The sequence below is a fragment of the Aeromonas sp. ASNIH5 genome (genome assembly GCF_002902865.1).
In the GTDB taxonomy this organism is placed as follows: Bacteria; Pseudomonadota; Gammaproteobacteria; order Enterobacterales; family Aeromonadaceae; genus Aeromonas; species Aeromonas caviae.
This window is the reverse complement of the sequence record NZ_CP026122.1, coordinates 1,945,823-2,057,016: the sequence shown is the minus strand read 5'-3', so window position 1 is coordinate 2,057,016 and position 111,194 is coordinate 1,945,823. Positions and strand designations below refer to the sequence as shown.

Annotated in this window: 109 protein-coding genes, 10 tRNA genes, 2 pseudogenes and 1 riboswitch (2 of these 122 running past the window's edge); of the genes and pseudogenes, 46 read left to right on the top strand and 75 right to left on the bottom strand. The window is 63.8% G+C overall.

The genetic code is table 11. The features are described from left to right. The 5 genes in view from ppk2 to C2U30_RS09445 are tightly spaced (at most 11 nt apart) and all read right to left on the bottom strand, a layout consistent with a single transcriptional unit that may run on beyond the window. On the bottom strand, positions 1-73 hold the beginning of the coding sequence (gene ppk2 / locus C2U30_RS09460) for a polyphosphate kinase 2 (RefSeq protein WP_003090242.1). 791 nt of this gene lie to the left of the window's left edge; only the first 73 of its 864 coding nucleotides appear in the window; it begins with the start codon at positions 71-73; its stop codon lies beyond the left edge, outside the window. 10 nt (positions 74-83) lie between these two features. Beyond that, entirely contained in the window at positions 84-242 is a 159-nt protein-coding gene (locus tag C2U30_RS22780; protein ID WP_170245403.1) for a hypothetical protein, read from the bottom strand. Between the two features lies 1 nt (position 243). Beyond that, positions 244-894: a methyltransferase family protein gene (locus C2U30_RS09455; protein WP_003090238.1), complete on the bottom strand. Its 651-nt coding sequence runs from the start codon at positions 892-894 to the stop codon at positions 244-246. Then, positions 891-1,130, bottom strand: a complete 240-nt coding sequence (locus C2U30_RS09450; RefSeq protein ID WP_034137611.1) for a DUF2933 domain-containing protein — start codon at positions 1,128-1,130, stop codon at positions 891-893. Before C2U30_RS09450 ends, C2U30_RS09455 begins: the two co-directional genes overlap by 4 nt. 11 nt (positions 1,131-1,141) lie before the next feature. Further along, positions 1,142-1,543 (bottom strand): hypothetical protein, encoded by a 402-nt coding sequence (locus tag C2U30_RS09445; protein ID WP_034137612.1) that lies wholly within the window; start codon positions 1,541-1,543, stop codon positions 1,142-1,144. Between the two features lie 212 nt (positions 1,544-1,755). On the opposite strand from C2U30_RS09445, the gene C2U30_RS09440 reads away from it, so the two are divergent. Then, positions 1,756-2,280, top strand: coding sequence for a hypothetical protein (locus C2U30_RS09440; RefSeq protein WP_034137663.1), 525 nt, complete (start codon positions 1,756-1,758; stop codon positions 2,278-2,280). Continuing rightward, positions 2,277-2,699 (top strand): MerR family transcriptional regulator, encoded by a 423-nt coding sequence (locus C2U30_RS09435; RefSeq protein ID WP_034137613.1) that lies wholly within the window; start codon positions 2,277-2,279, stop codon positions 2,697-2,699. The genes C2U30_RS09440 and C2U30_RS09435 overlap by 4 nt, the downstream gene beginning before the upstream one ends. 55 nt (positions 2,700-2,754) lie before the next feature. On the opposite strand, the gene mobH is transcribed toward C2U30_RS09435, so the two are convergent. Then, a complete protein-coding gene (gene mobH, locus C2U30_RS09430) occupies positions 2,755-4,617 on the bottom strand; it encodes a MobH family relaxase (RefSeq protein WP_034137614.1) in 1,863 nt (620 codons plus the stop codon). A 315-nt stretch (positions 4,618-4,932) separates the two neighbouring features. Here mobH and C2U30_RS09420 point away from each other — a divergent pair, with 315 nt between their 5' ends. The 3 genes from C2U30_RS09420 (at position 4,933) to C2U30_RS09410 (ending at position 6,654) form a co-directional block, all read left to right on the top strand. Further along, positions 4,933-5,559, top strand: coding sequence for a hypothetical protein (locus C2U30_RS09420; RefSeq protein WP_003109769.1), 627 nt, complete (start codon positions 4,933-4,935; stop codon positions 5,557-5,559). A 12-nt stretch (positions 5,560-5,571) separates the two neighbouring features. After that, on the top strand, positions 5,572-6,204 hold the full coding sequence (locus tag C2U30_RS09415) for an RES family NAD+ phosphorylase (protein ID WP_003090219.1): 633 nt from the start codon (positions 5,572-5,574) through the stop codon (positions 6,202-6,204). 84 nt (positions 6,205-6,288) lie between these two features. Continuing rightward, positions 6,289-6,654, top strand: coding sequence for a DUF3742 family protein (locus C2U30_RS09410; RefSeq protein WP_003090216.1), 366 nt, complete (start codon positions 6,289-6,291; stop codon positions 6,652-6,654). Between the two features lie 11 nt (positions 6,655-6,665). Here the strand turns inward: C2U30_RS09410 and C2U30_RS09405 are convergent, their stop codons facing one another. The 16 genes from C2U30_RS09405 to C2U30_RS09330 form a co-directional block, all read right to left on the bottom strand. Further along, positions 6,666-8,186, bottom strand: coding sequence for a conjugal transfer protein TraG N-terminal domain-containing protein (locus C2U30_RS09405; protein WP_003090214.1), 1,521 nt, complete (start codon positions 8,184-8,186; stop codon positions 6,666-6,668). Positions 8,187-8,199: 13 nt separating this feature from the next. After that, entirely contained in the window at positions 8,200-8,559 is a 360-nt protein-coding gene (locus C2U30_RS09400; protein ID WP_003090212.1) for a hypothetical protein, read from the bottom strand. Beyond that, on the bottom strand, positions 8,556-9,950 hold the full coding sequence (locus tag C2U30_RS09395) for an integrating conjugative element protein (RefSeq protein ID WP_003109770.1): 1,395 nt from the start codon (positions 9,948-9,950) through the stop codon (positions 8,556-8,558). The genes C2U30_RS09400 and C2U30_RS09395 overlap by 4 nt, the downstream gene beginning before the upstream one ends. Positions 9,951-9,959: 9 nt before the next feature. Beyond that, entirely contained in the window at positions 9,960-10,910 is a 951-nt protein-coding gene (locus C2U30_RS09390; RefSeq protein WP_034137615.1) for a TIGR03756 family integrating conjugative element protein, read from the bottom strand. Beyond that, complete coding sequence (locus C2U30_RS09385) at positions 10,907-11,353, bottom strand: TIGR03757 family integrating conjugative element protein (protein WP_003109772.1); 447 nt, start codon at positions 11,351-11,353, stop codon at positions 10,907-10,909. The genes C2U30_RS09390 and C2U30_RS09385 overlap by 4 nt, the downstream gene beginning before the upstream one ends. Before the next feature lie 164 nt (positions 11,354-11,517). Continuing rightward, positions 11,518-12,012, bottom strand: coding sequence for a JAB domain-containing protein (locus tag C2U30_RS09380; RefSeq protein WP_003090203.1), 495 nt, complete (start codon positions 12,010-12,012; stop codon positions 11,518-11,520). Between the two features lie 175 nt (positions 12,013-12,187). Further along, positions 12,188-12,955, bottom strand: coding sequence for a DsbA family protein (locus C2U30_RS09375; protein WP_003090202.1), 768 nt, complete (start codon positions 12,953-12,955; stop codon positions 12,188-12,190). 24 nt (positions 12,956-12,979) lie between these two features. Next, on the bottom strand, positions 12,980-15,871 hold the full coding sequence (locus C2U30_RS09370; RefSeq protein ID WP_103243649.1) for a conjugative transfer ATPase: 2,892 nt from the start codon (positions 15,869-15,871) through the stop codon (positions 12,980-12,982). Then, the gene (locus tag C2U30_RS09365; protein ID WP_003109775.1) at positions 15,871-16,320 is read right to left on the bottom strand and encodes a TIGR03751 family conjugal transfer lipoprotein; all 450 of its coding nucleotides are present in this window, start codon (positions 16,318-16,320) and stop codon (positions 15,871-15,873) included. The genes C2U30_RS09370 and C2U30_RS09365 overlap by 1 nt, the downstream gene beginning before the upstream one ends. Continuing rightward, positions 16,301-17,719 carry a TIGR03752 family integrating conjugative element protein gene (locus tag C2U30_RS09360; protein ID WP_003109776.1) on the bottom strand — a complete coding sequence of 473 codons (1,419 nt, stop codon included), beginning with the start codon at positions 17,717-17,719 and terminating at the stop codon, positions 16,301-16,303. The genes C2U30_RS09365 and C2U30_RS09360 overlap by 20 nt, the downstream gene beginning before the upstream one ends. Next, positions 17,709-18,620: a TIGR03749 family integrating conjugative element protein gene (locus tag C2U30_RS09355; protein ID WP_003105643.1), complete on the bottom strand. Its 912-nt coding sequence runs from the start codon at positions 18,618-18,620 to the stop codon at positions 17,709-17,711. Before C2U30_RS09355 ends, C2U30_RS09360 begins: the two co-directional genes overlap by 11 nt. Then, the gene (locus C2U30_RS09350) at positions 18,617-19,309 is read right to left on the bottom strand and encodes a PFL_4703 family integrating conjugative element protein (RefSeq protein ID WP_003105641.1); all 693 of its coding nucleotides are present in this window, start codon (positions 19,307-19,309) and stop codon (positions 18,617-18,619) included. The genes C2U30_RS09355 and C2U30_RS09350 overlap by 4 nt, the downstream gene beginning before the upstream one ends. Beyond that, positions 19,306-19,704, bottom strand: coding sequence for a TIGR03750 family conjugal transfer protein (locus C2U30_RS09345; RefSeq protein WP_003105639.1), 399 nt, complete (start codon positions 19,702-19,704; stop codon positions 19,306-19,308). Before C2U30_RS09345 ends, C2U30_RS09350 begins: the two co-directional genes overlap by 4 nt. An 11-nt stretch (positions 19,705-19,715) precedes the next feature. Further along, the gene (locus tag C2U30_RS09340; RefSeq protein WP_003090173.1) at positions 19,716-20,075 is read right to left on the bottom strand and encodes a TIGR03745 family integrating conjugative element membrane protein; all 360 of its coding nucleotides are present in this window, start codon (positions 20,073-20,075) and stop codon (positions 19,716-19,718) included. A 16-nt stretch (positions 20,076-20,091) separates the two neighbouring features. Then, positions 20,092-20,325 (bottom strand): TIGR03758 family integrating conjugative element protein, encoded by a 234-nt coding sequence (locus C2U30_RS09335; protein WP_003050225.1) that lies wholly within the window; start codon positions 20,323-20,325, stop codon positions 20,092-20,094. Further along, a complete protein-coding gene (locus tag C2U30_RS09330) occupies positions 20,322-20,705 on the bottom strand; it encodes an integrative conjugative element protein, RAQPRD family (RefSeq protein ID WP_003120001.1) in 384 nt (127 codons plus the stop codon). Before C2U30_RS09330 ends, C2U30_RS09335 begins: the two co-directional genes overlap by 4 nt. A 203-nt stretch (positions 20,706-20,908) precedes the next feature. On the opposite strand from C2U30_RS09330, the gene C2U30_RS09325 reads away from it, so the two are divergent. The 8 genes from C2U30_RS09325 to C2U30_RS09290 all read left to right on the top strand — a co-directional run bounded on the left by C2U30_RS09325 (position 20,909) and on the right by C2U30_RS09290 (position 28,147). Beyond that, a complete protein-coding gene (locus C2U30_RS09325) occupies positions 20,909-21,379 on the top strand; it encodes a helix-turn-helix domain-containing protein (protein ID WP_003050245.1) in 471 nt (156 codons plus the stop codon). Positions 21,380-21,447: 68 nt separating this feature from the next. Further along, complete coding sequence (locus C2U30_RS09320) at positions 21,448-21,951, top strand: PIN domain-containing protein (RefSeq protein WP_014747691.1); 504 nt, start codon at positions 21,448-21,450, stop codon at positions 21,949-21,951. A gap of 17 nt (positions 21,952-21,968) precedes the next feature. Then, positions 21,969-22,883 (top strand): CBASS system CD-NTase-associated protein Cap6, encoded by a 915-nt coding sequence (cap6, locus tag C2U30_RS09315; protein ID WP_003105629.1) that lies wholly within the window; start codon positions 21,969-21,971, stop codon positions 22,881-22,883. Beyond that, entirely contained in the window at positions 22,880-23,350 is a 471-nt protein-coding gene (gene cap8 / locus C2U30_RS09310; protein ID WP_003105626.1) for a type III CBASS phage resistance system CD-NTase-associated protein Cap8, read from the top strand. The genes cap6 and cap8 overlap by 4 nt, the downstream gene beginning before the upstream one ends. Then, positions 23,347-23,847 carry a type III CBASS phage resistance system CD-NTase-associated protein Cap7 gene (gene cap7, locus C2U30_RS09305; protein WP_003090159.1) on the top strand — a complete coding sequence of 167 codons (501 nt, stop codon included), beginning with the start codon at positions 23,347-23,349 and terminating at the stop codon, positions 23,845-23,847. The genes cap8 and cap7 overlap by 4 nt, the downstream gene beginning before the upstream one ends. Beyond that, positions 23,847-24,749, top strand: a complete 903-nt coding sequence (locus tag C2U30_RS09300) for a CBASS oligonucleotide cyclase (RefSeq protein WP_003105624.1) — start codon at positions 23,847-23,849, stop codon at positions 24,747-24,749. The genes cap7 and C2U30_RS09300 overlap by 1 nt, the downstream gene beginning before the upstream one ends. 38 nt (positions 24,750-24,787) lie before the next feature. Further along, positions 24,788-25,513 carry a CBASS effector endonuclease NucC gene (nucC, locus tag C2U30_RS09295; protein WP_003050273.1) on the top strand — a complete coding sequence of 242 codons (726 nt, stop codon included), beginning with the start codon at positions 24,788-24,790 and terminating at the stop codon, positions 25,511-25,513. 66 nt (positions 25,514-25,579) lie between these two features. After that, on the top strand, positions 25,580-28,147 hold the full coding sequence (locus tag C2U30_RS09290) for an AAA family ATPase (RefSeq protein WP_003105622.1): 2,568 nt from the start codon (positions 25,580-25,582) through the stop codon (positions 28,145-28,147). Positions 28,148-28,187: 40 nt separating this feature from the next. Here the strand turns inward: C2U30_RS09290 and C2U30_RS09285 are convergent, their stop codons facing one another. The 25 genes from C2U30_RS09285 to C2U30_RS09160 form a co-directional block, all read right to left on the bottom strand. Further along, on the bottom strand, positions 28,188-28,937 hold the full coding sequence (locus C2U30_RS09285) for a TIGR03747 family integrating conjugative element membrane protein (RefSeq protein ID WP_003109778.1): 750 nt from the start codon (positions 28,935-28,937) through the stop codon (positions 28,188-28,190). Further along, on the bottom strand, positions 28,934-31,126 hold the full coding sequence (gene traD, locus C2U30_RS09280; protein ID WP_003116813.1) for a type IV conjugative transfer system coupling protein TraD: 2,193 nt from the start codon (positions 31,124-31,126) through the stop codon (positions 28,934-28,936). The genes C2U30_RS09285 and traD overlap by 4 nt, the downstream gene beginning before the upstream one ends. Before the next feature lie 4 nt (positions 31,127-31,130). Further along, on the bottom strand, positions 31,131-31,679 hold the full coding sequence (locus C2U30_RS09275) for an integrating conjugative element protein (RefSeq protein ID WP_003109779.1): 549 nt from the start codon (positions 31,677-31,679) through the stop codon (positions 31,131-31,133). Continuing rightward, complete coding sequence (locus C2U30_RS09270) at positions 31,676-32,245, bottom strand: transglycosylase SLT domain-containing protein (protein WP_003050289.1); 570 nt, start codon at positions 32,243-32,245, stop codon at positions 31,676-31,678. Before C2U30_RS09270 ends, C2U30_RS09275 begins: the two co-directional genes overlap by 4 nt. A gap of 2 nt (positions 32,246-32,247) precedes the next feature. Beyond that, a complete protein-coding gene (locus tag C2U30_RS09265; RefSeq protein ID WP_003098886.1) occupies positions 32,248-32,985 on the bottom strand; it encodes a TIGR03759 family integrating conjugative element protein in 738 nt (245 codons plus the stop codon). A gap of 12 nt (positions 32,986-32,997) precedes the next feature. Further along, positions 32,998-33,642 (bottom strand): hypothetical protein, encoded by a 645-nt coding sequence (locus C2U30_RS09260; protein WP_003098888.1) that lies wholly within the window; start codon positions 33,640-33,642, stop codon positions 32,998-33,000. Next, positions 33,639-34,238, bottom strand: a complete 600-nt coding sequence (gene pilL2 / locus C2U30_RS09255) for a PFGI-1 class ICE element type IV pilus protein PilL2 (RefSeq protein WP_003098890.1) — start codon at positions 34,236-34,238, stop codon at positions 33,639-33,641. Before pilL2 ends, C2U30_RS09260 begins: the two co-directional genes overlap by 4 nt. A gap of 138 nt (positions 34,239-34,376) precedes the next feature. After that, complete coding sequence (locus tag C2U30_RS09250; RefSeq protein WP_003098893.1) at positions 34,377-36,656, bottom strand: helicase-related protein; 2,280 nt, start codon at positions 36,654-36,656, stop codon at positions 34,377-34,379. A gap of 136 nt (positions 36,657-36,792) precedes the next feature. Next, the gene (locus C2U30_RS09245; protein ID WP_003098895.1) at positions 36,793-37,098 is read right to left on the bottom strand and encodes a hypothetical protein; all 306 of its coding nucleotides are present in this window, start codon (positions 37,096-37,098) and stop codon (positions 36,793-36,795) included. 89 nt (positions 37,099-37,187) lie between these two features. Continuing rightward, the gene (locus C2U30_RS09240; RefSeq protein WP_003098896.1) at positions 37,188-37,508 is read right to left on the bottom strand and encodes a hypothetical protein; all 321 of its coding nucleotides are present in this window, start codon (positions 37,506-37,508) and stop codon (positions 37,188-37,190) included. Positions 37,509-37,558: 50 nt separating this feature from the next. Beyond that, positions 37,559-38,668, bottom strand: coding sequence for a DUF6094 domain-containing protein (locus C2U30_RS09235; protein ID WP_003124464.1), 1,110 nt, complete (start codon positions 38,666-38,668; stop codon positions 37,559-37,561). 64 nt (positions 38,669-38,732) lie between these two features. Then, positions 38,733-39,383 (bottom strand): hypothetical protein, encoded by a 651-nt coding sequence (locus C2U30_RS09230; RefSeq protein ID WP_008266552.1) that lies wholly within the window; start codon positions 39,381-39,383, stop codon positions 38,733-38,735. Positions 39,384-39,622: 239 nt separating this feature from the next. Further along, complete coding sequence (locus tag C2U30_RS22915) at positions 39,623-39,829, bottom strand: hypothetical protein (RefSeq protein WP_233721093.1); 207 nt, start codon at positions 39,827-39,829, stop codon at positions 39,623-39,625. A gap of 102 nt (positions 39,830-39,931) precedes the next feature. Further along, positions 39,932-40,258 (bottom strand): hypothetical protein, encoded by a 327-nt coding sequence (locus C2U30_RS09220; protein WP_006226013.1) that lies wholly within the window; start codon positions 40,256-40,258, stop codon positions 39,932-39,934. A 94-nt stretch (positions 40,259-40,352) separates the two neighbouring features. Further along, the gene (locus C2U30_RS09215; protein ID WP_006226012.1) at positions 40,353-41,042 is read right to left on the bottom strand and encodes a DUF3275 family protein; all 690 of its coding nucleotides are present in this window, start codon (positions 41,040-41,042) and stop codon (positions 40,353-40,355) included. A gap of 58 nt (positions 41,043-41,100) precedes the next feature. Beyond that, entirely contained in the window at positions 41,101-42,030 is a 930-nt protein-coding gene (locus C2U30_RS09210) for a DUF3577 domain-containing protein (protein ID WP_006226011.1), read from the bottom strand. A gap of 366 nt (positions 42,031-42,396) precedes the next feature. Then, entirely contained in the window at positions 42,397-42,750 is a 354-nt protein-coding gene (locus tag C2U30_RS09200; protein ID WP_006226010.1) for a DUF3085 domain-containing protein, read from the bottom strand. 141 nt (positions 42,751-42,891) lie between these two features. After that, positions 42,892-43,704: a hypothetical protein gene (locus C2U30_RS09195; protein WP_006226009.1), complete on the bottom strand. Its 813-nt coding sequence runs from the start codon at positions 43,702-43,704 to the stop codon at positions 42,892-42,894. 287 nt (positions 43,705-43,991) lie between these two features. Next, positions 43,992-44,270 carry a hypothetical protein gene (locus C2U30_RS09190; RefSeq protein ID WP_003108989.1) on the bottom strand — a complete coding sequence of 93 codons (279 nt, stop codon included), beginning with the start codon at positions 44,268-44,270 and terminating at the stop codon, positions 43,992-43,994. 96 nt (positions 44,271-44,366) lie between these two features. Further along, complete coding sequence (locus tag C2U30_RS09185) at positions 44,367-45,104, bottom strand: DUF5983 family protein (protein ID WP_003098947.1); 738 nt, start codon at positions 45,102-45,104, stop codon at positions 44,367-44,369. A gap of 213 nt (positions 45,105-45,317) precedes the next feature. Next, a complete protein-coding gene (locus tag C2U30_RS09180; RefSeq protein ID WP_003098949.1) occupies positions 45,318-45,710 on the bottom strand; it encodes a hypothetical protein in 393 nt (130 codons plus the stop codon). A gap of 21 nt (positions 45,711-45,731) precedes the next feature. After that, positions 45,732-45,944 carry a hypothetical protein gene (locus tag C2U30_RS09175; RefSeq protein WP_003116833.1) on the bottom strand — a complete coding sequence of 71 codons (213 nt, stop codon included), beginning with the start codon at positions 45,942-45,944 and terminating at the stop codon, positions 45,732-45,734. A 337-nt stretch (positions 45,945-46,281) separates the two neighbouring features. Further along, positions 46,282-46,587, bottom strand: coding sequence for a hypothetical protein (locus C2U30_RS09170; RefSeq protein ID WP_223656317.1), 306 nt, complete (start codon positions 46,585-46,587; stop codon positions 46,282-46,284). Between the two features lie 342 nt (positions 46,588-46,929). Then, positions 46,930-47,430, bottom strand: coding sequence for a signal peptidase II (gene lspA / locus C2U30_RS09165; RefSeq protein ID WP_034137618.1), 501 nt, complete (start codon positions 47,428-47,430; stop codon positions 46,930-46,932). A 3-nt stretch (positions 47,431-47,433) separates the two neighbouring features. After that, positions 47,434-50,346: a heavy metal translocating P-type ATPase gene (locus C2U30_RS09160; RefSeq protein ID WP_003098961.1), complete on the bottom strand. Its 2,913-nt coding sequence runs from the start codon at positions 50,344-50,346 to the stop codon at positions 47,434-47,436. A 91-nt stretch (positions 50,347-50,437) separates the two neighbouring features. Between C2U30_RS09160 and cadR the strand changes: the two genes are divergently transcribed. Then, entirely contained in the window at positions 50,438-50,836 is a 399-nt protein-coding gene (gene cadR / locus C2U30_RS09155) for a Cd(II)/Pb(II)-responsive transcriptional regulator (protein WP_003098965.1), read from the top strand. Positions 50,837-50,903: 67 nt separating this feature from the next. On the opposite strand, the gene C2U30_RS23180 is transcribed toward cadR, so the two are convergent. Both C2U30_RS23180 and C2U30_RS22625 read right to left on the bottom strand, forming a co-directional pair. Further along, complete coding sequence (locus C2U30_RS23180) at positions 50,904-51,266, bottom strand: DUF3703 domain-containing protein (RefSeq protein ID WP_196588568.1); 363 nt, start codon at positions 51,264-51,266, stop codon at positions 50,904-50,906. A gap of 24 nt (positions 51,267-51,290) precedes the next feature. After that, on the bottom strand, positions 51,291-51,527 hold the full coding sequence (locus C2U30_RS22625) for a hypothetical protein (RefSeq protein WP_003098970.1): 237 nt from the start codon (positions 51,525-51,527) through the stop codon (positions 51,291-51,293). Between the two features lie 384 nt (positions 51,528-51,911). Between C2U30_RS22625 and C2U30_RS09145 the strand changes: the two genes are divergently transcribed. Beyond that, on the top strand, positions 51,912-52,547 hold the full coding sequence (locus C2U30_RS09145) for a cation transporter (RefSeq protein ID WP_003098972.1): 636 nt from the start codon (positions 51,912-51,914) through the stop codon (positions 52,545-52,547). Positions 52,548-53,270: 723 nt separating this feature from the next. On the opposite strand, the gene C2U30_RS09140 is transcribed toward C2U30_RS09145, so the two are convergent. The 11 genes from C2U30_RS09140 to C2U30_RS09090 form a co-directional block, all read right to left on the bottom strand. Beyond that, complete coding sequence (locus C2U30_RS09140) at positions 53,271-55,301, bottom strand: DNA topoisomerase III (protein WP_003116834.1); 2,031 nt, start codon at positions 55,299-55,301, stop codon at positions 53,271-53,273. A 283-nt stretch (positions 55,302-55,584) separates the two neighbouring features. Further along, positions 55,585-56,025 (bottom strand): single-stranded DNA-binding protein, encoded by a 441-nt coding sequence (locus tag C2U30_RS09135; RefSeq protein ID WP_003098976.1) that lies wholly within the window; start codon positions 56,023-56,025, stop codon positions 55,585-55,587. Positions 56,026-56,098: 73 nt separating this feature from the next. Next, positions 56,099-56,626 (bottom strand): DUF3158 family protein, encoded by a 528-nt coding sequence (locus C2U30_RS09130; RefSeq protein WP_003098978.1) that lies wholly within the window; start codon positions 56,624-56,626, stop codon positions 56,099-56,101. Next, positions 56,623-57,414 carry a PFL_4669 family integrating conjugative element protein gene (locus C2U30_RS09125; RefSeq protein WP_003098981.1) on the bottom strand — a complete coding sequence of 264 codons (792 nt, stop codon included), beginning with the start codon at positions 57,412-57,414 and terminating at the stop codon, positions 56,623-56,625. The genes C2U30_RS09130 and C2U30_RS09125 overlap by 4 nt, the downstream gene beginning before the upstream one ends. 429 nt (positions 57,415-57,843) lie before the next feature. Further along, positions 57,844-59,082 (bottom strand): STY4528 family pathogenicity island replication protein, encoded by a 1,239-nt coding sequence (locus tag C2U30_RS09120; protein ID WP_003116837.1) that lies wholly within the window; start codon positions 59,080-59,082, stop codon positions 57,844-57,846. 3 nt (positions 59,083-59,085) lie between these two features. Further along, entirely contained in the window at positions 59,086-59,646 is a 561-nt protein-coding gene (locus C2U30_RS09115) for a DUF2857 domain-containing protein (RefSeq protein WP_003090097.1), read from the bottom strand. A gap of 14 nt (positions 59,647-59,660) precedes the next feature. Next, entirely contained in the window at positions 59,661-61,340 is a 1,680-nt protein-coding gene (locus tag C2U30_RS09110; protein ID WP_004350508.1) for a ParB family protein, read from the bottom strand. Next, positions 61,333-61,602 carry a hypothetical protein gene (locus C2U30_RS09105; RefSeq protein ID WP_003050422.1) on the bottom strand — a complete coding sequence of 90 codons (270 nt, stop codon included), beginning with the start codon at positions 61,600-61,602 and terminating at the stop codon, positions 61,333-61,335. Before C2U30_RS09105 ends, C2U30_RS09110 begins: the two co-directional genes overlap by 8 nt. Beyond that, on the bottom strand, positions 61,586-62,461 hold the full coding sequence (locus C2U30_RS09100; protein WP_003098988.1) for a ParA family protein: 876 nt from the start codon (positions 62,459-62,461) through the stop codon (positions 61,586-61,588). Before C2U30_RS09100 ends, C2U30_RS09105 begins: the two co-directional genes overlap by 17 nt. Positions 62,462-62,503: 42 nt before the next feature. Next, positions 62,504-62,716, bottom strand: coding sequence for an AlpA family transcriptional regulator (locus C2U30_RS09095; RefSeq protein ID WP_003090093.1), 213 nt, complete (start codon positions 62,714-62,716; stop codon positions 62,504-62,506). A gap of 118 nt (positions 62,717-62,834) precedes the next feature. Beyond that, complete coding sequence (locus tag C2U30_RS09090) at positions 62,835-63,581, bottom strand: hypothetical protein (protein ID WP_003098991.1); 747 nt, start codon at positions 63,579-63,581, stop codon at positions 62,835-62,837. A 450-nt stretch (positions 63,582-64,031) separates the two neighbouring features. On the opposite strand from C2U30_RS09090, the gene C2U30_RS09085 reads away from it, so the two are divergent. From C2U30_RS09085 to C2U30_RS09060, 6 genes are all read left to right on the top strand, one after another. Further along, positions 64,032-64,532, top strand: a complete 501-nt coding sequence (locus C2U30_RS09085) for a DUF305 domain-containing protein (protein WP_003098996.1) — start codon at positions 64,032-64,034, stop codon at positions 64,530-64,532. A gap of 437 nt (positions 64,533-64,969) precedes the next feature. After that, a tRNA-Gly gene (locus tag C2U30_RS09080) sits at positions 64,970-65,045 on the top strand. Positions 65,046-65,159: 114 nt separating this feature from the next. Continuing rightward, positions 65,160-65,235: transfer RNA gene (locus tag C2U30_RS09075), tRNA-Gly, on the top strand. A gap of 24 nt (positions 65,236-65,259) precedes the next feature. Beyond that, positions 65,260-65,335: transfer RNA gene (locus tag C2U30_RS09070), tRNA-Gly, on the top strand. Between the two features lie 38 nt (positions 65,336-65,373). Then, a tRNA-Gly gene (locus C2U30_RS09065) sits at positions 65,374-65,449 on the top strand. Positions 65,450-65,473: 24 nt separating this feature from the next. After that, a tRNA-Gly gene (locus tag C2U30_RS09060) sits at positions 65,474-65,549 on the top strand. A 554-nt stretch (positions 65,550-66,103) separates the two neighbouring features. Here C2U30_RS09060 and C2U30_RS09055 read toward each other — a convergent pair. The 3 genes from C2U30_RS09055 to C2U30_RS09045 all read right to left on the bottom strand — a co-directional run bounded on the left by C2U30_RS09055 (position 66,104) and on the right by C2U30_RS09045 (position 69,470). Then, positions 66,104-66,313, bottom strand: a complete 210-nt coding sequence (locus tag C2U30_RS09055; RefSeq protein ID WP_005297820.1) for a cold-shock protein — start codon at positions 66,311-66,313, stop codon at positions 66,104-66,106. Between the two features lie 295 nt (positions 66,314-66,608). Beyond that, positions 66,609-67,268: a LysM-like peptidoglycan-binding domain-containing protein gene (locus C2U30_RS09050; protein WP_010675484.1), complete on the bottom strand. Its 660-nt coding sequence runs from the start codon at positions 67,266-67,268 to the stop codon at positions 66,609-66,611. A 99-nt stretch (positions 67,269-67,367) separates the two neighbouring features. After that, a complete protein-coding gene (locus C2U30_RS09045) occupies positions 67,368-69,470 on the bottom strand; it encodes a methyl-accepting chemotaxis protein (protein WP_103243648.1) in 2,103 nt (700 codons plus the stop codon). Between the two features lie 263 nt (positions 69,471-69,733). Between C2U30_RS09045 and gltX the strand changes: the two genes are divergently transcribed. From gltX to C2U30_RS23175, 3 genes and pseudogenes are all read left to right on the top strand, one after another. Further along, positions 69,734-71,149, top strand: coding sequence for a glutamate--tRNA ligase (gltX, locus tag C2U30_RS09040; RefSeq protein ID WP_103243647.1), 1,416 nt, complete (start codon positions 69,734-69,736; stop codon positions 71,147-71,149). Positions 71,150-71,307: 158 nt separating this feature from the next. Further along, positions 71,308-71,443: pseudogene (locus tag C2U30_RS22910) on the top strand (glutamyl-tRNA synthetase); the annotation flags it as partial. Between the two features lie 11 nt (positions 71,444-71,454). Further along, positions 71,455-71,574: pseudogene (locus tag C2U30_RS23175) on the top strand (glutamyl-tRNA synthetase); the annotation flags it as partial. Positions 71,575-71,619: 45 nt separating this feature from the next. Here the strand turns inward: C2U30_RS23175 and C2U30_RS09020 are convergent. Further along, positions 71,620-72,957, bottom strand: a complete 1,338-nt coding sequence (locus C2U30_RS09020; RefSeq protein WP_041205253.1) for an IS4-like element ISAeme15 family transposase — start codon at positions 72,955-72,957, stop codon at positions 71,620-71,622. A 293-nt stretch (positions 72,958-73,250) separates the two neighbouring features. Between C2U30_RS09020 and C2U30_RS09015 the strand changes: the two genes are divergently transcribed. The 6 genes from C2U30_RS09015 to C2U30_RS08990 all read left to right on the top strand — a co-directional run bounded on the left by C2U30_RS09015 (position 73,251) and on the right by C2U30_RS08990 (position 75,670). Next, a tRNA-Ala gene (locus C2U30_RS09015) sits at positions 73,251-73,326 on the top strand. Positions 73,327-73,354: 28 nt separating this feature from the next. Beyond that, positions 73,355-73,430, top strand: a tRNA-Ala gene (locus C2U30_RS09010). 63 nt (positions 73,431-73,493) lie between these two features. Next, positions 73,494-73,569: transfer RNA gene (locus C2U30_RS09005), tRNA-Ala, on the top strand. 48 nt (positions 73,570-73,617) lie between these two features. Continuing rightward, positions 73,618-73,693: transfer RNA gene (locus C2U30_RS09000), tRNA-Ala, on the top strand. 34 nt (positions 73,694-73,727) lie between these two features. Then, a tRNA-Ala gene (locus C2U30_RS08995) sits at positions 73,728-73,803 on the top strand. 664 nt (positions 73,804-74,467) lie between these two features. Continuing rightward, positions 74,468-75,670, top strand: a complete 1,203-nt coding sequence (locus tag C2U30_RS08990) for an ISL3-like element ISAeme19 family transposase (RefSeq protein ID WP_076611394.1) — start codon at positions 74,468-74,470, stop codon at positions 75,668-75,670. Positions 75,671-75,729: 59 nt separating this feature from the next. On the opposite strand, the gene C2U30_RS08985 is transcribed toward C2U30_RS08990, so the two are convergent. Continuing rightward, on the bottom strand, positions 75,730-77,871 hold the full coding sequence (locus tag C2U30_RS08985; RefSeq protein ID WP_045525710.1) for an ExeM/NucH family extracellular endonuclease: 2,142 nt from the start codon (positions 77,869-77,871) through the stop codon (positions 75,730-75,732). A 293-nt stretch (positions 77,872-78,164) separates the two neighbouring features. Continuing rightward, a riboswitch (cyclic di-GMP riboswitch) is annotated at positions 78,165-78,248 on the top strand. Between the two features lie 112 nt (positions 78,249-78,360). Between C2U30_RS08985 and C2U30_RS08980 the strand changes: the two genes are divergently transcribed. Continuing rightward, positions 78,361-81,399 carry a glycosyl hydrolase family 18 protein gene (locus C2U30_RS08980; RefSeq protein ID WP_442752127.1) on the top strand — a complete coding sequence of 1,013 codons (3,039 nt, stop codon included), beginning with the start codon at positions 78,361-78,363 and terminating at the stop codon, positions 81,397-81,399. Positions 81,400-81,721: 322 nt separating this feature from the next. Here C2U30_RS08980 and C2U30_RS08975 read toward each other — a convergent pair whose 3' ends face one another. The 7 genes from C2U30_RS08975 to C2U30_RS08945 all read right to left on the bottom strand — a co-directional run bounded on the left by C2U30_RS08975 (position 81,722) and on the right by C2U30_RS08945 (position 89,476). Next, positions 81,722-82,957 carry a tetratricopeptide repeat protein gene (locus tag C2U30_RS08975; protein WP_042014300.1) on the bottom strand — a complete coding sequence of 412 codons (1,236 nt, stop codon included), beginning with the start codon at positions 82,955-82,957 and terminating at the stop codon, positions 81,722-81,724. An 11-nt stretch (positions 82,958-82,968) separates the two neighbouring features. After that, on the bottom strand, positions 82,969-83,604 hold the full coding sequence (locus C2U30_RS08970) for an energy transducer TonB (RefSeq protein ID WP_010675477.1): 636 nt from the start codon (positions 83,602-83,604) through the stop codon (positions 82,969-82,971). Positions 83,605-83,620: 16 nt separating this feature from the next. Continuing rightward, positions 83,621-84,028: an ExbD/TolR family protein gene (locus C2U30_RS08965; protein ID WP_010675476.1), complete on the bottom strand. Its 408-nt coding sequence runs from the start codon at positions 84,026-84,028 to the stop codon at positions 83,621-83,623. Between the two features lie 66 nt (positions 84,029-84,094). After that, positions 84,095-84,622: a MotA/TolQ/ExbB proton channel family protein gene (locus C2U30_RS08960; protein ID WP_103243645.1), complete on the bottom strand. Its 528-nt coding sequence runs from the start codon at positions 84,620-84,622 to the stop codon at positions 84,095-84,097. A gap of 10 nt (positions 84,623-84,632) precedes the next feature. Next, positions 84,633-86,006 carry a MotA/TolQ/ExbB proton channel family protein gene (locus C2U30_RS08955; protein ID WP_010675474.1) on the bottom strand — a complete coding sequence of 458 codons (1,374 nt, stop codon included), beginning with the start codon at positions 86,004-86,006 and terminating at the stop codon, positions 84,633-84,635. Next, positions 86,003-86,767, bottom strand: coding sequence for a DUF3450 domain-containing protein (locus C2U30_RS08950; RefSeq protein ID WP_010675473.1), 765 nt, complete (start codon positions 86,765-86,767; stop codon positions 86,003-86,005). The genes C2U30_RS08955 and C2U30_RS08950 overlap by 4 nt, the downstream gene beginning before the upstream one ends. 102 nt (positions 86,768-86,869) lie before the next feature. Then, positions 86,870-89,476: a TonB-dependent receptor plug domain-containing protein gene (locus tag C2U30_RS08945; RefSeq protein ID WP_045525716.1), complete on the bottom strand. Its 2,607-nt coding sequence runs from the start codon at positions 89,474-89,476 to the stop codon at positions 86,870-86,872. Positions 89,477-90,215: 739 nt separating this feature from the next. On the opposite strand from C2U30_RS08945, the gene C2U30_RS08940 reads away from it, so the two are divergent. From C2U30_RS08940 to C2U30_RS08920, 5 genes are all read left to right on the top strand, one after another. Then, positions 90,216-91,241 carry an ABC transporter permease subunit gene (locus C2U30_RS08940; RefSeq protein WP_010675471.1) on the top strand — a complete coding sequence of 342 codons (1,026 nt, stop codon included), beginning with the start codon at positions 90,216-90,218 and terminating at the stop codon, positions 91,239-91,241. Between the two features lie 2 nt (positions 91,242-91,243). After that, positions 91,244-92,287, top strand: a complete 1,044-nt coding sequence (locus C2U30_RS08935) for an ABC transporter permease (RefSeq protein WP_041212459.1) — start codon at positions 91,244-91,246, stop codon at positions 92,285-92,287. An 82-nt stretch (positions 92,288-92,369) separates the two neighbouring features. Further along, complete coding sequence (locus tag C2U30_RS08930) at positions 92,370-94,187, top strand: extracellular solute-binding protein (protein WP_103243644.1); 1,818 nt, start codon at positions 92,370-92,372, stop codon at positions 94,185-94,187. Between the two features lie 25 nt (positions 94,188-94,212). Further along, positions 94,213-95,250: an ABC transporter ATP-binding protein gene (locus C2U30_RS08925; RefSeq protein WP_103243643.1), complete on the top strand. Its 1,038-nt coding sequence runs from the start codon at positions 94,213-94,215 to the stop codon at positions 95,248-95,250. Between the two features lie 94 nt (positions 95,251-95,344). Continuing rightward, positions 95,345-96,346, top strand: coding sequence for an ABC transporter ATP-binding protein (locus C2U30_RS08920; protein ID WP_045525806.1), 1,002 nt, complete (start codon positions 95,345-95,347; stop codon positions 96,344-96,346). A 628-nt stretch (positions 96,347-96,974) separates the two neighbouring features. Here C2U30_RS08920 and C2U30_RS08910 read toward each other — a convergent pair. Continuing rightward, positions 96,975-98,426: an aminoacyl-histidine dipeptidase gene (locus C2U30_RS08910; protein ID WP_045525722.1), complete on the bottom strand. Its 1,452-nt coding sequence runs from the start codon at positions 98,424-98,426 to the stop codon at positions 96,975-96,977. Positions 98,427-99,353: 927 nt separating this feature from the next. On the opposite strand from C2U30_RS08910, the gene gpt reads away from it, so the two are divergent. The 6 genes from gpt (at position 99,354) to C2U30_RS08875 (ending at position 105,049) form a co-directional block, all read left to right on the top strand. Next, positions 99,354-99,821 carry a xanthine phosphoribosyltransferase gene (gpt, locus tag C2U30_RS08900; RefSeq protein ID WP_039040347.1) on the top strand — a complete coding sequence of 156 codons (468 nt, stop codon included), beginning with the start codon at positions 99,354-99,356 and terminating at the stop codon, positions 99,819-99,821. A gap of 174 nt (positions 99,822-99,995) precedes the next feature. Then, a complete protein-coding gene (gene frsA / locus C2U30_RS08895; RefSeq protein ID WP_010675462.1) occupies positions 99,996-101,264 on the top strand; it encodes an esterase FrsA in 1,269 nt (422 codons plus the stop codon). A 62-nt stretch (positions 101,265-101,326) separates the two neighbouring features. After that, positions 101,327-101,719 carry a sigma factor-binding protein Crl gene (crl, locus tag C2U30_RS08890; RefSeq protein ID WP_039040346.1) on the top strand — a complete coding sequence of 131 codons (393 nt, stop codon included), beginning with the start codon at positions 101,327-101,329 and terminating at the stop codon, positions 101,717-101,719. Between the two features lie 145 nt (positions 101,720-101,864). Next, complete coding sequence (gene proB / locus C2U30_RS08885; protein ID WP_010675460.1) at positions 101,865-102,968, top strand: glutamate 5-kinase; 1,104 nt, start codon at positions 101,865-101,867, stop codon at positions 102,966-102,968. Between the two features lie 35 nt (positions 102,969-103,003). Further along, entirely contained in the window at positions 103,004-104,257 is a 1,254-nt protein-coding gene (locus C2U30_RS08880) for a glutamate-5-semialdehyde dehydrogenase (protein ID WP_103243642.1), read from the top strand. A 156-nt stretch (positions 104,258-104,413) separates the two neighbouring features. Beyond that, positions 104,414-105,049 carry a murein L,D-transpeptidase catalytic domain family protein gene (locus C2U30_RS08875; protein ID WP_042016892.1) on the top strand — a complete coding sequence of 212 codons (636 nt, stop codon included), beginning with the start codon at positions 104,414-104,416 and terminating at the stop codon, positions 105,047-105,049. 169 nt (positions 105,050-105,218) lie between these two features. On the opposite strand, the gene C2U30_RS08870 is transcribed toward C2U30_RS08875, so the two are convergent. Next, complete coding sequence (locus tag C2U30_RS08870) at positions 105,219-105,650, bottom strand: universal stress protein (protein ID WP_041212463.1); 432 nt, start codon at positions 105,648-105,650, stop codon at positions 105,219-105,221. Positions 105,651-105,844: 194 nt separating this feature from the next. Here C2U30_RS08870 and C2U30_RS08865 point away from each other — a divergent pair, with 194 nt between their 5' ends. Continuing rightward, positions 105,845-106,588, top strand: coding sequence for a hypothetical protein (locus tag C2U30_RS08865; RefSeq protein ID WP_042016889.1), 744 nt, complete (start codon positions 105,845-105,847; stop codon positions 106,586-106,588). Positions 106,589-106,693: 105 nt separating this feature from the next. On the opposite strand, the gene C2U30_RS08860 is transcribed toward C2U30_RS08865, so the two are convergent. After that, entirely contained in the window at positions 106,694-107,125 is a 432-nt protein-coding gene (locus C2U30_RS08860) for an RNA methyltransferase (protein WP_103243641.1), read from the bottom strand. Positions 107,126-107,471: 346 nt separating this feature from the next. On the opposite strand from C2U30_RS08860, the gene C2U30_RS08855 reads away from it, so the two are divergent. The 3 genes from C2U30_RS08855 to C2U30_RS08845 form a co-directional block, all read left to right on the top strand. Then, a complete protein-coding gene (locus C2U30_RS08855) occupies positions 107,472-110,096 on the top strand; it encodes a nitrate reductase (protein ID WP_103243640.1) in 2,625 nt (874 codons plus the stop codon). Between the two features lie 28 nt (positions 110,097-110,124). After that, positions 110,125-110,883 (top strand): uroporphyrinogen-III C-methyltransferase, encoded by a 759-nt coding sequence (cobA, locus tag C2U30_RS08850; RefSeq protein ID WP_010675453.1) that lies wholly within the window; start codon positions 110,125-110,127, stop codon positions 110,881-110,883. Positions 110,884-111,008: 125 nt separating this feature from the next. Continuing rightward, on the top strand, positions 111,009-111,194 hold the beginning of the coding sequence (locus C2U30_RS08845) for an ANTAR domain-containing response regulator (protein WP_010675452.1). It continues 399 nt past the right edge of the window; 186 of the gene's 585 nt are visible here — the first part of the coding sequence; the start codon lies at positions 111,009-111,011; the stop codon falls past the right edge of the window.

Below are 111,194 nucleotides of genomic sequence, written 5' to 3'. Positions count from 1 at the left end.
CGTGGGCAGTGCCGGTGCCGTCCACATCGGCCTTGTGCTTGGCGCCTTTGGCACCCTTCTTGTTCTTTGCCATGGGTTCTCCGTTAGGTCTGGTCGCAGGCGATCAGCATTGCGTGTGTCGACGCCCGGCGGGGCGCGGCGCTCATGTCCGCATCCGAGCGGGAGCCGCAGCCATCGCCTAGTCCGTAGGCTGCAGCCAGGTACGGTCGATTGATGCGCTGACGCCAGCGGGTCTTCTTCATGTCAGCCTCGCTGGCGCGTGTCCGAGAGGGAGGGAAGGAAGCGCGGCGTGCGCGCGGCATAGGCGTCGAACTCGGCGCCGAACTGCTTGCGCATGTCCTTCTCCTCGTTGACTGCCAGCCTCGAATACATCACGACGAGGAAGGGGAACATCAGCAGCGTCAACAGCGTCGGCCACTGCAGCAGAAAGCCGAAAAGGATCGCCACGAAGGCCACATACTGCGGGTGCCGAATCCTGGCGTATGGGCCGCTCACGGCAAGTTGGGCGTGCCGTTGCGCGTGGTAGAGCACCGTCCAGGCGCTCGACAGAAGCCAGAAGCCGCCCCCGATGAAGATGTAGCTTGCGATATGAAGCGGGCTGAAGTGAGGGTCGCCGCTCTCGCCCAGCAGGGTCGACCAGAGATGGCCGCTGTTGTGCGACAGCAAGTCCAGACTGGGATACTTGGTCTGAAGCCAGCCGGACAGCACGTACAGCGTCAGCGGAAAGCCGTACATCTCGACGAACAAGGCAACAATGAACGCTGCGAATGTCCCGAAGGTTCTCCAGTCGCGCGAGGTCTGCGGTTTGAAGAAGCTGAAGGCGAACATGATGAAGACCGCCGAGTTCACGAGGACGAGCAGCCAAAGCCCATAAGCGGGCGCATCGTGGTTCATTTGCGCTCTCCCGGGTACGGTGAATTCGCCTTGCTACCGTCGCCTGGTACGGCATGGCGATGCATCAGCACATGAGCGATGACGCAAGTCGCCAAGAGGACCAGTGGCAGCGCGGCCAGGTAGTGCCCGCGGTGTTCCGTCAGCAGCATGTAGATGCTCACGGCCAGGAAGACCAGAAAGCCCAGGAACCATCGCGAGCGCGAAAACCTTGGACCGGTGCGGTGAGAAGTTGTCATGGTTGTCCTCCTCACATCGCCGGCTCAGGCATCCGGTCCATCATCATCTGCATCATAGATTGGCACATGTCCATGCGCATTTCGAGCATTTGCTGCCGCTCAGCTGTCGGCGCCGACTCGGCTCCATCCTTCATTGCGCCCATCATCGCCATGCCAGCCCGCATGGCCTGCATGTGTTCGGCCATGAGCGCCTTGCGCTGCGCAGGCGTCTTCGCAGCCACCATCCGTTCGTGCATGGCCTGCATCGACTTCAGTTGCGCATCCATGCCCTCGGTGGTCGGCGCCCTTGGCGTCTCGGCCGCAGTCGGACTCGCACCTGCGGGGTGATGGGCCTGATGGTTGTCCTGCGCGAACGCAGACAAGGTGACCAGTGCGGCGCCAACGATGGCCGCGATCGAATGCGTGAATTTCATTTCTCTCTCCTTTAGCCGCGGGTGCCTGCCATTGGGGCGAAACCGATGTCGCCGCAAGCGGACAAAGCCCTATGAAAACTCCGTAGTCGGGTACAGAGTCAAGGCTTATGAGTTGTGCGCCGGCTGTGACCGACACGGCAACTCAAAAGGAGGCGCTACAGCGCGAGACGCTCAAACAGCAGCCAGGAAGGCTGCTTTGGAGGAGGCCGCTCGTGACCCCTCGATGGGATGGCTCGCAGAGCCAACGTCGGAGCCAGCAGCTGGTCTCCATAGGCGGGAGGCGCCAAACCGACGAGGTCGAACGCGAAGGTTGGTGCTTTCTGAATGGCGGACTGGTTGACGTCGCCGCAGAGCTTCAGGCACGGGGCCTTCGACGGGTCGTGGGAACCTTCTTCGTGCTCACCATGGAGGCCTTCATGATTTCCATGCCCGGACGATGGGACATGCTCATATCCGACAGCATGCCGATGTTGCTGCGGAGACTCCAGAAGGCAGGCATTGGCCACCCCGGCCCCGAGCGCAAACAGCCATACCCCGAGCACCATCCACGCGATGGCGCGAATCCTGCGGTGGTTGAGAAGTGTGCGCATGTGCGGCCTATTGACCCATTGACACCTGTGATCATATTCCCAACTGAGCTGCGGGAAATTGATTTGGATCAAATGGAGGCAAGGGTCAACTACGCGGTACTGCGTTATCCTGTGTTGCTCGTGAATAGACAGTGGATCGCTCGATGAACGAAGGTTTGGGTGATTGGATGACGGTCGGCAGGCTGGCGAAGGTCGCTGGCGTCGGCGTGGAGACAATCCGCTACTACCAGGGACGTGGCCTTTTGCCGATTCCGAAAAACGCCGGCAGCTTCCGGCGCTACCCCGGTTCGATGATCCAGCGGATCGGCTTCATCAAGCGCGCTCAGAGCCTTGGGTTCTCGCTGGACGAGGTGAAATCGCTCTTGGACCTGGAGGATGGGCGGAATCGCCGTGCTATTCAGACGGTGACACGGCGGCGCCTTGACCAGATCGATGAGAAGGTCGGCGATCTTGAGCGCATGCGAGGCGCTCTGCGGGACATGCTGGTGAGGTGCGAAGAGACGGGAGAGGCGCTGCCTTGTCCCATCATCGCTGCGCTGATGGCGCCTTTGACTCCCTCCGAATGAAGGTATGGCGTGGGAGCCAGTCCCGGCGAAGTTGAGAAGTTCATGTTGACCCTCGTCACCTTCCTGAAGTCTCGTCGCCGTGTTTGGTGTCACCCAACAGGCATAGATAGGGATTGCTCGGAGGCGTTTCCGGGAAAAGCAGGCTCGAATCTTCCAGAAGGTATCCGTGCAGGCGGCGGGACTTTCTTGGCCCGGTGACTTCGCACGTCCAAATGTTCAGGCCATTGGGGTGCTTGACGTGTAGTTGGAGCTTTTCAAAGCGCTTCTGCACCCACTGCCAATCCTGTTGCTCTTCTTGCCTGGCCAGTGCGTCCACTTGCGGATGCTCCTGCGCATAGCGTTGGAAGACGCCTGGGCTGACGAGATAGGCGGTGCCGCTCACGGTATGCACGAGCGCCTTCGCGTCGTTGATGATGAGCCGGCGGGAAGCGATGCCCTGTTTCAGCCACGCTATGAAGTGCTCTCCGGATGGCTGCGTTGTCCTGGGCGTCGGCGCTGGGGACGAACGCTGAGGGGTGGTCAAGGGTGGCGCTTCGGTACGCGCGGCAGACACCAGCTCAGAAAGTGCTTCAGCATCCTGCCGGGTCGCGGGTGAATCCCCCATGCCCACCATCGAAAGCATGTCTTCCATCGCGTCGGGCAGCGGCTCACCTTCCGTTGAAGGAGAGGAGTTACCTTTCTCCCATGGCGGAACCTCTTGGCCCTCCGAAGCGGACTGCGCTTCTGCCGGCGGAATGGTGGCGGACACATCGGCCTCTTTGGCCGTGGCCGCCGCGTCGATCGACACCGTGCCGGTAAACGGCGCCGGCCTCTCGCGTGGCTCCCAGATCAGCGCGGGCGCGAGGCGCAACAAGGTGAACGAGTGGGACCAGCCGGTGGAACTGGTCACGGTCGCACGCCAGATCGCCTTGCCGTCGGGCGTGGGCCACAGCATGCCGTGATCCTGCAGGACGTTGAACACCGCGGTGTTGTTCGCGGGGATGCCATCGACACCTTGGGACAACAGATGCGCACGCAATTTGTCCGATACCGTCTTGCTCACCAGCCACAGCGTGTCCTCGGTGAGCCAGCCATCGGAGGCTTCGGGCTGGTTCAGCTTCAGCTCTTCCTTGAGCAGGTAGCGCAGTCCGTTGACCAGCTTGCGTTGCAGCGAGTGCTTAGGCGCGGCCATGGCGCGCGCGGGATCGCCGCCCAGTTCCTGGGCCACGGAAGCGCGGTCGGCCTGTACGACCAGTTCGCCCAGCACACCGGCGTGCTCGTACTGGCCGGCCAGGACGTAGAGCAGCGGTCCCCACAGGTCGGGATAGCCACTGAGCCAGTCCAGGGCATCACGGTCGAGCAGTTGACGGTAGAGTAAACCTGTCGCGGCGCTGTGGAGCCGATATTCCCGATCGTCGCGGTAGCGGAAGCGGTATGGCTGGTGCAGCGGGCCGTGCCAGGGGTGCCACAGCGAGCCGTCGGACAGTTCGACGTGCAGATCGACGGCGATCTTGCCGATGTCGTGCAGCAGCGCGGCATAAGCGACTGCGGCAGTCCAGGCTTCAGACTGCGCCGCCTGGTCTTCGGGACTGCCGCCAATGGGCAGCAGATGGGACTGCCGCAGCTTGAGCGCATAGGCGACGATCTCCAACCCGTGATCCAGCATGCCGCCGGGGTAAGCGTGGTGATGGCTTTCCGATGCGGGGAATTGTTGGACCAACTCGGCGTAGTGCTCCAGCGGCGTGCGGTATAGGGTGGCGAACTGCCGCCGCGACAGCGACGTGCGCTGCCAGATGTGTTCCAGCAGCTTCTGCCGGCGCGGTGTTGCCAGCAGCGATGCGGCCGATTCGGGCCGCAGCAACCCTTTCGGGAGGTCGGTGGCGGGCGCTGGCGACGGGGCAGCGACCGGGGGCCGTTTTCGCTGGAACAGGGAGAGCATGCGGGTGTCCTCTGGGGGGCCGGCCGGGAGGCCTTTTCGCCTTTTCGAGGTAGGGCCTTTCCCCTTGCACCCCATTCCCTTGCCGTTTCGGCCCTTTGGCCTTTAACCGTTTCGGTATAGCCGGGCCTGGGTTGCGTCTCCAGCGTCAATGTGGAACCCGCACGAATGGATTGGACGGAGACCTGGCGCTGGCCCCTGCCTATGCTGCGGGGACGCTACCCCCGGCAGGTAGGCTCTCGCTCAGGAGACTAAGTTGACAAATGCGACAAGGGCGACTAGAGTGAATCCTGTCTCAAACCTGCTTGGGAGATGACCATGCCCACCGCCATTGAATTCATTGCCGATCGTCTGCCGCGCGTCACCGTGGAGGACGTGCGCCGTTTCGCGGATACCGTTGAAATCCGGGATGCGCCGGCTTTCGCGGCCGAGTTGCAGGCGTTCATTCACGAGCGCGTGGAGGCGGTAAAACTGCCAGCCAACCTCGAAGGCGAAACGGTGGAGCAGGCCCTGGCGCGCAAGGCGGCCGCGCTGCGCACCGAAACGCGCTGGACCCCGACTGAAACCGACGTCCAGCGAGGCCGCGCCGTGTTGCTGGAATCCTTCAACCAGCCGCACAACCTGCCGATCCCCGAGTACGCCAAGCTGGCGGACAAGTCGCGCCAGCAGATCTACAAGGACATCCTCGCGCGCCGGCTGCTGGCGCTGAATGTGGGGCCGCGCGGCCAGAAGCTGCCCGACTGGCAGCTCGACCCGGTGAAGCAGCAGTTGACCCAAACCGTGCTTCAAGAGGTCGAGGGCATCGACCACTGGACGATCTACCGCGCACTATCCGAACCGCTCGAAGGCTTGGGCGGACGCTCGCCGGTGGATGCGGTGACGCATGGCACAATCGATGACGTGGCCGAAGCGGTGTTCAACGTGCTGGGCGTCCAGGTGCATTGAGGCAAGACCGCCATGAGCCGCGAACTGCCCTTGTTCTTGATCGATGCGGGTGAACTGCTCCAGCATGTGAGCCGCGTCGTCTATCGGGGCAGCCCGCTGTACTATGGCCGCAGCGGCACCAATCGCTACGACGACCCGGCGCGGACCTACGGCGTGCTCTACCTGGGCCGCGACCTGTCCACGGCGCTGATGGAGTCGGTGTTTCACAAGCACCAGTGGCTGGCGGACGAGAAGCGCTCGATTGCGCTGAAGGAAGTCGAGAGCCGGCTCGTGCGGGCCGTGGGGGTCCTGGACGACGTGCGCTTGGCCGATCTCACGGCCGAGGGTGTCATGGCGGGTTACTTCGGCCTGAACCTGGAACAGTTGGCCAGCCGCGACTACACGCACACGCAGCAGGTGTCCGCCCAGGTGCATGCGATGCTCGGCGATGATGGCCAGCCGCTGTTCGACGGGGTGCTCTATCCGTCGCGCAACAACTATCCCGCCAAGAGCATCGCCCTGTTCGAGCGTGCGGCAGCAAGAGTCGGCGTTGTCGATGACATCGACCTGGTGGACCATGTGGACTGGCCGCGCTTCGTTGCCACGTATCGCGTCGGCGTGGAGCCTGATCCCGGGCCGGTGGAACCGGATGACGAAGCGTCCTGAAGCGGCAAGAGAGCACATTGAAGCCCCAAACAGAATGAAATGGACCAAACTGGAATAGGCATCCCTCTGTAGCAGGAGACGACCATGAACACCACGACCCGCATCAGCACCGCAGAACGCCTCGGCCGCACCTTTGGCCGCGGATGGCGCGCCTACGCGCGCGGCGAACGTCGGGCGTCGAACTGGTTGGTGTCCAAGGGGGTGCCGGCGGCCGTTGCCACCGCGCTCGTGTGGGTGGTCAAGCTGTCTGTGGTGGGATTGCTGCTCTACGTTGCTTTTTGGTTCGCACTCGTGTTGTTGGGCGTCGTGGCGGCGGCGTGGGCTGCTGCTGCCAATACCTCTGACGAGGACGAGTGGCCTTTCACCGATCTCACAGAACTGCGCAAGACACCGGGCTACGATCCCAATCTGTACAACGATACGTCGCACGAGTTGTACACCGACGACTGACGGACTCCGGGCTACTTCAGCTTGCCTCCCGTGAGTGCCCCAGCCCCCTTGCCCCCGGCTTGGCCGGCGCTCTTGCTGCCGTCCGACAACCCCTGAATGGCATGTCCCGCCCGAATTCCAACCCAGGTCAGGCTTGCCAGCCAGAATCCTGGCAGCACCAGGAACATCGTGCCCGCGACGAACATCAAGAGCATGTCGCCGAACGCATTGTTCAGCCCCACCAGCGGGTCGAAGTTCGTGTGTGGCCGGTTCCAGCCAAAGCCCCAGCCATAGAGCGCATCGAGGATAGTGCTGTCGATCCAGCGAGCGAGCTGGAACCAGAAATCCACGAAGAACAGCGCGAATTGCACGACGCTGACCGTGACGACCGTCTTCAGGTCATAGGTGCCCACGACCAGCACGAGCGGGATGCAGATGACCAGCGCCATCTTGAGCAAGGCGAGGACCATGGGTAGAGACTGTCTCACGACGTCCATGGCGGGAAACGCGGCAATCGCGCCGACGGCCATCCCAACGTCTCCCGTGGCCCGTGTCACGATGTTCGGCAAGGTCTTGTCGATCTGGCCTCCGTAGTCCGTATAGACGCTGCCCTGGTTCAACTTCTGCTGCCGCGGTGACGCGATGGCTCGGATCACCGAGTCGTCCACCTCGGCCCGGCTCAGGAACCCGGCCCAGCCCGCCAGGCGACTCAACAGGCTCGGGTCCACCTGACCCAGCAGGCGTGCCCGCAGGCCGTTACTTCCATCGCTCCACCACTGGCGGCAGGTCGGGTAGCCGCCACCGCTGGCCACCTGCGCAAGCCCTGCGTCGCGGGTGCTGTCATAGGGCCAGTCCTCGCGTGGGGTGCTGGAACGGTATGTGTCGTAGTAGCCGTTCGTGTCGGTGAAGAACCGCGATCCGATCCAGGTCACGTCGTGCATCTGCTGCTCATCGAGCTGAGGGCGCTGCATGAACAATTTGGCCCGTGCAGGCCCATAGCAATCCCGCGAGAAATCCGCTACTTCCTGAGCCAGCACCGGGTCATCGATGCGCGTAGCGTCGATCTCCATGCGCATCTGCCGCAGGTCCGTGCCGCACGGGATCGCTGCCACCGAAGCGCCCGTGACGGCGCGCGAGAGCGCGTGCATGAACGCCCACCACACCGGCACCTTCGCCGACTGGTTGTTGATGGTGCTGAAGGACTGCGACCAGCCGGTATCCCCGGGCTGCGCCACGCTGACCTGGCACTGGGCCGAGCGCGAGCTGTCGTACTGGATGGTGTTCAGGTCCACGTCGATGAACGGAATGCCGGCGAACATCACCACCACGATGGCGACGAAGACCCGGTTCTCGATGCGGGCGGCGCTCAGCACGCCTTTGTTGCCCTCGTCGGCGCCTTCCGCACGGGCCTTCAACCACTCCTGCACGATGATGGCGACGAAAGGCAGCGCGAATACCCCGCTGGATACGAGGACCGCCCAGATGCCGTTGTTGACGATCCAGGACACGAGGGTTAGGTAGTACTCCAGGTAGTCGGTCGTGAAAAGCGTCATGGCCTCGATCCCCTCAAGCGGCCTGCATCAACAGGCTGGCTTCCAGCGCCACGATGGCAACAATGCCGGCGACCTCAGCGCGAATCAGCCGGCGTCGGGCCAGCGTGCTGTCCTCGCGCGCCAGCAGCCGCCGCCGCATCCAGACCCAGCCGCAGGCCGTCGCCCCGTACAGGAACAACCGCCACACGAAGAAGTAGCCCGATGCGGCCGCGAGCCACCGCTCCCAGCCGGCCACGCTGCCAACGAGATAGATGCCGGCGATGTTGGCGCCCACCGCAGCGGCGACGATCACGGCCGCCCACAGCAGTGCTTTCGCCGCACGCCGGCTGATGAGCCAGCGCAAGGGGCGCCAGGCCATGCGCTCCGCGCTCATGGCCGGCCTCCCGGATTGCCCTTCTGCAACTGGTCGAGGCGGTCGGGCACCGGATCGCCCTCATAGATGCCGCGCGAGCCTGCCGCGCGCGTGCCATGGCGCTGGATGATGGCCATCGGCGAGTTGTTCGCCAGCTCGCGCCGCAGTTCAAGTTCGGTCTTGAGGTTGCGGATCTCCCGGTCGAGCGTGTCGCTCTCGTGGTTCACGGCCTCGACTGCCAACTCGTTGGCTGCCACGTTGGGCTCTTTCTTGCCGGTGAGCAGCGTGCGCTGGAGCAGCAGTGCCTTCTCCAGCACCGACGAAAGCGCCACCTCGGACGCGAGGCGCCGCGCCAGCAGGTCCTGGTCCGGCTCGTCGCGCAGCGCCTCGATGACGCCGCGCGTGATCGGCAGCGACGTGCTGCCGGCCTCGCGCAAGTTCTCGAAGGTGGTGTTGCGCACGCCGGAAACCAGTTCCTGCAAGACTTCCAGCTTGGCTTCGTACTCCTCCTGGATCAGCGGCGTCAGCCCGACGCCGGGCACCGTCTCGGTCTTGGTGCAGGAATCGCACGTGCGCTGCACCTGTTCCCCGAGGACCCGGGTGGCCCATTCGGTCGCCTGCTGCGGCGACGTCCAGGTCTGGCAGGACAGGCTCGCGCAACTGGTGGACGCGATGGAGGATGTGTCCGTCACGCCGCGCCCGTTGACCAGGTTGTAGCCCGCGCGGGTGACGTCGCCGACCACGCGGATGGCGGACTGGCCTGCGCCACCGGCATTGCTGCCGCCCACCCAGGGAAGGCCGTCGTTGCCGCGGCGCGTCTCGGCCTGCTCGACGGCCGACACGGCATCGTTGCTGCCAACCGCGTCACGCAAGGCCATGCCTTCGGCCATCTGGCTCCAGCCAAGCTGGCCACCCGCAGTCTCGGCCATCTTCTCCGCCATGGCGCGGCACGTCAGCTTGGAGCGGTCGAAGTCCAGCCGCGCCTGCAGCACGCCGTTGGTCAGCAGGTTGTACAGGCCCGGATCGGCGCGCTGAATGATCAGCGCCGGCAGCGATGCAACCGCGCTGGTCGCGCTCTGGATCACGTTGCTCATGATCTGCTGAAAGCCGTTCGTGATGCCGTTGAGCTGATTGCGCAGCGTGGTCTGGATGCTCATGTCGCCGCAGATCAGGTTGCTGTTCCACCCCACGCCGACCCCGATGGAGCGCATGCCGGCCGCGCGGCCCATGGACACCGCACTGCCACCGCCGATCGAGTACATGACGTCATCGCCGAGGACGGGGCCGCTGTTCTGGTATCCGACCTGCGCCCACGCCAGGCCGCAGACCAGAGCGAGCGGGCCGGCCAGCGCCTTCGGGCGCAGCAGGCGGCACGCCTTGGCGGAAAGGTTCATCGATTCAGGACGCTTCATCGTGGCACCTCAGAGGAAATCGACGCTGCCCAGGAACACCTGCCCGCGGCGTTCGCAGCACGCATAGGGACGCCACAGCGCCCAGGCGTAGTCGCCTTGTTGGGCCTGGGTCAGCGTGCCGCTGTGCGGGAACACCACGCAGGTGTTGGACAGGCGCGGCGTCAGCTCCTGCCACTTGCCCGTAGAGGCATCACCCTCCATCAGCGCGCCGGCCGGCCAGTAGCCGTCGCGGGCGTTGACAAGCAGCGGCTGGTACACGTGGATCTGCCCGCGGCGCGTGACGACATCACCGGCGCGCTGGGCCACGACGGCCCCGGATTTGTAGTCATCGGTCTGATGCAGGAAGCCGCCGCGCGGATAGACATTGCCCCAGAGGTTCATCGTGGTGCGCGCACCGACCTCGCGCATGCCCGGAATCAACGCCTCCGGGTAGGCCATTTCAGGCACGTTGTAGCGCCAAGCCAGCGTGTCCAGGGTGCTGAGTAGATACGGCATGAAGGCCGTGCCCGCGCCTTGGCAGAAATAGCCCGACGACGATGCGAACTGGTTGAATACCTCGCCGCCAGGATGGCCGATGACATCGCTGTTCTTGAATTTGGCGAGGTTGTTTTCGTGGTCTTCGTTCGTGGTCCCATCCCCACCTGCCTGTGCGGATGGGTTGGGCGTGCTCATCGCCTGCACCTCGACCCAGGGGTTCTCTCCGGTGTTGCTGTAGCTGGAGACGACCGCATCGGGCACGTAGTGCCGGACCTTGGTGGATGTGCGCACCGTGCAGCCCGTCCAGGTGCAGTAGAGCCAGTAGCAGATGCCCACCACCCGGTACTCCAGGCAGTCCGGCGACATGACGGAGGACACGATGGTGGCGGTGTTCAAGGCGTAGCTGCCCGTGGCGCTGATCAGCAGCAGCGAGGCCACGGCGACGCGCAGGCGGCGCAGCAGGTCGAATGGGCGATGGGTCACGGCTGCGTCCTCCGGTGTTGCTCGATGCGCGCGACGGCCCGGGCCACGTCCGGCTCGCCATAGACCACAAAGCGTTGATCCACCACGACGGCCGGGATGGTCGTGACACCCAAACTCCATGCGTCGGTGACGCCCTGGTAGGCGGTGCCGATGCGGCGCTGAAGATCGGTGCCGCCTTGCTTCAGGCGTTGCCGGACGATGGCTGCTGCCCGCTCAGGGTCGGCTGGAAGATTCGCGGAAAGCTCGGCCTCGATCCGGGGCGTTTCGCCCAACTCGATCAGTCGCTCGCCGCCCATGGTCTTGACCGGGTGGCGGCTGTCGGTGACGACCACCACGTCGGCGGCGAAGGTGGCCGGGCTGAACACCGCCAGAGACGTCGGCAGCGCCACGGCCAGGCCAAGGGTTCGCCAGCCTGGTGCGAACCGGGTAAAAGCTGCTGGCATGTCATGTGCCCCGGAAGTTGATCAGGGCCATAGTCAAACGCCGAACCCCAGGCGGCCCCAACAAACAATGCGCATCGCGGCCACCCCGCATACCTGCTTGCGTCGCCGCAAAGAAAAAAGCGGAGGCCGAAGCCTCCGCGCTGATCAACGAAGCAGTGCAACCCTTACAGCAGGCCGGACTCCGCAAAGGAGAACGGGGCACCCTGGCCGACGATGATGTGGTCCAGTACCCGCACATCGATGAGCGCCAGCGCGGCCTGCAGTTGCTGGGTCAGCATGCGATCCGCGCTCGACGGCTCGGAAATGCCCGAGGGGTGCTGGTGCGCGAAGACCACCGCGGCGGCCTTCAACTCCAGCACACGCTGCACGACGACACGCGGATAGACCGAAGTCGAGTTGATCGTGCCCCTGAACAACGGCTCGTAGGCCAGCACCTGGTGCATGCTGTCCAGGAACACCGCGGCGAATATCTCATTGGGCTCGGCGACCAGCTTCACGCGCAGGTAGTCGCGCACGGCCGTGGGGTCGAGGAGTTTCGCACCCGCTTTGAAAACCCGCTTCTCCAGCAGTGCAATGGCTTGCTGGATGATCCAGTCCTCGTGTTGGGCAGCGATGGCGGAAAGCGACTCCAGGCAGGAGTCATTGACGACGAAAGACATGGCGAACCTCCAGACGGTGAGATCGGAGGGCGCGCGCCCTGGGAGGGCAAGCCCTCCTGGGGAACGAACAAGGTGCATCCATCACCGCGGCAGCGGTGATCGTTCGCGGCCAGGATGCGAGGCGAACGGGTTTCGGTCAGCGCAGTGGACTGCGCCGTAGCCTTGAAGACCGGGGCTACCTGGGCATGTCGCCGACGACGTCGGCAGGCATTTCCGATGTAGTAGGTGTGGCGGCGGGATCGCCGGCCGCGAGCATGTCCATGGCCGACAGCAAGGCATCGCCCTCGATCGGACCCTGCAGTAGGATCGCCTTGCCGGTTTCGCGATCGTGCAGCCGCAGCGACGGCGTGGCGGTCACGCCGCTGCTCGTGGCTTCCGCCGTCTGGGTGCGGATCGGCGCCTCGGGCCGTTCGCTCGCCAGACACTGCTCGATGGCTGGCGTAAGGTCGGGGTACCGCAGGTCCTCGGGCAAGCCCTGGCCGTCGCTGCGCGTGTGGGCATAGACCCACTCGACAGCCTGCCAGAAGGCGGCATGGCCGCCAGATTCGCCGGCGCACTCCGCCAGGCTCGCTTCGGCAGACGCGGCCGGCTCATGCGCGGCCAACGGGAGGTGGTGCCATTGCAAGGCCACGTCCGCGTTGCCGGCCACCCAACGCTTGAGCACTGGGAAATAGGATCGGCAGAACGGGCATTCGAGGTCCGCGTAGAGCGTCAGCGTGAAACGCCCTTCCGGATTTCCCATCTGCCACGGAGGCCCGGCCACCTGCGTCACGCTGACCGGCGTTGAAGTCTGGGGAGTGGACTTGCCAGAATAGCGGGACACGAGCCAGATCAGCAGCAGCGCTACCAGCACGGCGGCCAACACCCAGGGCCAGCTGAGCCTCCAGCGCCGACGGCGGAACGCCTGTACCTGCATCGGAATGGATGGGCGTTTCTGTTCCATGGCGTTCTCCGGTGTACGGCAGATTCAGGGCAGGTCCAGGGTCGGCGACTCGATGCCACGTGCCCGGTCGATCTTCTCAGCCACCTTGAAGGCGGCATCCAGCTCGCTGACGCCGTGCTGCTGCATGAGCTGGTAGCGTTCTGCCTTCTCCTCGGGCTCGGTTTGCGCGAGCGCGAGGTAGAGACTTGGCGGCACGGCGCGGAACAGCACTTCCATGCTCTTGGAGAGGATGACGCCCTCGGTGAACTTGCCCGCTTCCTTGCGTGCGGAGAGCATCAGCGCCTTCTGCGCCGGCGAGAGTTCGCGGAACCTGGCGATCTTCTCCACTTCGTCCGGCGGCATCGACAGGCACACCCACCACTCGATCATGTTGAGCATGGGCTCTGCGGCGCGCGGCAGATCGTCGATGTTTTGCGTCGCCAGCCAGAACCAGGCGCCCAACTTGCGCCACATTTTTGTAATTTTCACGACATAGGGCGCGAGCAGCGGGTTCTTGGTGATGATGTGACCTTCGTCGGTCACGTTGACGATCGGCCGGCCCAGGTACTGGTCGCGCTCGGCGATGTTGTTCACCGTGCTGATCAGGCTGATGTAGGCGATGGAGAGCTGCGCGTTGTAGCCCTCGCGGGCATAGGTCGCCAGATCGACCAGCGTGATGTCGGCCTCGGGCCACGGCGTGCCGTCACGGTCGAACATCTCGCCGTCCGTGCCTTGGCAGAACATGTCCATCGCGTCCGCCATCTCCAGCAGCCGCACGCGCCGCATCTCGGGCAGCGTCGGGTCCTGGCCACGGGCGCGCAGCGCGTTGCGCACGTCGCGCGTGAGCACGGTGCGCTTTTCGGCCACGCAATGTTCGGCGGCGTCGAGGATGCACTGGCGGATCAGCGAGCGGTCGGCCCGCGTCATCCGCGCTTCTTCCTTGTCTTCGCCGCCCGTGATCATCAGCCGCGCTGTGATCTCCAGTTCGCCCAGCACGTCGCGCTGCTCGTCCGCTTCCATGGCCGAGGCATCGGGGGGCAGGTCTTCGTCCAGCGCGTCGGCATCGAGCGTCTGTACGTCGCTGGGCGTTTCGATCAGCCGGCGTGCGTCGGCGAACGGCGCCAGGCTGATGCCCGATCCGGGGGCCAGCTTGACCCGGTTCACGGTCAGGCCCAGGCGCCTGGCGAAGTCGCTGAACAGGCCGAAGCTGTTGCCGGCTTCCACGATGAAAAGCCGCGGCCGGTAGATGGCCGTCACCTGGTTCAGCAGGTTGTTGAGCGTGGCGGACTTCCCCGAGCCGGTGGGGCCAAATAGAAACAGATGGGCATTCATCTGCCGATCCAACCTGTTCAAGGGGTCGAACGTAATCGGGCCGCCGCCGCGATTGAACATCGTGATGCCGGGATGCCCCGTGCCCTGGGCGCGGCCCCATACTGGCGACAGGTTCGCCGCGTGCTGGGCGAACATCAGTTGCGTGTACCACCGGCGCCGGTCCTTGCCGGGGTTGTAGCAGCACGGCAGCCAGCGCAGGTAGCTGTTGAGCGGCGCCACCTCGTCGTCCTCGCGCACCGGCTGCAGGCCGGCGTTGAGCATCACGTTCGCGAGGTCCAGGCCGCGCCGATCCAGTTCCGCCTCGTCGCGCCCGCGTAGGTAGAACGCCAGAGTGCCCCGGTAGAGCTTGTGCGCGCTGCCGATCAGGGAGCGGGCTTCATGCACGTCCTTGAGCGTCTGCTCCGACGCCAGCGTCTCGCCCACAGCTTTCTTCGCCAGATGGTTGAGGTCCGATTCGAGGACGTCCTGCGGCGTGGCCACCATGGTGAGACACATCAAGGTGTCCTCGGGCATCTGGTCGAACAGCGTGTTGATCGCGTCCCCCTTGCGGGTCTCGCCGGTCAGGTGCCCGGTGCCGGACGGCATGCGCAGCCGGTCGGTGATCAGCACGCGGTGCGGCATGCCGTCGAAGTACCAGGCCCCTTGCGCCACGTCCGAGCGCGGCTGCCCAAAGAACAGCCGCTGGCTGAAATCCCGCCCGCTCGCCAGCTCGATCTCGCCGGCCTCGCTTTCCTCGGTACTGTCCGGATAGCGCGCCAACGCGTAGAAGCGCTCCCGGTCCTCCACCCCAGGCCCGAGCAGCGTGGGGCGCGGGTTGAACCACCGCAGCAGCCAGTCGTGGACGTCGGCCGCGACCATGCGCCGGGCCTGGATGCCGGCGTTCGCCAGGCCGCCGCACAGGCGGTCGCAGACGATGCCCAGCATCTGCTCGGGTGTCTGGCCGCGGCGGTTTGCCTGTCCCTGTCCGCTCGCGCGGCGGTACACCACCATGCGCACGCGCCGCGTCTGGCCGCGCCAGCGCAGCCGCGTGACCACCGTGTCCTCGAACAGGCCGCCGGGCTTGGCCACAGCGCGCAGGTGGTGGCCGAAGAAGCGCAGGTAGAACTCGGTGAACGCCGAGCCGCGCGCACGTGGCTGCACGTAATCGCGCAAGGTCTGCATGTACTGGTCGAAGCTCGGTTCGTCCTGGGCATAGAGCTGGAGCACCCACGGGTTCTCGTCCAGTTCATCGAAGCTGTCCTGAAGCGCGTTTTCCAGGGCGTCGCGGGCATGCGCGAGCCAGCCGGGTTCCCGGCCTTCGGTGCCCAGCGGCACCAGCTCGTAGAAGGCGGCCACCGATTGGCCGTCCTCCAGGAGCATCGATTTCGACTCGGGCAAGAACTCCACCCAGGGCAGCAGTTCCACGAAGGACGGTGCGACGTCGTACAGCGCCTGCTCGTCGACCACGGTCGCCGGCTTGCGGCCCTGGACCGCGGCGCCGGGTTCGGGGATGCCGGCTTGCTGCAAGGCCTCGACGTGGCGCTGCCAGCCGTCCGGCTGCTCGTCGGCGGCGGTGTCTTCGGCGCTGACGGCAGCCAGCTTCGGCCATGGAAGTTTCCACCGCATCAGTAGTCCTCCGTCCTCTCGCCAGGCATCGCGTACTGCACGCGCTGGTACAAGGGGAAAACCGTCGTGTAGCCCGGCACGGGAACGGGGTCGGTGCCGGCCAGGTGCGGGTACACGTACATCACGAGATCGGGATTGGGCAGACGCTGGAACTGGCGGTGAACCTCATTGCGCGCGGTGCGCGTGTAGCGCATCTGCTCGACAGGTGCGGCCTGCACGTCGGCGTCGGTCAGGGGCCGACGCAGGCTCTGGCGCGCATCGAGCAACTGGCGGCCGGCGTTCCGTCCGGCTGCGCCACCGCCGTCGCCGGCCTCCTGCTGCCAGATGTCCATCATCGTGCGGTCACCGTGGGTCAACAGCTTTTCCTTGCTGGTGGCGCAGCCGGCGAGCACCGCGACGGCGAGGGCCAGTGCTAGGCCACGGGCCAGGTTAGTCAAGTTCAAGGGCATGGCTTTCTCCTGCGCGGTGATCGACCTTGCGGCCTTCGGGATCGAAGTCGATGGCGAGCGGCTTTTCGAGGTGGACGGCAACCTTGGCGCCGGGTTGGACATAGACGGCGGCGAAGGCTTGGCCGTAGAGCTTGTTGACCCAGGCCGACATGTCCCGGACACCGCCCGCGAGAATCTGGCCGACCGCTTCTTGGCCGGTGATGCCCACGGTGCCGATGGAGCCGTCCGAGCCGACATAGGACATGCGGCCGCTGCCACTCTCGATGAGCGAGGCCACACCGGCACCGGCCGCGGTGATCAGGGCCTGCGAGCCGAGGTATTGCTGGGCGTTGCTGCGCCGCTCGCCGCTGACGCAAGGAATGCCGTGGGGATCGCTGATCCAGCCCAAGCCGTCGCGCTGTTGGTTGTTCTGCTGGTTGCCCTCGCGGTCTTCGGGGATCGTGCGAATCGTGCCGTCGTTGAAGACGAACGTGATGCTGCGCACCTGACCTCGCACGCACGAGAGCGTCCAGTCGCCCGAGGCGGTGCCGCTGAACACGGCGCCGGCCACGTCGGGAATGTCGATGCCATTGGCGGTCAGGTTGTCCGGCCCGACCAGAACTTTGAACGGATAGGGATCGTTGACCGTGCCGTCGATCGGCACGCGGCCGATCAGGGCCGTCATCGCCACCGATCCCATTAGCGTCGAGTTGGTCGGCACGGTATAGACCGGCTTGGCATTCTTGACCCCGGCGGCGCGGGCGCCCGCGTTGGCCACGGTTTCAGCGGTGGTTTCGAGCGTGCTCTGCGCCGGGCCGAAGCTCGTGGGGAAGCTCATGCCGCCGCTCGCGCCACGCCCCCCGTTGCGCCCCTCGGCGGGCTTTGCGTCGTCCGGCTCGACCCACCGCACGCCGCCCTCCATGCCGGCCTCGTCGCCGCCCTGCAGCCCCAGGCCCACGGGCAGGTCCGCATGGCCGCCGCCGCGCCCGCCGATGCTGTCCAGGCGCCGCTGCAGGTCGGCGAGCAGCCCTTCGGTCTGCTGGCGCGCGCTGGCCGCCTGCTCTTGGTCGCGGCGCAGGTTGGACCGCTCGGATTCGAGCGCCGAGTTGATGCGCTGGTCGATGGAGTTCTCGCGCTGGCGCAGCCGCTGGTTCTCTTCACGCTGCGACTTGTTGTCCGAGAGCGCGGTCTGAAGCTCGGTGCGCAACTGCTTCACTTGGGCAACGAGCGTCGCCACGGTGTCGCGCGGGGTGTCGCCTTCGATGCCCAGCGCCTTCATTTCCTCGGGCGTGAGCTGGGCGCCGTTGTCCGCCGCGGGTGGCGCCGTGCCGCCTCCACCCGAGAACAGCCGGATACCGGCGAACAGCACCAGGATGGCGACAGGGATCATCAGCCACTTGAGCAGGCCGTTACTGCGCATGGCGGGCCTCCTTGGCGTTCTCGTCGCCGTCCGGCTGCGGCAGATGCACGGCAGGGTCGAAGCGGTGAATCGCCGGCAGCAGCGACTGCGCGAGGCCGCGGCCGCGCGTGACCAGGTACAGCACGGTCGTGTCCTCGGTCGTGCCGCGCGGGCCCAGCGCCTCGTGCTGGAAGGTGGCGGTGAGGAAATCGCCTTGCAGCACGCGCGGGTCGAGCGCGACCCAGTCGGCGCCGGTGTTGGTGAGGCGCACGGCAGTCACCCATTGGTCTTCCAGGCGCCACGACGCGAGCACGGCCGCGCGCACCGGCAGCGTTGGCATCAGTGTGTCCAGGTCGAGGTCGCGGGGAAGGTTGACCCGCATGACGCCCGGAAGCGGCTCGACGGTGCGCAGCGGTGCGTAGAGGTTCTGCGCGGCGAAGCGCGTCAGCACGACAGGGACCGGAGTTTCGCGCCGCGCGGTCCGCGCACCTGCCTGGCCCTGGGCGCGTGCCGGGGCCTCGGCACTGTCGGCCTGCTCGCCATAGCGTCCCGGTGCGCTGTCACCCTCGACGATGCGCACCGGCTCCAGCTCGGCTTCCCCGTCCTTGGGCGGTTCGGCTGCGATGTCCAGCAGGATCAGCGCGCCCGTGTCGGCGTCCTGCAGTTGCAACCGCGTGGGCTCGATCGGCTCGCTGGCACGCAGGTACACCGCGCCGCCCGCACTCTGCACGCGCAGGCGTTTGCCCACGCCTGCGGGCACGCCCACGCGCACGTTCCGGTCGATGAATACGATGCGTTCCTGACCGACCTTCAGCGGCACTGCCAGTGGCATGCGTTCCCAACGCAGGATCTCCACCGCCTGGGCGACGGGTGCCGCGGCCACGGCCAGTAGCCCCAGCAGCGCGAGTACAGGATGCTTCATGGGGTGTTTCCTCCTTGAGGCGCTTGCGGATTCAGGTCACTCGGCGCCGGGCGCGCCGGCTCCGGTGCACTGATGCGCTGGGGCGCGCCTTCGTAGCAGTCCAGCGCCAGGCCGAACGGGTTGCGGGCGGGATCGACGTCCACCCGCGTGACCTTGATCGGATAGCGCACCAGGGCGCGTTTGACCTGCTCGGCGCCGTAGTACTCGTCCGCCGTGATGTCCAGCGTCACCACCCAGTCGCGATCGGATACGGTGCGCACGCGCGCCGTGGGGTCGTCGCCATAGCCGCGGCCGGGAATCTCGTAGATGCCGCGCACGCGCTGACGCAGCTCGCCCGTGGAGCGGCGGTAGTCATAGTCCGCCCGCAGGAAGGCCTGGCAGGACGGGGTGAGGTACGGCGAGAGCGTATGGAGGTTGCGCGAGTAGTCTTCTTCGCCATTGGTCGGCCAGCGGTTCAGCGTCTGGAACACGTAGAACGTGAACGCATAGACCGATTCGGGCGGCACTTCCCACCACTTGCGGGTACTGCCAGAGCGCAGGTCGGGCGGGACGTGGATGGTCAGGTCGCGCGGCGCGCTCCACCAGCCGCCGCCCATGACCAGGGCGACAATGACCAGCGCGCCCGCGCCCAGGCGCAAGGTCTTGATGTGCGCCTGCAGGTGGGCGATCTCGTTCTTGAAGCGGCTCATCGCATGCTCCTGCGGGTGGACCAGAAGCCCGAGCGCGAGATCAGCACGTGGCCGCCCACCCAGCCGGCCATCAGCGGATGGCGCGTTGCGATGCGCCACTGCAACTGTCGATACAGCCAGGTGTCGGGGCGCCCACGCTTGAGGCGGCGCAGGATGCCGCCGCCGATGAACACGCCCAAGGCCACGCCCAGGACAACGAACGTCGGTGCGATGGCGATCGTGCGGAACACCCACGAAAGCGGCGCGCCGACCAGCAGGCCGGCCGCGCCGGACAGGCCGCAGCAGATCCACAGCTCGTCGGCGGTGAGGCCGCGCACGACCACGGGATGGCGGTTGAGCCGGTGCGGAAGGAACGTGACCGTCCCGTCCGCACGGACGTGCTGCTGCTCGGACATACCGGCCTCGCTTACAGGATGCCGGTGGCTTCGGTGAGCAGCCAGATGCCGATCACGAGCAGCACGGCGCCGATGGCGACCGTGAGGCCGAATTGGCCCCACGTCTTGCGGCCGGTGTGGATCTCCGCGTAGGTGCCGTAGGCGTGGTAGCAGACGCCGATGAACATCGACGCCACCACCAGCAGGGCCACGAGCATGATGATGTCGTAGCCGTAGTTGCGGATGGTCTCCATGATGCCGTTGCCGGTGCCGCGCGTCGGGTTCTCCAACTGCGGCAGACCTTGCGCGAACGACAGTGCGGGCAGCGCGGCGGCGCCCAGGGCCACGGCGGCGCGCTGGGCAAAACGGGAAGTGAGGTTGCGGTTGTGCATGGTCGGGCCTTTCATGTCAGGACAGGAGGAAGAAACTCAGGACGAGGTACATCGCGACGAAGCGGATGCAGACGCCGAGGAACTGGCGCTGGTTGAGGCGGCTCTCGGACCACCCCACATAGGCCGTTCGGATGGCCCAGACGCCCCACACGAGCAGGACCGCGAACACGACGCCGACCAGGACGGTCGCCATCGCGGAAGGCGCGATACCGCTGTTGGCTTGAAATGCCGAGACCTGGGCGCCGTTCATTGCTCGCCCTCCGCAGTCGTCTTCGGCGATGGCGAAGCGGCCCGCTCGGTGCGGTAGTCGCCGGCCAGTTCGGAGGGGTCGCGCGGCTGAGCGCGTGATGGCGTCAGGTGGAACTGGATGCCGGCGCGCACGCGCGCCAGGTCAGCCAGCAGCCGTGGGTAATCGAAGTGGTAGCGCTCGCCCGGCTGGATGGGGGCATGCGCGGCGCTGTCCGCGACGGTGCGTTCCAGCGCGTCGAGCTGGCGCAGCGCGGCGACCAACTCCTGGCGCTGCGCCGGGGACTCGGCCAATGCCATCGGGGACTGGCCCAGCACGAGGGCCGTCACGAAAAAAGTGGGCACGCCGCGATGCGCGGCGCGCAGCCAGATCGAAGCCACCATCGCGCCATTCCTGTGTGATCAGCAATGGGTTGATCGTGGAGATCAGGGCTGTTTCAGGCCGCAAACAATAGGAACTGGCGGACGACCGGATTGGGCATGCTGCGAGCGAACCTACAAAAGCACGGGTCGCGCTTCGATTATTGCGTTTTTCGAGTATTTCGAATATGATCGGCTCTGCAACCGTTTTCGCTTAGGAGCTACCCATGACCACCGCCACTGCCCAATCCAAGATGACCCTTCCCGCCGCGGGAGAGGTGAAGGCAGCCGTCCAGGGTCAACGTGCCTTGGCGGCTTACCTCGCAACCCAGTTCGAGACGCAGCACATCCAGATCTTTGATGACCACAAACAGGCTCATCAGGTGGAACTGCCTACCTCGGCTTTACGCCTGCTGGTCGACATCCTGGCCGAGTTGGCCGATGGCAATGCAGTAAAGGTGGTGCCCGTCCATGCAGAGCTGACGACCCAAGAGGCGGCGGACTTGCTCAACGTGTCCCGTCCCCATTTCGTCAAGCTGCTCGAAGATGGGGTGTTGGCATTTCATCGCACCGGCAAGCACCGCAGGGTGAGGTTCGCCGATCTGATGCAGTACAAGGAAGCGCGCGAGCGCGCCAGTGAGCAGGCGATGGCCGAACTCGCTCAGCAGTCGCAAGAGTTGGGAATGGGATACGAATGAGGCATTCCCCATTCACCGCCGTCTACGACGCGTGCGTTCTATATCCCGCGCCACTGCGGGATTTCCTGATGTGGCTCGGCCTGTCTGGCCGCTTCCGGGCGCGGTGGAGCCAAGCCATTCATGAGGAGTGGAAACGCAACCTGTTGATCAACCGCCCCGATCTCACCCGGGTTCAGGTCGACAGGACGTCGGATCTCATGGACCGGGCAATTCCGGACGGCTTGGTGGAGGGCTACGAAGCGCTCGTGGCAGGCCTGACATTGCCCGATCCGGACGACCGGCACGTCCTGGCTGCGGCGATTCGCTGCGGTGCGAGCGTGATTGTGACGTTCAACGAACGGGATTTCCCGAACGATCTGCTGGCTCCGTACGGCATCGAATCGCAGCACCCCGATGAGTTTGTGGACAACCTACTGGATCTGGACGCGGCCGCCGTGGTGTCGGCTGCGCAGCGCCAGCGTGCCCAACTCAAGCATCCGCCGATCGAGGTGGACCGCTATCTCGAAATCCTGCTGCGCCAGGGCCTTGTGCAAACGACCAAGGTGCTGGCGACCTATCGCACCATTCTCTGACCCGCCGAGAGCCACGGATGACCAAGAATCCTTCATCAGACGCCACTTTGCCGAAAGGCATCCATCGAAGCTGGAAGCTGCCGGACACGTCGCTGGGCGCCCTGTGGGATTCCATCGTCATGGACGAAGCTCTCAAGAAGCAGTTGCTGTCACAGGCGATCGTCAACTTCACGGTGCGCCCCAAGGTGGAGCGCACGGTACTCCCCCTGCACGGCGTGATCTTGTTGGTCGGCCCGCCGGGGACTGGGAAGACCTCCTTGGCACGGGGCTTGGCGCATCGTGTGGCCGAATCTTTTTCTTCTGCGAAGTTTCGATTGCTGGAAGTAGAGCCTCACACGCTGACGAGCTCTGCAATGGGAAAGACTCAACGCGCCGTGGCAGACCTGTTCTCGCAATCGATCGCAGAATCCGCAGCGGCGGGCCCGACGATCGTCCTTCTGGACGAGGTCGAAACGCTTGCGGCTGATCGAGCCAAGCTCAGCCTGGAAGCCAACCCGGTTGATGTGCACCGGGCCACCGACGCGGTGTTGGTGCAGTTGGACATGTTGGCCGAACGCAACCCGCATCTGCTGTTCGTGGCCACCAGCAACTTCCCACAGGCCGTCGACAGTGCCTTCCTATCTCGTTGCGACATGGTGATGGAGGTGCCACTGCCCGGCAAGGATGCCTGCAAGCAGATCCTGGTGGACTGCCTGAATGGCCTGGCAAAGACATTTCCGGGGATTGGCAAGCTTTCCTCGGCTCACCAGTTCGACGCGTGCGCTGGCGAGTGCGTCGGATTGGATGGTCGGGCCATTCGCAAGGTCGTAGCCAACGCCCTCGCGGCCGACCCGCAAGTGGCTATCGATCCGAACAAGCTTTCCGTAGAGCACCTGCGCAGTGCGATACGACAGGCAACGCAAATGCGCCTTCAAGGAGGGAAGCAAAAATGACCACCGTTGTCAGCCGGACGTTTCGCAGCTCGCCGCACCGCGATGCGTTGCAGACGTGGGATGCCATTGTCGAACTGCTCACTCAGGGCAAGGACGGCACGGCTCGCTCTGAACTCAGGGCCGTGGCGGGCGTGGCCGCCAGCTTGATCGCCGACCAGGCACCCAAGAGCGCGCCCATCGTTGCGACATGCGATGGACCACGGACCAGGATCTACTGCCTCTTCGACGAAGACGCGATCGATGGTGATGATGCCAACGAAGAAGTCTTGGGGTTCGAGCCGTTGAAGGGAGACTGGGGAGTCTCGCTGCCGTGTCCGAAGGAGCAGCTCGGCTGGGTGCAAACCGCGCTCAAAAAGCACAGTTCTCGCATCATTGCACGGGACTTGAGCCAAGGAATTGCCACGCAGGCGCAGGCCGATGCTGGACAAGCGCTGTCGCTCGACCTCGGAGGTTTCCTCAAGTCATGAGCACCGTCGCCACCTACTCGTACACGCACTCGGTTACCTATGTGACCGACAACATCCTCAAGAGCTTGAAAGACATCATCCTGCTCAGTGGGCTGGACCCCGAGCACTTCGCGGATCGCTGGGAGAGCAATACCCGAGCCATCAAGACGTGGCTCGGGACCGGTGATCTGCGCAAGGTGATTCTGGAGATCTACAACCCGGCAACCGACAAACTCGTGACCCGATGGGATATCGACATCGTGTATGGGTGGTCCGATGGCGACGGCAGCTTCTGGACAGATACCGAGCAGTTGAAGTACGCGATCAAGAAAGCTGGGCTGCTGCCATCGCAGGCCAAGTACAAGTTAATGCTCGATACAAAGCCAGGGCGGCCTGATGTGGAGGGGTGGAGCAAAGGAAGTTATCGCTCGACGGATGGAATGGTCAAGCAGAGCCTAGGCTCGACTGTCGAACACAGCGGCCTGGCGGGTCAGGCCGGATATTGGAGGCAACGCTGATGCTGTCGATCGATGAAGCTTTTCGCAAGTTCAAGTCGCGTCTGGAACTCAACGAACGCGAACAGAAGAATGCCTCGCAACGCCAGAACGAAGTGCGGGACTACCTGCAGACCAAGTTCGGCATTGCGCGCAGCTTCCTGACCGGGTCCTATGCTCGATACACGAAGACGAAGCCGCTCAAGGATATCGACATCTTCTTCGTGCTGAAGGACTCGGAGAAGCATTACCACGGCAAGGCCGCATCGGTAGTGCTGGATGATTTCCACTCTGCATTGGTGGAGAAATACGGTTCGGCGGCCGTGCGCAAACAGGCGCGCTCGATCAACGTGGATTTCGGTGTTCACATCGACGCGGAGGACAACACGGACTACCGGGTGGTCAGCGTGGATGCGGTGCCCGCATTCGACACCGGCGACCAGTATGAGATCCCCGATACGGCGTCCGGAAAGTGGATCAAGACGGACCCGGAGATCCATAAGGACAAGGCGACCGCAGCGCACCAAGCCTATGGCAATGAGTGGAAAGGTCTCGTGCGCATGGTGAAGTACTGGAACAACAATCCCAAGCACGGCGATCAGAAGCCGGTGAAGCCCTCGTTCCTGATCGAGGTAATGGCCCTTGAGTGTCTTTACGGCGGCTGGGGAGGATCGTTCGATCGCGAGATCCAGTCGTTCTTTGCCACGCTTGCCGATCGTGTTCATGACGAGTGGCCGGATCCCGCCGGACTTGGCCCGGCGATCAGCAACGATATGGATGCCGCGCGCAAGCAGCGCGCGCAGCAGCTGCTGTTCCAGGCGAGCCAGGACGCAAGCATCGCCATCGACCACGCGCGTCGTGGTCGCAATATCGAAGCGCTTCGCGCCTGGCGCGCACTGTTTGGCCCCAAGTTCCCACTGTCCTGATTCCATCGGCTTCCATACACGTCCCATCGAGGTACAGCATGTCCCAGTGGTCGCTTTCCCAGCTCCTGTCGTCCCTGCATGAAGACATCCAGCAGCGCTTGTCCGTAGTACGCAAGACCTTCGGTCACCCGGGTACGAAGGGGGATGCGAGCGAGAACGTCTGGATCGACATGCTGGATACCTATCTGCCCAAACGGTACCAGGCGGCGAAGGCGCATGTGGTGGACAGCCTGGGGAACTTCAGCCAGCAGATCGATGTGGTGGTGTTTGATCGGCAATATTCGCCTTTTATCTTCACCTACGAGAACGAGACGATCATTCCAGCCGAAAGCGTGTACGCCGTGTTCGAGGCCAAGCAGACGGCTGACGCGGGGCTTGTGGCCTATGCCCAGGAGAAGGTCGCCAGTGTGCGCAGGCTGCACCGCACGAGCCTGCCGATCCCGCACGCTGGCGGGACCTACCCAGCGAAGCCGTTGATTCCGATTCTGGGTGGCTTGCTCACCTTCGAGAGCGAATGGAGTCCTGCATTGGGCCCATCCATGGACAAGGCGCTGAACGCAAACCTCACCGAGGGGCGTCTGGACATCGGATGCGTTGCCGCCCACGGGCACTTTTTCTATGACCAAGCCAGCGGCGCGTACAGCTACACCAACGAAAACAAGCCGGCGACCGCGTTTCTTTTCAAGCTGATCGCGCAGCTTCAGTTCAGTGGAACGGTCCCCATGATCGATGTGGAGGCTTACGGTCAGTGGTTGACCAAGTGAGGGGTCGCTGTGGCAAGCATACGTTCGGAGTACCACCGGTTCCTGGCGCACTTGACGCAGCGGCACGTGCACGACGACGTGCGCCGGCTGGCGCACCTGGTGCTCGATCACCTGCAGCCACTGGCCGAGGTCGGTGCTGCACGCCGGGGGCGCTCCACGCGCTTGGCGCCGCTGGCCATCGCGCATCTGGCGCAGATGCCTGTCGCCTACGACGGGGACGCGCGCGGCCCCGAAAACGGGCCGGCGCTCGGGCGACTGCACCAGCTCGAAGTCGGGCCGTTTCGAGGATTCATGCGGCAGGAGACGTTCGACCTCAGCCATGACATCACCTTGGTCTACGGTGCCAACGGCACCGGCAAGAGCAGCTTCTGCGAAGCCTTGGAAGTGGCGATGCTCGGTTCGATCAGCGAAGCGCAGGCCAAGCGGGTCGACCAGCGGACGTACTGCAACAACGCTCGCCTGCGCCGCCACATCGCGCCAGTCCTGTCGTCTACGGCGGCGGGCGAGGCGCAGGCCGTCCAGCCCGACGAAGCTGAGTATCGCTTCTGCTTCATCGAGAAGAACCGCCTCGACGATTTCGCCCGAATCGCCGCGCGGACCCCGAGCGATCAGCGCCAGCTCATCGCCACCCTGTTCGGCGTGGACCAGTTCAGCGAGTTCGTGCGCGGCTTCAACCCCTCGCTCGATCAGGACCTGATGCTTGCCGGCGTGCAGGCGGCGCAGCTGGCGCAGCGTCGCCTGCAGTTGGCGAACTCCGAACAGACCATCGCCGCCTACCCGCAGAAGATCGCAGCGGTCGAGGGCCTGGAACAAGCTTTGGCGCAGCGCATGTCACCTGGCGCGACCTATCAAACCTGCGTGGACTGGCTGCTGGGTACGCCGCAGCAGCAAGGACGGCTACCGTATGTCCAGGCTCAGCTGGACGCCAACCCGCCTGCCATTCACGAGGTGACCCAGGCCCGCCTGCAAGCGTTGCTGGCAGAGGCCTACCGCGTCCAGGGACTGTGGCAAGCGTCTTCCGCGCAACTCGCGGCCCGCGCCGGCGAGGTGTCGTACGCGAAGCTCTACGAGGCCGTGCAAGCGTTGGCGGACGGGGCGACCGCGTGTCCGGCATGTGGAACCGAACTGGCCGCCGTGGCGCAGGACCCGTTCGCCAGGGCGCGAATGGGCCTGGAGCAGCTCGCGCAACTGGCCGTCCTGCAGCAGCAGGAGGCCGGGCATCGGACGCAGTTGAGCGAGGCGGTCCGAGCGCTGTGTGACGAAATGCGCCGCGTGGTGGCGGCGGCTGGGGTCGCTTGTCCTGCCGAATCGCAGGCCGCGGGCCTGCCACTGCTGCCTCCCACGTCGGCGGGCAATTGGCTCGGCGGCGGGGTGAATGGGGACCAGCGCGCCTGGCAAGCCCTCTTACGGATCGCACAGATCATCGAAGGCTTCGACGCGCAGGCGCGCGACGTGAATGCCCAGCGCGGCGCGATGGCCCAGGAGCGGGACCGCCTGCAACAGCATCAGCTGGAGATCGAACGGCTGCGGACCATGCGCACGACTGCGGATCAGGAGCTGGCGGCCGCCCGCCAAACCGTGGCCCAATTCGACGACGCGAACCGCGGCCTGATCCAGGCGGCCACGGACGAAATGCCGGTGGTGGTGCACCATCAGCGGGTCAAGGCCGCCTACGACGGCTTCCTGCCCGAGATTCAGGCATACCTGACCGCTCTGCCGGGGGTTCTGCTACAGGGGCTGGGAGACCAAGCCCGCCATCTCTACAACGCATTCAACCGGGCCGATCCGCCCGGCGATCTGCTGCACGCGCTGTGGTTGCCCGTGGCCGAGAACGGCAAGATCGAGGTGGAGTTCGCCGGCGAGCCGGGCGCGCGCTACGACGCGTTGATCGTCTTCAGCGAAGGGCACATCAAATGCCTGGGCCTGGCGATTCTGCTTGCCAAGAACCTCGCGCAGGGCTGCCCCGTGGTCATATTCGATGACGTCGTCAACGCGATCGACGACGACCATCGCGATGGCATCTGGCGTACCTTCTTCGAGGACGGTTTGCTCCACGGCAAGCAGGTTATCCTCACCTCGCACGCAGAGGAGTTCCTGCACCGCATCCAGCAGGAGTTGGGCGTGCGCCGCGCCGCGGCCATTAAGCGCTACAAGTTTCTCCCGCATCAGGGAGAGCACGAACTGCGGGTCGACAGCGACCCGCCAGCGAAGAACTATGTTCTTCTGGCCCAGCAGGCGTTGGCGGCTGACGAGAAACGCGAGGCACTGCGTCAGGCCCGGCCGGCGCTGGAGAGTCTGACGGACCGCCTGTGGACGTGGCTGGGTCGGCGGGCGGACGGCCGGATCGACATCAAGCTGAGCGGGCCCCGCGCGCCTTGGGAGCTGAACAATAAATGCACCAAGTTGCGGTCGGCCGTCGAGCGTATCGCGGCGCAACATGCGGGTGCGCCGGATGCCGTAGGGGCGTTGGTCCGGCTGCTCAATGTCAGCGGTACGAGTATTGAATGGGGTTACCTCAATAGCGGTGTGCACGACGCTCAGCGCGATCATGAGTTTGATCGGGCGACGGTAAGAACGGTCGTCGAGGCGGTTACGGCGTTGGATGCTGCTCTTGATACCCTGCAGAACCGATGAACGGCACACGGCTTTGCAGAGCCGTGCCGCCCGTGTCACCTCATAAGTACTTCTTGAAGCTGCCTGCGGTCAGGCTGACTGCCATCCCCAGCAACGCCGCGCTGGGCAGCAGGATGACCAGAGGATGCACCGATATGGGCAGAGCGAGATAGGTGACCCAAGGCAGCACGGCCAACGGCATCAGGCTGGCCTTCGCGCGGTGGTAGATGAAGCCGGATTCGCGGCCCGCGCCGAACCGGCGCACATCCCGTCGCACCAGGCCGTCAATCAGGCCGACGAATGCCGCCGTGAGGATCAGCGGCAGCGTGAGCACCAGGACCAGCAGGCGCACCAGGAAGGTGAGCGTCGTGAAGGCCGCAGCGATCAGGTAGCTTTCGGCCCAGACATAGACTTGGCTGATGTAGTAGCGGAAGTTGCGGCTCTGCCCGTGGCTGGGCGCGCGGACGCGCTCGGCGGTCTGGCTCATGCGCTCCAGCAACCCCGAGCGCACGAACACCCACTCGTACCCGGTATCCACCAACTCGTGCGCCGTGCGCCCGGGCTCCTGTACCACCACGCTGCGCGTGAAGTGGTTGGACAGGTGCCCGAGTTCGTACCGCAGCATCTGCTGGGAGTGGCGCCAGCCCTGGTCCTTCCAGAACAGGTGCATGCCGGCGCACTCCACCACGATCGAGAACAGCAGCGAGCCAATGAGCACCCCGAGCAGCCGGAACGGTAAGGTGATGGTGCCGACGATCAAGCCTTGGCGATGGTTCTGCTCCCGCTGCGCGGTCGAGGCGGCATCCTTCATGGCACGGCCTCGTTGCCCGCGCCATCGTCGGCGCCGGTGGCCACCGCGCCGGGCTCGGCCGCAGCGGCATCGTCCAGCAGGTCGTCGGGCAAGGCCGCATCCTGCAAGGCCGACGAGCTGGTGAACTCCCACCACTGCGTGGCCTCGCTGTAGCTCTGGCGCATGTACCCGGCCAGTTGCTGCAGGTCCGCCGGCATCACTTCATCCGGGTCCGGCGCCGGCAGCGGCATACGCACCTTCCAGAGCTGGCCGCCCTGCAGCAGCGCGAAGCACTGGCCCTTGGGCAGGCCGACGACGTGTGACGGCTCGATCATCGGCACGCTGGCCATGCTGATGCGGTCCTGGGTGTTCGACGTGAAATCCGTCGCGCCGCGGATGTCTGAGCTGTCCGTCGCGCCCGAGACGATGGTGGTTGTATAGACCTCGACCTTCGGCAACTGCCTCGTCAGCAGTTCCGCGGTGGCCGTCTCGCGCACGCGCAACATGAATAAATTGTTGAAATTCCCGATCACTTGGCCGGCCTTCGCGCGATTTCCGATGCGGGCCTCGATGTCCGAGAGCGTCTGCGTGTACGCCGTGACTTGCAGGCCGGCACCGCCGCCCTTGTTGATGAGCGGGATGAATTCATCGCCCATCAGTTCATTGAATTCGTCCGCGTGCACGTTGATCGGCACGCGAGCGCCAGCCACTGCGCCGGGCAGGCCATCGTCGATTCCGTGCTTGTAGATGTGTCCGGCCACCGAAACCAGGTCAGAGAACATCGAATTGCCGACCGCTGCGGCGACCTCGGCGTCAGACAACGCATCCAGACCCACATAGACGATGGCCCGCTTTCGGATGACCTGCATCCAGTCGAAGATCGGGCGCGGGTCGGCCAGGTCGGAGTAGTTCGGCGCCAGGAGCTGGGCGATCTTGCCGCTCGTGAGCTTTTCCAGCAGCGGCAGCAGCGATGCAACGATCTTGTCGAAGTAGGTCTTGTCGTAGCGCACCGCCGAGCGCAGGCCATCGAGCACAGGGTCGTAGTTGCGCGCCTGGGAGAGGTATTGCTCCAGCGCCACCACACGCTTCTCGCGCCCGATCATGTTCCTTGGGATGTTCTTCTCGTTGAGCTTGGCCTCGATCTGGACGATCACCTCCCAGGCCTTGGGCTCCGTCTTGGCAAAGTAGTGCTGGGCGTACTCAATGAACAGCGCGTCGATGTTGATGACGTGGCGCTGGATCAGCATGTAGTCCGGGCGCTGCCCCAGTTCCACCAGGGCGCGGGCGATGATGTTCACGAAGCGCCATGCGAACTCGCGGAACGCCGCGCTGTTGCCTTCGCCGGAGAGCTGCCCCGCGATGCGTGTCGCCACTTCCGAGATCCGACCGAAGCGGCCCACGGCGTTGTAGCGGGCGCTGATTTCCGGCCAGCCCAAGTGGAAGATGTAGAACTCGCCTTCGCGGCCAGCGCGCTGGGCTTCGACGTACATCCGTTTCAAGAGATCGGCATCCCCCTTGGGGTCGATGACGATGACGACCTCATGCTCGCCGGCAGCATTCCTGCGACGGATGTCCTGCGTGACGAACAACTCGGCCAGGCGCGTCTTGCCCACCCGCGTGGTGCCCAGCACCAGCGAGTGCCCGACGCGCTCGCCCAGCGGCAGGCTGACGTCCACTTCGTCGGGCTCGATGCCGTGCAGCCTTGGCAGGCCGCCGACAGGCGGCAACGGGCGCACGGGGTTGAAAGGCGCGTCCCAGCCGGTGAGCTTCGGCAGGCGCGAGAGCGGCAATGGCGCGAACTCCAGCCGTTCCTCCAGGCGCCTGGTCAGCCGGTAGGCCGGCGTCGGCTCGACGTAGCGGCGGAACTCGGGCCGGTACGTCTGCATCAGCCGATGCGTGTGCTTCTGCTCCCAGAGAAAGCCGCGCCCCACGAATAGGCGCTGCTGGCTGACCGGCACGTCCTTGCTGGTCATCACGTAACGCGGCAGACGGCGGATGTTGCGCCGGTAGCGCAGGATGATGCGGGCATCGCGGTAGCGGATCGCGCCGTAGGCGCCGAACGCCAAGGCGCTGCCGATGCCCATGGCCGGGCTCAGCGCGAGCGACCATGGGGCCACCAGGCACAGAAACGCGGCGCCTGCACACGCCGCGACGGTGTATAGCTCCACCGCTGGGCGTAGCAGAACCTCGACCGGCTGTTTGCCCGACATGGCTTCATTGCTCGATGCCGGTGGCCGTGATCAGCGCCGGGTAGTGCCGCAGGCCCAGGCGATCGGCCAGGTCGTCGCCGGCCACGGGCGCGAGCGGCACGCCCGGCACCAGGGCGCGCAGCCGCGCCAGGCCCTGCGCGGTCTCGACGTTGACGACCAGGCCGACCGCGCCACGTTCGCGCAAAGCGGCGGCGCGGCGCTGCAACCAGGCCCGGGAAGCCTCGTCGTCGCCGATGACCACGAACGGCCGCAGGCCGGGCGCTTCGATCACCCGTCGCGCGACGGTGCCGGGCGTGAGCTTGGCGCTGCGCACCGGCAGCATCGCGGCTTCGTCCGCCCGTGTGGCAGGAACCTGGGGCGTCGGGATGGACGGCCGCGCCGGTGCGTTGGCGCGCGGCTGGAGATTCAGGGCTTCGTAGTACGGCAATGCCGACGTGCCGCCACGGTCCTCGACAACGATCAGTGGCTCGCCGGCACGCGAGGCCAGCGGCAGGCCTGACAGCAGCATGAGTAGGCCCGTGAACGCGAGATGGGCGGGATGGGGTTTCGTCATGGGGAGGTCTCCTGGCGCGCCGCGAGGACCGCGGCGGCTGGTCGCGTGCCCTGCACGCGGGCAAGGTGGCGCGACACGCTGCGCCGATAGCGGGCGGCGGGCTCGCCGCCTGCGGGGCGGTGGTAGCGGCCGATCGCCAGCAGCCAGTCCTCGCCGGGGGTGTGCTGCTCCTTCAGGATCTCGGCGGCAACGGCCAGGTTGCGATACGGATCCAGCAGGTCGCACGCGCCGGTAAAGCGGTGCTTGTGGTAGCCGAGGTTGATCTGGCCCAGGCCCGCATCAATGCGCGTGTGCGGCGTGGCGCGCATCGCCTGCTGCAGGCCAGCGCAGGCGTCGGCGCGCGTGGCGAAGCGGCGCGACTGGCCGGCGACGTTGAGGGACCACGGCCACGGCACCAGGCGCCCGTTGCGCCGGATGCCGCTCTCCTGCAAGGCCACGGCGTAGAGCACGGTCGAGGGGATGCCTGCGCGCTGGGCGGCAAGCTGGTAAGCCGGTGGCGGAACCTCCTGGGCCAGGGCGGCAACGGCATACAGGCCGGCAGTGAGCACCAGTGCGCGCAGGGGCATGGCTACGGCTGGCGCTGCCATTGGCCGTTCACTTCGCGCACGGCGGCGGGCAGATCGCCGGGCAGGCCCAGTGACAGCCAGCGGCCGCCGTCGTGGTTGAGCGTGATGCTGCCGGCGCGCACGCGCGCCGGGTCGATCTGCGCGCGCTTGGCCCAGTCGCGGATGCGCGCGTCATCCTGGCGGCTGCCCACCATGTACAGGTCGAACTCCGCGCCCGAGGATTGCAGGCGCTGCACGAGCTGTCCGCAGGCTGCGCAGCCGTCCTTGACGAACACCGCCATGCGGCCGCTGCCGCGCAAGGGACTGCTGGATGGGCCGGCGCCCGGCTTGTCGTCGGGCAGGTTCACGCGCTGCATCCCCGGATTCAGGCGCTGCCAGGCCTCGTCGTAGGCGCGCTGGTAGGCGAGCAGCTTCTCGACGCGGCGCGCTTCCACCTGCACCTGCAGTTCCGCATAGCGGCGCCGTTCTTCGTCCGTGCGAGCTTCGATGCCCAGGGCGGACAGCGGGTCCAGGTTGGGCGAGTAGATACCCAGCGGCCCATCCATCAGCTCGCGGTAGCGTGCCCATTCTTGTGGCTGCAAGCCCCATTCGGTTGCCACCCGGTCGTCCAGCACGCGGGCGGCCAGCGGGCGCTCCTGGCTCTGTGCGTTGCGCGCCGAGGTCGTTGCGGGCTGCTGCGCCCAGGCGGGCCATTGCGACGACGCCACCAGGACCGCGAAAAGGAGGATCGACGGCTTCATGGGGTGCTCCGGTCAGGGAATCGCCACGCGGCGGGTCTGGTTGCCGGCCTGGAACACTGCGGTGTTGCCCTCGATCGCCTGCAGGCGCCACGGGCCGACCGCATCCCCGGGCAGCAGCACCTGAAGTTGGGCGGGCGTGAAGTCCCCGATGCTCGGCGCGACGGACACGCTGCGCTGGCCGGCGCGCAGTTCGGCGCCGACGACGCGGAATGGCAGCGGCGGCAGCTCGGTCTTGGAGGCGGCGGACGTGCGCGATGCGCGCCGCTGGGCGGGTGCGGTGGCACGCGCGGCGGCTTGGCGCGCCTTGATCTGCTCGACCTCCGCGCGCAGCGCCTGGAGGTCGTCGGCCGCTGCGTAGCCACTGAGAGATTTCTCGACCTGGGCCGCGCGTGCTTCCAGAATCTGGCGGGTGTCTTTGAGGTCAGCGTCCGTCGCGACGGCCGGGCGCTGCTGGATGGCCTCGATCGTCTCGGCCAAGCCAGTTGCCTGCGCTTCCAGGCGTTGCAGGCGGGAATCCAGCCGCTCCTGGTCGGCCTGGTCGCTGAGGGCCTGGTAGCCCAGGGCCGCCAAGACGCTGAGGAAGATCAACCAGAGCCACATCAGGCTCTGCACCACCACGGCGGCGGTCGATCGCTGGGCAGGTTGCGGGGCGTTCATGGCTGGCCTCCCGAAACCATGGGTGCCAGCGGGAACGTCTGCACCGCCTCGGTGGCGGGTGGCTCGGATGGGGACTCGGCGACCGCGCGATCGCCGGGCCGCTCGAAGCAGATTTGCCGTGCGCGGTCATCCGCGTGCAGTTCCCAGGCCGGGCCAGCCAGCGTGAGCAGCGCATCGCGCAAGGTCATGGGGCCGAGGTGCAGGTGTACCGCCGGCAACGGCAGCGCGTACAGCTCGATCACGGCATGCGCGGTCTGGCACAGGCCATAGCCGCTGCGTTTGAGCACGTGCCGAAGCCCATCCCCGACCGTGGCGCGGGCATCCTCGGGCATGGACACGTCGATGGTCTGCAACAACAGGTCGCGCTGCGCCGCCATGGGTGCCAGTTCGACCAGTGTGTAGCGGGCGTAGCGCACGACCGGGATGTACTCGGAAGCCTCGGGTTCAGGCGCGGCCAAGACTTCCGCGATGGTGTCGGGCGCGACCGGCGCAGTCGTCGTCGCGCAGCCACCGGCCAGCACCGACCACAGCAGGCCGAGAAATCCCGCCAGAAGGCGGCGTTCGGGATAGTGAAACCACGGTGGAGAGGGGCACATAGCTCGGCGTCCTGAAACATCCAGCCCTCACCATCGCCGCTCAGGCCGCGAGCGGCAGCAAACAATGCGAACCAGGCAGCGTCCGATTTACCGGGAGCGGCAAAAAAAACGGCCCCGAAGGGCCGTAAGTGGAACGTGTCATGCGGCGACAAGCTGCCGGGCCAGTGCGACCTCGACGGAATCACCGTCCTGGTTCAGGACATCGAGCCCGGATTCGGGCACGTCGCCCGAGGTGGACTGCGAGACCATGATCTTCTTGGCCATCAGCTCCAGGCAGGTCATCTGCGAGGAACCGGCGTAGCCGAGGTAGATCACACGCACGGGCTGCTTCTGCCCGATGCGCCAGGAGCGGCGTGCCGCCTGCTGGAGCGAGTACACGTTGTAGCCCGACTGCATGAACACGATCGTCGGGAACTCCAACAGGTCCAGCCCCGTCTTGACCAACTCGGGGTTGGTGATGAGCACGTCGATGCCACGGTCCAGTTGCTCGGCGATCCAGTCTTCGCGGCGGCTGGCATCCACGCTCGCGCGCAGCACCGCCACCTTGAAGCCTTCCTGCTCCAGCAACACCTTCAGGCGCGACGTGGTGTCGCGCGTGCCGGTATAGACCGTGTAGGCCAGGACCTTGCGGCCCTGCGCCTTCTCCTCTTTGCAGATGTCGATCAGCTCACGCTCCTTGGGGCTGATCTCGAACTCGTTGAACTGAGCCGGGACAAACGCCAAGGTGTTGCGCGTGCGCGGATGCACCACGGTCTCCGACCGGAAGCAGCAATCCGGCCAGGCCAGCAGCACGTTGAGGACCACACCCAGCAAGGTCGTATCGCGTCGCGCCAGAGCCTGTTTCAGCTCGGCGGTCAGCCGACCCGCCAGATCGCGGTAGGCCGCGGCTTGCGCCGTGTCCATCGCGACTTCACGGAACTCCTCGTCATACGGCGGCAGGACGTTGCCGCCGATGTCCTTGAGCTTGAGGAAGATCGTGAATGGCAGGATGCAGCGCAAGACGCCCTTGGGGCCGAAGCCCGGGGCCTTGACCGTGCGCACCGATACCTTGGTGCCCTTGGCCGTCTTGTGCGCCGTGCCGGTGCTCTCGGAGTAGATGTCCTTCAACACCCCGTGATCGCGCATGAACGCCATCGCAGCCGAGGTCATGCTGCCGCTCGTGGTCGGGCGGTAGCCGTCTTCGATCATCCGCCCCGGAAGGGCTCGGAACAGCAGGTGAAAAAGATCATCACCGTAGCCGCCCATCAGCGTGCCAGTCAGCAGCAAGGTCTTGCGAGCCTTCGCCGCCAGCACGCCCATGGCCTGGCCCTGGGCACTGCCCCCGTTCTTGTACTCATGCGCTTCATCAGCGATGAGCAGGTCGAACGTACCTTGCGGCAAGTACCTCTTGATGAACTCCGAGGGTTGATAACCGCCCTCGCCAAAGCCGAACTCCATGTTGGCCATCGCACGTTCCATGCGCGTGGCTTGACGGTCGGAAAACACCAGCTCGCCGTTGCCATCCATGAGGTTGATGAACTCGTGGATGTTGTCGCCCAGCATCGAGGCCAGGAAGCCGTCACCGAACTTCTGCATCAGCTTCTGCGCAGTGACTTCCCCGATGGTCGGGATGCGCTTCAGGGCTTTGAGGACGGCCGAGGACTGGTCGCTGCCGGACAGGCTGCGCGGGCGGATCAGCGTCCACAGGGGCGCAGCGCAATGGCTGCACTTCCTGCGGTACTCCTCGGCTTCGAGCGCGACCGGGTTGACCGGCTCGCCGTCGAGGTCGGTGATGACCGTGCCGCAGTCCGGGCAGGCCGCCACGTCGCCGTGGCGGGTGCGCCGCTGGGTGAAGACGGGCTTCCAGTGGAAACCCATCCGCATCCTGACGCGCCCCAGGACGAAGAACTCCTGGCCCGTGGGCTGCACGCCCAACTGCTCACGCAGCTTGAGGAGCTTGACGAGCGTATCCGGCCCATTGAGCACCCATACCTTGGCGCCGGCCACCGTCTCCTGGATCTCCCGCCGCCACTTGTAAACCAAGTGCGGTGGCGACAGGACCAGAGTGCGGCGGTAGCCTTCGGCGTTGAGCACGGCGGCCGCGGCGATGCCAACGGTCGTCTTACCACAGCCCATCTCGCCATTGACGATCGCGGCGCGTTCGCCACGGTCGATCAGCAGCTCGGCGGCGGCGTGGACGACTTCGGCCTGGGCCGGGAACAGCTTGCGTTTGAGGCTGGCGACGATGAGCTGCCGGTGCGCCTGCGGTTGGCCGGTATAGACAGGCGGGTTGGCGCTGTTGAGGGCGTCGAGCAGTTCGTCGCCGAACTCGCCGACGAAATCCTGAAGGCTCAGGGTCAGAGGGGATGATTCCGCGTCGAGCAGTTCGCCCTGTACGGGCGCGGCGTCAGCGGCAGTGGTTTCGAGATCGAAGGACATTGTGATGCTCCAATGAAAAATGGGGCATGCACCACCCCCAGCGGGGCAATGGCATGCCCCGTGGTGGGAAGGAAATCGGCGCGCGGCCGAAGGTGGTTGAAGATGCTGGCCTGAGTGGCCTGCGGGTGAACCGTGCTCAGTCTTCGGACGGCAGCACGATGGCAGTGACGCTGCGCCCCGCATCGGTGATGATGCGAATGGCGAGTCCCGGGTGGATCACATAGTGCGATTCCAGCGACGCGCCCGATTGAAGTGCAACGCCGTTGGCGTGCCATTGGCAGACGTTGACGTCACCCCAGTCGCCACGGGTGTGGCGCCTGAAGTACGGAATCGGGTCCAGGCGACCCGCGCGGACAAGGCGATCAATGCCTCGGCTGAAGATGAGCGCCCCGATGGGGAACGCCAGCCTCTGGCAGTAGGTTTCGATGCGATGCGATGCCATGGGCTCCTCCTTGAAAGGCTATTGAGCCACGACACCCCTGGCGGAGTGAAGTGGCTCCGTCAAGTGGATGGGATGACGAGGCGGCGCCTTCAGATCAGGTCGCGCTCTTCGGGAAGCTGGACCACCGTGGTCTGGTGGTCTTCGCTGGTCTTCACGAGCAACACCAGTTCCGGCGTGATCCGGTACTGGGAGATCATCAGGTTGTCCTGTTGGATTGCGACGTCGTTGGCTTGGCGGGTGGCCTCATCGATCTCGCCCCAGTCCCCGCGCACATGGCGCTGGACATAGGCCAAGGGGTCGATCAGGCCTCGCCGAGCCAGCCAATGCACCTTCTCGCTCAACTTCAACGTACTCGGTGCGAACAAGGGTTGCTTGCGCGGCGCAGGCCGCTTGAACGGATTGGGGAACATGGTGTTTCTCCTTCGATGTGGTACAGCAGGACGGCAGCGCGTCCGGTGGATCAGCGAATGGTCAGCACCTCGCCCCTTGTCGGGGAGCCAGGCGTCATGTCCCACGCGCGGATAACGGGCACAAACTTGTCGGTGAGGATGCGTGTCTCGGCGATGGAGCCGTCTTCGCGTTCGGTGAATTCCCGCTGGAGCGTCTTGTCCTTGTGGGTGTCACCTTTGACGACGAGCACGCGCCCCGTCTGGGAGCGCACGACGCCGGAGATCGCGCCCGCGGCCAGAGCCAGGGCGAGATGCCAGTGGGACAAGGCCCGCGCCGGTGGACGCAGCGACTGCTGCGCGGTCCCCAAGTGCGTGTCCAGCGACGGCCAAAGGCCTTGCAGCCGGCCAACCTCGTCGGCGAACTGTTCGGGCTCCATCGTCACGCGGAAGAAATGCTCCGGCTCGGCCGGACTGGCGGGGACGATGTACGGCAGGAACGGCCATTCGCTCGGCAGTTCCTCGGCTTCGACTTCGCCAAGCCCAACCTGCAGCAGCAGATTGCGCACGGCCTTGACGCCATCGGGTGCCAGCTCCCGCTGACGGACCCGGCGGCCGAAGATCACCACCTGCTTGAACTGCGTTTCCACCGCTCGGTAGATACGCAGATCGGTGTAGTGGCGCGTCAACCAGCCGACCAGCTCCGCGTCGAGCACGTAGCCGGGGACGATGAAGACCAGCACGCCGCTGTATTGCAACAGCGACAGCGAACGCTGATAGAACAGCTTTTCGAGGCGGGCACGGCCCTGGCCCTGATAGCCGATGTTGCCGTTGACGTCCTTGGACAGGTCGCCATACGGTGGATTCAGCCACAGTAGTCCGAAGGACTGCTTGGAGATCATCGTGTCCATCAGGTCCGCGTGCAGGCAGTGATCGACCAGGCCGCGGGCATGGCGCGCCCGCTCGGCGTCGAATTCGACGGCGAACGCCTTGGCCTGTTCGCGCCCGAGGGCATGAGAGGCTTCGGCGATTGCCACGCCTTCACCGGCGCAGGGATCGAGGATGCACATCGGCCCGTCGCTGGGCATCAGTGCGTTGAGGGCTCTTTCGAGCGTGGGTTCGTCGGTCGGGTAGTACCCATTTTTGGCGAAATTGCGGGCGAGCCGCGGGAACATGAGAGCCATGGAAGTCTCCTGGTTGGCGGGGATGAATGACGGAAGCACGCCAAGGCGTGCCTCCGAGGGTGGGTCAAGCCGCCACCGCTTCCGGCGTCCAAATCTTGGCCGGATAGGGATAGGCGGTGAGCGCGTCACTGCGGATCAGGGAGCCCAGCGCCAAGCTCAGCGCCGGCACGTCGATGGCGAGCCGATGGCCTTCCAGCGGCCCGAGGGCGGACGGAAGGCGGGCCAGCATCTCGCGGCTTTGCAGCAGTTCCAGCACGGTCTCGCGCCAGTGGTCGAGCAGCGGCAACGGGCAGGTGTCCCGCACCAGCATCCACAGGCGGTCAAGCCGGTGGGCGCTGTCACGTGGCAGCAGTGCCAATGCGCTGGCGTTGGCCTTGTCGGGCTTGACGCAGCGCCGGTCGAACAGCCACACGTTGGACAGCGAACCGAACAGCGTTCGCCGGTAGGCGCGCGTGATGCGCTTTTCCAGGCGATCGACGTTGCCGATGAATACCGGGACGCTGCCGCCCTGGTCGGTGATGACGTGGAACTGGTCCAGTCCCTGCTCGTCGCGCCCGAGGGTCAGGCGTGCAAGGAACTGCTGGACGGCGGTGTCGCGCGCCCAGATGGACAGGAAGATCAGGTTGCCCTGGTCATCGCCGACGCAAGCGTCGGCCATAACGTCCGGGCATTCGTCGATGTGGAACAGCGTGGTGGATGAAGTGTGTGCGTGCATGGTGGTGTCCTCGATGAAATGAGGGGCAGCACCGCCCGCAGGGGCAGCGAATGCCCCGTTAGGGATGAAGGAATGCGGATAAGGTGTTCGATCCGCTTGGGCGTTCAGAACGTCTGTTCGGTGAACGAGCCGTCGGCCTGATGCTTGACTACACGGTTGCCAACGTTGCCCTCGCAGTCCTGTTGGACTTCGGTGAACATGCTTTCGGGCACGTCGATGTGGAAATGGCGCAGGACCACTCAGTAGTAGTCCAGGTAGTGGTTGAACGGGTCGCTCTCGTGCAGGTTGCTGTACAAGAAGTCGTCGCTCTCGACCTTCGCGGTATCGTCGATCAGCTCGGCCGGCTTTTCGATGAATAGGAAGAAGTAATTTGCCGGCCGGTCCCAGCCCAGTACGACGGTGATGGGAAAGCCCTTGTGAACGGTGTCGAAGTAGTGCCGACTCATGGTGATGTCCTCGGTGAATCGGAAACAGCACCGCCCCTGAGGCAGGTGCTGCCCCAAGGGGTGGAGAAAAGCCGCGCAAGCGGCGATGACGTGTGCCGGACCTCAATAGTCCGAATCGCAACCGGACGGGCAATAACCCAGTTCGATTCCGTGCGAGCAGTAGCCGTTTTCGGCGTTCCAGTCCTGGGTTTCCTGCCTTTCGGCCGGTGTGGCGTAGCCCCATTCCTGTGCGATCTGCAGCGCCTGTGCGCGTTGCTCTTCCGGCAATCGACTGGCTTGCGCGTCGATCTCCGAACTGAAAAGCGTGACCCAGTGGTCCCAGGACAGGCCACAACCACGCTGGGCGTGCTCGGCGGCTGTCTTGCAAACAGCTCGCCACGCGGGTTCACCCAGCGAAGAACGGGGTGTATCGCAATCGATGGTGGACATGATGGAGACCTCCAGAAGAAAGCCGGGGGCCTCCCCGCATAGGGAAAGAGCCCCGGCGGGTGGATGAAGAACACCGCGCATGCGGTGTCTGCGATCACGCAGGTTGCAGTTCGGCCTGGCGGCTCCACTCCTGCGTTTTGAAGTCCAGCGCGTAGCCCAGATCGCCCAGGCGGGCGATCTGCGCGCGCAGGGCGCGGCGGTCGATGGTCGAATCCAATTTCACGGAATCGCCCAGCGGCCAGAGCAAGCCGAACAAAGCAACGTCGCCCTCTTCGGTGCTGCCAGGGGCAGCCGCCGCAGCGGGCGTCGGTGCATCCACACCGAAGGGCGTGGTATCGACCAGCGGGTCCGCCGAGGCCTGCACGGGTGCGGGCTTGGCGGGTCTGGAGGCCTTGGCGGGCTTGGCCGGCGTTTCCGCAGGCTGCGTCCCCAGCTCTTCATCGAGTGGATCGACTTCCTGGGTGGCGAAGCTGCGGGCCTCATCACGACTCAGTTTGTCGATGCCGTTGAGCGTCATGCCGTCGAGGTTTGCGCGCACTTCAAACCGCGCGCCGCCCGCGACCGGATAGGACTTCGCGAAGATGTAGCGAATGACGAAATCCCCGTCGTACTTTCCTTCGGGGTACTGCTCCAACTCCGCGTCTTTAACCGCGAACTCGCCGATGGGGGTAGAAAGGCGCCCAACCGTGAACGGGCCGTTCTTGCCCCGGATGGTCCGCAACGTGAGCTGGCCCGGGACGACGATGGGTAGGGCTGATCTCGTAGGTGCCGATGTGGCTGCCATGATGGTTCTCCTTGGACGAATAGGAAAAAGGCAAGGCCCCGTGAGGGGCCGTGCCGGATCAGAACGAAGCAGCCAATGCCGGCTCCTGCTCCTCGACTGCACATTCGGGCTCGCGCTCGGCGGGCTCGGCAGATTGGTAGGAAACGGCGTCGGCGGCAGTGTCGATGGCGTTGGCGGCTTCGGACGCGGGTGCGTCCTCCGCTGGCGCTGCCTCGGCATGCGCCTGGCTCGTCGGATAGACCTGGGTGCCGTCGATCTTGATCAGACCGATGTGGACCAGCGTCGATTCCAGGCTTGCGGCCGGTTCCCCAGCGTGCTCGCCCTTGGTGCGGATGTACGGATCGATCTTCATGTCGTTCAGACGAAAGGCGATCAGCACCTTGCGATCCCCTTCGATGGCCTGCACGCATCGGCGAACCAGATGCTCGGCTTCAGGGGTGGCGACGATCGTGTCGAAGTACCGATATTCCGGTTCATCGACAGGTCCGGCCAGCGCGGCGATGGAGCACGACAGGAACGGGTCACCATCCTTGGGGGTGACGTCCTTCGGACGGTTGAGGTAGCCGATGCCACGGGTGATCAACTCGTGCTGCTCGATCGAAGCCAGTTCGGCCCGCTCGATCAGCTCGGCCTTGAGCAGTCGCGCCTTGAGGGATGCGGCGGCCTGGCCTTTCTGTTCGCCCTTGTCGCGGATGTAGGCATCGCCCCAGAGGTCGCCGAGGCGAAAGCGCACCAGCGGTCGCTGCTTGGAATCGTCAACGCCGATGTAGCGCTGAACGAGCTTCTTGGCCTCGGCACCCGAGACCTTGACGTCGAAGTAGCGGTAGCTCGGGTCCCTGGCGGGGCCGACCAGCGCGGCGATGGTGCAGGCCAGGAAGGGCTGCGCACGGCGGCCGCCCCTGACGGGCACCTCACGGACACGCTGGAGGTAGCCGATGCCCGAGGTGTGGAGGTCGAAATACGATTTCTCGTTGGAAGTGGTGTTCATGGTGAATCTCCATAGGGAAAAGCGGAGACACACCGAGCCCACGCATGCGGGGAAAGGTGCGTAACCCCGCGGTGGGTTGATAAGGCGAAAGCATCCGCCACCAGGGACTGGTGGCCGCTCGCGGATGGATGCGGTGCGAGCTGGCTCGGTCACGCAGTGGAAACTGCGCCGCAACCTCGAAGACCGATGGTTGCCTGGCATGTCGCTGACAGCGTCAGCAGGCATGGGGTCAGCATGGCCGGGCCTCGCGCGCGCGACAGCAATCAATTGGCATCCGCGCGTTTCCCTTTGTCCACGCAGCCCGGCTCAGCGCAAAAGAAAGCCCCCGGTGTGGGGGGCTGCGAGAGTCGAGTGGCGGTTGCCGCGCTATGCGGGAGGCACCACCTCCAGCGACAGATGTGTGGCGGTGGCCGACAGCATCAGGTCGTCTTCGGTGTGCAGGATGCGCGTGAATACGCCGTCCTTCGGGTCGAAGTACTCCCCGAAGTCGTCGCCGCCCAGTTCGGCGCGCGCCAGTTCCCACCAGTCGTCGAACGGGTCGGTATCCGGGTTGCAGCCGACGGCATAGGCCAGCAGCTTCACACGCCCATCCGGGCGGCGCTCTCCCTGCTCGGCGAGAAAGTACACGCCCTGGTCCTTGACCAGGATGACGCGGCATTGGCTGGCGATGGCCTCGGTCAGCACGGGGCGCAGGTCGGAGCCTTTGAATCGCAGTGACATGGTTGAAATCTCCTATGTGGAATAGAGAAAAGGCCCTCCATCCGCATGGATGGAGGGCCTGTGGGCACATGGCCCATGGGCGAAACTTCGTGGCGGGACCCACGGGTCAGCCGTAGAACCGGCAGGATTCAGTTTCCGGCGTCATGCCGGCACCGCCTGGCGCTGCCGGGTAGCCTTGGCGTCGATCACGCTCACATCGATCAGGCGCCAACGTCCGTCGTCGATGAGTCGCTCCAGCACTTCGCCGAGCATGTCGAAATACACCTCGTCATGCCGATCGACCAATTCGCCGTCGCGATGCAGCTCCACCACGTAGGTGTCGCCGCCTCGGTCGTACAGCACCGTCACCCGGCCCTCGAACTTCGCGGTCGAGACCGTGAAGCTGATCGCCGGAGGCGTCTCGATGATCTTGGACGGCGTCGGATCGACCCAGGTGAAATCCCGGGCACCCGCATCGACCAGCATGTGGGTGATGCGCCGGAAGCCATCGGGCGCCGGCATTTCCTCCAACTGCTGGATGAGCTGACCCAGCTCCATGCACTGCGGCTCGGGAATGGGCAGCTTGGCCGGCGCGGAGCCGAGGATGTGCGTCTTGACGGTGTAGGGAATGCCGTCGGACGTCATCTCGGTGCGCTCTTCCGGCGTGTCCGCCCGCAGCCCATCGAAACGGCGCCGTGCGTAGGGTTGGACATGCACCTTGGCGCCTTCGTCGGGGACGGTGGTCACCAGCTTGGAATCGAGCACAGCGAACTCGCTCGGCTTGAGCTTGACGACGATGGCATCGTCGGTGATGGCGACTACCTTCCCGTCGAAGGGCTGGGGGTCGACGGCGAAGCCCAATGTCGAAGATTGCGGCTGATCGTCGAACACGCGGTACTTGAACGACCGCACGTTGCGGGGCACGTGGCCTGCGACTAGCGAAGGCATCATGGATTTGATGAGGGAACGGTCCATGGGAATCTCCTTGAGGAAGAAACAAGGGATTCCCCGCCCGCAAGGGAGAGGTCCCTTGTGGGTGGTGTGGATGGACGCGGTACGTCCGTGGAAAACATCGACCAGCACGGCTTCCCGTGCTTGCAGCCTTGAAGGTCTTGGCTGCCTGGGCATGTGTCGGCAACGCCGACGAACATGGGGCAAGAATGGCCCGGGAGTAAGCGGCCCGCTTGCAGGAAACGGCACCCCATCGCACCCGCTTTCCAGCGCTGCGGGCGAGAAAAAGCCCCTCGAAAGGGGCTTGGGGGTCAGGCTTCGTACACGAAGTAGTGTTCTCGCTGACGCGGGAAGAACACGTGCTTCCACGTGTCGCCGCTTGTGTTGCCACCGTCGAATACGACCATTTCGTAGTCGTCAATGTCGGTGTCCACCAGATCGGCGCTGTCGATATGGCGCATGTGCAGCGTACCGCTCATGCGCTCGAACACCAGGATCTGGCCGATGGCGTCGTCCTGGCTCATGGCGTTGACGCAGGCTCCAAGCTGATTCTCGAAGTCGGGCGTGGGCAAGATGAGATCGGGGAACATGAGATTGCTCCTATGGAATTGAACCAGCCCGGCTCCTGGTGGGAGGCGGGCTGGCATATGGGGGATAAAGGGGAAGGCTTGCGCGTCGCGTGTCTGCTAGGTCTCGGCCAGTGGCAAGCCCAGTAGCGCGGGTGCGTCGGCATCGAGGATGAGGATGCGCACATCTGCCTGGCCGGCCAGTTCAAGGATGTTCGCCAGGTCGTCAGGCATGCCCTTGTCGCGGTGCTCCTGTCGAAGCTGCTCAGCACTGATGCCCTCGGCATATTCCAGGTTCTTGTCTGTCCAGGGCGTGGAGATCAGCTTGACGCCAATCGCCGGGCTGTACGGAACCCGAAAGGCGATGAACAGAAAAGCCTCCGGCGTGGCGAGGTCTGCCAGGTTGGCGAGGTACTGGCCGGTTTCCTGGCAGATGTGCGCGCTGCTGACTTCCCAGCACCGGCTGTAATAGCCGGTCTCGAAACTCAACCGCTGCACCACGTCTCGCGCGGCTTCGGCCGAATAGGTATCACCGACATGGACCGGGCGGCCGTCGAGGTCGTCGCCATGGATGGCATAGACCACGGCGCCCACCACGCCTTCGCCGTTGATGCCTTCAACAGCATCACATTCAGCAATCAGCTCGTCGCTGATGGCGTCAGTGCCGCTTTTGATCAACGCGAAGTCGCTGGTGACGATGCAAGGCGATGAGATCAGGTCGTTGTCGGAAAGATGCGCTTGGCTCGTGTGGATGGATCGCCAGACATGCGGGCTTCCGTCCCCGTAGCAGATGCACAGCGTTCGGACGACTCTCAGATTCCAGTAGCCGCGTACAAAGGGATTGGGATTCTGGGTCATGGAATTTCTCCAGATTGAATAATGGAGCCAATTCCCGCCACCGGGAATTGAACCCCGGTGGGTTGAAAGTGGAAAAAGCGTCAGGCGGCACTGATCGAGGGCTTTGGGCCAATCGGCGCAGGCTGACGGAAGAAAAATCGAGGGACATGGCCGCGTGGACGCATGTCCCTCATGGGCAGTGAACAAAAAGACGGTGGTATGCCGCAGACCGGCTCACCAACCGCTGTAGTTCACCAACAGATCGGCGATGACCTTGCGGCGTTGCAGATCGAGACCATCGAAGTCCGACAGTCCTTGGAAGTGGCAGCGCTTGAGCATGGCACCGCCCTCGCGCGCGTTGTAGAAGCTGAACATGGCGGACAGGAACATGCGTTCCCCGCTGCTCAGGACGCCGAGTGCGTCGTTGGCACGCAGCATGTCGGGACGCAGATCCCACTTGCTCTTTGCCTGGTTCAGGCCTTCGCGCGTGCCGTCGCCAAACCATTGCGGGCCTGCGATCTCGACGCCGCGCTTCCAGACCTCGAAGAAGGCTTGGGGCGCGGCGGCGAAATGCTGCTCTTCCCGCATGATCTGATCGACGACTTCCTGGGGCAAAAGCTGGTTCATGACGTGGTTCCTCCAGTTGGATCAGGGTGTGGCGAGCTGGGACCAGCCGCCTCTTTCGAGGGCACGTTGAGCCGCGGCATAGCTGCGGAAGTACTGGCAGGATTCCCGCGAAACGGGACCTTCTGTATCGCGCGTGCCGATGTAGTGGCCGGCGGCGCTATGCAGGATTTCGAGCGGCAGGAACTTGCCGCAATGGATCAAGGCCAACTGGCCGAAAGAGGCTTGCTGGGACATGGACGGGCTCCTTGGAAAAAGCGGGGCCTCGTCCCTCACGGGATGGCAGCTCCCGCACGCGGTTGAGAAAAAAGCATCGGCGTCACGGGTGACGCGCGTCCGCAGACTCGATGCGATGGCGGACTGGCGGGTAGCGCGGAAAGAATCCGCGGCAGCCTGGAAACTCTGGCTGCTGGCATGGTGCTGACGAATCAGCGACACATGCGGGCAGCTTCATGCGCGAGGCGAGCCGCGTCAGCCGGAAATCGGCATTTGCAACAGCCCCGATTGGCGAACGCGGAAAAAAGAAAGCCCCGCAATAAGTGCGGGGCTGTCAGGAGGATGAGGCGAAACTGGGTCAGCGAGGCCTGTCGCCCAGTACATGCTGCTTCCACAGGGCGAATGCCTCGTCCGGTCCCAGCTCTGCGAGGATGACGATGGGCTGGCCCCGACGGGCACGCAGCGATGCGAAATACGCTGGCCGGTCGGCGATGGCGTTGAGCTTGATGCCCTTTAGGAACAGCAACTGGCGGGGGCGAACTTTGGTGGTAACGCAGGCATGATTGCGCTTGTTTGGGGCAAAAGGGCCAGCGAAGCGGGCGGACACGGCCAGAAAACCGCGACGAACTACTTGTACTTGCCAGGCGAGGCGAACGGGTGACATCAGCATATCGCTATGCGGTAAAGAAGACCGTCCTAAAGCTTGCAGGATCCCGGCATAGCTTCATCATCACCTCTCCGTGACGGCTCATTGGAACGAAAAAGGCCAGCATCGCCGTGATGGACTTTCATAATTGCCAGGTCAACTGGCTTGCGTGCTGTTTATTCACAGCAAGGCATTGCGACGTCGTTGCAGCAATCGCCGCCATCGCAACAGGGCGTTGCAGCAAAAGCGGCGGTGGGCGCTAGCATGAGGGCCAAGCCGCGGCCGCTCATGCTGGGGGCCGTTCTCTTCAGATTGGTGTCCTGCACCGTGTGCATTGCGAATTTCCGGATCGTCCCAATGTCACTGGGACTCCTTTGTGGCGGCCGGGTTCTCCACGCTCATGAACGACTGGGCCACCAGCGCGATCGCCCCGCCCACGATGGTCATGTCAGCGATGTTGAAGGCGGGCCAGTGCCAGCCGTGCAGGTGAAAGTCGATGTAGTCGATAACGTGCCCGCGCGTGGCGCGGTCGAACGCGTTGCCCAATGCGCCGCCCAGAATGAGGCTGTACGAAAGGCCTTCCGTTTTGCGCAGCGGCCGGGAGAGCAGCCATGCGAGCCATGCCGATATTGCGAACGCGATCGCCAGAAAAAACCACCGCTGCCAGCCGCCCGCGCCAGCAAGGAAGCTGAACGCCGCGCCGGGATTGAGAGCGTGAACTAGGTTGAAGAATGACGCCACCTCGTGCGACCAACCCAAGGGAGTTGTCGCGTCAATGTAGCTCTTAGCTGCCTGATCGCCGGCGAATATAACGATCGCGAGTGAGTACCACTGCGTCTTGCGAAGAGATGGTTCATCCATTGTTCATGCCGCCTTGAACTTCAGGAGGCGCAGCCCATTGACGACAACCAAAAGACTTGCCCCCATGTCAGCGAACACAGCCATCCACATGGTGGCATGCCCTGTGAACGTCAACGCAAGGAACACCGCCTTGATGCCAAGGGCCAGAACGATGTTCTGCGTGAGGATCGCCGCAGTGCTACGCGACAGCCGGATGAAGGCGGGGATCTTGCGCAGGTCGTCGTCCATCAGGGCGACGTCGGCTGTTTCGATCGCGGTGTCGGTGCCGGCCGCGCCCATGGCGAAGCCGATGTCGGCACGGGCGAGCGCGGGCGAATCGTTGATGCCGTCGCCCACCATGCCCACCTGGCCCTCGCCGCCGACCAGGCTTTCGATGGTCTTGAGCTTGTCTTCGGGCAGTTGGTCACCACGGGCTTCAGAGATTCCGACCTGGGCAGCGATGGCCGCGGCCGTGTGCTGGTTGTCCCCCGTCAGCATCAGCGTGCGCACACCCAGCGCCTGCAGGTCGGCCACCGCCTCACGGCTGGTTTCCTTCACGGTGTCGGCCACTGCAAAAATGCCGAGCACGGTCGCATCGTCCATCAGCAGGATCGCTGTCTTGCCTTGGCGCTCCAGGGTCTCCAGCCGAGCCTGGAGCGTCGCTTCGCTCAGGCCCAGCTCCTGGGCGAGCCTGTGGTTGCCCATGTGCAACATGCGCCCGGCGACGCGGCCGCGCACGCCGCGGCCAGGCAGCGCCGCGAAGTCGTCGACCTCGTGCAGCGCGATGCCGTCACGGTTCGCCTTGCGGGCGATGGCCTGAGACACAGGATGGTCCGAGCGTGCCGCGAGGCTTGCGGCCCAGGCGGCAACTTCCTGCGCCTCGCCGATCAGCGGCACGAAGTCGGTCTGCTCGGGCTTGCCATGTGTGAGTGTGCCGGTCTTGTCCAGGGCCAACGCCTTGAGCTTGCGCCCGCCCTCCAGGTAGACGCCACCCTTGATCAGGATGCCGCGTCGGGCGGCAGCGGCCAAGCCGCTGACGATGGTGACCGGCGTGGAGATGACCAGAGCGCAGGGGCAGGCGATCACCAGCAGTACCAGGGCCTTGTAGACCCAGTCAAACCATGCGCCGCCGAAGGCGAGCGGCGGCACGACGGCAACCAGCACGGACACCGCGAACACCGCCGGCGTGTAGACGCGGGCGAACTGGTCGACGAAGCGCTGCGTGGGCGCACGGCTGCCCTGCGCGGACTCCACGGCATGGATGATGCGCGCGAGCGTCGAGTCGCTGGCGCCTGCGGTCACCTTGTATTCGAAAGAGCCGGTCTCATTGATGGTTCCGGCGAAGACCTGGTCACCTTCGGCCTTCTCGACGGGCAGGCTCTCGCCGGTGATGGGCGCCTGGTTGATGGCCGATCGACCCGAGGTGATCAGGCCGTCCAGTGCGATGCGCTCGCCAGGACGCACGCGGACCACCGCGCCCTTTGCGACCTCCTTGGCCGGCAGCTCTGTCCATGAGCCATCGGCCTGCCGCACGGTCGCGGTCTCGGGCGCCAAGTCCATCAGCCCCCGAATGGCGTTGCGGGCGCGGTCCAGCGACTTCGCCTCGATCACTTCCGCCAACGCGAACAGGAACATGACCATGGCGGCCTCCGGCCAGTGGCCGATCGCCATGCCGCCGGTGACCGCGATGGCCATCAGGGCGTTCATGTTCAGGTTGAGGTTCTTCAGCGCGATCCAGCCCTTCTTGTAGGTGCTGAGGCCGCCGGTGAAGATCGAAACCAGTGCCAGCACGATCACGGCCCAATGATTGCCGTCGTTGACCCAGTACACGCCTTCGGCGGCCACCGCCGCAACGCCCGAAACCGCCATCGGCCACCAATTGGTCTTGTGCGCGGCCACCGGGGCATCGCGCGGCTCATCAGTCCTCTGGACCTCGGCTTCCATGCCCAGCGATTCGATGGCTTCGACTGCCGGCTTGATCGCGTCGGGTGTGTGCCGAACCGTGAGCGTGCGCTGCATCAGGTTGAAATCCATTCCCTGCACGCCCGGCATGCCTTGCAGCTTGCCGCGGATCAGACTTTCCTCGGTCGGACAGTCCATCTTCGCGATGCGAAGTACCGTGGTGGCTGTCTGCATGTCCTGCCGCGCAGCCTGCATTCCAATGGAAGCAAGCGCCTTCTCGATCGGCGCTGAGGTCGCCAGCGTGTGCTGGACTCCCAGCACACGCTGCATCAGATTGAAGTCGAGCGCGGTCACACCCGGCAGCTTGCCCAGCCGGTCGCGGATCAGCGCTTCTTCCGTCGGGCAATCCATGTTCTCGATCCGGTACGTCACCCGCTCGCCGATCGGCGGCGCGGAAACGGCAGCGGTTGGTTGCTGCTGCAGGGCCGAGGATGGGATCACAGCCGCGGCTTCGATCGGCCCCGTGTGGCCGAAGGTCTGCTCCTTGGCGCGCATGCCGATCGAGGCCAGGACCTGCTCCATCTGCGCGCGTGCCTGAGCGAGGTGTTTCACCGACAGGGTGCGCTCAGCGAGGTCGAAGTCGAGGTCCTGAATTCCCTCGACTGCCCCGAGGTGCGAGCGGATGAGTTTCTCCTCGCTCGGGCAGTCCATGTTCTCGATGCGGTAGGTGGTCGACACGGCGGCGTCTCGGACAGCCTGAGCCTTCATGCCCACCGAATTCAGCGCTTGCTCCAAGGCATCGGCCGAGACTTCGCGGTGCGAAATGGTCAACAAACGCTGCGGAAGATCGAACAGGAGCCGCTCGACACCGGGCATGCCCTCCAGCGTTCGCCGCACCAGTGCTTCCTCATTGCGGCAATCCATGTTGCTCACGTGGAAAACGGTGGTTTCAGTGCTGGCCTGCTCACTGGCGCACGCCGTCTGTTGGCCATTGCCGCCGGAGCAGGCGCATGGGCTGGAAGGTTCTTTGTTCATAGATCGCTCTTCATTGACAAGGTTTTCCCCGGATGCCATCATTAGAAAACCTCTAGTAGATATAGAGTCAAGTTTTTTATAGGAAGCAACCATGATGCGGATCGGTGAACTGGGCAAGAAGGCAGATTGCTTGGTGCAGACCGTGCGCTTTTACGAGTCAGAAGGCTTGCTGCCCGAGCCTGCACGTAGCGAGGGCAACTTCAGGCTCTATGACGAAGTCCATTTGCAGCGCTTGCTGTTCATCCGCCGCTGCCGGGCGAAGGACATGACGCTGGATGAGATCCGTCAACTGCTGAACTTACGGGATCGGCCAGAGTTGGGCTGCGGCGAGGTGAACGCGCTGGTCGACGCTCATATCGCGCAAGTGCGGACCAAGATGAAGGAATTGCGCGCCTTGGAGCGCGAGTTAATGGATCTGCGACGCTCCTGCGATAGCGCCCGAACCTCGCGCGAGTGCGGCATTCTCAACAGCTTGGCCGAGCCCGCCTGAAGCTCGAGCGTGTCATCGGTGCTGGAAGTGATCGGGTCCAGTTCTGAGAGCCACGTGCCGCGCTCCATCATGCGAAAGCGCGCGGTTCTGACGTTTTGAGACGGCGTGCGACCGAGGGCGTGGCCCACAGGAGCCAGCGCGAGCCGGACGACCTGCGCGCCGCAATCTCCGCCACCTTACGGGTTCTCCAGGCCAGACCGAGCATCGCGGCGTGGCTGCGCAGGTGCAGGTGCAGGCCAAGGTAGCAGTGCGCCACGACGCGGCCCGACTCATGGGCACGCCACGCAACTCGCGATCGCTTCGCAAGAAGCCGCAAGGCCCGACTCGCGCAAGAATGCGACGTGGGCAAGATCGTATAGCCAGCAGCGCAAGCGTTTGCCGCTGCTGGCCGGCTCCGGAAGGGATAGACAAGCTGCGGGCCGTAGTCCATTGGAAAGTCCATCTTTCTTGAGTGTCACTCTTTGGCGCCCAGCGTGTGCTTTTGCGACCGGAAAGCGCTGAACAAGTGGCCCCCGGGCATCCAGAAATCGCCGTAGTTGACTTGGGCGTCTTCGTGCTCACGCTTGTGATGCCAGCGATGGGCTTCAGCCACCCCGATCAACAATCCCAACGGCCCGACCCGGTATCCCAGATTGGAGTGCTGGAAGGCCAGATGCACGACCAAGAAGCCGAGCCATGCGCCGACGGCCAACCACAGCTTGGAACGCCGCTACTGGCTCAACGGGGAGTGGAAAGGCCGCCCGCCCTCTAGCAAGGCGGCACAAGCGAGCGCGACGATCACTGTGAGTAGCTCCGTCGGAAAAGACGGCCGGCCGGTCGCGAGCTCGCCGAAGAGCACAACCGCAGTGGCGCCACGGATCAGTGGATAGCAGCCATACCGGATGACAGTCGCAATGAAGGGGGCGCATTGGTGCTCATCTGTTCTGTCCTAAAGCTCTGACTGGATTGGAAAACCTTCTAGCTACGGTAGAGTCAAGGGCGTCCGGGAAGACCCTGTGGCAAGTTCGTTGCATCTGCGCCTTGACTCTCCAGCCGCTACAGGCTTCAGCATCCATCGATTTGGAAGGAACAATGCATGGCTGAAAACCACAGAAATCACGAAAACGACGAGTTGGGCCGCCTAGATGCGAGCGATGCGAAGGACCGAAAGATTCTTCTGACTGTGTTGCTGATCAACCTGACGCAGTCCGCCGCCGGCATTGCCCTTGGCATCTGGGCTGGCTCTACGGCGCTGATGGGCGCCGGGTTGGACAACCTCGCCGATGCGTCGGTCTATGCGGTTAGCCTGTATGCCGTCGGTCGTGCGGCAACGGTCAAGGTGGGCGCGGCCCGCTTGTCGGGTTTCTTGCTAATCGGCCTGGCCGCGCTGCTGCTGTTGGAAGTCCTACGCCGCTTCGCTGGAGGGGAAGAGCCTGTCGGCCCAGCCATGATGGCCATGGCCGCGCTGAACGCGGCTTTGAACCTAGTGTGCCTCAGACTACTGCGCCGCCATCGCGGGGAAGATGTGAACTTCAAGGCGTCAGCGATCTTTACCAGCAACGACTCCATCGTCAATGGTGCGATTGTGCTGTCCGGGGTGCTGGTGATGGGGTTCGGGTCGAACATCCCGGATCTGGTGCTGGGCGTCATCGTGGCCGCAATCGCAGCGAATGGGGGGCGGGAAATCCTGCGCGAAGCATCGGAAACAGCTCGCCGTAAGGCGGGCACATAAGGCATGTTTTCGCCCAGTTCATCCCGAGGTTTACCTCTGCAAAAGAGGTAGTCCAGCCTTTGGGCTACGGCCTCGGCTGCAGCCGAGCGTACCATTGGCGATGGCCGCGCGATAGGCGGGCATGCCGTTCTCGACCTCCGTCTGCCGTACAGCAGCGGTGCGCAAGGTTGAGGGTGCATGTCGTCTCTCCTGTTCGTGTGGCCCAGGCCAATGGCCGGGCCGGGACGTTGATGGGCAGGAGAATGGCGCCGAAGGCCCAACGGCCTTCGGCTCGGGAGAAAAGAGGAACCACCCGTGGGCTGATTGGCAGGCCCGGTCGTCGCTAGAACCGTCTGCTCATCAAGCAATCACACCCGGCCCATGTCGTGGCTGGGGCCGGCATCGTCTGGCGCACATCCGCGCACAAAGGGAGCCCGTTTTTGCACCGGCGGGCACCGGCACCGATTACCGCTGACCACGAAGGGTCTCCCGGTGGCTCGTGCAGCCTGGCAAGCCACCGGGAGACCCTTCGCAGAGGGCGGAAGAAACGCAGATCAACAGAACGCGCGTGGTGCGGCTCGCAGAGAAGCTACCTTCAGGTCCCGCGGCCGGGGACGGCTGGGCGGGACGCGCACACGGATCAAGAAGGCGTTGCGCGCTGGGCGTCCCGCAGGGCATGCGGCGGAGTGCGGGACAGGGGCCACGCCGCCGAAGGCGGGCACGGCTCACGGGGAACGGGGGCGGTCAGGAGCCTTTGCGGCCGCTACGGCGCGGGCGCGAGGCGCCGCGCTTGGAGCTGCCGGATTCGACTGGCAGCGTGCCTTTGCAGTCCGGGTAGCGGCTGCACGACCAGAACGGGCCGCTCTTGCCGCTGCGCTGGCGCGTGGGTGCGCCGCACTGCGGGCATGCCGGCCCTTGGGGAACCTTGATGGACAGGGAGGCGCTGCCGTACTGCGCAATCAACTGCGAAATCCACGCGGCCTGCTTGCCGATGAACACGTCCAGGGTGAGCTGTCCGGCCTCGATCATGTCGAGCGCCTGTTCCCAGACGGCGGTGGTGCCAGGGTCGGCAATCGCCGCAGGCACGGCATCGATCAAAGTGAAAGCCGCATCCGAGGCGCGGATGGCGCGCCCCTTCTTCACGAGGTAGCCGCGAGCGATCAGGCCGCCGATGATGTTGGCCCGCGTCGCTTCGGTGCCGATGCCAACCGTATCCTTGAGCTTCTGCTTCAGGCGGGGATCGGACACCAGCTTGGCGACGCCTTTCATGGACTTGACCAACTCGCCTTGCGTGTACGGTTTGGGCGGCAGCGTCTTGAGTGCCTTGAGATCGACGTCGGCCACCTGGCATGCCAGGCCCTCATACAGTTTCGGCAGCGCGGGCAGCACCTGGGCGCGGACCGCAGTATCGCCCTCGCCATCACCGTCTTCGGCCTGCGGCTCGGCGAGCACCTGGCGCCAACCCGGGATGACAACCTGCTTGCCCGTGGCCGCCAGGTTCTGCCCCCCGCACGAAAACTTGGCCACAGTGCGGTCGAACTCGTGGTGAGGGAGGAACTGCGCCAGGTAATGCGACCGGATGAGCCTGTACACGGCCAGTTCCTTCTCGCTCATGGCGGAGAGCTTCGCCGGTTCGAGCGTCGGGATGATGCCGTGGTGCGCCGTGACCTTGCCATCGTTCCAGGCGCGCGAGCGCTGCGAGCGGTCGAGCTGGCCCATGATCGAGCGCAGCGAGGGATCGGTCTTGAGCAGGCTGTCGAGAACGGTGGGCACTTCGGCAAACATGCTCTCGGGCAGGTAGCCGGAGTCCGAGCGGGGGTACGTCGTGGCCTTGTGCGTCTCGTACAGGGCTTGGGCAATCTCCAAGGTTTCCTGCACGTCCAGCCCAAGCTGCTTGGAACACACTTCCTGCAAGGTGCCCAGGTCGAACGGCAGCGGCGGGCCTTCGCGGACACGCTCAGTCTCCACCGACACGACGTGGGCACTGCCCGCAGCGCGGATCTGCTGCATGGTCTGCTGTGCGACCGGCTGCCGCAGGCAGCGGCCTGCGTCGTCGGTGCACGCATCGGGTGGAACCCATTGCGCGGCGAAAGTCGAACCGCCTGCGAACAGGGACACGGCGATGGCCCAGTATGGTACGGACACGAAGCGCGCGATCTCGCGGTCGCGGTCCACAACGAGCTTGAGCGTCGGGGTCTGTACGCGGCCGACCGACAGCACGCCGTCGTAACCCGCCTGTCGCCCCAGCACCGTGAACAGCCGGCTCAGGTTCATGCCCACGAGCCAATCCGCACGGGAGCGCGCCAGCGCCGAGTGGTACATCGAAAGCGTCTCGGCCGAAGGCCGCAGCTTGCCCAGTGCCGCCCGAATGGACGCATCGTTGAGCGCCGACAGCCACAGGCGTTCGATGGGGCCGCGGTAGCCGCAAAGCTCCACGATCTCGCGGGCGATCAATTCGCCCTCGCGGTCGGCATCGGTGGCGATAACCAGGTGAGTCGCCTTCGCCAAGAGCGCCTTGACGACCTTGAATTGCGTGGCGGTCTTCGGTTTGACCTCGACCCGCCAGTGCTGGGGAATGATGGGCAACTGCTCAACGGACCATCGTTTGAGCTGCTCGTCGTAGGCCTCGGGCGGCGCCGCCTCCACGAGATGGCCGATGCACCAGGTGACCGTGACGCCGGAACCGTTGAGGCAGCCTTCACCGCGCTGCGTGGCGCCGAGAATCCGGCCAATGTCTTTGCCCTGGGAGGGCTTCTCGCACAAGAACAGCCGCATATCCGTCCATCCCGATTCCTGTTGTTCATGGAGTTGCTGGGATCGAGGATGCCGAGCGCAGCCCCTGGCAGCAGCAAACAAGCCGCATGCGGCAGCGACCGCTTTCACGCCGATGAAATGGCGAGTGCGGGGAAGGTGCGTGGCCGGAAGTGTGCGGGCCGAGAGCCGCGATTTCCGGGAGCGCGCGTGGAACTCGGTGGACGTTGGTGGAGCTATCCCCTGGGGATAATTCGCAGCGCATGGAGGGCGGCGAAGCACTGCGGCAGCCGCCCTCCATGCCCGATCACTTCCTGCGCTTGGTCTCTTTCGGCGCCGTCGATTCCTGGGTGGCCTGGGGCTTCGGCTCTGCCTCCTGTGGCTTCGGGCTGAGGGCCACAGACTCGATGCGGTACGGCAGGATGCCGACACTGCGCGCGTTGACCTGCCAAGTCTCACGCGGCTGATCTTCGTTGTCCGTCCAGGGGTCGCGCTCCATGCGGCCGACGACCAGCACCCGCATGCCCTTCTGGTAGAGCTGCTGCCAGCGGTCGGCGTCGTGGTGCCAGAGTTCCACCGGCGCCCAGAAGCCGCCGCGGTCCTCGAACTCGCCGCCCTTGGTGGGGACGGGGTTGTCGAAGTACACGTTCAGCCGGAGCAACCGGCGAGGATCGTCGTTGCCATTGGGGAATTCGCGGTACTCGGGAGGCGATCCGATGTTGCCCTCGCCGATGAATTGTGTGCTCATGTTGGAATCTCCGTGGTGGTTGAAATACCCGTGCCTCGTTGGGCTCGGGCGCGTGCTCGGATGGCAGGCGCAATCACCGATCGCGCACTGCGGCAGGAACGGACGCGAGCCGGCGCAGGTAGGTGTTGTCCGCCTGCGCGGCCTTGCTGGCGCATTCCTGTGCTTGCCTGCCCAGGGTGTGCAGCAGGCTGATCTGCATGTTCAGCATGACGCGCTGCAGTTCGATCTCGTGCAGGTCGTGCAGCAGGTTGACCGGCGTGCTGGGGCTCGCCATCAGCTCCTGCCACAACGCCACGCCCATGGCCGATCGATCGTGCTTGCGCCAGCGAAGAAAGGTCGTGCCTGCGCCAGTGGTCTGCTGGGCCAGCTCGACGGGAAGCAGGTGGAAGGGATGCCCGCACGCCTGTGGCAGCACCTGTCGCTGCGCCAGGGCAATCAACTCGTCGCGCATGGCGAAGCACTGGCTGGCCCAGGCCTCGAAGTCCCCTTTACCTTTAAAAGGCTTTAAAAGGCCTTTTAGAGAGGCCGCGTGTTCCAGCCGCATGAAGGCTGGCTGTTCCAGACGACGGAAGTAGCGCGGTTCGCGGTTCGGGTCGCTCATGCCGGTTCGTCCTCGCCGGCGGCTGTGGACTTGGCCTCGGCCGAATCGGCGGCAGCGCCTTCGTCGGTGGGAGATGCGGCTGCGGCAGCGCTATCACCACGCTGTTGCAGACCACGGCGCACGACGGGCGGCGCAAACTTCGAGCGGCGCATGCCTTCGAGCACGTCCTGCGGCAGTTCGCCGAACTTCTCCAATGCTGCCCGAGCTGCGGCGTTCTTGGCCGCGAAGTCGTCGCGGGTGCAGCCCGAGTAGCGGTATTGCTGGGCCAGGCTGAACAGGCTGCGCAGCGCGTGGGCACCTTCGTTGAGCCAGCGCTCCAACGTCGAGCGATCGATCAGCGCGGTGTGGTGGGCGAGGATCAGCTTGCGCGCGATGTCGTCGTAGTCGGCCAGGAGATAGACGGCGGCAAAGCCCAACTGCGCATTGACGAACAGCGGAAGCTTGACGGGCTGCACGTTGAGGTTCTCGCCCAGGGTCAACGCGGCGGGCACGCCGGCCAGGGCCTGGTCCACCTGGTCGCGCAGCGTCTGCAGCGTGGTCCTGGTCTGGTCGAGCTTGTCTTCGATGCGAAGCATCCACCAGTCGCTGTATGGATCGTCCTGCTCCGAGCCGCGCTTCATCTTGTTCATGACGGCGATGTAGCCGTTCAGGCCGACGATGCCCGGTCGCCCCTCGGCGGCGGCGCGGCCATGCCAGATGCGCGAGGCGTGGTGGGTGTGCAGCGTCAGCGACATCGCGCTGCGCAGGGAGCCGAGGTTGAGTTGCAATGGTTCGTTGCTGGTTGCCATGGTGATCGCTCGCTGGTGGACAGGGAGCCGCCAGCATCCGCATGCAGCGGAAGGCAGTCAGTCAACAAACCGAAATGAGCCGACCCCCGGTTCTGTGCGCGCTGGCGGCGCAGCGCGCAACGGTCCCCTGGGGACCGCTCCGCAGATGGGCACTCACATCGGCGTTCCCGTCCTCGGTTGTTGACGGTATGCGTGCTGCACCGCACGTCGCGCTGCCGTTCGACACGATCCTTCGCCGCGCAGCCGTCCCCAGGGGACCGTTCCGTTGAGCGCCATGGAGGTCTGCTTCATGGTCTTGCATGCGCTCTACTCAGGTTTTGCGCAGCATGTCGCGCCGTCGCCCGGCGCTTCACCGCACAGCCGTCCCCAGGGGACCGTTTCTGCCGACCGCCATGGAGATCTACTTCACGGCTTTGACAAGCCCTGTGCTCAGGATTTGCGCAGCAGATCGCGCAGGCGCTCGATGTGCTGCCGGGCCACCTCGGGCGGCACGACGTTGCGCGGCGGCTCGGTTGGTGGCGCTCGCGCCGCCGATGGTGTTGGCGGTGCCGGGCCGGTCTGCTTGGCCCAGGCATTGAACTCGCCGCGCATGGCGCGCTGGATGATGCCGAACAGATAACCGGCGGGGTTGCGGATGCCATGCTTGCCGCACCGTGCGGCCCATTCGTCCAGCACGGCCTGCCGCAGGGCAGCGTCCACCTGCTGCAACGCCATCTTGGCTCCGGCCTGCTGTTCCGCCTTCAGTTCCGCGAAGCGCTTGGGCCATTGCAGGTCGCCCAGCGCACGCGCCTGCGCGGTAGTACGTACTTCATCAATACGACTACTACGTACTGTACGGTCCTGCTTCGAATTCCGAAGAGCGCCGTCTGGCGCGGGTTTCGGCCCTGCTTCGGATTCCGAAGATGGGCGATCGCCATTCCGAAGAAGGCTCGCGGGCCCTTCTTCGGAATCGTGGACCGCATCCTCCTGTGGATAACTTTCGGAGGCGGTGATGCCCTGGTCGGCCAGGCGCTCGGCGAGCACTTGCAGCCGCGACGGCAAGGTGCGTCCGGACAGCATCGGGTCGTCCGCGATCTCCTGGAGGGTGTTGAGTCCCACCACCTGGACGGCCTTGGCCGAATGCCCCAGCGACTGGCTGACCAGGGCCAGGTAGTCGGCGTCGAGTTGCATCGCCTCGAACGGCGTCAGCGGTTCGTCGTGCAGGACGTAGAGGTTGCCGAGGATGCGACCGGTCTTGGGGTCGCGCCGTCGTCGCACGAGGCTCAGCCAGCGCGTCAGGCGCAGCAGCGTCAGCGCCCGCGCCACGGTCTCATGGGAGGCCTGGCCTGCGCAGGGCATCGACGCCAGCCAGGGGCGCAACTGCTCATAGGTGGGAAATGCCGTGACGCCATCGTCGTTGAGCATCAATCGGAACACCTGCCAGGCGTTGCGCTCCAGCGGTGTCAGGCGGCGGTCGAGGAACAGCCGCCGCGGCACGCTCTCGTGCCGATTGCCACTGAACAGGAAGGCGTCGCCGGACGTAGGAGGCGTGGGCGTTGGAGCAGGCAGGGACGCGGGAGCGCCAGAGCTGGACTTGGGCGCGAGGTCCTTCAGCGCAGCGTCGAACAGGTCGGCGAGTGCGATGGGGCCAGGGCGCTGGGCTCGTGGGGCGGTGTCGTCCACGGCCATGGCCTAGCCCAATCCCTGATCGACCCAGTTCCTGATCGCGGCCCAGACCACCGAGAGCGGCAGCGACATGCCCTCGGCCAGGTCCATGGCCGCATCGAGAATCGAGGTCTCGTCCTCCAGATCGACGTTCCTGCTGCTGGTCACGGCTTTCCATTGCCGCCACAGTTCGGTGTCCTGGGTCTCGTCCAGGACGGGGTGGCGCCCCTTGCGCTTGGGCAGGCCGAGGATCTCCCGCCGCAGGGCGACTTCCTGATGGGTCAGGCCATAGAAGCGGCTGACCATCTCCGTGCTGGCCCCCAGCCGCAGCATGCGATCGACCGTGGCGATTTCCTTCTCCACGTCCTGTGCCTGGTTGAGCAGGCGCTGCAGCACTTCGCGGTTGACCGTGACCGAGCACCACGAGACGCTGGCGTTGGCCAGCACGCTGATCAGCGCGGGGTGCTTGAGCGCATCCAGCTCGGCCTCGCCGAAGCCCATGGCCTTGCAGCGGCGCAGTTGGCCGTTGCGAAGGTCATACAGCGCCTGGGCAATCACGGCCTGGTTGAGCGGATGCGATGTGGACATGCGGCCTCCCTCGCTCACGTCCCGGGCGCCGTGGTGCCGGCTTCCAGGTCCAGCAGACGCCGGGCGAGGCGCAGCAGCCGAAAGAGCTTGACCAACGCCGTGTCGCTCAAGCGCCTTGCGCCGCTGCCATGGCCTTGGCTCTGGCCGTGCAACAGGGTCGGCAGGTCGGCGGCGAGCTGCGCGCCGTCCAGGCCCGCTTCGGCGACGGGCTGACCCGTCAGGGAAGTGAGCAGCGTCAGCACCGCGCGGCCGAGCGGCGACGGGGCTTGGCCGCGGGCGCGGCACGCAAACCCGATGCCATCGGCGCGATCCTCGATGCACTCGTCCAGGCCTGCCTCCCCGGCGATCTCGCGCGCGAACTGCGCGATGTGGATGCGCAGCCGATCGGGCGTGTCCAGGCCGGCGTCGATGTACCAGACGTCGGAGATCGGATAGAGTCCGCCGGCTTGCACCGGGATGGACTGCAGCACGCTCGCCGAGAAGTCGGGCGGCAGCGCATCGCCCAACTGGTCGGCGACCATGCGCTGGATCGATTGGAGCCGTTCTGTCGTCGGTGCTGGCGAGACGATGTGCTCGCGAAGCAGATCGCCCGGTGCGGCCGGCTGGCTTCCCGTGGCCGCTTCGCCAACCGCCGTGTCGTCGTGGCGCAAGGTGGGCTCGGACGCCGGAGGGCTGGCGGGTGGAGGACCGGCCGCCGCTGCAGGCGTGGCGATGGACGATGCTGCGCCCGGCGGAGTCGGCGTGCCGGCGGTGGGCGAAGGCAACGCCGGCTGCGCCGCAGGTGGCGTCGGGTCACTGACCAGCGCCCGGTGGCGGCTTTCCGATTCGGTCAGGTCCAGCGCCAGCACGTCGTAGCCGATGCCCAGCAGCTCGGACATCTGGCCGATCAGCTCGTCTTGCACGCGCTGCGGCGCGAACTCGTCGCCCTGCGTGTCGAACTGCGCCAGCACCTCCTGAAAGAAACTGTCGAAGTCCAGCGGCAGCGAACGGTCCTTGGCGTAGTGCTCCCAGGTGCGTTTGCAGGCCGTGCGCATGACCGACAGCCGCTCGACCTGGTGGCGCCCCAGGCCGCCATAGAGCACAGTGGGAATGGCGGGCAGCAGGTAGCGCACCGCGTCGGCCATGCGGGTGATGTGCGACCGCTGGACGGGGAAGCCATCGGCCGCCAGGCGGCGGGCCAGTTCCGACTGGCTCAGGGCGGCGCCGCTCTCCTGCTCGTAGAACTCCCGTGCTTTCTCGACGCCGAGCGCGCGCTCGATGAACGTGAGGCCGCCGCGCAGTTCGTTCTCGGCAAGATGCCCGGTCAGCGCGACGATTTCACCGCGCTCCGGCCATGGTCGGAACAGGCACGATATGCGGAAGAAGCGTTCTTCCTTGGTCTCCGACCAGAGTTCGCGCAGGATCGCCAGTCGCGTGTTGCCGCCGTTGCGGATGATGTAGTGGTCCTCGCCGGGCCTGCGCGTGATGGCCGGCGCCGCGTCCAGGCCGCGCTCGCGGATGGATGCCTTGATTTCCTCGTAAGCCGGGTTGCGCTTCATGCGCGGGTCATGGTCGTAGGGCCGCAACTGGTCCAGCGTCACGACCATGGGCGTGTCCGCGATCGGGTCGCTCAAGGCCGTAGCCGCTGGGCCGCTGCGCTCGAAGCCGGCCGCGAGCAGCTTGCCTGCCATGTCCTGCGAGGTCATGTCAGCCATGGCCGCACCCCTCGCAGTCCCCACGACCGCCGGCCGGCGCCATGCGGGCCTCTCGCTCGGCGCGGCGGATCTGCGCACGGGCGTTCAATTCGGCCCGGTGGTCACTCGCTGTCGAACTCGTGTAGATCGCCGCGCAGCCGGCCTTGGTGAACTTGAGGTGCCCGCCCGGCGTGCGCTTGACGTGCCAGCCCTCACCGACCGCGAACTCGATCAGGGCGCGCAGCCGCTTGTGGCCGCGGGCCAGCTCATGTGCGTTCGCCATGGGGCCTCCCAGGATCAAGAGGTCGCTGCGGGCGGCCGGATACTTGAGCCAGTCGGTCCTGCCATTGCGGGAACAACTCGCTGGCGAGCGCGCGCATCGTGTCGAGCGCGGCAGGGGCGACTCTGCCGGGCGGCTGGCGGTGCTCGACCCGATGCACCGGCAGGCCGCGCGTTGCGGCACGTGGATACGCTTCTATGGCCGGCACGTCGGTGGCGAGCACGCGGATGCCGGCGCTGTCCTGGAACAGGTCGCGCAAGGCCTGCTGGATCAGCCGTGCGTTGGCGGACACCGGGTGGACGCGGTTGATGAGCAAGTGCAGCGGCGGCGGTTCGATGCCCAGGTGCCGGTACGGCGCAATGTCTTCGAGCAACTGCATGGTGCCGCGCCGCAGCTCGCGTGCCGCGAGGATCTCCGGCGTGACGGGCGACAGCGCGAGATCGGAGGCGAGCACCGCCATCTCCAGCAGCACGGAACGCGCGCCCTGGGTGTCGATCAGCACCAGGTCGTAGAGGGGAGCAAGTGCTGGCAGCAGATGCCGCAACCGCAGGCGGCCATCCGGCGCATGCAGCAACAACGTGTTCAGCTCGCCCCGGTGGTCGTCGGACAGCACCAGGTCCAGGCCCGCGATGATCGTGCGGGACACGAGCTGGCCAAGGTCGCGCTCGTTGAAGGCCAACAGCTCATAGATGCCGCCCGGCGCGCGCTGGGTCAGTTCGTAGTAGGAGGACAAGGTGGGCTGCACGTCGAGATCGAGCAGCAGCACGCGCAGGCCCGCGTCCGCGGCGAGCCCGCCCAGGTTGGCGGCCGTCGTGGTCTTGCCGACGCCGCCCTTCGTTGAAATGATGGACACGACCTGCATGGCGCTCTCCGGCTGGGAATGGGAAGTCCGCGGGAGAGCGGGTCAGGTCCGGTGGTTGAGGCGCTCGGCGATCCACTGGTCGATTTCGATCGAATCCCAGCCGACAGCGCGCACGCCCAGGCGCAGCGCCTGAGGGAACTGGCGCTTCTTCATCAGGTTGTAGATGTGGGCGCGTTTGAAGCCGGACTTCGCTTCGACTTCATCGAGCCGCAGGATGCGGCGCTCGTTCGGCGGGAGTACAGGGGTCTGCGACATGGCGGTCACTCCTGAACGCTCGGTGGCGTTTGTTGGCGTGACCTCTATTCAATAGACCTGGCTGCGGAAAGACATTGCAAATGCAATCTCCGCGATTGCACATACAAGCTGGATAACCTCATGCGCTTGCGCTACGAACGTACCTCTTAGCGTTGGCGAACTTTCCGTTTAAGGTGCGCTCAGTGATGCCCATGGTGCCGCCGTAGTGGGCGACCAATGCAGAGACAAGGGCCTCCTGCGTTTTGAAGCTGGAATAGGGCACGCCTGAAGGCGACTGGCTCAGCATCAGCGTCAACATCCCTCCAATGATGTTGAGATAGGTCGTTTCCGCCCGTTCGCTGATCTCGCATTGCTTGGATGCCAACAGCACCGAGGATTGCTTGAGTAGCGTGTCGTGCTGCTCCTGCAGTTCTCGCATCTCACGTCGGGCTTGTTCAAGCGCGGCCTGAAGGGCCAGCCGCTCCACGAGGATCGCCTGTCCTGTTTCCATGGTGATGAAAGGATGCGCCATGCGTTCGCCACGGCTGAACAGAAATCCTGGCCGGTGCTCGGGATAGTGGGTGCGCATCCAGCGTTTTAGATCGACATGGCGAACAGTCAGATCCAGAGAATTGAGCAGGTTCGGATCATTGAGCGTGATCCCGTTCTTGCCGTAGGGCAGCTCTCCGTTGAGGATGCCGTCATAGATACGTTCCGAGTGCAGCCGGCACTCATTCCATCGAGGGCAGTTCAGCGACCGAGGCAGGACACGCGGTGACGCGATCGTGGCCAGGATCATCGGGAGATACCGCAGCAACCCAGCCCATCGGATGGCCGCCTCGATGGGACGATAGAACACCTTTGATGTTGAAATGTCCTTGTGCATGTCTTCGTCTCCTTTCGGGTGCGCTACATCACCGGCTCCTTTCTTGCCCAAGGGCTGTTGTGTCGTTATGGCCTGCGACGGACGCTTGAGGCGATGCCCTAAGCGAAGGCGGAGGAGGCCATTGGCGTCCGCCGCAGGTGGCCTTGTCTTGCTTGATATGCAAGAATCGATCAGTTGCCGGCCCATCGAGCGATGAGGACGCAAGCTCGATATTGGCGCTCACGGTACCAGCGTCATAGGTGGCGCAAAGCCCATCAAGACCGATTTGGTATGGTCTGATATCCAGACGGTTCAAGACCAGCGAGTTGAAGCGTTCGACGCCCCTACGTCCAGTTGGGGACTGGAAATCAGCGGTTAGTGATGCATCGCTCCACATGCTGATATATCGACAAAGTATCTGCCGCAGTACCAGTGACCCTGCCAGGTTGCCCCAGCACATAGGAGACGGAGATGGCTGAACATTCCCATGAACATCAACATCACACATCCGGTCAGATGGGTAAGCACGGCCGACCATACGCCAAGTTCTGGGTGAACATGGTGTTGGGCCTCGTCGTCATGTACTTCGTAATGTTCAGCATGATCGACGGCGCCAGGGACTTCAGAAACAATCTCAACATGCTCTACATGGCGGTCACTATGTGGGCGCCAATGGGCATCTTCATGCTAGCGACAATGCCCGGCATGTTTCCAAACCGGCGGCTCAATCTCGTGCTGTACGGCTTGTTTGCCGTTCTCACACTCGGTTCTTTTGCCGCTACCCGTGCTCAAACCGGAATCGGCGATCGACAGTTCATCGCGTCTATGGTCCCGCACCATTCGGGAGCGATCCTCATGTGCCGCGAGGCGCAGCTCTCAGATCCGGAACTCGTCAACCTATGCCAAGCGATTTCCGATGGCCAGCGCGCGGAGATCGAGCAGATGAACCGGATTGCTGCACGCCTTCGTTGAGGCTGGCTGCCACTACACTGGCGCCGCGTTGCGCTCCGGCGAAGTTAGCCGCAGCGATGTAAAGATGAGGACTTGCGGTGTTCCGATGCCGGCGGTTGTGTCCTACAGCCGTCCAGGTGCCAGGTAGTCCACGCGACACCACCCCGCGCTGCCTGCGGAGCGAGCGCAAGTCATGATCGTCGCAAGTTGGAGTTCGATAGCGAACCCGCTCAGCAGCTGGACGCATCAGGCGTAACGACGGGTGGATGGATCATCCTTGGACGCTGGTGGAAGTGGTTGGATGAACTTTGTTGCCGAGGGCGAAAAACAAGGCTATAATTGAGTTCTTCGCTGATCACCACAGTGGAGAAAGTGATTGGGAAACAGAGACTTAGCGCTCTAGTGCATGACTCGTTTCCCGCTCCAATCATCAGCACAGCCTCAAGACAATCCATGTTGCGGGAATAGCTCAGTTGGTAGAGCACGACCTTGCCAAGGTCGGGGTCGCGAGTTCGAGTCTCGTTTCCCGCTCCAATATGCAGTGCCGGAGTCACCGCGTTGGTAGAGCATGTTGAGTGCTTGCCAAGGTCGGGGTAGCGAGCGCGATTCTCGTTGCTGGCTCCAAAAATATGTAAGTGATATTCCGATGCGGGAATAGCTCAGTTGGTAGAGCACGACCTTGCCAAGGTCGGGGTCGCGAGTTCGAGTCTCGTTTCCCGCTCCAATCACTTGCAGATGACATTCTGTTGCGGGAATAGCTCAGTTGGTAGAGCACGACCTTGCCAAGGTCGGGGTCGCGAGTTCGAGTCTCGTTTCCCGCTCCAAACAGTGTCCGGTAGATATGTGTAAGTGACATTCCGTTGCGGGAATAGCTCAGTTGGTAGAGCACGACCTTGCCAAGGTCGGGGTCGCGAGTTCGAGTCTCGTTTCCCGCTCCAATCACTTGCAGATGACATCCTGTTGCGGGAATAGCTCAGTTGGTAGAGCACGACCTTGCCAAGGTCGGGGTCGCGAGTTCGAGTCTCGTTTCCCGCTCCAATCTCTCTTCGAACCCTTCGAATTCAATCTCTCCCCCAAGTACACGAATCCAGTTTCTCAGTACCATCACTGCCGCGTCCTGTTGGTAGAGCATGATCCGCGCTTGCCAAGGCTGGGGTCGCGAGTTCGAGTCTCGTTTCCCGCTCCAATCTCTCTTCGACGTCCTCATAATCCCTTTGAATTGCCCATCACATCGCGCCGCGATGATTTGTCGTATCCGGCGTTTGCCTGATTTCTCTCTTCCCCGCACATCCCAAGTCATAAGACCAAGATGTATTGCTTGCTAATAGCCTCCCGGAGATCGGGCACAACCCTTTGCGGTCGGCTAACAGGCTTGGCAGGGCCTGAATGACAGACAGTGGCTCGGTGTAAGTTAAAACCGGGGCATTTAACCAAAACTCATCATTTTGATTTATAGCGGCTGGTGGCGGCCATAAACGGATTGCAGGTGGGGATGGCAAGCCCGGCAAGAGCTCTGCCGATCGGGGAGGGGAAATCGCGGGCAAAAAAATAGGAGGGGCGATGGCTCCTCCTACGGGTTCACTGGCGCTGGCTCAGATAACGGTGACGTTCTCGGCCTGAGGGCCTTTTTTGCCCTGGGTCACAGTGAACTGGACTTTTTGACCTTCAGCCAGGGTCTTGAAACCGGCGCTCTGGATGGAGGAGAAGTGAACGAAAACGTCCGGTCCCTGGGATTGCTCGATGAAGCCAAAACCCTTGGTTTCGTTGAACCATTTTACTTGGCCGGTGCGAATGTCAGACATGTGGTAAGTCCTATCTATAACAAAATGAAACTAAGCCTGGTTGGGCAGCATTTGCCTGGAAGTCAGGGGTTGAAGCATGACTGACCACGTCTCTTTGTCCCAGTAGCATGTAGCACAATCCCTGTCTAAAGCCTGACCGATTGTACTGGAGCCCGATCCCTTGTCAATTTGGCACTTTTCATTTTTTGAGCGAGCTAAAAGTATTGTGAAGTCAGCAGCTTGTTTCATGCTTCACATCAAAAAAAACGGGAGGCCATGGCCTCCCGTCTGCATAAGGGGGGGGTGGTCGAGCCCCCTATTCCTTGAGGGCGAACCCTTCCCCCTGGCGGTCGTAGCGGTAGCTGACCTGACCGAGAGAGCGGACCTCGACCCGCTGGATGCGGCGGCTGGTGTCCACCAGGATGAACACCGACTTGCCCGACTGCAGCCGGGTCAGCGGCCTGTCCGGCCCTTCGATGGCGATGAGCCGGCTGAGCTCGGCCCCCGGCAACTCGAACTTGCGGAAGATGGAGTAGAGGGTTTCACCGGCCTGCACGTCGTGCTGCAACCAGGTGCCATCCACTTTTTCCTCGACGGGCTTGGCGGCCTGGGGCTCACCGGCGTTGCCGACGGTCAGGGCCTGGGCCGGCACGGCCAGGGGCACAGCCAGAGAGCCTGATGGCGCCGTGGTCGGGGCGGCGGGGGCGGGCTCCCAGGCCAGCACCAGCAGCCAGAGCGGGATCAGCACCAGCAACCCTATGGTGTGTTTGCGGGGCAGGGGGCTTGCCAGCTTGAACGAGGCCGCCTTCGGCTCCTTGTTGCGCTGACCCAGGCCACTCATGCCCTGGCCGAGACGCTGGCGCAGGGGCAGGGTAGCCGCGTTGATACGTTGGAGCAGGGTTCCTTGTGATTCGTCTTGGCGACGCTGCTGGGCTCGTCTGTTATGGCCACGTGGGCGACGGTCCGGGGTGGGCACGGCATTTACCTCTCACTACATTGCCTGCCATCAGGCAAATATGCCGCCTATGGTAAACGGACTCGCCCCCGAGGGGGAGAGTCCGGAGCATGAAAATTATCAGCTGAGACGAAACTGACCCAACAATTGCTGCAAACGTTCCGCCGTCTGACGCAAGGCCTGACTGGCGTTGGCCGTGCTGGTGGCGTCCCTGGCGATGTCGTTGGCCAGTGCGCTGGTTTTTGACAGATTGCCGGAGACGGTCTCGGAAACCGAGCTCTGCTCCTCGGCGGCGGAGGCGATTTGGTAGGTCATGTCGTTGATGGTGGCGATGGCCTGGAAGATGCTGCCGAGGGCTGCCTCCGCCTGATCCGCTTCCCCCACCGCCTGATGGGTCAGCTGCTGGCTCTGCTGGATGGCGTTGACCGCGTTGGTGGAGCTGTGGCGGATCTTGTCGATCAGCTCCTGGGTATTCTGCACCGCCTGCTGGGTGTTGCCCGCCAGCTTGCGCACCTCGTCGGCCACCACCGCAAAACCGCGCCCCTGCTCGCCGGCCCGGGCCGCCTCGATGGCGGCGTTGAGTGCCAGCAGGTTGGTCTGATCGGCGATCCCCTGGATGACGGTGAGGATGCTGGTGATCTGCTCGCTGTCGTGAGCCAGCCCTTCCACCACCTCGGCGCCCTTGCCCGCCTCGGCAGCCACCTTGTGCATGGAGTGGATCACCCGCTGGAAGCGTACCTTGCCCTCGTCCGCCGCGCCCTGGGCCTGCTTGGCGGAGTCGGCGGTGTTGTTGGCGTGGGTGGCCACCTCCTGGCTGACATAGGACATCTCCTGCACCGCGGTCAGCATCTGCTCCATCTCCGCCTGGTGATGCTGCAGGTTGCTGTCGGTCTGGCCGGCGATGCGATCGGTGTCCCCGGCGTGGCGATGGACCTCGCTCGCGGTCTTCTGCACATCCCCGAGCAGGGCCTGCAGCTTGTCGATGAAGCGGTTGATGCCCCGGGCCAGGGCCCCCAGCTCGTCCCTTGAGCGGCTCTCCAGACGCTTGGTGAGATCCCCGTCGCCGTCGGCGATGTCATCCACCAGGCTCACCATCTGGCGGATGGGGCCCGTGATGCTGCGGGCAATGACCAGCATGGTGCCAAGGGCCAGCGCCAGTACGATGAGGGCACCGATGAGCTGCTGGGTCATGGCGGCGCGGTTCATGTCGGTGAGCTGGCGTGCCAGCTCGTCCGCTCCCGCCAGCACCACCTTGTAGGGCAGGGTGACGATGATGGCCCAGTTGCGGGCCATGCCGGGCACCGCGATGGGCACCGAGATACGGAACGCGTCGGTGAGCTCCTGGCGCTGCACGTCCGGTTTGAGGTACTGCTGCCAGCCGTTGCCGAGCACCTTGTCGGCGCGGCTGCCGAGCAGGCTGGCGTCGCCGCTGGTGCCGGTGATGACGCCGGCGGCGCTGACGATCAGGGTCTCCCCCTTGCCGTCATAGATGTTGCTGTTGAGGGACTGGGCCTGGCGGCTGATGGAGTCCACCGCCAGATCCAGCGCGGCGATGCCCTTGAACCGGCCATCCACCAGGATGGGGGTGGTGATGGTGCTCACCAGCACCTGCTGGCCGTTGATGTCCACCTTGAAGGGATCGATGAGGCAGGGGCGCCCCTCCCGTTTCGGGCAGGCGTAGTAGTCGTTGGCCGGGTTGCCGAACTCGTCCGGATCGCTCTTTTCGATGGAGAGCAGCAGATCGCTGCCGATCTGATCCTTGTCGCGGTAGAAGTAGGGAACGAAGCGCCCCTTGTCGTCGCTGCCAAGGGCTGCCTGTCCCGCGAAGCTTTCGTCCTGGCCGTCGAAGCCGTTGGGCTCGAAGCCCGCGAAGGCGCCATAGAGCTGAGGCTCCAGGGCAAGCTGGGCCTTGAGCAGATCGGTGGCTTGCTGGCGATCCAGCGGCAGCTTGCCCTCCTGCTGGCGGGCGAAGACGCTGGCCATCTGCTGGGTGTAGGAGAGCCCCTTTTGCAGCAGCTGGGTGATGGTGGCGGCCTCGGCACGGGCGTTGGCACTCACCTTCTGCCACGCCTCCTGTTGCAGGGCGGCGCGGCTGGAGTCGATGGTGAGCTGCTGGGTCTGCCGGCCTGAATACTGGTTGAGCAGGATCAGGATGACCAGGGCCGTGGTCATGGCGACACCGGCCAGTACCAGGATACGATTCTGGATAGAACGAAACTGCATCGCGCGTTCCTTGTATCGTTGAGGGTTCGTTGACGGGGTGACTGAAGTATCGGCTGTGCGGGAGATCTCTCCAGCGACCTCGCCTAGCTAAGCGGGAAAAAAGGGAAAATTCTGAGACATCACTCTAAAACAGCGGTTTTTGCGGGAGTAGACCATATTTTCCCCTCTGCCTCGCCATGGTTTTCCCATCCGTCATTGTCGGTGCTAAAATGCGACGGTTTTTTTAACGAATTGGCCCAAGGCCCTCTACACAAGGCTTAAAGATGAAAGTCAAAACCCGTTTTGCTCCCAGCCCGACCGGCTTTTTGCATGTCGGCGGTGCCCGTACCGCACTCTATTCCTGGTTGTTTGCAAAGAACCAGGGCGGTGAGTTTGTGCTGCGTATCGAGGATACCGATCTGGAACGTTCCACTCAGGAGGCCATCGACGCCATCATTGAGGGCATGGAATGGCTGGAGCTGAACTGGGATGAGGGCCCCTACTACCAGACCAAGCGCTTCGATCGCTACAACGGCCTCATCGACGAGATGCTGGCTGACGGTCGCGCCTACAAGTGCTACTGCTCCAAGGAGCGGCTGGAAGCGCTGCGCGAAGGCCAGATGGCCAACGGCGAGAAGCCCCGCTATGACGGCAAGTGCCGGGATGGCGCCCACGATCATCCGGCCGATGCGCCGCACGTGATCCGCTTCCGCAACCCGACCGAAGGCTCCGTGGTGTTCGATGACCACGTCCGTGGCCGCATCGAGTTCGCCAACACCGAGCTGGACGATCTGATCATTCGCCGTACCGACGGTGCGCCGACCTACAACTTCTGTGTTGTAGTCGATGACTGGGACATGGAGATCACCCACGTGGTGCGTGGCGAAGACCACATCAACAACACCCCGCGCCAGATCAACATCTACAAGGCGCTGAACGCGCCGGTACCGGAATTTGCCCACGTCTCCATGATCCTGGGTGACGACGGCGCCAAGCTCTCCAAGCGCCATGGCGCCGTCTCCGTGATGCAGTACCGCGACGACGGCTACCTGCCGGAAGCGCTGCTGAACTACCTGGTGCGTCTGGGTTGGTCCCACGGCGATCAGGAGATCTTCAGCCTGGACGAGATGATCAAGCTGTTCAGCCTGGACGCCATCTCCAAGTCGGCTTCCGCCTTCAACACCGACAAGCTGCTGTGGCTGAACAACCACTACATGCGCAGCCTGGATCCGGCCTATGTGGCCAAGCACCTGGCCTGGCACATGGAACACCAGCAGATCGACACCAGCAATGGCCCGGCGCTGGCCGACGTGGTCACCCTGCTGGCCGAGCGCTGCAACACCCTGGTCGAGGTGGCTGCCCAGAGCCGCTACCTGTTCGAAGAGTACGAGGCCATCGACGAAGCCGCTGCCAAGAAGCACCTGCGCGGTGTGGCTGCCGAGCCGCTGGCGCTGGCCAAGACCAAGCTGGCGGCCCTGGAGACCTGGACCACCGAGGCGCTGCACGAGCTGATTGAAGCGACCGCCGCCGAGCTGGGTCAGGGCATGGGCAAGGTCGGCATGCCGCTGCGTGTGGCCGTCACCGGTCTGGGCCAGTCTCCTGCCATCGATGCCGTGATGGCGCTGGTGGGCAAGGAGCGGGTCCTCGCCCGTATCGACCGCGCTTTGGCGTATATCGAAGCGCGCATGGCCGCCGAGTAAGCTTGCCGCCGCACATTGCCGTCACCGGTCTGGGGTAATCTCTCCCCTGCCATCGACGCCGTGATGGCGCTGGTGGGCAAGGAGCGGGTCCTCGCCCGTATCGACCGCGCTTTGGCGTATATCGAAGCGCGCATGGCCGCCGAGTAAGCTTGCCGCCGCACATTGCCGTCACCGGTCTGGGGTAATCTTTCCCCTGCCATCGACGCAGTGATGACGCTGGTGGGCAAGGAGCGGGTCCTCGCCCGCATCGATCGCGCCCTGGCGTACATCGAAGCGCGCATGGCCGCCGAGTAATTCAGAACGCCGGTACGGGCCAGTCCCCTGGCATCGCCGACGCCGTGATGGCGCTGGTGGGCAAGGAGCGGGTCCTCGCCTGTATCGATCGCGCCCTGGCGTACATCGAAGCGCGCATGGCCGCTGAATAAACATCGGCCATGGCATGAAAAGGGCCCCCTACGGGGCAATGCTGTTCACTTAAGCGGAGCCGCATTGCGATTTACCGGAAAACGGGTCTTTGATATCTTCACCGCCCTGGGTCTCGATGGCCTGGGGCGTTTTTCTATGAACATGACGCCTATGCAGCCCCGCAACTCCGCCAACCTCCGTGGCGTATGGGCTGGCGATAACGCGCCCGCCATCACTGCCATCTGGTTCGCGATGAACTGACAGGCAAACTTAAAGCTCACCTCATTGGGCGCTCGCTGATGGGCTACGGCGGCCTGGCTGGCCTCCCGCCTGACCAGATTGTATCCAAGCAGCAATCCCCACAGCTCCTGATAGACCAAGTCCACTTTCTTGCTTCTCAGCGTGATGGCGTTGTGCTGCATCGCGCTTTTGATATCCCGGTATCCCAGCTCGATTTCCCAGCGCTCGTGGTACAGGGTCGCCACCTGAGCTGCACTGAATCGCGCCACGGGCAGGGAGGTAAAGACCGTTTTCTCCTTGCCTGCCACCTCATAGGTCACTGCGCGAACTTGCCAGTGTGTCGGCAACGCCGGGTTTTTCTTGCGAGCCTGAGGCGAGACCGTCATTTGCAACAGACGGTCACCGTCGCCATAGCGCTCAAGTTCCGTGTATACCAGCCCCTTGCGTTCCGGGATGAGCCAGTGACGGTCGGTGTCTTCGGCCTGAATACGCAGCAACAGGTCGGCACCGAAGAAGCCTTTATCCAGCAGGGTCACTGACTTGTCCGGCAATGAGTGAATGAACTCGCTGGCCAGGGGGATTTCCCCTTTGCGGTACGGGCTGATGGCCGCGTTGGCAATGACATGCGAGCGGACATTCATGAGCGTGACCAACCGCAGCATCGGGTAGGGTGTCTGCCGGTTGGTTGAGGTGTTACCCGAGCCGAAATGTGCTCTGAGTTCAGGCATATCCTGGGTTCGGAACAGGGCCCCATCGATGGCAAAGACCTGTAAACCGTGCCAATGGTCTTCAGGATAACGTTCCCGCCCCCACACATCGGCGCACTGTTTGAACAGCCACTCGAGCGGCTGTTTGCCGAGTCGCTGACGGGCCTGAGACAGGGCACTGTCCGCGAGCAAGGCATCATTGGCCAACCCTTCTGCACAGATGTTGAGGCGCCGAGCGACCTCGGAGATGGGCTCATTGCGGAAAAAGGCCATCCCCACGACGAGCCACAAGACCATATCAGAAGGTAAGCGGCGTCGGCGGATAGTGGCCTTTTCAGACAAGGCGGCAGCGGCAGTAATCCATTCGTCGGGAATATGGTCGGCAAAAATGGCCAGCCGAGCCAGCATGTCGCCAGATGCCTCAACAACATCGTTCAGATCGTTTGCAATAGACATAAAAAAATCCGGAACCAGTGATTGGTTCCGGATTGTCCTACAGCAGAAGGATCGGTCAATGGATCCTTAACTGATCAGCATTGCCCCTACGGGGGCCCTTCGTATTTTGGCCTCAAGCGGATTTGCGACGTAAAACAGCGACATAGCGACGAGGTTGGCGGTAAAAACAGCTAACTGCCTGAATTTTGACTAAACGCTCCAGCGGGCGAGAATTTTGGGTTGACAGCAAAGCGGGTGATGCCTATCATGCGCCTCCGTTGCCAGAGATAACTTTGGTAGCGCCGAGGTGAGTTGGGGTTATAGCTCAGCTGGGAGAGCGCTTGCATGGCATGCAAGAGGTCCGCGGTTCGATCCCGCGTAGCTCCACCAAATTCTCCTCGAACAATCTGGAGTCCAAGGGGTTATAGCTCAGCTGGGAGAGCGCTTGCATGGCATGCAAGAGGTCCGCGGTTCGATCCCGCTTAGCTCCACCAGGTTCCCGATTGACATGAAGTACCCAGGGCAGTGCGGTGTGTATCACCCAGGCCGACCTTTGTGGGGTTATAGCTCAGCTGGGAGAGCGCTTGCATGGCATGCAAGAGGTCCGCGGTTCGATCCCGCGTAGCTCCACCATTATTGAGGATGAATGGCCGCCAGAACCATTCATTCAGTACCGAATTTGGGGTTATAGCTCAGCTGGGAGAGCGCTTGCATGGCATGCAAGAGGTCCGCGGTTCGATCCCGCGTAGCTCCACCAAATTCAGAGTGATTCAGCGTCACTCACACACATCGGGGTTATAGCTCAGCTGGGAGAGCGCTTGCATGGCATGCAAGAGGTCCGCGGTTCGATCCCGCGTAGCTCCACCATCTTTCGCAAGAAAGCACCAAGGCCACCGCATCGCGGTGGCCTTTTTGTTTGCCTGTCATTTGGATTTCCCATGATCTCGCCCTTTGCATTTGTCTGGCAAATGGCGCTTCACCCTGTCCGCGAGGGCATCAGCGGCTCTGGCCGCCGCTGACGGGGGTGAGGGTGGAGATTGGCGCCGATGCCGCCATGGCCACGGCGCGGGCTGCACGATGCCATCCTCTGCCGTGTGGCGGTTGGTTCGTTCGGCAGCCTGTGATGGTGCTTCACCCTGTCCGCGAGGGCATCAGCGGCCCTGGCCGCCGCTGACGGGAGTGAGGGTGGGGATTGGCGCCGATGCCGCCATGGCCATGACGCGGGCTGCGCGGTGCCATCCTCTGCCGCGTGGCGGTTGGCTCGTTCGGCAGCCTGCGGGATATGCTATCCGGCCCCTGGTGTCAGCACCGGGTTTCCCCGTCGGCAGGGTGCCAGCCCCCTGGGAAAGGGGTGAGGCGGGGCAACAGGGCATTTATTCATCCCATGATGTGGCCTTTTACATTTGTTTTTCAAATGGCCCTGGCACAAAAAAGGTTCTTCGCGGGATCTTGGGGAAGTGGAAGTTGACAGACAGGGTGCTGGTAAACTGGCTGTCTCCAAACACACCACCACCATCACCCTGCTGTCGCCGTGCATCATATTGATATTGCCTCCTTCTGGCCAGGTTATACCGTCATCGCCCAAGCGCTTTCTGCCAACCATCACACCCTGTTTACCCTTGAGCCTCGCGCCGACCTGTTGCCCCGTTGTCGCCGATGCCTGCAACCCACGCCATTGATCCACGACCAACGTATCCGCCGGGTGCGTGAGCGAGACCTATTTGACCGACAAGTCTGGTTACAACTGCCTGTTCGCCGCGTCGACTGTCTGCGCTGTGGTCGCGTCAGTGAACATATCGACTGGCTCCCCTCTGGCTCCCGCCTCACCCGGCGCATGCAGTGCTGGATTGAAGCGCTCGTTCAGTACCTCCCCATCCGCCATGTCAGCCAGCTCACCGGGGTCGGTTGGCACACCATCAAGGAGATCGACAAGCGCCGTTTGCAGACCAGTGTGGGCACCATCGAACTTGGGGAGGTGCGGCGGCTGGTGATGGATGAGTTTGCCCTGCACAAGGGACACCGCTATGCCACCGTGATCATGGATGCCGAGCGAACCCGCGTCCTGTGGGTGGGGCACGGCAACAGCCGGGCCGCTATCCGTCCCTTCTTCGAGCAGCTCGGCGAGCGATGCCAGCAGATTGAAGCGGTGGCGATGGACATGAACACGGCGTTCGACCTGGAGGTGAAGCAACACTGCCCGCAGGCGGAGGTGGTCTACGACCTGTTCCACGTGGTGGCTCGCTATGGCCGAGAGGTGGTGGACCGGGTGCGAGTGGAGCAGGCGAATGCACTGAAAAGCGATAAACCGGCGCGAAAAGTGGTCAAAAGTGCGCGTTGGTTGCTGCTACGTAATCGGGCGAAGTTGAGTGAAAAACAGGATGTGAAGTTGCAGGAGCTGTTGGCGGCGAATCAACCGCTGGCGATGGTGTACGTGCTGAAAGAGGGGTTGAAGGGCATCTGGTATGCGCCGAGCGTGTGGGAAGGATGGCGACGATGGCGGAGCTGGATGCGGCAGGTGAAGGAAAGCGGGCTAGCGCCGCTGCAACGATTTGGTCGAAATTTATCGAAATATATGCGGGGGATCCTGGCGAGTGCAAACTACCCGATGCACACGAGTGTGCTGGAAGGGGTGAACAACAAGATCAAAGTGATAAAGCGTATGGCATATGGATTTAGGGACTCAGAATACTTTTTTCTGAAAATCAAGGCGGCCTTCCCCGGAAAGCCGCGATGAACCACAAAAAAGCCCGCGATCATCGCGGGCTTTGCACCTGGCATCGAGGATGCCGCGTCTTAGCGACGACGCCGCCAGGCGAGCGGCAACAGGGCCAGCAGCAGGGCGCCCATGGCGCCGCCACCCCCCTTGCTCGCTTCCTTGAGCTTGAGGTCGACGATGACGGGGTCGTGGTCCGAGGCGCTGAAGGGGTTGTCCGATTTGATGAGATCGCCGGTGTAGGCGCTGCCATATTCGAACAGGTTGCTCTCGAAGGAGTTGATGTGCCAGTCGGCCACCGCCACCACCTTGTCAGCCAGCGCCGGGTTGGCGAGGGCGTAGTCCAGGGTGCCGAGCTCGGCCTCGTAGCTGTAGGAGATGGCCTTCTCCTGGTTGAACTTGACGTTCAGATCCACCAGGCCGTAACCCTTGGCCACCGTCTGGCCCATCTGTTCATAGGGCTTGTCGCCGATGTAGGTGTGGGAGGCGGAGCGGATCTGGCGCTCCCCCGCGACCGGCGCATAGTCGGTCAGCACCCGGATGGGATCCTCCTTGGCGTAGGAGTTGAAGTCCCCCACCAGCAGCACCTGGCCCGGCATCTTGCTCACCGCCTCCCCCAGCACCTTGGCGGCGCTCACCCGAAACTCGGTGCACTTGCCCTGCAGATCCGCAGGCTCCGTCTTGCCATCCCCGTTCTCATAGCAGCCCGACCCCTTGGACTTGAGGTGGTTGACCACCAGGGTCAGGGGGGCGTCGCTGCCCGCCACGGTGAAGCGCTGGACCAGGGAGTCCCGCTGACCGGCGCTCTTGGTGACGCCGCCCGTGGTGTAGCGCTGCTGGGGCAGGGGGATGACGTCGGCATCCCCGCTCGGGGTGAGCAGGGCGGGGCGGTAGATCATGGCCACCATGATGGCGTCGCCGCCAAAGAAGCGATCCTCCGTGAGCAGGGCCTTGGGCAGGGTGACGAAGGCGTAGTGCTTGCTCGCCTCCTTCTGCCTGGCGTTGAGGCTCTCCACCAGATCGTGGAGGGCGGCGTGCTCGTCAAAGCCGTTGTTCTCCATCTCCATCAGGCCGAGCAGGTCGGCGTCCATCTCGGTGATGGCGTTGACGATCTTGGCGCGCTGCAACTGGAACTCCTCCAGGCTCTTGGCGCCGCGGTTGCAGCCCTTGGTGCTGTCCGCATCCGCCTGATCCGCGCAGAGCACGTTGAGGGCACCCCCCACGCTGGAGTGGCTGGTGAAGTAGTTGAGCACGTTGAAGCTGCCGATGCGAAGGTCAGTGCCATCCAGGCGGGCCGGGGCGCTCTGGCGGTCGTTGTCGCTGGTGCGCAGCAGATCCCCCGCGGTGATGGTCTGATCCCGGGGCACGATCAGGCGGTACTCGTTGTAGCTGTAGCCGACCATGGCCTCCAGATTGATCGGGGCATCGCCGATGCGCAGGTAACCCTGCTCCGGCTCCCAGGCGGGCAGCCAGGGGAGCTTGCCGTCCCCCGCCTTGAAGTCCGACTCGAGGAAGACGCGGTTGCTGGCGTTGGCCTCGGCCAGCGCCACGGCCTCGGGGCTGCTCGCCACATGGAGCTGGGTCGGCTTCATCAGCGGGGCGCCGTGAGCGAGCACCAGGTTGTTGCGCCGGGCGGCATAGTCGTAGCTGAAGTTGCGGCTGATCTTGAGGGCGCTGTCGGCGTCAAGGCGCACTCGCATCCCTTCGTGACGCTCCAGGGCCCGGGCCAGGGTTTCCCCCTCCAGTACCCGCAGCGCCGTGGCGGCCGGGGCGGCGCCCTGGGCCAGGGTTGTCAGGCGCGGCGTGCTGCCGTCAAACAGGGGCTTGAGCTGGGTGTGGCCGTAATACTCCTCGACCTTGGCCTCCAGACAGACCAGGGCGCCCGGCTGGATGTCCGGGTACTTGCTGGCGAAGTTCTTGTCATTGAGGTAGACGAAAATGCCGTCCGACGTCTCGGGGTTGCCGTCCCCCTGCACATCCAGCAGGTAGAAGCCCTTGTTGAGGCTTTCCCCCAGACCCGAGACCACCGCCTTGACCGAGACGCTCTGGGCGCTTTCGAACTGATCGTCCGGGACGAGGGGGCTCTTGTCGCCACTGCCCTGGATGGCGGGGATGGGGGTGAGGGCACTGTCGGCCGGGCAACTGAAGCCGGCGGCGTAGAGAGAGGGGGACGCGAGCGCGAGCCCCACGGCCAGCGACAGCAGGGTAGGTGTTCCTTTCATGGGTATTCCTTTTTTTATTTTTGCCAGTGTTTCCATAGCCTTGGCATCGTGGCCAAGGGCGCGCATTGTCACATTTCTGGCAGCTCTGACCAGTGAACCAACGCACATTATGAGGAGACAAAGGAGCCCATCTGCCATTTTTTGACGTGGCTAACAGTTTGATATTGATGATCTATTTGTCATCAGGTGGGAGCGAAAAGTGTGAGGCCGCCAGCATTCACATATTTTCCTTCGAGAATAAAGATTGAGCAGTGGTCACTTGCTTCCTATACTCGAGCCGTTCCTCACGGAACCCAGGCAAAGGGCAAACCGGCAGTGATGCCGGGACGCAAAGCCTCCGATCTGTCCCATCCGGGCCAGACAGCGGGGTTACCCAGGGTGACTTGAGGGTTTGTGGCCCGTCCATGGCCTGTTGTCGCTCCCTTGTTCCCTGTTGCGATTGCGCTTTTCCCGGTATTGAAGCCAAGACAAAACAAGGAAGATAACAATATGCAACAGATCTTGAGGCCCAGCAGGCTTGCCATGCTGGTCGCCCTTGCGGCCGTCCCTGCCTGGGCGCAGGCCGCTTACCCCGCCTATCAGGCCGGCACCGCCTACAAGTCTGGCGACATCGTCAGCAACGCAGGCGCCCTCTATGAATGCAAGGAATTCCCTTACTCAGGTTGGTGCGGCGCGTCCCCCTATCACTACGCCCCCGGGGTGGGGGTGGTCTGGGCCGATGCCTGGAAGCTGTATGGTGGCGAGGTGCCGCCGCCGGCCCTGGTCGTCGCCATCGGCTCCCCCGCCGTGGGTGCCAGCGTCAGCGAGGGGGCCAGTGTGGCCCTGGCGGTGACGCTGAGCGGCCCGGTCACGGCGCTCGCCCGGGTGGAATACCTCATCGACGGCACCCTGGTCGCCACCGCCACGGCTTCTCCCTGGAGTGCCAGCTGGTCTGCCGCCGGTGCGGGCAATCACGCCCTCAAGGCCCGGGCGCTGGATAAAGACGGCAAGGTGCTGAGCGAGGCGGATTCGAGCTTCAAGGTCGCCGCCGTGGTGGCCCCGGAGGCGCCCAGGGTGAGCATCGCAAGCCCGGCCGCCGGTGCCAGGGTGACCCTGGGCCGCGCCCTCACCGTGAGCGGCAATGTCACCGACGCCAATGACGACGTCGCCAAGGTCGAGCTGTTCGTGAATGGCCAGAAGGTGGGCGAGGACACCAGCGCCCCCTGGCAGCTGAGCTGGACGCCCCAGAACAAGGGGCTGACCGGCCTCAAGCTGGTGGCGACCGACAAGAGCAACCTCTCTGGCGAGTCGGCCCAGGTGGACGTGCAGGTGGAAGAGGCGGCCCTGCCCCCCACCGGCGGCAACCTCTCCTGCGACGTGCGCCAGATCTACCGCGCCGACGGCAGCGAGTGCATGGGGGATGACCACGGCCGCCGCGTCATCGGGTATTTCACCTCCTGGCGCACCGGCAAGAACGGCCTGCCCGCCTACCTGGTGAGCGACATTCCCTGGGACAAGATCACCCACATCAACTACGCCTTCGCGGCGGTGGACGAGCAGAGTCACACCATCAAGGTGGATGACGCCGCCACCAAGCTGACCTGGAACGGAGTGCCGGGCGCCGAGATGGATCCGGAGTTCGCCTATCAGGGTCACTTCAACCTGCTGTCCAAGTACAAGAAGCAGTACCCGGACGTGAAGACCCTCATCTCCGTCGGGGGCTGGGCCGATACCCGCGGCTTCTACGCCGCCACCACCAAGGGCGACTGCTCGGTCAACACCGCCGGCATCAACGCCTTTGCCGACTCGGCCGTGGGCTTCATCCGCCAGTACGGCTTTGATGGGGTGGATATCGACTACGAGTACCCCACCTCCATGAAGGATGCGGGCAACCCCAACGATTTCCCGCTCTCCAACCAGTGTCGCGGCAAGCTCTTTGCGAACTATGAAGTGCTGATGAAGACCCTGCGCAACAAGCTCGACAGCGCCGGCACCGAGGACGGTCGCAAGTACATGCTGACCATCGCCTCGCCGGCCTCGGCCTACCTGCTGCGCGGCATGGAAAACTTCCAGGTCACCCAGTACCTCGACTACGTCAACCTGATGACCTATGACTTCCACGGTGCCTGGAACCACTTCGTCGGTCACAACGCCGCCCTGTTCGACAACAAGGCGGATCCCGAGTTGTCCCAGTGGGGTGTCTACACCCAGGCCCAGTTTGGCGGCATCGGCTATCTCAACTCCGCCTGGGCGGCCCACTACTTCCGTGGTGCCCTGGCGGCGGGCAAGATCAACATAGGGGTGCCCTATTACACCCGTGGCTGGCAGGGGGTCACCGGTGGCACCCACGGTCTGGGTGGCAAGGCGGCGCTGCCGAGCCAGAGCGATTGCCAGCCGGGCACCGGTGGCAGCACCATTCCGTGCGGCAACGGGGCGGTGGGCATCGACAACATCTGGCATGACCTTGACAAGAACGGCAAGGAGATTGGCGGCGGCGCCGTGCCCATGTGGCATGCCAAGAACCTGGAGCACGCCGCTAGCCTCGGCATCACCACCTTGCCGAGCTACGGCCAGGCCTGGGGTCTGGATCCCAACAACCCGGCCCACGTGATGCAAGGCCAGTATGTGCGTTACTACGACGACAAGGCCCATGCGCCCTGGCTCTGGAACGAGCAGAAAAAGGTGTTCCTCTCCACCGAAGATGAAGAGTCCATGGGTCACAAGCTCGACTACATCGTCAAGCGGGGCCTGGGGGGCGTCATGTTCTGGGAGATGGCGGGGGACTATGACTTCGATGCCGCGAAGAACGAGTACGTGATGGGCAGCACCCTCACCAGCCTCGCCTACGAGAAGTTCAGCAAGGCCGACAAGGCGGCCCTGAAGCAGAATGATCTGCCGACGCCGGCTGCCCAGCTCGACATCGGCGTGAGCCTCTCCGGCTTCAAGGAAGGGGACTCCAACTACCCGATCAACCCGACCCTCAAGCTCACCAACAAGTCGACCCAGACCATTCCGGGCGGCACCCGCATCGAGTTCCTGGTCCCCACCTCCACCTCAGACACCATCACCGACCAGAGCGGCATGGGACTGAAAGTGGTGGAGAGCGGTGGCAACCAGAACTCGGACGGCATCGCCAATGAGAAGGACTTCCACAAGGTGGCTCTGACGCTGCCGGCCTGGAAAGCCTGGACGCCGGGCACCGACGTGGAAGTGGCCATGACCTACTACCTGCCGGCCGCCGGCGTGCCGAGCGGCATGCGCCTGATTGCCGGCAGCCAGACCATAGGCCTGAAGTCCGACTTCCCGGCCCTGGCCGAGGCGGTGCTGGGCAGCAGTGGTGGTGGTGACGGCGGCAGCGGTGGCACCACCTGTGCCAGCCAGAACGTCAACCCGGCGGACTACAATGCCTATCCGACCTGGCCGCGCGGGGATCACGCCAATGGCAACGACCGCATGACCAACGGCAAGGCGGTGTGGCAGGCCAACTGGTGGACCAGCAGCGAGCCCAAGACGGGCGATGGCAGCTGGAAGCTGGTGTGCAGCTACTGAGTTGTCCCGGCTGCTGTACCAGCCGCGAGCTCAGAGCGGGCGACGGCAGCTGGACGCTGGTATGCAGTGACTGATGACCTGTTGAAGGGGTTGCCCCCTCCCAACGCAACGACCCAATCCGGAGCCCAGGCTCCGGATTTTTTTGTGCCTTGTATCAGGAGAAGGAGGGGGAAAAGGGCAGGGGCGGTGCCATAAAAAAGACCGCTCCGAAGAGCGGCCAATTGCCACCAAGGCAATCTGCGGGGTGACCCCCTTGTCGATGTGTCGCGGCCCGGATGCCGAGTCGGGGAGATCCCCGCCCCGCCAGCCGGGCCGCGCAGCTTTATTGGGTGACGGCGCCGCCCTGCTGCTCTTTCAAGAAGCTGATCCAGGGGGAAGCACGACCACTGACGTTGCCGTTCTGGGCAGCCTGAGTGAAGGCGGAGAGCGCCTCCTTGGGCTTTTGCTGCTCAAAATAGGCGACCCCGGTCAGGAACTTCAGATCCGCCCGCTGCTCGCCGCTGGCGTTGGCGGCAGGCTTGGCGGCGAAGGCAACCAGATCCTGGTAGCGCTTGCTCTGGATCATCATGCGCGCCATCTTGAGCTGCAGCTCGGCATTGGGGGCCAGCTTGTAGGACTTGGCCAGGGTGTCGATGGCCGGGTCCAGCTCCTTGGCCTGATGCCAGTAGTTGGCGAGCGTCTTGTAGTTGGCCGCGGTGCTCTCGATCTGCCCCTCCTTCATGGCTTTCTCCATCACGCGGGCGGCGCGGTGGGGAATGCCGGCGAAGGCGAGGTAGTTGGCGAGCCGCTGCAACTCGTTGGCTTCGGTCAGCATGCCGAGGTTGTAGGCCCCTTCCAGTGCCGCCAGGGCCTTGGCATCGTTGCCCGCCTGCATGTGCATGGCCGAGAGCTGGGTCCAGTACTTCTTCTTCTCCGGGTAGCGGTCCACCAGGGCGGTCAGCACCTCGGTAGCCGGCTTGTACTGTTTCAGCTCGTAGTGGGCCGCCATCTTCAGCAGGTACCAGGACTCCGGCGCCTTGCCCGCGGAGAGCTTGATCGCGTTGTCCACTGCCGGAATGGCTTCCCTGTACTGCTTGAGCTGCACATGGGCGTTGGCCAGGGTGATGTAGGCGTGCGGGGTCGGCTTCTCGTCCTTGCCGAGGTTTGCGAACCACTCCTTCATGGTGTTGATGGAACCCTTGAAGTTCCCCTCCGCCATGTAGAGCTGGGCCAGGTTGTAGCGCACCTGCTGGGCCACCGGGGGCGGCAGGCCGCCGGTGGCGATGGCGTCGGCGAAGTACTTGGTCGCCTGACCGTACTTCTCCTGCTGCGCCGCCACGAAGCCCAGGGTCTGCAAAATGACCCCCTTGTCGTAGACCCGCTCGCCAGCGCCGGACAGCGCCTCCTGCAGCTTGGCATTGGCCTCGCCGTATTTCTTCTCGGTGATCAACGCCTGGGCCTTGTTGACCGCGCGGTAGGCGCGGTCAGACAGGGCGGGTTGTTCGGCGGCCCAGGTGGCGGTGCTGAGCAGCACCGCCATGGCCACCGGGGCGAGGATCAGGGTATGTAACTTTTTCATCGCCACCCTCCTTAGTTGGTCGCAAACTCGATCTCTTGCTGCATGCGACTGGCCTGCGGCTTGCCGTCCACCATGGCCGGCTTGAAGGTCCACTTGGCGATGGTCTGGCGCGCCGCCTTGCCGAGGTCATAGCTGCGGGGCTCTTCCTTGACGATGCGGATGTTGCTCACGGTACCGCGCTCGGTGACGGTGAACTCCACCAGCACCTTGCCGGACGCAAGACCGGCCAGGGCCGCCTTGCGGGGCATCATGGGCTCGAAGGTCGCCATCGGGATGGCGCCGTTGTTGCCACCCATGCCGCCGCCACCGCCGCCGGTGCTGTAGGCACCCAGGGCGTTGCCGCCACCGATGTTGACCGGGATGTCGAGTTTGGGCATGTCCATGGGGGAGCTGTCCATCTTCGGCCTGTCCGTGCTCGCCACCTCCATCTCGGGCGGGGGCGGCGGGCGTTTCGGGGGCGGCGGTTTGGGCAGTTCCCGTTGTTTCTCTTGCAAGGTCTCCTGAGGCTTGAGGCGGATGAAGTCGGTCATGGTGACGTCCTCCCGCTCCGTCAGCTCCCGGTGATCCGGCGTGATGAGCTTGTTCATTCCCAGGAACAGGAAGAACACCACCACGCAGGAGACCGCTAACGATATCAGGTATCTCATGGCATTCGCTCCGGCATCAGCTGCTCTTGTCGGCGGCGATGGAGATGTTCTGGACACCGGCCATGCGGATCTGGTCCATGACCTGCACCACCAGACCGGAACGGGATTCGCTGTCGGCCTGGATCACCACGGCGCTTTCCGGGTTCTCCGCCCGCAGCCGCTCGATGTTGGCACGCACGGCACCCACTTCGACGATGCGCTTGTCGACCCAGACCTGGCCGTTCTCGCGGACCGCGACCATGATGTTCCCCTTCTTCACCGTCTCGGCCGTGCTGGCGCTCGGGCGGTTGATCTCCACGCCGGACTCCTTGACGAACGAGGTGGTGACGATGAAGAAGATCAGCATGATGAACACGATGTCCAGCATGGGGGTCAAATCGATGGCCGCCTCGTCAGCACCGCTGTCGCTGTGACGTTTTCTCATGGCAAAAACTCCTTGCTTGTTCTGTGCCCCGGCGGGCATGGCCCGGCCGGGGATGTGCATCCTGCATCAGCCGTGTTTCAGGTTGTCTTCCAGCTTCTGCACGGCCAGCTTGGCCTTGTGATCGAGCCGGCTGACAAAAAACAGGCCGGAAAGGGCGGCAATCATGCCCGCCATGGTCGGTACCGTCGCCTTGGAGATCCCCGAGGCCATCGCCCTGGGGGAGCCGGTGCCGGTGATGGCCAGAGTGTCGAACACCTGCACCATGCCCACCACGGTCCCGAGCAGCCCCATCAGCGGGCAGAGGGCGATCAGCACCTTGATGACCGGCATCCCCTTGTCCACCGCCATGGCAACCCGGGAGACCAGCTCGCGGCGGATCTGCCTGGCGGACCAGGAGAGGTGATCGGTGCGGGCCAGCCAGGCCGCCTTGGTCTGCTTCACCTGCTGGGGATAGACCGCCATGAAGTAGAACCAGCGCTCCAGCAGCAGGGCCCACATCATCAGGGTCAGGAAGAACAGGGCGACCAGCACGTCGCCCCCCAATCCCAGAAACCGGCGGACCGACTCGACTTCTTCAATCAACCAGAACCACATGGGTGACTCCTTAGGCTGCGGCTTTGGCGGCGTGCAGACGTTCCTGATAACGGGCAACGAAACCGGCGCTCTGCTCTTCCAGTACCTGGATCAGACGGCGGCTCTGGGTCTGGACGATGGTGTAGAGGAACAGCATGGGCACGGCCACGACCAGACCCTGCATGGTGGTCACCAGGGCCTCGGAGATACCCCCCGCCATCAGCTTGGGATCACCGGTACCGAACAGGGTGATGGCCTGGAAGGTGGCAATCATCCCGACCACGGTACCCAGCAGGCCCAGCAGCGGGGCGACGGAGGCGATCAGCTTGATGAGGCTGATGCCCTTCTCCAGCTTGGGCACGTTGCGCAGGATGATCTCGTCGAGCTTGGATTCCAGATCCTCGATGTTGTCACCCCGGTGATCCTGGTAGGCTCCCAGCATCTCGCCGATGGGGTTGCCCTTGATGATCTGCTCGGATTTCAGTTGCTTGCGCATGGCACCGCCGATGAGGGAGAGACGGGCGCCGCAGAACAGGGCCAGCAGGGTACCGATGACACCCAGCGCCAGGATCACGTAGCCCACGGAGCCACCCTGATCGATGCGCTCCTTGAGGGTCGGCGACTGCACCAGCAGGGAGAGGATCACGCCGCGGGACGGGTCGATGAAGATGGGTTCGACGCTGCCGCCACCCTGTTCAAACTTGGCGACCGGTTCCAGCACCGCGTTCTCGGGCTGGCGGGAGAGTTGCTCGAACTTGCCGGTCTCCGGCACGAAGGTGAGGTACTTGCCTTCGGAGACGGTGTTGAACTCGCCTATCTGGGTCACGGTCTTCTGGGCCTGGTTGCCCTCGCCGTAGACCACGGTGGCCGGGATCTGGCTTACCTTGCCACCGTCGACCATGCGGCTGAGGGTGGTGGTCCAGAAGGCGGTCAGGTCATCGCTGGAGGGCAGCTCCTTGCTCTCGGCCAGGCGAGTCAGCAGGGCGGTCTGCTCGGGATGTTCGACCCGGCGGGCGGAGGCATTGAAGATCCCCTTGAATTCACCGGCGAACTGGCGCAGCACGCCAAACATCTCGCCCATGTTGCCGGAGCGCTGGCGCAGGGTTTCGGTCAGCTCGGTGAGCTGCTTGTCGTTGGCATCGAAGGTGGCCTTGAGCTTTTCGCCCCTGGCGACTTCGGCGGCGAGATCCGCCTTGGCCTTGGCGAGCAGGGCCCCTTGTTCGTTCTTGTCAGCCAGGAAGCGGGCTTCCCGCTCCTTGTTGAGCTGGGATTCGCTGGTGCTGGCGGCCTTGACCTGATTGAGCAGGGCGTTGAGATCCACCGGCTTCTCGGCGGCGGTCACCGGCAGGGTGACCAGGGTAGCGCCCGCGATCAGCGAGGCGATGGCAAGTTTGATTCCTTTCATGATGCTTTCTCCGCAGTTTGAACCGGCAGCTTGATGAGGGCGGGGGGCGCCTGCTTCTTCGCGATGCGAAGGCCTTGTTCAACCGCACTGCGATACTCCTGGGGCAGTACTTCCCACTGGCGGGTCTTCTTGTTCCACATGCCGGTCTCGTTGCCATCCGGGGACTGGTAGAGCAGGGCGATGCGGCCTACGCGCAGGAACTCGTAGGTCTTCTCGTCCCCATCCTTGTCCAGGCTTGCCTTGTAGGCTTCGATGGTGCGGCTGAAGCCCTCCTCGATCTGGTAGGCCTCGAGGATCTTGCGGTACTTCTCGGAGATGGTGACGTCGGCCCGGTTCATGAGATCGGTCAGGGCCGCCACGCGGTCCTCACGCTCCACCTTCTGGAACGGCAGGTCCAGGGAGACGAACTGCTCGAGGGAGTCGATCATCTTGAGCATCAAGGGCACCACTTCGGTGCTGGTCTGGTCGATCTGGGCGATCTGCTTTTGCATGGAGGCGAGTTCGGCGCTCTGGGAGTCGACCATCTTGCCCACTTGCTCGTTGTAGGCGCGCAGGCTGTCTACCTGGCGCAGGGCGGCCTTGTACTGGGCCAGGGCAGACTCGGCAGATTCGGCGTAGCTGTCGATCTTCTGCTGGGAAACTTTGGATGCATTGTCGGTGGCGGCTTGAGCGTCCACGGCCTGACCGGCGGTGGCGGCACTCAGATTGAAGCTGGTCAGCAAGGCAGCCGAAATCAGGCTGCCGAGGAGCGCTTTCTTCATTGTAATTGTCCTTGTTTTCATAGGATTACCCTATCTCCGTAACTTCCTTGGGACCTTGGGCAAAGCCGGCCCGAACGGGCCGGCTTGTGGTTTGCTGGTGGATTAGAACTTCTGGCTGTAGTCGAGGTAGTAGATGCGACCGTCGATGCTGTAGAGCTCGTCGTCATAGGTGAAGCCATCGCTCTCGAGGGACGGGCCCACGTTGAACATGTTCTTCACGCCGACCTGGATCTTGCCGTTCCAGGGCGCTTCCACGCCGACGTTCAGGTTCCAGGTGGTCTGGGACGCGATGTGGCCCACTTCCTCACCGGTATCGGCGATGTAGTCCTGGCTCTGGGAGTCGATGTAGTTCGCGCTCAGGTAGGTATCCATGTTCCACCATTGGGGAACGTTGACACCCACACCGGAGCTGAAGCGCATCTGGGGCAGACCGTTCTGGCCGATCTTGTCGATGACGGGACCACCGGCGTACAGACCTTCCTTGTATTTCAGGATGTAGGTACCGCCCAGGTCATAACGCACGGTGGCGTAGTTCAGGTCGTAGGTGTAATCCACTTTCAGGTCGAGGCCGGAGGTCTCGAGGGTCCCCAGGTTGACCATGGGAGCGATGGCGCTACCGATCTTGCCCTGGCTGTTGCGGGTGATGCTGCTGGAGCTGCCGCTGTTCAGTTCGTCATAGATGAGAGACTGCAGGGAGTTCAGCTGGATCACGTCCTCGATCTTGATGGTGTAGTAGTCCAGGGAGAGGTTCAGGTCATCCACCGGGCTGTAGGCCACCCCGAAGTTCCAGGTGTCCGCGGTCTCTTCCTTCAGATCCTCGTTGGAGGTACGGGTGGTGGTGTACTGGCGGTTCGGGCAGTCTGCCGCGGAGATGCCGTTGGCCTCGCAGTAGACGTAATCCTTCGCCCAGTCGGCGGACTCGGAATCAGCCGAGTAGAGATCGCTCAGGCTGGGGGCGCGGAACGAACGGGACCAGGAGGTGCGCAGCATCAGGTTGTCCAGCGGCTGGTAACGCAGGCTCGCCTTGGGGGAGAAGGCGCTGCCGAAGTCGCTGTACTTGTCGAAGCGACCGGCCACGTTCAGCTCGATCTGCTCGGTGATGGGCACCAGGGACTCGATGTAGGCGGCAGTCACGTCACGCACGCCACCGGAGGAGTTGCCTGCGGAGCCGATGATGTTGCCTGCTTCGGACTGGGCGTCGTACTTGTCGGCATAGACCCAGTCGTTGTACTCGGCACCGGCGTACCAGCTGACCGGACCGGCCGGCAGTTCACCCATGTCCCACTGGACACCGGCGTACCACTGGTAGAAGTCCATGGTGGCGCGGCGGCTGGTGTCGGCAGCCATGGAGGCCGTGCTCTGGGGGTCGAACTCACCACCGACGAACTTGCCGTCGGCGATCGCCTGCTGGGCGGCGGACTTCAGCACGTAACCGGTGCCGTTCTCCTTGTTGTCGGTCTTGGAGTACATGTAGCCGGCGTTCCACTGCATGTCGCCGACGCTTTCGGTGGCGATGGTGCCTTCGAAGCCGAGGTTCATGCTGCCGGTGGTGTCGGTGACATAGTTGTCACGGGGACCGACGTTGCTGAAGCGGTAGTAGGCGTAGGCAGCCTCACCCAGACCCTGGGTGGCGGCGGCATCCAGGCCGTTGTCGGTGAAGAACTGGGCGTTCTTCGGGTTGGCCGGGTCAATGGTGAAGGCACCGGCGGCCGGGGCGAAGCGGCCGAAACTCTCGACCCGGGAGCCGATGATCTGCGGCACGAAGTCCACGTTGTCGTTGATGTGGTAGCGACCGTTTACGTACAGGGTGTCACGGCTGCGGGAGGCCGTGGTGGCCGCGACCTGGCCGTAGTTGAAGTTACAGCCGCCCTCGAAGCCGACGAAGGGCTCCTTGCATGAGCCGTCGGCATTGGTGGCGCCGGCCAGGGGGCCGTATTTCCAGATGGGGTCGCCGTTGGCGTCAAGACCCGTGATCCCCTCCACGTTGCGGCCGTAGGGGCTGGGGGAGTCGTTGCCCTGCTTGGCAAGATAGTCCCGATCGCGACTGTAGATGACGTCCTTCTTGTCGTGCTCGTAGACCGCCATCAGGGAGCCCTTCTCGCCGGCCACCCCTGCCACGATGGAGCCGCTCTTCTCGTCGCCGCCCTCTTCGCTCGGGGAGCCAATGCGGCCCTGGAAGTCCAGCCCTTCGTAGCCCTCTTTGAGCACCACGTTGATCACGCCACCAATGGCGTCGGAACCGTAGATGGCGGAGCCGCCGTCCAGGTTGACCTCGACCCGCTCAACGGCGGCCATGGGGATGGTGTTGAGGTTGATGGAGGTGCCGCCCATGGTGGGGGAACCCGCTACCCGCTTGCCGTTCAGCAGAACCAGGGTACGCTCGGAACCCAGGCCGCGCAGGCCGACGGTGGATTGGGACTGGAAGGAGCTGCCGGAGGCAGGGGAGACGCCGCCAAAGGAGTTGTAGGAGGCTTGCTTGAGGTAATCGGCGACGGTCTGCTGACCGGATTGCTCGATTTTCGCCTTGGTCACGGAGACGACCGGGGTGGAGCCTTCCACATCGACCCGGGAGATCCGGGAGCCGGTGACCTTGATTTTTTGCAGTTTTTCTACGTTCTGGCCCTCTTCGGCCAGGACAGGGGTGGCCACAACTGCCGCGCTCGCCAAGGCAAACGCTACGGCAGCAGAGAGTCTGCTTTTCCTAAGCATCGCTAGTATCCTTCCTGATTGTTTATTGTTTGCTTCCATTACCGCCCTCGTTGGAGCGGTGCGTAAGGCTTATCAAGGTTTGGTGATGGACGTCAAATGGAGCGGCGGGGATGGGGGCGGCAGGGGGAATTAGATGGGAATATGCACTTGATGGAATATTTTTGGCGTTTTATTCCGTAAATGCCGCATCAACTTATGTAAAGATGTTGTTAAGTTCGATTTTTACAATTTTATTGATTATTTTTGAACTTATCGATAAGTCGCTTGTCACTCCAGTGTCGATATCGAGAAAACGGTTTTTTGCAGTATTTTCATCTGCTTTTATGGCGAGAGCGTTTTCCGGGGAACGGAGGGTGGGGGCGGCTATCCCTCTTCTTTTATAGGTAAATGAGAAAATAACCCGACTTGTTCTTAACTTGTTGATTTTGTTCTGCTTGGTATGGATTAAAACACCTGTGTAATTAATTTTTTAATAATTAAAATCGAGTTTGACGGGTCGGCGTAGCAGTTTTTTATATTGAAGTTGGGTTTTTTGGAAAAAATCATCCGCGGGATATGCTGCGGGGGGACATTCCCGGTCGCAGACCGGGTTCTACTTGATTTTTGTTGCAGAGCTTTTACAGTGACCGAGCCGGATTGTCTGTCAATGCCAGTCAATTCAGTGAGTAATGCCAGGTAAGGATAGGCCCGTCACCGGATGTGACTGGCCATAAAAGAACAACAAGGACGAGGTTCCACCATGCTGTCGTATTTCCTACGTCGGATGCTTTTGATCATCCCGACGTTTCTCGGTATCACCCTGCTCGTCTTCACCATCACCCGCTTCGTGCCGGGCGGCCCGGTCGAGCGCATGCTGCTGCAGGCGCAGGTCTCGCAAAACGAGTCCGGCCGCTCCAGTGGCAGCAAGGGGGCGCAGGCACTCTCCGACGAACAGATTGAAGAGCTCAAGGCGTTCTACGGCCTCGACAAGCCCATGCTGGTCGCCTACTGGGACTGGTTGCAGAAGCTGGCGGTGCTGGATCTCGGGGAGTCGACCCGTTATTACGAGCCGGTGTGGGATCTCATCAAGGAGAGGTTGCCGGTGACCGCCTTCTTCGGGCTCGCCACCTTTCTGCTGAGTTATGCCGTCTCCATCCCGCTCGGGGTGGCCAAGGCGCTCAGGCACAACAGCCGCTTCGATTCCTTGAGCTCCATGCTCATCTACATGGCCTATGCGCTGCCCGCCTACGTGGTGGGGATCTTCCTCATCACCGTCTTTGCGTTCCATCTGGAGTGGCTGCCCATGGGGGGCTTCCCGGGGGACGAGTTTGACGGGATGGAGAGCAGCTGGGATCAGATCCGCACCGTCTTCGCCCACGCCCTGCTGCCGCTCATCGCCTACGCCATCGGGGATTTCGCCATCCTCACCATGACCATGAAGAACAGCCTGATGGAGAACCTGTCGGCGGATTATGTGCGCACCGCCGTGGCCAAGGGGCTGCCGTTTCGCAAGGCGGTGACCGATCACGCCATGCGCAACAGCCTGATCCCCATCGCGAGTCACTTAGGGTCGGTGCTCACCGTCTTCTTCGGGGGCTCCTTCCTCATCGAGACCATCTTCAACATCGACGGCATCGGCCTGCTCGGTTACGAGGCCATTGTCGAGCGGGATTACCCCACCGTCATGGGCATTCTGGCCATCACCTCCATGCTGATGCTGGTGGGCAACATTGTCTCCGACATCTGCGTTGCCCTGGTCGATCCCCGCGTGCGGTTTGGAGAGTGAGCATGAACCTGAATCCGGTAACTCTGAAAAAACTCAAGCGCTTCAAGTCGATAAAGCGCGGCTACTACTCCTTTGTCATCTTTTCGGTCCTGGTGGTCATCTCTCTGCTGGCGGAACTGCTGGTCAACAGCCGGGCCCTGGCGGTGAGCTATCAGGGGGAGCTCTATTTCCCCACCTATGGGGACGTGATCCCGGGCCAGCACTTCGGGCTCGACTACGAGTACGAGACCAACTATCGCCAGCTCAAGAGCCAATTTGCGAAGGAAGATAAGGGGGACTGGGTGTTGCTGCCCCTGGTCCCCTGGAACCCCTATGAGCAGGACTTCAAGGAGGAAGCCTACCCGCCCTATGCCCCGAGCCTGGCGGAGCGCCATTTCCTCGGCACCGACACCAGCGGTCGCGACGTATTGGCACGGCTGGTCTACGGCTTTCGCATCGCCATCGGCTTTGCCTTCATCGCGCTGGTGGCGAGCTATGTCATCGGGGTCAGCATCGGCTGCATGATGGGGTTCCTCGGCGGTCGGTTCGATCTCCTGATGCAGCGTTTCATCGAGATCTGGTCCCAGGTGCCCTTCCTCTACGTCATCATGATCCTGGTCTCCCTGGCCAAGCCGAACTTCGGCCTGTTCGTCGGCATCAACGTGCTGTTCGGCTGGATGGGGATCACCTGGTACATGCGCACCCTCACCTACAAGGAGCGGGCGCGGGACTACGTGATGGCGGCGCGGGCCCAGGGGGCGAGCACCCGGCGCATCATCTTCAACCACATTCTGCCCAATACCCTGATGATGATCGTCACCCTGGCCCCGTTTGCCGTGGTGGGCAACATCTCCACCCTGACGGCGCTGGACTACCTGGGCTTTGGCCTGGCGCCGCCGACCCCGAGCTGGGGGGAGCTGCTCTCCCAGGGGATCAACAACCTCGACGCCATCTGGATCGTGAGTTCGGTGGTGGCGGCGGTGAGTCTGGTGCTCATCATGGTCTCCTTCATCGGGGAGGCCATCCGGGAGGCGTTCGATCCGCGCAAATTTACCCGTTATCAGTGAGCGGTGGCGCCTTGCCAGGGCACATCGACAGGACCCTTAATGAAGACGCCCCCAGTGCAGGGGCATGACCAGGAAGTCAAACATGAACAATAAAATCAAATGGACAGGTGCTCTCTTTCTGCTGTTGAACGGATCCTGGGTGTGGGCGGCCAGCCTGCCCGCGGATCTGACGTGGGAAACCAACGACACCGACCCCGTGTTCGCCTCTCCCAAGGCGCTGCCCGGCGGCAACCTCAATCTCTTCGTCGACAGCTTCCCGCTGACGTTTCGCACCGTGGGGCCGGATTCCAACGGCTCGTTCCGTTCCTTCATCCTCGACAACCAGATGAGGCTCATCAGCTTCCATCCCAACACGGGCAACCCCATTCCGGCCCTGGCGAATGCCTGGGCCATCGCGCCGGACAGCCAGACCGTCTATTTCAAGCTCGACCCGCGCGCCAAGTGGTCCGACGGCAAGCCGGTCACCGCCGATGACTACACCTTCGGCTACGAGATGATGCGCTCCAAGGACATCAAGGGCCCCTGGTTCAACAACTACTACACCACCGAGGTGGTGGCGGTGGAGAAGATTGACGACCACACCATCCTGGTCAAGGCGGGCAGCCGCAAGGCCAAGCTCGATCTCCTCAACACCACCGAACTGTGGCCCCAGCCCAAGCACTACTACAAGATGGGCCCGAACTGGGTGAAGCAGTACAACTGGGCCGTGGTACCCACCACGGGCCCCTACGTGATGAGCGACGTAAAAAAGGGCAAGTCCGTCACCTTCAGCAAGCAGAAGGAGTGGTGGGCAAAAGACGATCGCTACAACCAGCACAGGTTCAACCTCGACACCATCAAGGTACAGGTGATCCGCGACCACAACATCGCGTTCCGCCACTTCCTCAAGGGGGAGCTGGACACCTTCGAGATGATCCTGCCCAACTGGTGGCATGAGAAGGCGGTCACCCCGGAGTACAAGCAGGGATACGTGCAGAAGGTGATGGCCATGACCGACACCAAGCAGGGGGGGCAGGGGGTTCACCTCAACGTGGCCAATCCCAAGCTGGCGGATCTCAACGTGCGGCTCGGCATCCAGCACGCCTTCAACATCGACAAGATGATAGAGACGGTGCTGCACGGCGACTATGACCGCGCTACCACCTTCGGCTCTGGCTTCGGGGCCTTCACCGACATCGCGCTCCCTGAGCGGGCCTACGACATCGCCAAGGCACGGGAGTACTTCGCCAAGGGCGGTTACGGCAAGCAGGGACCGGACGGCATCCTGCAAAACGACAAGGGAGAGCGGCTCACCCTGGCCCTCACCTACACCAGCCAGGAGCACTCCAAGCGGCTGACCGTGCTCAAGGAAGAGGCCAAGAAGGCGGGCCTGGATCTGGAGCTCAATCTGGTGGATGGCGCCACCGGCTTCAAGGTGATGCTGGAGAAGAAACACGAGGCGGCCTGGCTTGGCTGGGGGGGCGGCGGTCTCTATCCGCAATACTGGGAGTCCTTCCACTCCGACAACGCCAACAAGCCCCAGACCAACAACCTGTTCAACGTGGCTGACAAAGAGCTCGACAGCCTGATCGACGCCTACAACGTCGAGTTCGACATGGACAAGCGGGCCGCGCTTTCCCACCAGATCCAGCAGCGCATCTATGATCTCGCCATCTTCGTGCCCGGGGTGCAGCTCAACTACGTGCGAGCCAGCAGCTGGCGCTATGTGATGCTGCCGGAGGTGCCCGCCACCCGCAACACCCCGGATCTGCTCTACTGGCCCATGGATGGCTACCCCCACAGCAGTGGCGGCCTGCTCTGGCTCGATCCCAAAGTGAAGGAGGAGACCCAGAAGGCCAAGGCTGACGGCAAGTCGCTGGCCCCCATCACCCTGATCGACAAGACCTATGCACATCATTGATGTGGCCCAGAAGGGAGCAGCAGTCATGCCCAACACACAGGCCACCGCCCCCGGCACCAGCGATCATGAGGGGCAGTCTCTGTCCCCCATCCTCGAGGTGCGGGATCTCGAGGTGGAGTTCGCCGTCGACGACGGCAAGATCAAGGTGCTCGACGGGGTCAGCTTCCAGGTCGCCCCGGGCAAGACCCTGGGGATAGTCGGCGAGTCCGGCTGCGGCAAGAGCGTCACCTCGCTGGCCATCATGGGGTTGCTGCCAAGGCCTCACGGTCAGGTGGTAGGGGGCTCCATCCGCTTTCAGGGGGAGGAGCTGCTCAATCTGCCGCCGGAGCAGATGTACAAGGTGCGCGGCAACCGTATCTCCATGATCTTTCAGGAGCCCATGACGGCCCTCAACCCGGTGCAGACGGTCGGCGATCAGCTGATGGAGGTGTTTCGCCTCCACCGCCCCGATTACAGCAAGGCCCAGCGCCGTGACGCCGCCATCGCCATGTTGAAGAAGGTGGGGATCCCCGAGCCTGCCCAGCGTTTCGCGGCTTATCCCCACAATCTTTCCGGCGGCATGCGCCAGCGGGTGATGATCGCCATGGCGCTGGCCTGCGAACCTGCCCTGCTCATCTGCGACGAGCCGACCACGGCGCTCGATGTGACCATCCAGGCCCAGATCCTGGATCTGATGAAGGAGCTGCAAGCCCAGACCGGCATGGCCATCATCTTCATCACCCACGATCTCGGGGTGGTGGCGGAGCTGTGCGACGAGGTGGTGGTGATGTATGCCGGGCGTGCGGTGGAGCGGGCCGATATCTATGAACTGTTTGACCACCCGCGCCATCCCTATACTCATGGTCTGATGGCCTCGATCCCGCGTCTGGAAGATGTGCCAAAGAGCCTGCTCAAGACCATCAAGGGTCAGGTGCCCGCCCTGCACGAGATGCCGGCGGGGTGCCGTTTCTCCAACCGCTGCCCCCATGCCACGCCCCTTTGCGTGGAGACCATACCGGTGACCGAGCAGTTGAGCGAACGCCACGGGGTGGCCTGCCACCACTGGAAGGAGGTGAGCCTATGAACGGCCTGGTGTGGGTACGGGGTGTCGCAGGGCAGCCTGGCGGCGGGAAGGCGACCAGGTCGTCTGCTGCCATGAATCGTCGGGGATGGAAGTCATGACCAGCTTGTTGTCGGTAAGCAATTTAAAGCAGCATTTCAAGATGGGTGGCGGTTTATTGCGCAAGCAATACACCGTCTACGCGGTGGATGGCATCAGCTTTGATCTCAAGCAGGGGGAGACCCTTGGCCTGGTGGGGGAGTCGGGATGCGGCAAGTCCACCCTGGGGCGTTCGTTGCTCAAGCTGTTCGAGCCGAGCGCCGGCTCCATCACCTTCGAGGGGCGTGACATCACCCACCTCTCGCCCAAGGAGATGCGATCCCTGCGTCAGGAGATGCAGATCGTGTTCCAGGATCCCGCAGAATCCCTCAACAGCCGCCACACGGTTGGGCAGATCCTGGAGGAGCCCTTCATCATCCACGGCAAGGGCAACGCCGAACAGCGTCGGACATGGGTGCAGGAGCTGCTGGAGAAAGTCGGCTTGCCCGGCAGCGCGGTGGATCGCTACCCCCATGAGTTCTCTGGTGGCCAGCGCCAGCGCATCGGCATCGCCCGCGCCATCGCCCTCAAGCCCAAGCTGCTGGTGTGTGACGAGGCGGTGTCGGCGCTCGACGTGTCGGTGCAGTCCCAGATCGTGAACCTGCTGCTCAATCTGCAGCGGGAGATGAACCTCGCCATCATCTTCATCGCCCATGACCTGTCGGTGGTAAAGCACATCTCGGACAGGATTGCGGTGATGTATCTGGGCCGGATCGTCGAGCTGGCCGAGGCCCAGGCACTCTACCTGGCACCACGCCATCCCTATACCCAGGCGCTCATCTCCGCCATTCCGGTGCCGGATCCACGGCGGCGCAGCCAGCGTATCCTGCTGACGGGGGATGTGCCGTCCCCCATCTCGCCGCCGAGTGGCTGCCATTTTCACCAGCGCTGCCCCCATGCAACGGATCTGTGCCGCACCCGCTCGCCCGCCCTTGAGGCGTGCGGCGGGCAGGGGCATCAGGTGGCCTGCCATTTCCCCTTGCCCGTGCAGGAGGCGGTGCCACTGGGAAAGGCGATATGATGCCGGCGCCCGCCACGTCGCGACCGGCATCGCTGCAAGGTGGCACCGAGGAGGCGCAATAAAGGCGGATACGGGATAAAAAAATGGGGCCTGCGGGCCCCATCTTCATGGTTGGAGTTCAGGTTTGGCCGTGGAAATTCTGGCCCGGGCAGGACAGCGCCCCGATGGGGTGGCTGTTGTGTGGATTGCTGAGTTGTTTTGTAGTTTTATTACGTTGCTAATTTCAACTTCCGGACAGGCGATATCAGGCGCCATAACGGAAGTAGTAATTGCGGGTTGCAGGCGCATAAGTGTCTTTCTCTTCAGCACCTTTCTTGCTGGTTGCACCCTTCAGGTGGAACAGCACTGCCAGATTCTCGAACATATGATGACCTCGTTTCTCTGTGGTTCATGGGTTGTGTGACCTTGGTCACGTTCTGATCCTAGGGGGATATGTGAGCTGGATCAACTTTTTGTGTTGTAAATTTACATAAATCATGGAAAAGGTTTTCAAATGCAGACCTGTTCATGGATACGATTTCAAGCCAGGGCCGCGTGTGGAATCGGGGGTATGAGAGAGGTGGCCGAGGAGGGAGCACAAAAAAGATGCCCCGCACTGGGCGGGGCATCGGTATGGTCGTGAGCTGGCTTACTTGGCCGGGATATGTTCCAGCACGTGAACCAGCAGTTGCCAGAAACGCTCGACCGCCGGGATGTGTACCTTCTCCCCCGGTGCATGGGCGCCACGGATGGTCGGGCCGAAGGAGACCATGTCCCAGTCCGGGTAGGCGCTCTTGAACAGACCGCACTCGAGGCCTGCGTGGATCACCATGACGTTCGGCATCTCGCCAAACAGGGTCTGGTAGCTGCTTCGCACCAGTGCCATGACCGGTGAGTCAACGTTCGGGGCCCAACCCGGGTAGGCGCCGGTGAACTCGCAGCTGGCGCCGGCCAGGGTGAACAGGGAGCGGGTCATCTGCTCGATGTTCTCGCGACCGGAATCGATGAGGGAGCGGATCAGGCACTGCACATAGACTTCCCCCTCGAGTGTCTTGATGACACCCAGGTTGGTGGAGGTCTCGGTCACGCCCGGGATGGCGTCGCTCATGCGCATCACCCCGTTCGGGCAGGCCATCAGGGCATCCAGCAGGCGGCTTTGCAGGGACTCGCTCATGAGCTGGGCCGGTTTCTCCCGGGCGGTGAGCAGCACGGTGAGGTTGGCCTCGGTGGCGGCCAGCTCGCTTTGATAGATGCCGGCGTAGCGGTCCACCAGGGCCTTGAAGTCAGCCACGCTGGCGGCGGGCACCAGCAGGCTGGCGCGGGCCTCGCGGGGGATGGCGTTGCGCAAGGTGCCGCCGCTGAGATCGCCAAGGCGCACCCCCAGCGGTTCGGCGGCCTTGAGCAGACGGACCAGCAGCTTGTTGGCGTTGCCGCGGCCGCGATGGATGTCGACCCCGGAGTGGCCGCCGCGCAGGCCCTTGACCTGCAGCTCGAAACCTTCACCCTCGGTGGCAGCAACCAGCTCCAGGGGGAAGCGGATATTGGCATCCACCCCGCCGGCGCAGCCCATGTAGACCTCGCCATCCTCTTCGGAGTCGGTGTTGAGCAGGATCTCGCCTTCCAGCCAGCCCGCTTCCAGACCGAAGGCGCCGGTCATGCCGGTCTCTTCGTCGGTGGTCAGCAGCACTTCCAGCGGACCGTGCTTGATGGTCTTGTCGGCCAGCACGGCCAGGCAACCCGCCATGCCCATGCCGTTGTCGGCACCCAGGGTGGTACCGCGGGCAGTGACCCATTCACCGTCGATGTAGGCATCGATGGGATCGGTGGTGAAGTCGTGCTGGGTGTCGGCGTTGGCCTGGGGCACCATGTCGATGTGGGCTTGCAGCACCACGGCCTTGCGGTTTTCCATCCCCGGTGTGGCCGGTTTCTTGATGATGATGTTGCCGACGGCATCTTGCTTGACCGCCAGGCCTTCTCCCTGGGCCCATGCGACGATCCAGGCGCTCAGTTGGGCTTCGTGCTTGGAGGGGTGGGGGATGGAGCAGATCTGCTCGAAGAATTGCCAAATCAACTTGGGAGACAGAGAACTGAGCTGTGCCACGTCGGGACTCCTTACCAGCATGGAAAATGTCGGGCCCCACTCTGCGGGCCGGGGAAGAGGATAACGATAATACAGTCAATCACGCAAAAATGTGAGCGATCAGCGCAAATGACGCTCTGCTTGTGCTGGGAAAGGGAGCATGGATGGCGAACTTCACTGCCTGCCTTATTCGTGTCAGCACAACATCAGTTATGTGATGTTTGTCACAAAAATATTGTCTTTTTGGCGCCGGGTGGTAAATTAGCCGCCGTGGCCAGCCCACTTGTCAGGATGACAATCAATGCCTCCAGGGAACCGAAGCAAAGCAAGTGCGCCTCCATGGAACCGAGTGTCAGTTCAAGGATGTGAACCCGCATTAAGGTACGTAACTTGTTAAGCAATCAGGAGTTTATGATGTCAGGCAGCAATTCAACCTATTGGTTTGCCCAATCTCTCTATACCCAGGGCTTCAACTACCCGAATCCCTACGCCACCCGCCGTTAAGGCTCGCAGGCGTCACAGGTAACAGCAGCAGGCGTGTGAGGATCCTCTCCTCCTCCTGCTATTTTTTTGCCCGAATGTCATGGAATGTGTGTCAAACGGCTAACCTGTCGGTGTCGCCGGAGCCCTCCGAAAAGGGCGACAGAGCGGGAGATGGCGGACATTTCCTGTTTTTCGCATACGTTTGCCGCTCAATTTATCCATAAAGAGTGCTATCATACCGGCCCAACAGCCGGCCCGAGATCGGGAGTCCACCCGAGATGGCCGCCAGCTACACCCCATCCCTGTTCGCATTGCATCCGTTTTTGCCGCCGAGGCGTCAGCCCCGAGGCCGAAAAAGTGCAAGCAAAATTCGGGAAACGGGGTGCCAGAATTGACCTGAACCCGTCTCTTTGCCGGGTTCTCGCCTCATAAGTGATTGCTTTATAACTCGTTGAGATCGATAGCATGCCAAAAAAGTTCTATGTATCGTGGGATAACCTGCAACGCGAAGCGCGCCGTCTGGCCCGTCGTCAACTGCCTGTCAGCCAGTGGAAAGGGATCATCGCCGTCAGCCGCGGTGGTCTGGTGCCTGCGGCCCTGATGGCCCGCGAACTTGGCATTCGCAATGTCGAAACCCTCTGCATCTCCAGCTATGACCACGACAACCAGCGCGAGCTGGTGGTGGTGAAGGCCGCCACCACCGCAGGTGACGGCGAAGGCTGGCTGGTGGTGGACGATCTGGTGGACACCGGCGGCACCGCCAAGGCGATCCGCGAGCTCTACCCCAGAGCCAAGTTCATCACCATCTTTGCCAAGCCCATGGGCGAACCCCTGGTGGATGACTTCGAAGTCGCCATTCCGCAGGACACCTGGATTGAACAGCCCTGGGACATGGCGCTGGAGTTCGCCAAGCCGATCTGCGACGAAGCGTAATCGCCCCACCGGTCGCGACCAGTGACTCCCCGGCATTCGGGAGCGGACTGATCCGTCGTGATGCAAGGTTGACCACATTGAGCCCCTTTTGGGGCTCAATGCGTTTCTGGTGTGGCTGCTCGATGTGAAAAGTGGTTAAGATGGGACATTGTTTGAGACAGAAGAGCCACCATTTTGGAACCAAACGACGATACCAATCTGACGGAAAAGCTGTTTACCCGGGTCAAAAAGGTATTGGAAACTTCCGAAGTCTCCAACTCGAGCCCCGTCGACGAGCAAGACAGCGCACTGTCTGACAGCTTCATCGATGGCGCCCTGTCGCCCCGCTGGTATCGCCTGCTGCGCAGACCGACCTGGGCCTGGCAGGGGGCCGATCCCGTCGAGGTGGAGCAGACCCTGGCGCACATCGCCATGGGGCAGGGGGAGCGCAGTCACGAACGCTATCTGGACACCATCAAGGGCTATGTGCCCGGCAACTGGGTCTATGAGTGGAGCCAGCTCGCCGGCCGTTATTTCAATACGGGGCGGACGCTGCTGGGGGAAGGGGATCGCGCCGCGGCGCTGAAGAGCCTGCTCAAGGCAGTGCGCTACTACTCCATCGCAAGCTACCCCCACCTCAAGCACGACGAGCTGGCGGATCAGGCCCAGTTGCTCGGCAACATGGCCTATCGCGAGGCCGGACGCCTGTTCAAGGTGCCCCTCAAGGAGCTGCAGGTCCCGTTTCGGGGCAAGACCATCCAGGGCTACCTGCATCTGCCCACCACCGAGAAACCTGTGCCCCTGGTCATCGTCAGCGGTGGCATCGATTCGCTTCAGGTGGACTTCCTCAACTTCTATTTCAAGTGTCTCGAGCCCCACGGCATCGGGATGCTCTCCCTGGACATGCCGGGCACCGGCTATGCCGAGCACTGGCCCCTGGTGCAGGACACCAGCCGCCTGCACCAGGCGGTGCTCAACTACCTCTCGGAGGTGGCCTGGGTCGATCACCAGCGCATCGCCATGGTGGGGTTCCGCCTCGCCGGCAATGTGGCGGCCCGCCTCGCCTTCGTCGAGCCGTTCAAGCTTCGGACCGTGGTCTGCATCGGTGCCGGCATCAACCAGGTGTTCACCAATCAGGAGATGTTCGCCCGCTGCCCGCGCATGATGCGCGACGGGCTGGCGAACCGGCTGGGGGCGGACGCGGCCCAGTGGGATCTGCTGCGCACCAAGTGTCAGGTCTTCTCCCTCAAGACCCAGGGATTGCTGGGGAGTCGCACTTCCGTGCCGATATTGAGTATCGGGCACAAGAAAGATTTTATTTGTCCCGAGCAGGATGTCCGGGCATTGGCCGCTGCGAGTCGCAACGGCAAGGCGGTGGTGTTTGACAAGCAGCCACTGCTCGAGGTCTATGACGAGGCACTGAAAGAGACGGTAGATTGGCTCAAAAAGCACTTATGTACATGATATAAAACTAAAAATGTAACATCACCATGTGATGGTATGGCTTGTTCAACAGGGAGGTTAGCATGTCAGAAAGAGTGACTTACAAGCGATTGCTGCGGCAGTTCGCGGCCATTGGCCCCTATTTGCGTGAAGACCTGTGCGAGGAGGGCCGCTACCGCTTTGACTGCCTGTCCGTCTGCGTCAGCGCCAAGCCTGCCCCGGACAAGCGGGAGTTCTGGGGCTGGTGGCTGGTGCTGGAGCAGGCGGATCACAGCTTCAGCTACCACTATCAGACGGGGTTCTACAACGCGGACGGGGAGTGGATCGACAAGGCGCTGCCCAAGAAGCATCAGGCGGAAGTAGAACGCACCCTGCAACATTTCTACAAGCTCATCAGCGGCAAGTTGACCCAGCTGGAGTGCACCCTCTCCCCCGCGAAGCAGGTGACCGCCGAACTGAGCGTGACGGCAGCCTGATCCCCAAGCCCCGCATCTTCCCGGTGCGGGGTACCCCGATGCTTTGTCACCGAGCCCGCAACTGCCTGGCGAGGCTTAATTGCCTTGCAGGGCAGGGGGGGCGTGGGTATAAAGGGATTCCTTACTTTTCTAACCCTTCGTTCCCATGGAAAACAGAACCATAGTCGTCAAACTGGGCACCAGCGTGCTCACCGGGGGATCTGCCCGCCTCAACCGTGCCCACATGGTCGAGCTGGTCAGACAATGTGCCGCCTTGCATCGACACGGGCACCGTGTCGTGCTGGTCACGTCGGGGGCCATCGCCGCCGGTCGTGAGCATCTGGGTCACCCTCCGCTGGCGCCTACCCTGCCGAACAAACAGATGCTGGCGGCGGTGGGTCAGACCCAGCTCATCCGGGTATGGCAGGACCTGTTCAACCTCTACGGGCTGCACATCGGCCAGATGCTGCTGACCCGCGCCGACCTGGAAGACAGGGAGCGCTACCTCAATGCCCGCGACACCCTGCGCACTCTGCTTGATCACCGCATCATCCCCGTCATCAACGAGAACGACGCCGTGGCCACCGCCGAGATCAAGGTGGGGGACAACGACAACCTTTCCGCCCGTGCGGCCATCCTGGCGGATGCGGACTTGCTGATCCTGCTCACCGACCAGAAGGGGCTCTTCACCGCCGACCCGCGCACCAACCCGGATGCCCAGCTCATCGAAGAGGTGCAGACCATAGACGACACCCTGCGCTCCCTCGCCGGTGACAGCGTGAGCGGCCTTGGCACCGGTGGCATGGCCACCAAGTTGCAGGCCGCCGACGTGGCACGCCGCGCCGGGGTGGACGTGGTGATCGCCACCGGCCAGATCCCGGAAGTGATCGGCCGCCTCGCCGCCGGGGAGCGGGTGGGGACCCTGTTCCCGGCCCTGGCATCCCCCCTGGAAGGGCGCAAGAGCTGGATCCTGGCAGGGCCCCCCCCTCACGGCGAAGTGCAGGTGGATCAGGGGGCCGTGGCCGCCATGCAGGAGAAGGGCTCCAGCCTGCTGCCCAAGGGCATCGTCGCGGTGAAGGGCGATTTCGTGCGTGGCGACGTGGTGCGTATCCTGGATCCCAAGGGGAGCGAGCTGGCTCGCGGCATCTGCCGTTACGACCATCTGGAGCTGGATCGGCTGCGGGGTGTCCACTCGGATCAGATTGAACAGGTATTGGGTTACGGCTATGGGGCCGTGGCCATCCACCGTGATGACATGGTGCTGCTCTGAACAGGGCGGCACCGCATGAACAAAAGGGAACTGTGATGAGTCTGGAGAAAATGGGGCAGGCGGCCCGTGAAGCCGCCTATCAACTGGCCACCGTCAGCACGGCACAGAAGAACCGGGCGCTGGCGGCCATCGCCGATGAACTGGAAGCACGCAGTGCCCAGATCCTGGCGGCCAACGAGAAAGACATTGCCGCCGGGCGCGAGGCGGGGCTCACGGAAGCCATGCTGGATCGCCTGCTGCTCAACCCGGCGCGCCTTGCCGGCATAGTGGCGGATGTGCGCAAGGTGATCACCCTGGATGATCCGGTCGGGGCCGAAATCGACAGCCGGGTGCTGGAGAATGGCCTGCGCCTCTCCCGTCGCCGGGTGCCCATCGGGGTCATCGGCGTCATCTACGAGGCGCGCCCCAATGTCACCATCGACATCGCCAGCCTCTGCCTCAAGACCGGCAACGCCAGCATTCTGCGCGGCGGTCGCGAGACCTTCCACTCCAACCTGGAGCTGGTGCGGGTGATCCAGCATGCCCTGGCGGCGTCCGGCCTGCCCGAGGCGGCGGTGCAGTACATCGACAATCCGGACAGGGCGCTGGTGGCCGAGTTGCTGCGCCTTGACCGTTACGTGGACATGATCATCCCCCGCGGCGGTGCGGGTCTTCACAAGATGTGCAAGGAGAACAGCTCCATCCCCGTCATCATCGGCGGGTTTGGTATCAGCCATATCTTCGTGGACGAGAGCGCCGATCTGGCGCGTTCCCTGGCGGTCATCGAGAACGCCAAGGTGCAGCGCCCCTCCGCCTGCAACGCCCTCGATACCCTGCTGGTACACGAGAAGGTGGCGGCCACCTTGCTGCCGCGACTGGTGGCTCTGATGAACGAGCGCAAGGTGACCCTGGTGGGCGCGCCCAATGCCATGGCGCTGCTGGCTGGCAGTGACAACCTGTGCGACGCGGGGCCGGAAGATTTCGACACCGAGTGGTTGGGGTTGACCCTGGGGGTCAAGGTGGTGACGGACGTCAACGAGGCGCTCGCCCATATGCGCGAGCACAACGCCGGCCACTCCGATGCCATCCTGACCAACTCCCTCGCCAATGCCGAGCGTTTCGTCAACGGGGCCGGTTCGGCGGCAGTCTATGTCAACGCCTCCACCCGCTTCACCGACGGCGGCCAGTTTGGCCTCGGGGCTGAGGTGGCGGTCTCGACCCAGATGCTTCACGCCCGTGGCCCCATGGGGCTGACCGAACTCACCAGCTACAAGTGGGTGGGGCAGGCGGATTATCTCAGCCGTGCCTGATCCAGGCACGCTCAGCAAGCAGGACAATGCCGACTCAGGTCGGCATTTTTGTGCTTTTTTATTGCCCGCAATCAATGGCTTGCATATAACTATCCAGCAGGATGCGGTGTCACCCGGGGCATCAGGCCAGCGACAGCAAGGGGAGCAACTTCAAGGATGAAGGGACAGGATAGAAGTGCGTGGTGGGGCAGCCTCTGGCTGAGCCTGCCACTGCTGCTGGGGGCGCTCTGTTTCAGCGGCGCCAGCCACGCCAGCTGGGACCAGGATCTCTATCGTCAGCTCGGCCTGGCTGGCAAGCTCGACAGCCGCGTGTTTCGCAAGGCCCTGGACGGTTACCAGAGCGTGCGCCACAAGCGAAAACCCATTCTCACCATCATCGACTACAGCAAGCCCTCGACCATGCGCCGGCTGTTCGTCATCGACGTCAAGCGCCACAAGCTGCTCTACCACACCTGGGTCAGCCACGGCCGCAATTCGGGGGAGCTGGCCGCCCGCCAGTTCTCCAATCAGATGAATTCCCGGCAAAGTTCCCTGGGGGTCTACCGCACCGCCGAGACCTATCAGGGCAAGCACGGTTACTCCCTGCGTCTCGACGGCCTCAGTCCCGGCAAGAACAGCAATGCCCGCAAGCGCGCCATCGTGGTGCACGGGGCGGACTACGCCAGCCCCAGGCATCTGCAGAAGTTTGACAAGCTGGGGCGCAGCTGGGGATGCCCGGCCCTGCCAAGGGAGCAGTCCAGGGCCATTATCGACACCATCAAGGGAGGGAGCGTCATCTATGCCCATGGCTGAGACCCTGCCCGCGAGCCTGCTGCGAGGGCGTCACCAGGACTGGTGGGCGGCGCTCTACCTTGCCGACGACCTCTCGTTATCCCTCGTGCACCGGTTCTGAGATGAGCATCCCATGGCAATGAACAGCAAAAAGGCCAGCATATGCTGGCCTTGGCGCATCAGGCGGGGATTATTTGCGGACCACCAGCACAGGGCAGGGAGCGTGGCGCACCACGGATTCCGCCACGCTGCCCACCAGCAGGTGGGTGATGCCGGAGCGGCCATGGCTGCCCATGACCACGAGATCCACCTTGTCTTCCTTCGCCTGGAGGACGATTTCATCGGCGGCGCGGCCAAAACGGACCTCGAACTTGGCCGGAATGGGCAGGCAGGCGACCAGTTCCTTGAGCTGGCTCTTGGCCTGGCGTTCCATCTCGTGGGTGATCTCGATGGCCGTCATGTGCAGGATCTTGTAGCTGTCGAAGCCGTGCAGCTGATCCACCACGTGGACCAGTTTGAGCTCGGCCTGGTGGGTGTTGGCCATGAAGACGGCGTAGTCGAGTACCGCTCTGGACATCTCGGAGAAATCGACGGGGCAGAGCAGGGATTTGATGGTTGGCATGAGAATCTCCCCTCAAGTTGGGCTACTAATGAATCTTGTTTGCCATGATACGCTGTGGGGCGACAATAACCCTCGACCCGCTCGCAAAATGGGGAAAATGTCGGCCGGGACTCTGTTTTTCTATGCTATCTGTATGCCTGAACGGGCCGTCCGGCGGTGAGCATCTGCCGAGTGCCATATCACTGAGGATATTCATGGTTCGTCTTTTTCTGTTCTGTTGCCTGCTGATCACCTCGTTCGTGCGGGCAGACACCATACACGTCTATTGCGACGACTGGCCCGGCTTCTGTCACCGGGACGGCAAGGGGGTCTATCTGGATGTGGTTCGAGCCATCTATGAACCCCTGGGGCACGAGGTGAAGCTTCACATGGTGCCTTACAAACGGGCACTGGCGGTGGTGTCGCAAAAGGAGGGGGACATGGCGATGGGGGTCTATCGGGGAGAAGTGCCCGGGGTCCATCAGCCCGACTACCCCGACTCGGCGGACTACGTGAGCGTGGTGATGCAAAAGCGCTGGCTGCCGCACTGGGCAGGGGAGCACAGCCTCAAGGAGCAGGAGGTGCTCTGGCTGAGGGGGTGGGCCTTTGACAAGTTCATCCCGGAGCCGATGCGCTGGTTCGAGATAGACAGCCACGAGATGGCGCTGCAATTGCTGATCAAGGGGCGTTACCGCTACTACCTGACCGACGGCGCCCTCTACCCCGAAGGCTCCCTTCCCCCCGAGCTGGTACAGGTATTCCTGCGCTGGATCCCGACCTACCCCATCTTCGCCGATACCCCGAAGGGCAGGGAGTTGCACGGGCTCTGGGATCCCGGCATGCGTACCCTGATAAGGCAGGGCAAGCTGGCGGAGATCTATCGGCAGAACAAGCTCTACGACTACTACCAGGACTTTCTCAGGGAGCAGGTGGTGCGGGCGAACAAGCCACAGCCCTAGCTGTCGGGCCTGATGCCGTCATCGGGCCCCTCTTGCCCCGCCCTTAGTCTTTGGCTCTGAGCGTCTTGGCCAGCCGGTCGTAATAGATAACGTCTTGCCCCGCCCTCAGTTTTTGGCTCTGAGCGTCTTGGCTAACCGGTCATAGAGGATGACGTTGACCGAGGCGGCCAGGTTCATGCAACCCTGAGTCGGCACATAGATGACCTCCTTCACCGCCGCGAAGCGGGCGGGTTCCAGGGTGCCATCCTCCGGGCCGAAGATGTAGAAGGCTCTCTCGGGGTGCACGTAATCCGGCAGGGGCGTGGCCCCCTCGATCAAATCCACCAGCACAGGGGTGCAGCCCTCGGGCACGAAGTCCAGCAGCTCCTCGACCCCGAGCAGGGGGATCTTCTCCACCATCTGCTTGGTGTCGGTGACAAAACGCCTCGCCAGCTCGAAGCGCTGCCCCGTGTAGTAGACTTCGTCCGCCCCGTAGCAGCCGGCGGCCCGCATCACGGCACCCACGTTCTCCGGGGATTTGGGATTGACCAGCCCGATGGCGCAATAGTCCCCTCTCTCCCGGGCATCTGCCCGGTGGCGCCTTCATCTGACACTTTCATCTCTCTCTCCTGTGTGGCGGCGCATTATACCCCCGGTGGGCCCCTTGCCCAGCGTGCGGGGCGGATTCCCGCAAGGCGGGCCCAACAAGGGGGCGGCTGCACCGTGGCGGCGCAGCCCGACACCCTGATGCGCAATGGCGGCGCCCCTTGCATCCTGGCGCGGGGTTTGCAGTCACTTCCCCATACAAGACGATGAGGCATCCGGACAAAGGCGTCCGTCCCCGCAGGGGGGCGGACGCTTTTTTTATGGGCCCCTCGTCAGACACATGACAAGGAGCAAGGGAATGAAGACCACCTGTGCCTATTGCGGAGTGGGGTGCGGCATCCGGCTGAGCCGGGAGGGCGACAACTGGCAGTTGCAGGGGGATGAGCAGCATCCGGCCAATAGCGGCGCCCTGTGCGTCAAGGGAGCCAGCCTGCTGGAGAGCCTGGCCTTTCCCGATCGCCTGCTCTATCCGCGCTGGATGGGGCAGCGCATCGGCTGGGAGGAGGCCCTGGACACCCTGGCGGAGCGTTTTGCCGCCATCCTGGCCGAGTCCGGGCCGGATGCCATCGGCATCTATCTGTCGGGCCAGCTGACCACCGAGGATTACTACGTCGCCAACAAGCTGATGAAGGGGTACCTCGGCAGTGCCAACGTGGACACCAACTCCCGGCTCTGCATGTCGTCGGCGGTGGTGGCCCACCAGCGCGCCTTCGGGGAGGATCTGGTGCCCGCCTGCTACGAGGATCTCGAGCTCGCCGATCTGGTGGTGCTCACCGGTGCCAACACCGCCTGGACCCATCCCGTGCTGTTTCGCCGCCTGCAGCAGGCCAGGGCGCGGCGCCCCGAGCTCAGGCTGGTGGTGCTGGATCCCCGCCGCACCATGACGGCGGAGCAGGGGGATCTGCATCTGGCACTCAAACCCGGCAGCGACGTGACGCTCTGGAACGGCCTGTGCCGCTACCTGCTCGATGTCGATGGCTGGGACAAGGCCTATGTGGCGCAGCACGTGAGCGGCTTTGAGGCGTTGGCGGGGGCGCTGGACGATCCCGCCTGGCAACTGGACGAGGTGGCCCGCAGCTGCGGCCTCTCCCGCAGCGATCTGCTCGGGTTTTACCAACTGTTCGCCCGCACCCCCAAGACCGTCACCCTGTTCTGCCAGGGGATCAACCAGTCCAACCAGGGGGTGGACAAGGCCAACGCCATCATCAACGCCCACCTGATGTGCGGTCGTATCGGCAAGCCGGGGGCGGCTCCCTTCTCCATGACGGGGCAACCCAACGCCATGGGAGGGCGTGAGGTGGGGGGGCTCGCGACCCAGCTCGCCGCCCACATGGGCTTTGGCGAGGCCGAGTGCGATCGGGTACAGCGCTTCTGGGGAAGCCCGACCATGGTGCGCGGACCGGGGCACAAGGCCGTCGAGCTGTTCGAGGCGGTGCACCGGGGGGAGATCCGCGCGCTCTGGGTGCTCGGCACCAACCCGGCGGTCTCCCTGCCGGACGGCAACCGGGTGCGCGAGGCCCTGAGCCGCTGCGAGCTGCTGGTGGTCTCCGAGATGACGGCCAACACCGACACGGCGCGCCTCGCCCACCTGCTGTTGCCTGCCGCCGCCTGGGGGGAGAAGAACGGCACCGTCACCAACTCCGAGCGCACCATCAGCCGCCAGCGCGCCTTCCTGCCCTTGCCGGGGGAGGCCAGGCCCGACTGGTGGGCCCTGACCCGGCTCGCCCGTCGGCTCGGCTTTGGCGAGGGGTTCGCCTATGAGCACGAGCACGAGATCTTCTGCGAGCATGCCGCCCTCTCCGGGTTTGAGAACGACGGATCCCGCCAGTTCGACATCTCCGGGCTGGCGGGTCTCACCCGTGCCGAATTCGAGGCCCTTTCTCCCCTGCGCTGGCCCGTCAACGCCGACTGGCCCCGTGGACGGGATCGCCTGTTCGAGGACGGGCGCTTTGCCACCCCGGATGGCCGGGCCCGCCTGCTGCCCCTGACCCAGCGCTTCCCCGAGCAGCCAGAAACGCCCCCGCTTGCAGGGGCTGTCTCCCTGCTCCTCAACAGTGGCCGCCTGCGGGATCAGTGGCACACCATGACCCGCACCGGCCACGTGCCCCGGTTGCAGGAGGCCGAGCCCTGGCCCAGGGTGCGGATGGGGGCCGCCAGCCTGCTGGCGCTTGGCGTGAAGGAGGGGGATCTGGTGCGCCTTTGCAACGGGCTAGGGGAGGCGCTGCTGCTGGTGGGGCTGGATGAGGGGCTCAGGGAGGGGGAGGCCTTCCTGCCCATGCACTGGACCGACAGCCAGTGCAGCCAGGGGGCGGTCAACCGCCTCATCGCCCCCGTGGTGGATCCCCTTTCCGGCCAGCCGATGTTCAAACAGGGGCGGGTGCAGGCCAGGGCGCAGCTCACCCGCTGGCAAGGGATCTGGTGTGGCCGTGGTGAGTGGCGCGAGCCGGTGGACTGGTGGGCCAGGCGTCCCCTGCCCGAGGGGAACTGCACCCTGCTGGCCTCCTGGTCAGAGAGCACAGAGAGCCTGTGGCAACGGCTGGGGGCCGAGGGGCACTGGCTCAAGCTGCCCATGAAGGAGGGGTGGCTGGCCGTGGCCCTGGCCGGAGATCGTATCGAGGGGATCCTGCTGGTGGGGGTGCGGCGCCCGGACATCAAGGTCGACCTGCTGGCCAGTCTGCTCGGCACGCCGCTCCAGGCGGGGGCCCTGAGCCAGACCCTGAGCCAGGCCCTGGCCGGGGAGAGCCGGCTGGTCTGCTCCTGCCTGCGGGTCTCGGAGCAGCGCATCGTCGATGCCATCACCCGGCAGGGGGTGAGCGAGTTGGCGGGGCTGCAGGCCCTGCTCGGCTGTGGCAGCAACTGCGGCACCTGTCTGCCCGAAATCGACAAGCTGTTGATCAAACATGTTTTCCTGGCATCCGCTTAGTGCGGTGCCAGGACACAAGGAGCCTGAGATGAGCCAAATCAGTCTGGTGGGAGCGGGCCCCGGGCCCCTCGAATTGTTGACCCTGCGCGCCCTGCACCGTCTGGAGGCGGCAGAGGTCGTGGTCTATGACCGCCTGGTGGGGAGCGAGATCCTGGCCCGCATTCCCCACGGGGCGGCCCGCTTCGACGTGGGCAAACGCTGTGGTGAACCGAGCCCGACCCAGGAGGAGATCAACGCCCTGCTGCTGGCCCTGGCCCGCACGGGCAAGCGGGTGGTGCGCCTCAAGGGAGGGGATCCCCTGGTGTTCGGGCGCGGTGGCGAGGAGGCGCTGCACCTGGCCCGGCACGGCATTGAGGCCGAGCTGGTGCCGGGGATCACGGCGGCCCTGGGGTGCGCCGCCAGCAGCTTCATTCCCCTGACCCACAGGGGACTGGCCCGCTCCCTGACCCTGGTGACGGGGCACCTGATGGACGAGCGCGACTATCAGGGCTGGCAGGGGTTGACCCGGGCGGGCCACACCCTGGTGTTCTACATGGGGCTGGAGCGGGCGGCCCGCATTCGGGAAGGGATGTTGAGGGCGGGGGCTCCGGGCGCGCTGCCGGTGGCCCTGGTGGTGGCTGGCTGCAGCCCCCGCCAGCAGGTGCACGAGGCCACGCTCGATGGCCTGGAGCAGGCCGCCCGTGCCCTGCTGGGCCAGAGCCCGGTGCTGATCATCATGGGGGAGGTGGTGCGGCTGCGCGCCGAGCTGCAGGGGCTGCTGACGGAGGCCCTGGAACGGGTCGCCTGAGGGGCGATTTTCCCTCTACCCCCACTACCTCCTGATAGATAAAAAGGAGGTAGATTCAAAGAGTTGGCCTTCATGTTGCGGCATTTTCGCCAGACAGAACGCGATCGTCGCCGGCAAGGAGCGCCATGACCACTTTTTCCACCCGGGGCCAGGACGGCCCCGCTTCCCGGCTGTTGATCCACGCCGATGACCCGGGCCAGGCGAACCGCCTGGCCCTGCTGGTCAGTCACTACGGCCATCAGCCCGGGATCCTCGATACCCGCCAGTTGCTGACTCCGACGCAGAGGGGGGATGCCCTGCTCGTCAGTTGC

Coding starts and splice junctions, on each gene's coding strand:
- C2U30_RS09110 (WP_004350508.1), bottom strand. CDS start 61,340: ATGGCTGACATGACCTCGCAGGACATGGCAGGCAAGCTGCTCGCGGCC.
- C2U30_RS09340 (WP_003090173.1), bottom strand. CDS start 20,075: ATGCACAACCGCAACCTCACTTCCCGTTTTGCCCAGCGCGCCGCCGTG.
- C2U30_RS08960 (WP_103243645.1), bottom strand. CDS start 84,622: ATGTGGTTCTGGTTGATTGAAGAAGTCGAGTCGGTCCGCCGGTTTCTG.
- C2U30_RS09450 (WP_034137611.1), bottom strand. CDS start 1,130: ATGACAACTTCTCACCGCACCGGTCCAAGGTTTTCGCGCTCGCGATGG.
- C2U30_RS23180 (WP_196588568.1), bottom strand. CDS start 51,266: ATGGACTACGGCCCGCAGCTTGTCTATCCCTTCCGGAGCCGGCCAGCA.
- cap8 (WP_003105626.1), top strand. CDS start 22,880: ATGACCACCGTTGTCAGCCGGACGTTTCGCAGCTCGCCGCACCGCGAT.
- C2U30_RS09415 (WP_003090219.1), top strand. CDS start 5,572: ATGAGCCGCGAACTGCCCTTGTTCTTGATCGATGCGGGTGAACTGCTC.
- mobH (WP_034137614.1), bottom strand. CDS start 4,617: ATGCTCTCCCTGTTCCAGCGAAAACGGCCCCCGGTCGCTGCCCCGTCG.
- C2U30_RS09365 (WP_003109775.1), bottom strand. CDS start 16,320: ATGCCCTTGAACTTGACTAACCTGGCCCGTGGCCTAGCACTGGCCCTC.
- crl (WP_039040346.1), top strand. CDS start 101,327: ATGTCAGAAAGAGTGACTTACAAGCGATTGCTGCGGCAGTTCGCGGCC.
- C2U30_RS09130 (WP_003098978.1), bottom strand. CDS start 56,626: ATGAGCGACCCGAACCGCGAACCGCGCTACTTCCGTCGTCTGGAACAG.
- C2U30_RS09380 (WP_003090203.1), bottom strand. CDS start 12,012: ATGTCTTTCGTCGTCAATGACTCCTGCCTGGAGTCGCTTTCCGCCATC.
- C2U30_RS22780 (WP_170245403.1), bottom strand. CDS start 242: ATGAAGAAGACCCGCTGGCGTCAGCGCATCAATCGACCGTACCTGGCT.
- C2U30_RS08965 (WP_010675476.1), bottom strand. CDS start 84,028: ATGAGAAAACGTCACAGCGACAGCGGTGCTGACGAGGCGGCCATCGAT.
- C2U30_RS09055 (WP_005297820.1), bottom strand. CDS start 66,313: ATGTCTGACATTCGCACCGGCCAAGTAAAATGGTTCAACGAAACCAAG.
- cap6 (WP_003105629.1), top strand. CDS start 21,969: ATGACCAAGAATCCTTCATCAGACGCCACTTTGCCGAAAGGCATCCAT.
- C2U30_RS09420 (WP_003109769.1), top strand. CDS start 4,933: ATGCCCACCGCCATTGAATTCATTGCCGATCGTCTGCCGCGCGTCACC.
- C2U30_RS09180 (WP_003098949.1), bottom strand. CDS start 45,710: ATGAACCAGCTTTTGCCCCAGGAAGTCGTCGATCAGATCATGCGGGAA.
- C2U30_RS09140 (WP_003116834.1), bottom strand. CDS start 55,301: ATGCGGCTGTTCTTGTGCGAGAAGCCCTCCCAGGGCAAAGACATTGGC.
- C2U30_RS09330 (WP_003120001.1), bottom strand. CDS start 20,705: ATGGTGGCTTCGATCTGGCTGCGCGCCGCGCATCGCGGCGTGCCCACT.
- C2U30_RS09170 (WP_223656317.1), bottom strand. CDS start 46,587: ATGTCACCCGTTCGCCTCGCCTGGCAAGTACAAGTAGTTCGTCGCGGT.
- C2U30_RS08930 (WP_103243644.1), top strand. CDS start 92,370: ATGAACAATAAAATCAAATGGACAGGTGCTCTCTTTCTGCTGTTGAAC.
- C2U30_RS09455 (WP_003090238.1), bottom strand. CDS start 894: ATGAACCACGATGCGCCCGCTTATGGGCTTTGGCTGCTCGTCCTCGTG.
- C2U30_RS09375 (WP_003090202.1), bottom strand. CDS start 12,955: ATGGAACAGAAACGCCCATCCATTCCGATGCAGGTACAGGCGTTCCGC.
- C2U30_RS09285 (WP_003109778.1), bottom strand. CDS start 28,937: ATGAAGGATGCCGCCTCGACCGCGCAGCGGGAGCAGAACCATCGCCAA.
- C2U30_RS09085 (WP_003098996.1), top strand. CDS start 64,032: ATGGCTGAACATTCCCATGAACATCAACATCACACATCCGGTCAGATG.
- C2U30_RS08970 (WP_010675477.1), bottom strand. CDS start 83,604: ATGAGATACCTGATATCGTTAGCGGTCTCCTGCGTGGTGGTGTTCTTC.
- C2U30_RS08855 (WP_103243640.1), top strand. CDS start 107,472: ATGAAGACCACCTGTGCCTATTGCGGAGTGGGGTGCGGCATCCGGCTG.
- C2U30_RS09105 (WP_003050422.1), bottom strand. CDS start 61,602: ATGGCGAACGCACATGAGCTGGCCCGCGGCCACAAGCGGCTGCGCGCC.
- C2U30_RS09185 (WP_003098947.1), bottom strand. CDS start 45,104: ATGACCCAGAATCCCAATCCCTTTGTACGCGGCTACTGGAATCTGAGA.
- C2U30_RS09355 (WP_003105643.1), bottom strand. CDS start 18,620: ATGAAGCATCCTGTACTCGCGCTGCTGGGGCTACTGGCCGTGGCCGCG.
- C2U30_RS08980 (WP_442752127.1), top strand. CDS start 78,361: ATGCAACAGATCTTGAGGCCCAGCAGGCTTGCCATGCTGGTCGCCCTT.
- lspA (WP_034137618.1), bottom strand. CDS start 47,430: ATGGATGAACCATCTCTTCGCAAGACGCAGTGGTACTCACTCGCGATC.
- C2U30_RS09115 (WP_003090097.1), bottom strand. CDS start 59,646: ATGTCCACATCGCATCCGCTCAACCAGGCCGTGATTGCCCAGGCGCTG.
- C2U30_RS09445 (WP_034137612.1), bottom strand. CDS start 1,543: ATGAAATTCACGCATTCGATCGCGGCCATCGTTGGCGCCGCACTGGTC.
- cap7 (WP_003090159.1), top strand. CDS start 23,347: ATGAGCACCGTCGCCACCTACTCGTACACGCACTCGGTTACCTATGTG.
- C2U30_RS08865 (WP_042016889.1), top strand. CDS start 105,845: ATGGTTCGTCTTTTTCTGTTCTGTTGCCTGCTGATCACCTCGTTCGTG.
- C2U30_RS09335 (WP_003050225.1), bottom strand. CDS start 20,325: ATGAACGGCGCCCAGGTCTCGGCATTTCAAGCCAACAGCGGTATCGCG.
- C2U30_RS08945 (WP_045525716.1), bottom strand. CDS start 89,476: ATGCTTAGGAAAAGCAGACTCTCTGCTGCCGTAGCGTTTGCCTTGGCG.
- C2U30_RS09405 (WP_003090214.1), bottom strand. CDS start 8,186: ATGACGCTTTTCACGACCGACTACCTGGAGTACTACCTAACCCTCGTG.
- C2U30_RS08870 (WP_041212463.1), bottom strand. CDS start 105,650: ATGCCAACCATCAAATCCCTGCTCTGCCCCGTCGATTTCTCCGAGATG.
- C2U30_RS08940 (WP_010675471.1), top strand. CDS start 90,216: ATGCTGTCGTATTTCCTACGTCGGATGCTTTTGATCATCCCGACGTTT.
- C2U30_RS09215 (WP_006226012.1), bottom strand. CDS start 41,042: ATGGCAGCCACATCGGCACCTACGAGATCAGCCCTACCCATCGTCGTC.
- C2U30_RS09265 (WP_003098886.1), bottom strand. CDS start 32,985: ATGAAGCCGTCGATCCTCCTTTTCGCGGTCCTGGTGGCGTCGTCGCAA.
- C2U30_RS09240 (WP_003098896.1), bottom strand. CDS start 37,508: ATGTTCCCCAATCCGTTCAAGCGGCCTGCGCCGCGCAAGCAACCCTTG.
- C2U30_RS09195 (WP_006226009.1), bottom strand. CDS start 43,704: ATGGACCGTTCCCTCATCAAATCCATGATGCCTTCGCTAGTCGCAGGC.
- nucC (WP_003050273.1), top strand. CDS start 24,788: ATGTCCCAGTGGTCGCTTTCCCAGCTCCTGTCGTCCCTGCATGAAGAC.
- C2U30_RS09125 (WP_003098981.1), bottom strand. CDS start 57,414: ATGGCAACCAGCAACGAACCATTGCAACTCAACCTCGGCTCCCTGCGC.
- C2U30_RS09245 (WP_003098895.1), bottom strand. CDS start 37,098: ATGGCATCGCATCGCATCGAAACCTACTGCCAGAGGCTGGCGTTCCCC.
- C2U30_RS09360 (WP_003109776.1), bottom strand. CDS start 17,719: ATGCGCAGTAACGGCCTGCTCAAGTGGCTGATGATCCCTGTCGCCATC.
- pilL2 (WP_003098890.1), bottom strand. CDS start 34,238: ATGTGCCCCTCTCCACCGTGGTTTCACTATCCCGAACGCCGCCTTCTG.
- C2U30_RS09145 (WP_003098972.1), top strand. CDS start 51,912: ATGGCTGAAAACCACAGAAATCACGAAAACGACGAGTTGGGCCGCCTA.
- C2U30_RS09175 (WP_003116833.1), bottom strand. CDS start 45,944: ATGTCCCAGCAAGCCTCTTTCGGCCAGTTGGCCTTGATCCATTGCGGC.
- cadR (WP_003098965.1), top strand. CDS start 50,438: ATGATGCGGATCGGTGAACTGGGCAAGAAGGCAGATTGCTTGGTGCAG.
- C2U30_RS09090 (WP_003098991.1), bottom strand. CDS start 63,581: ATGCACAAGGACATTTCAACATCAAAGGTGTTCTATCGTCCCATCGAG.
- C2U30_RS09230 (WP_008266552.1), bottom strand. CDS start 39,383: ATGCACGCACACACTTCATCCACCACGCTGTTCCACATCGACGAATGC.
- C2U30_RS09220 (WP_006226013.1), bottom strand. CDS start 40,258: ATGTCCACCATCGATTGCGATACACCCCGTTCTTCGCTGGGTGAACCC.
- proB (WP_010675460.1), top strand. CDS start 101,865: ATGGAAAACAGAACCATAGTCGTCAAACTGGGCACCAGCGTGCTCACC.
- C2U30_RS09120 (WP_003116837.1), bottom strand. CDS start 59,082: ATGGCCGTGGACGACACCGCCCCACGAGCCCAGCGCCCTGGCCCCATC.
- C2U30_RS08875 (WP_042016892.1), top strand. CDS start 104,414: ATGAAGGGACAGGATAGAAGTGCGTGGTGGGGCAGCCTCTGGCTGAGC.
- traD (WP_003116813.1), bottom strand. CDS start 31,126: ATGTCGGGCAAACAGCCGGTCGAGGTTCTGCTACGCCCAGCGGTGGAG.
- C2U30_RS08955 (WP_010675474.1), bottom strand. CDS start 86,006: ATGAAAGGAATCAAACTTGCCATCGCCTCGCTGATCGCGGGCGCTACC.
- C2U30_RS09395 (WP_003109770.1), bottom strand. CDS start 9,950: ATGAAGCGTCCTGAATCGATGAACCTTTCCGCCAAGGCGTGCCGCCTG.
- C2U30_RS08985 (WP_045525710.1), bottom strand. CDS start 77,871: ATGAAAGGAACACCTACCCTGCTGTCGCTGGCCGTGGGGCTCGCGCTC.
- C2U30_RS09435 (WP_034137613.1), top strand. CDS start 2,277: ATGAACGAAGGTTTGGGTGATTGGATGACGGTCGGCAGGCTGGCGAAG.
- C2U30_RS09190 (WP_003108989.1), bottom strand. CDS start 44,270: ATGTTCCCCGATCTCATCTTGCCCACGCCCGACTTCGAGAATCAGCTT.
- C2U30_RS09200 (WP_006226010.1), bottom strand. CDS start 42,750: ATGTCACTGCGATTCAAAGGCTCCGACCTGCGCCCCGTGCTGACCGAG.
- C2U30_RS08975 (WP_042014300.1), bottom strand. CDS start 82,957: ATGAAAAAGTTACATACCCTGATCCTCGCCCCGGTGGCCATGGCGGTG.
- C2U30_RS09020 (WP_041205253.1), bottom strand. CDS start 72,957: ATGTCTATTGCAAACGATCTGAACGATGTTGTTGAGGCATCTGGCGAC.
- C2U30_RS09400 (WP_003090212.1), bottom strand. CDS start 8,559: ATGAGCGCGGAGCGCATGGCCTGGCGCCCCTTGCGCTGGCTCATCAGC.
- C2U30_RS09250 (WP_003098893.1), bottom strand. CDS start 36,656: ATGTCCTTCGATCTCGAAACCACTGCCGCTGACGCCGCGCCCGTACAG.
- C2U30_RS09325 (WP_003050245.1), top strand. CDS start 20,909: ATGACCACCGCCACTGCCCAATCCAAGATGACCCTTCCCGCCGCGGGA.
- C2U30_RS08935 (WP_041212459.1), top strand. CDS start 91,244: ATGAACCTGAATCCGGTAACTCTGAAAAAACTCAAGCGCTTCAAGTCG.
- C2U30_RS09345 (WP_003105639.1), bottom strand. CDS start 19,704: ATGTCCGAGCAGCAGCACGTCCGTGCGGACGGGACGGTCACGTTCCTT.
- cobA (WP_010675453.1), top strand. CDS start 110,125: ATGAGCCAAATCAGTCTGGTGGGAGCGGGCCCCGGGCCCCTCGAATTG.
- gpt (WP_039040347.1), top strand. CDS start 99,354: ATGCCAAAAAAGTTCTATGTATCGTGGGATAACCTGCAACGCGAAGCG.
- C2U30_RS09410 (WP_003090216.1), top strand. CDS start 6,289: ATGAACACCACGACCCGCATCAGCACCGCAGAACGCCTCGGCCGCACC.
- C2U30_RS09270 (WP_003050289.1), bottom strand. CDS start 32,245: ATGCCCCTGCGCGCACTGGTGCTCACTGCCGGCCTGTATGCCGTTGCC.
- C2U30_RS09350 (WP_003105641.1), bottom strand. CDS start 19,309: ATGAGCCGCTTCAAGAACGAGATCGCCCACCTGCAGGCGCACATCAAG.
- C2U30_RS08925 (WP_103243643.1), top strand. CDS start 94,213: ATGCCCAACACACAGGCCACCGCCCCCGGCACCAGCGATCATGAGGGG.
- C2U30_RS08920 (WP_045525806.1), top strand. CDS start 95,345: ATGACCAGCTTGTTGTCGGTAAGCAATTTAAAGCAGCATTTCAAGATG.
- C2U30_RS09300 (WP_003105624.1), top strand. CDS start 23,847: ATGCTGTCGATCGATGAAGCTTTTCGCAAGTTCAAGTCGCGTCTGGAA.
- C2U30_RS09260 (WP_003098888.1), bottom strand. CDS start 33,642: ATGAACGCCCCGCAACCTGCCCAGCGATCGACCGCCGCCGTGGTGGTG.
- C2U30_RS09385 (WP_003109772.1), bottom strand. CDS start 11,353: ATGCCAGCAGCTTTTACCCGGTTCGCACCAGGCTGGCGAACCCTTGGC.
- C2U30_RS09160 (WP_003098961.1), bottom strand. CDS start 50,346: ATGAACAAAGAACCTTCCAGCCCATGCGCCTGCTCCGGCGGCAATGGC.
- C2U30_RS09095 (WP_003090093.1), bottom strand. CDS start 62,716: ATGTCGCAGACCCCTGTACTCCCGCCGAACGAGCGCCGCATCCTGCGG.
- C2U30_RS09235 (WP_003124464.1), bottom strand. CDS start 38,668: ATGGCTCTCATGTTCCCGCGGCTCGCCCGCAATTTCGCCAAAAATGGG.
- C2U30_RS09210 (WP_006226011.1), bottom strand. CDS start 42,030: ATGAACACCACTTCCAACGAGAAATCGTATTTCGACCTCCACACCTCG.
- gltX (WP_103243647.1), top strand. CDS start 69,734: ATGAAAGTCAAAACCCGTTTTGCTCCCAGCCCGACCGGCTTTTTGCAT.
- C2U30_RS22915 (WP_233721093.1), bottom strand. CDS start 39,829: ATGAGTCGGCACTACTTCGACACCGTTCACAAGGGCTTTCCCATCACC.
- C2U30_RS09100 (WP_003098988.1), bottom strand. CDS start 62,461: ATGCAGGTCGTGTCCATCATTTCAACGAAGGGCGGCGTCGGCAAGACC.
- C2U30_RS09275 (WP_003109779.1), bottom strand. CDS start 31,679: ATGACGAAACCCCATCCCGCCCATCTCGCGTTCACGGGCCTACTCATG.
- C2U30_RS08950 (WP_010675473.1), bottom strand. CDS start 86,767: ATGAAGAAAGCGCTCCTCGGCAGCCTGATTTCGGCTGCCTTGCTGACC.
- C2U30_RS09320 (WP_014747691.1), top strand. CDS start 21,448: ATGTGGCTCGGCCTGTCTGGCCGCTTCCGGGCGCGGTGGAGCCAAGCC.
- C2U30_RS09135 (WP_003098976.1), bottom strand. CDS start 56,025: ATGAGCACACAATTCATCGGCGAGGGCAACATCGGATCGCCTCCCGAG.
- C2U30_RS08880 (WP_103243642.1), top strand. CDS start 103,004: ATGAGTCTGGAGAAAATGGGGCAGGCGGCCCGTGAAGCCGCCTATCAA.
- C2U30_RS09045 (WP_103243648.1), bottom strand. CDS start 69,470: ATGCAGTTTCGTTCTATCCAGAATCGTATCCTGGTACTGGCCGGTGTC.
- C2U30_RS09370 (WP_103243649.1), bottom strand. CDS start 15,871: ATGCGGTGGAAACTTCCATGGCCGAAGCTGGCTGCCGTCAGCGCCGAA.